The following is a 113472-nucleotide window of genomic DNA, read 5'->3' on the forward strand; positions in this document are numbered from 1 at the left end:
CGACGAGATCGACTTCCCGCTCGGTCGCCTGGCGATCAAGAAGGGCGGCGGTCATGGGGGCCACAATGGGCTGCGTGACATCGTCGCCCAGCTCGGCTCCGCCGACTTCCTGCGTGTCCGTCTCGGCGTCGGCCGACCGGTGCACGGCGAGGTCGCCGACTACGTGCTCTCCGACTTTCGCCCCGACGAAGAGGGCCCGGCCGCCGACCTCGTCGAGCGCGCCGCGAAGGCCCTGACCTGCATGATGACCGACGGGGTCGTCATGGCGATGAACAAGTTCAACACGCTCCCCTGACCGGGCCAACGAGCCCGTCTCCCTCGCCGACTCCCTGGCCCTCCCCCCGCAAGAAAGCTCCCCTCCCGTGGATATCCCAATTCAGACCCTCCTCTACGCCGTACCGGCCTGCGGCGGCCTGGCGCTGCTGTACGCGCTGTTCACCGCCAGCTGGATCGCAAAGCAAGACCCCGGCACCGTGCGCATGCAGAAGATCGCCGAGCAGATCTTCCGCGGCGCCATGGCCTTCCTGGCCGCCGAGTACAAGGTGCTCGCGATCTTCGTCGTGATCATCGGCGGCATCCTGGCGCTGTCGGCCGACGCGAGCTCCTCGCCGCTGGTCGGCCTGTCCTTCGTCGCCGGCGCGATGTGCTCGGCGCTCGCCGGCTTCTTCGGCATGCGCGTGGCCACCCGGGCCAACGTGCGCACCGCGGCGGCGGCCCGCGTCGGCCTGTCGCCGGCGCTCTCGATCGCGTTCCGCGGCGGGGCCGTTATGGGCATGTGCGTGGTCGGCCTCGGCCTGGTCGGCTTCGGCAGCCTGTTCATCGCCTACCTCGGCCAGTTCGACGCCCTCGCGGACGTCGACGGCCAGGCCCTCGAGTTCAACCGCGTGGTCAACATGCTGGCCGGCTTCGCGATGGGCGCCTCGTCGATCGCGCTGTTCGCCCGCGTGGGCGGCGGCATCTACACCAAGGCCGCTGACGTCGGCGCCGACCTGGTCGGCAAGGTCGAGGCGGGCATCCCGGAGGACCACTTCCTGAACCCGGCGACCATCGCCGACAACGTCGGTGACAACGTCGGCGACGTCGCCGGCATGGGCGCCGACCTGTTCGAGTCGTACGTCGGCGCGATCCTCGGCACCATGGTGCTCGGGGCGGTCGCGGTGAGCGGCCGCCTCGAGGCCGCGATCCTTCCGCTGCTGATCGCCGCGGCGGGCATCGTGATGTCGATCCTCGGCACCTTCTTCGTGCGCACGAAGGAGGGCGGCAACCCCCAGATCGCGCTGGACACCGGCTCCTTCGGGGCGGCGTTCATCATGTTGCCGATCTCGTGGGGCATCATCTACTTCTGCGTGATGTCGGCCGCCGGCCATGGCACGCCGATGATCACCACCGACCTGTCGGGGCTCGCGGCCTGCAGCACCAACGGGGCGATGGACATGAGCCTGGTCGCCAGCGAGGCCTGCAGCGTGGCCCAGACCTGGGCCCTGTTCTGGGCGATCGTCGCCGGCCTGGTCTCGGGCGTGGCGATCGGCGCGATCACCGGCTTCTACTGCTCGAAGGGCAAGCGCCCGGTGAACAGCATCGTCGAGCAGTCGAGCACCGGTCCGGCGACCAACATCATCGCCGGCATCGGCGTCGGCTTCGAGTCGACCGCGATCCCGATCCTCCTGATCGCGGGCGCCATCTTCGTCGCCAACTACTTCGCCGGGCTCTACGGCGTGGCCCTGGCGGCGCTCGGCATGCTCTCGACCACCGGCATCCAGTTGGCGGTCGACGCGTACGGCCCGATCTCCGACAACGCCGGCGGCATCGCCGAGATGAGCGGCCTGCCGCACGAGGTCCGTGAGCGCACCGACAACCTCGACGCGGTCGGCAACACCACCGCCGCGATCGGCAAGGGCTTCGCCATCGCCTCGGCCGCGCTCGCGGCCCTGTCGCTGTTCGCGGCCTACCGCAACATCGCCCTCAAGGGCAGCGACCTGCTGCTGACCGACCCGAAGGTCCTGATCGGCCTGCTGATCGGCGGCATGCTGCCCTTCCTGTTCTCGGCGATGGCGATGAAGGCCGTCGGCGCGGCCGCGATGGACATGATCACCGAGGTGCGGCGCCAGTTCCGGGAGATCCCGGTGCTGCGCGCGGCGCTCCTGCTGGTCGCAAAGGCCGAGAAGGAGAACCGTGACCTCACGCCCGACGAGGAGCGCGAGGTCCTCGCCGCCGGTGAGAAGACGGAGGTCGAGCGCTGCGTGGCCATCTCCACCAAGGCCTCGATCCGCCGCATGGTCATGCCGGGCGTGCTGGCCCTCAGCTCGCCGGTGATCATCGGCTTCTGGTCGCGCAGCGCCCTGGGCGGGCTCCTGGCGGGCACCCTGGTCACCGGCGTGATGCTGGCGATCTTCATGTCCAACGCCGGTGGCGCGTGGGACAACGCCAAGAAGCAGGTCGAGGACCAGAAGAAGGACTCCAGCCAGGCCGTGAACACCGGCAAGGGCTCGGAGCGCCACAAGGCGGCCGTCATCGGCGACACCGTCGGCGACCCCTTCAAGGACACGGCGGGCCCGAGCCTCAACATCCTCATCAAGCTGATGACGATCGTGGCGGTCGTGATCGCCCCGATCCTCGTCAAGTACGGCGGCCTGTAACGGCTGTAACGGCTGTAACGGCAAGGCCCAGCCTCGCCGGCCCCTTGCGGTCGGGCGAGGCTTGATCTAAAAGGTGCGGCCCCGTCCATCCCGGACGGGGCCGTTTCCATTTCTCTCCTTGCTCCTCGCCGCGCCGCGGTCGGGGGGCCAAGCAGCAGTCCACGAGGAGAATTCATGTCCGATACTTCCGGCCAGGTGCTCTCGGTCTCCAACAAGCAGGGGACCAAGCGCGAGTACGAGACCATCCTGATCCTGCGACCCCAGACCAGCAAAGTCGGGATCCGCGAGTTTGTCACCAAGATGCAGGGCGTGTTCGAGAAGTGCGGCGCCCGCCTGATCAAGATCGAGAACTGGGGCACGCGCACGCTGGCCTACCCGATCAACCGCTCGCCGACCGGCATCTACCTGTACTGGCGCTACCTCGGCGGCTCCGACATCGTCCACGAGTTCGAGCGCAACCTGCGGATCACCGACTCGGTGCTGCGCTTCTACACCGTCAAGGTCGACGAGGACGTCGACCCCGCGGCGCGCCCCTCGGAGATCACCGACGACTTGCTCGAGAACATCAGCGAGCCGCCGCCCGAGCCGGAGCCCGAGCCGGTGCGCGAGGTCGAGGAGGAGAACTCCATGTACGCCGACGACGGCGTCGAGGGTCTCGAGGAAGGAGTGAACTAAGCCATGTCCGACGACAACAAGCCCCGTTCCAACCGCCGGTCCACGTCGCTGCTCGCCAACGACAGGACTCTGGTCATCGATTACAAGAACCCGCAGCTGCTCAAGTCCTTCCTGACGGACCGCGGCAAGATCGTGCCGGCCCGCATCTCCGGCGTCTCGGCCCGCCAGCAGCGTCAGATCACCAGGGCAGTCAAGCGCGCGCGCATGCTGGCCCTCATCCCGTACACGGTGCAGTGAGAGGACCCCCATGGCAAACCTTGAGATCATCCTCCGCAAGGACGTCGAGCACCTCGGCTCTGCTGGCGAGCTCGTGACGGTCCGCCCCGGCTACGGCCGCAACTACCTGATCCCCCGCGGCCTCGCGCTCGCGGCGACCCGCGGCAACATCGCCCAGCTGGAGCACCAGAAGCGCATCATCGCCGCCGAGCAGGCCCGCATCCGGGCCGAGCACATCAAGATGGCCGAGGCGCTCAAGGGCGTGTCGGTGTCGATCGCCCGCAAGAAGGGCGCCGACGGCAAGCTGTTCGGCTCGGTGTCCACCAAGGACATCGCCGAGGCGCTGGCGATGCAGAACATCAACGTCGATCGCAAGCTGATCCGCCTCGAGGACCCCTTCAAGGCGGTCGGCAGCTACGAGGTCCCGGTGCGCTTCAGCGCCGATGCCTCGGTCGAGATCCGCGTCAACGTCGTCGGCGTCTAAGCGCCGCCGGTGCACGAGAGGGCCGCACGCCGCGAGGCTTGCGGCCTTCTTGCAATTTGGGCGTGTATCACTTGCCGCGCAGCCGCTCCGCGCTGCACTTGCCCATCAGACACTGCGCCGAGTACACGCCCTTCTGCTTGCAGCCGGTGACGTGGTACTTGCCGTAGACCTCGTCGCGGGTCAGCGCGACCTGGTCCTCCGGGCACTTGAAGTCGGCGGCCGCCTGGGCGCGGGCGGCGTTGTCGAGCTTGCCGGCGCAGCCGGTGAGAGAGCCAATGAGAGAGCCAGTGAGCAGGGCGACGAGGGTGGGGCGCATCACCGCCGATTTATACCGCGGCGCGCAGGCCCGTGGTCAATCGGCCGACCGCGCAGGGTGCTCCCATGAGCGTCGGTCGGGGTCAACGCAGCGTGCCGCGCAGGAGGTCCCACAGGGGCGTGGTCACGCCGAAGTTGGCGCGCGTCATGAGGGCGGGGTCGTGGTGGCGCTCGTGGTGGGCGGCGAGGCGGGCGACGAGGCGGTGCACGACGCTGCGCGGCGGGAGGTGATAGGCGGTGTGCAGCCACTCGTAGACGACGAAGTAGGCGTGGGTGCTGACCATGAAGAGGAGGCCGGCGTCGCGGCCGAGCAGCCAGGTCAGGGCGAGGGCGAGGGGCGTCATGAGCACGCTGAGCAGGCCGATCGCCCACCACGGGAACAGCACGGCCCGCAGCTCGCGGGGGTCGTGGATCGCCATGGCGCCGCGCACGTAGAGCGTGTGGTGCGAGACGTGGTGGGCGTCGTAGAGGTACTGCAGCGGCGGCACGCGGTGGTGCAGGAGGTCGCGATGAAAGCGCCACTCGACGCCCTGGCCGATCACCAGGACGGCCGGCACCACCAGCCACGCGGCGAGGCTTGGTTCTCCGAGCTGGACGAGGCAGCTGGCGATCACGAGGCCGCCGTAGATGTTGGGGATCAGGAGGTGGCGCCACGGGTTGTAGCGGGCGGGTAGCTCGGCCAGGAAGCGGGCGCGGGCCGCCGCGGCGCGGGCCACGGCGGGTGCGGGCTGGGCGGGCTGGGCGGGCACGCGGGCATGCTACCGCGCCGCTCGGCCGCGGTGTTATACCTCTCGCCCCCGATGGCCCGCACCCTCCCGCACAACAACGAGGCCGAGGCGGCGATCCTCGGCGGCATCCTGCTGCGCGGGCAGCAGGCGCTCAACGACGTGCTCGATGTCGTCCGCGAGGACGACTTCTACAACACGGCCTACCAGGCGATCTTCAAGGCGATGAAGGCGCTCGACGAGCGCCGTGAGCCGATCGACGTGGTCACGCTGGAGGCCCAGCTGCGCTCGGTCGGCGAGCTCAAGGTGGCGGGCGGGCTCGAGGCGCTGAACACCCTCGGCGACCGCTACGCGACCAGCCAGAACATCACCCACCACGCCGAGCTGGTGCGCCGCGCGGCGATGGTGCGAAACCTGGTGATCACGGCGCGCGAGGTCGCCGAGGAGGGGATGGACGAGCTCGAGAACATCAACGAGTTCATCGACCAGGCCGAGAAGCGGATCATGGCGGTGAACGAGCGCGGGCGGCGGACCGCGTACCAGTCGTCGAGCGAGCTGCTCAAGCAGATCTTCGTCACCATCACCGAGCGGGCCAAGCGACAAAACCCGATCACCGGGGTGCCGACCCACTTCACCGACCTCGACAAGATGACCGGCGGGATGCAGCCGGGGGACCTGGTGATCATCGCGGCGCGCCCGTCGATGGGCAAGACGGCGTTCGTGTTGAACCTGTGCCAGAACGCCTGCGTGCCGCAGGCGCGGCACATGCACGTGCCGGTCGAGGAGCAGCCGATCTTGCACCCGGTGCTGTTCTTCAGCCTCGAGATGGGCGGGACCCAGCTGGTCGAGCGCGTGCTGTGTGCCGAGGCGAAGGTCGACTACAGCAAGCTGCGCTCGGGGGCCTTCATCGACGACGACTTTCGCCGGATGATCGGCGCGGCCGACCGCATCTCACAGGCCAAGTTCTTCATCGACGACCAGGCCGCGCCGTCGATCCTCGAGATGCGGGCCCGGGCCCGGCGCTTCCGCGAGGACCGGACAATCTTCACGGGTCACAAGGAGCAGTTCGGCCTGATCGTGGTCGATTACCTGCAGCTGGCGCGAGGCGGCAAGAGCCGCTACGACTCGCGCGAGCAGGAGATCAGCGAGATCTCCCGCGGGCTCAAGGCGATGGCCAAGGAGCTGCACATGCCCGTCCTGGCCCTGTCCCAGCTCAACCGCGCGGTCGACAGTCGCGCCGATCACCGGCCCCAACTTTCGGACCTGCGTGAGTCGGGGGCGATCGAACAGGATGCAGACGTCATCATGTTTATCTACCGCGAGGAGCGGTATCTCCCGGGTGATGCGTCGCCCTCGGATCGGCAGAAGGTCGAGAACAAGGCCGAGATCATCCTCGGCAAGCAGCGCAACGGCCCGATCGGCACCGTGCACCTGACCTTCCTCAAGCAGCACACGCGCTTCGAGAACATGCTGAACGGACCGGGGATCACCGACGGTTAGGGGCGGCCAAGGGCGGCCGAGGGCGGCCAAGGGCGGCGAGCGCCCGAGGTCACCGTGACGGCCCGAGCGGCGGGCGCGGGTGGTGTCGCGGTCGCGGTCGCGGGTTGGCGTGGCGGGTCGTGGTCGCTGGTTGCGAGCCCGAGAAGTCGCGTGCCTGGCGGCAAACCGTACGCGCGGGAGCGTGGCAAAGCCGACGCGGGCCGTGATAGCTTGCGGAGCAATGTCGGTGCCCACCCAGATCGGGCCGTTCAAGGTCAAGGGCCTCCTCGGTAAAGGGGCCATGGGTGAGGTCTACGAGGGCATCGACGAGAAGCTGGGCCGGCGCGTGGCGATCAAGATCCTCGGGCGCAAGCACCGGGAATCCGAGGAGTTCAAGACCCGCTTCCTCCGCGAGGGCCGCGCGCTTGCGGCCATGAACCACCCGAACATCGTCGCGGTGTACTTCATCGGCGAGCACGAGGACCGGCCCTTCCTGGCCATGGAATTCCTCGACGGCGAGGACATCGGCGGCTCGCTGAAGAAGCGCGGCGCGCTGAACCCGGGCGACGCGGCCGAGGTCATCCGTCAGGCGGCGATCGGCCTGGCCGAGACCCAGCGGGTCGGCGTGGTCCACCGCGACGTCAAGCCCTCGAACCTGGTCGTGACCTCGCAGGGCTTCGTCAAGGTGACCGACTTCGGCCTGGCCAAGGCGCTGCAGGAGGACCTGTCGATCACCGCCACCGGCGTGTTCGTCGGGACCCCGGACTACCTCGCGCCGGAGCAGGCGATGGGCAAGGAGGTCGACGCCCGCGCCGACGTGTACGCGCTCGGCTGCTCGCTCTACCATATGTGCAGCGGCCACCCGCCGTTTCGCAAGGGCGGCCAGGACGACCACTACACCGCGGTGGTGCGCCGTCACCTCAAGTCGGAGCGGCCCGAGCTCAAGCTCGAGATCAAGGGCTTCGACGAGGCGCTGTCGGACCTGTGCCGGCGCATGATGAGCCGCCGCCCCGACGTGCGCCCGACCTTCGAGGAGCTCAAGACCAGCCTGTCCGAGATCTCGCGTCGCCTCGGCGGCGAGGTGCCGCCGCGCCACGCCAGCGTCGAGCTGCGCTCCCCCGAGGAGATCAACGAGGTGGCCAAGAAGCAGGGCTCGAAGGCCACCGAGCTGGTCCCGGGGGACAACGCCAGCCCGGCCCGCAACACCCGCACGACGATGATCGCCGTCGGGATCGGCGTGTCGATCGGCATCGCTCTCGGGGTGGTGCTGGCGATTATGTCGATGTGATGGTTGGGTGAATGTTGGGTGACGACGTGAGGGTTGGGTGCATCGGGTGGACGCGCACTCGGTGGCCTGTCCTGAAGGCCAGGTGAAGCAATGATCACGAAAGATCCATACAGCCACGCCACTGAGCTCCTGCAGGAACGCCTGGGAGGCCGCCGCCTCGACTGGGCGCTGGTCGCCGGCTCGGGCCTCGGGGTCGGCTTCGTCGCCGCGGAGGGGGGCATCGGCCTGCAGATCGAGGGTCAGCTGACGCTGGCGGAGCTCGGCCTGCCGGCGCCCTCGGTCGCGGGTCACGGCAACAGCCTGGTGTGGGGCCGCGTCGGCGCGTCGCTGGTGTGCGTGCAGACCGGGCGCCTGCACCCTTACGAGGGCCACCCGATCGCGGTATGCACGACGGCCCTGGCGGCGATGCTCGGCTGCGGCGCGCGCACGGCGGCGCTGACCTTCGCGGTCGGCGGCCTCGACCCGGCGCTGAAGACCGGCGAGGTGGTGCTGCTGCGCGACCAGATCGCGCTGTTCGGGCCGACGCCGCTGGTCGGCCCGCAATTCGTCGATTGCAGCCAGCTCTACCCGGAGCACCTGCGTCGGCGCGTGCAGGAGATCCATCCGGGGCTCGGTCCGACCCAGCTCGCGGAGGTGGTGTACGCGCACGCCCGCGGGCCTCAGTACGAGACCCCGGCCGAGACCGAGGCGCTGCGCCGCCTCGGCGGGCAGGTGGTCGGGATGTCGACGACCTACGAGGCGATCCTCTGCGCCTCGCGCGGGGTGCCGGTGCTCGGGCTCGGGGTCGTCACCAACGGCGCCGGGCAGACGGGGCTCAGCCACCACGAGGTGCAGGACCGCAGCCGCGAGGCCCACGCGCAGCTGTCGGGGCTGCTCAAGCAGGTGATGGCCTCCGCGTTCGAGTGAGGCGCCTGGCTCTCGGGACAGGTCGCGGGCCGCGGTCGGCGTGACGCGGGTGGTGTCCGAGTGACCCTCATGCTGCGTGTCGGCGTGACGGAGCCTGTCCTTTCGGGCAGGTGGTTGCGAGCCGGGGCTCCGGCGTGCTAGCTGGTGCGCGGTGCAGAAGCTGCTCGCCGCCGTGCACGCCGCCGCGAGCCCGCGCGACTGGTCGCGGGGGGTGGAGCTGGCGCGCGCACAGGCGGTGGTGCTGGTGCGCAGCGGGGCGGACGAGGTGGTGGTTCAGGTCGCGGTGAAGGGGGCGGCGCTCAGCCCGACGGTGACGCTGTGGCCGGACGAGGCGGAGTGGAGCTGCGACTGCGACAGCCGGGCCGATCCTTGCTTTCACGTGGCGGCGGCGGCGATCGCCCTCAAGCGGGCGGCCGAGTCGGGCGAGGCGCTGCCCACGGCGAACGCGCGGGCGGGGCGGGTCGGCTATCGCTTCACGCGCAGCCCGGAGGGGCTGGTGTTCACGCGGGTGCGGGTGGCCGAGGGGGGCGAGGAGCGGCCGCTGGGGCACAGCCTGGCGCAGCTCGGCTCGGGGCGGGTGGAGGGCCCGGCGACGGTGGCGACGCAGGCTGACCTGGCGCTCGACCTGGCGCTCGGGGCCTTCGTGAAGCCGGGGGTGATGCCGCCAGCGCTCGCGCGCAAGGTGCTGCCGCTGCTGGTCGCGGGGGTCGATCTGCGCCTCGACGGCGCGCCGATCGGGGTCGATCCGCGGCCGGTCGGGTACCACGGGCGGGTGGTCGACGAGGGCGAGGGCTTTCGCGTGTCGCTGGGGCGCGACCCGGCGATCAGCGAGAACCTCGGCGACAAGGTGATCGTGCGCTGCGGCGACACGCTGCGGGTGTGGGACAGCAGCGGGCTCGGCAAGGAGTTCGAGGGGCTGAAGAAGGAGGGGATCTTCGTGCCGCGCGAGCGCGCGGTGTGGCTGGTGACGGAGTACCTGCCGGCGCTCGAGCGCAAGATCCCCGTGCATGTGAAGGCCCGCGAGCTGCCGCGGCTCAGCGATGGGCATGCGCCGCGGGCGGTGCTCGAGGTGCAGCAGAGCGGCGAGGCGCTCGCGGTGCTGCCGACGATCGTGTACGGCGACCCGGCGGTGGCGCGCCTCGACGGCGAGCGCATCGTGCCCTTCGGGCGCGTGCTGCCGCGGCGTGACCCGGAGGCGGAGGGCCGTGTGCGGGCGCTGCTGGCCCGCCACGGGCTGGTGCCCGGGGAGCGCGAGGTGGCGGTGGCGGGCGCCGGGGTGGCCCTGGCCGAGCGTCTGCGGGCGGCGGAGAAGGCCGGGCGCGGGGCGGTCGAGCTGCGCGGGGAGGCCCACCGCGGCTTCGTCCGCCTGGCGCCGCTGTGCCCGCGGATCGGCGCGGGCGGGCGGGGCTTCGAGCTGTCCTTTGAGACAGATGATGGATCACGTCGGGTCGACGCGCGGACGGTGCTGGCGGCGTGGCAGGCGGGGGCGTCGGAGGTCTCGCTGCTGGGCGGCGGGGTGGCGCCGCTGCCGGCGGACTGGCTGGCCCGTTACGGGCCGCAGATAGCGATGTTGCTGGCCGCGCGCGGTGCCGACGGGGAGGTGGCCGCGCACGCGCGCCCGGCCCTCGCCGACCTGTACGCGGCGCTCGAGACCCCGGCGCCGCCCGAGCTCGCGGGGCTCGCGGCGCTGGCCCGCGACTTCGTCGGGCTGCCGCGGGCGCGCCTGCCGGACGACCTGCGGGCTGAGCTGCGTGACTATCAGCGCCGCGGGGTCGACTGGTTGTGCCTGCTGCGCGACGCCGGGCTCGGGGCGATGCTGGCGGACGACATGGGCCTCGGCAAGACGCTGCAGTGCCTGTGCGCGCTGAAGGGTCGCTGCCTGATCGTCGCGCCGACCAGCGTGCTGTTCAACTGGGCCGCGGAGGTGCGGCGCTTCCGTCCGGGTCTGAAGGTGTGCACCTACCACGGGCCGCGTCGGCGCCTCGACCCCGAGGCCGACCTGGTGCTCACGAGCTACGCGATCCTCCGCCTCGACGCCGAGGCGCTGGCCGCCGAGAGCTGGGACGCGGTCGTGCTCGACGAGGCGCAGACGATCAAGAACCCGGACAGCCAGGTCGCGCGCGCGGCCTACGGGCTGACGCGCGCCCGCTGGCGCGTGACCCTCACCGGGACGCCGGTCGAGAACCGGCTCGAGGAGCTGTGGAGTCAGTTCCACTTCGTGATGCCGGGCCTGCTCGGCGGGCGTCAGGACTTCAGCGAGCGGCACGCGCGGCCGATCGCCGAGGGCGTCCCGGGCGCTGCGCTGCGGCTGCGCCAGCAGATCCGTCCCTTCTTGCTGCGTCGGCGCAAGCAGGAGGTCGCGCGCGAGCTGCCGCCGCGCACCGAGGTCGTGCTGCGCTGCAGCCTCGACGAGCGCGAGCGGACGATCTACGAGGCGGTCCGTGCGGCCACCGAGAAGGAGGTGGTGGCGGCGCTCGAGCAGGGCGGCGGGGTGCTGCAGGCGCTCGAGGCCCTGCTGCGTCTGCGCCAGGCGGCCTGCCACGCGGGGCTGGTGCCGGGGCAGCACGCGGAGCGATCGTCGAAGCTCGACCTCTTGCAGGAGACGCTCGACGAGGCGATCGCGGAGGGCCACAAGGCGCTGGTGTTCTCGCAGTGGACGGGGCTGCTCGACCGCGTCGAGCCGTACCTGCGGCGGGCGCAGATCGAGTTCGTGCGCCTCGACGGCAGCACCCGCGATCGCGGGGCGGTGGTCGATCGCTTCCAGGCCAGCGACGGGCCGCCGGTGATGCTGGTGTCGCTCAAGGCTGGCGGGACGGGGCTCAACCTGACCGCGGCGGATCACGTGTTCATGCTCGACCCGTGGTGGAACCCGGCGGTCGAGGATCAGGCGGCCGACCGGGCCCATCGCATTGGTCAGACGCGTCCGGTGATCGTGCATCGACTCGTGGCCGAGGACACGGTCGAGGGGCGGATCCTCGAGCTGCAGGGACGCAAGCGCGAGCTCGCGGACGCGGCCCTCACGGGGGCCGACGCCGCGGCCGCGCTCACGCGCGACGACCTGCTCGCGCTCCTGCGTTGACCGGCGGGTTGACCGGGTGAGGCCCTATGGGGTGCACGGCGCTGAGCACCGCGCTCTTGCGGTGACGCTCAGCCCTGGCTGCGGGCGTCCATGTAGCGCTTGGTGAGGGCCGGGTCGCCGGCGATCTCGAACATGAGGGCGTCGAGCTTGTCGCGGTCGAGGCCGTGCTTGCCGAGGATCTCGTCGGCCTTGTCGGGGGCGCCGGAGATCTCCTTGGCGAGGGTGGCGGCGAGCTGGATCTTCTCGTCGGCGGGGTCCGGCGCGGGCGGGGTCGTGTCCGCGGGCTTGGGCTCGGGCGTGGTGACGGTCTTGCTGTCCGGGGCCTTGGCGTCGGCCTTGGCGTCGGCCTTGGCGACGGACTTCTTGGTGTCGATCTTCTTCGCGGTGCCGGCCTCGCAGGCGGGCAGGGCGGTGAACAGGACGGCGGCGGCGAGGATGCGGGTGATGTTGTGCATGGTTGTGCTCCGTTCCTGTCGCTTTAGTCGGCGGGCTTGGGCTTGGGGCCCTTGTGGTGGGCCTTGCCCGGGTCGTGGTCGAGCGCGGGCGGGTGCCCGTCCTTGGGGTGGTCGCCCTTTTTGTCGTCGACCTTGTCGAGACGGTCCTCGCGCTTCTCGAGCCGGTCCTCGCGCTTGTCGGCGCGCTCCTCGGCCTTGTCGAGCTTGTCGCCGACCTTCTCGTTGTGCTTGAGCGCCTTCTCGAGGCGATCTTTCTCGGCCTGGAGGGCGGCCTTGTCGGCCTCGGCGGCGTCGGCGATGCGCTGGTCGAGGGCGCGCATGCGCAGCTCGAGGGCGTCGTGGTTCTCGCTGTTCTTGGCCTTGCCGGCGTCGAGCTTGGCCTTGAACTTCTCGTTGCGGTCCTCGTGCAGGAGCACCCGCTTCTTGCCCTTGGTGAGCAGCTCGCCCTGGCGCTCGCGCAGCTTCTCGCGCCATTGCTTGTTGAGCTCGCGCTGCTTCTCCAGCTTCTCGCGCAGGTCGGCGAGCTGCTTCTCGTCGAACTCGCCGGTGTCTTGCTTGCGCTCCTTGATCTTGGCGGCGAGCTTCTTGCCACGCAGGCCGGCGGCGACCTGCAGGCGGACCCAGCGACCGAAGCCCTTCTTGACGCCGCGGCTGCGGGTCTGCTCGGCCTCCACGGCGACGATCTCACCGGCGTCGCCGGCGGACAGGCCGCTGTCGCGGGTGGTGTCGAGGGCCTCCTTGAGCTCGGCCTCGTCGACGCCGGCCTCGCGCGCGTCGGCGGCGGCGATCGGGAGGTTGATGACCGAGAGGATGTCGTCGCCGAGGGCGTCCTGGTCGGACACGGTGATCGTGGCCGAGGCGGAGGCCGCGATCGACGCGCCGGCGGCCGTCTTGGCGGCGGTGGCCTCGGGCAGCGACGGGGTCTTGTCGTCCCGGGCGTGCGCCAGCGCGGGCACGCCGAGGGCCAGGGACAGGAAGGTGACGCAGAGCTTGTTCATCGAGGACTCTCCGCGCACAGGATAGACCAGGTCGCGGGGTTTCGGCGCGCAGGAACACGGGGGCCTGGGGCCCCGCAGGGGTCCGCAGCTGCCCGCCCAGGCGCTCAGGTGCCCGGGCCCTCGTAGTGGTCGGGCTCGTCGGCGACGCGGGCGTCGAGCCAGCCGGCGCGCGCGTCGGGGAAGGCGTCGGCGTAGGGGACGTAGGGCTTGATGTCGAGGACGGGCGTGTGGTCGAGGATGTCGACGCCGAGCACGTGGAGGACGTGGCCCTCGATCGCGGTGAGGCGCAGGCAGGACAGGCCGATGAGGTTCGGGCGGTGCGGCGAGCGGGTGGCGAACAGGCCGTGCTGGCCGTCCTGGTCGCGCGGCGAGCGGACGGCGAGGCCGTGGCCGCGGTTCAGGTGAAACACGAAGAGGCACCAGATCCGGTCGAACTCGGCGAGGCCGGCGAGGCCGGGCGCGAGCTCGGGGAGCAGCTCGATGCGAGCGGGCAGCGGCGCGTCGCCCTTGACCTGCGCGGTGATCGGCGGCTGGCGCGGGGTGCCGAAGCGCTCGGTGTAGGGCGAGCGCAGCACGCCGATCGGGGTGAAGCAAAACGGCTCGCGGTAGGCGTCGGCGTGCTTGCTGGTGTGGTCCTGCTCCGGCTTGCGGCGCTGCATGCGGCGCAGTCTAGCCACATACGAGTCGGATGCGCGCGTCCGGATCTCGCGGCCAATCGCGGCCAAACGCGGCCCAACGCGGCCCAACGCGCCGCGCTGGTTGACAGTGCACGCGGCGCGCTGTCACGATGGCGGCTCTGGAGGTGGGTATGCGTCGGGGATCGAAATTGGCTTGTGGTTTGGGTTTGGTGGTGTTGTTCAGTGGCTGTGGCGACTCGGGCGGGCGCGACTCGGCCGACGCGAGCACGAGCAATGTGACGACGACGCCGGCGACCGACGCGACGACGACGGGGGCGTCGGCCAGCACGGGGACGACGACGGACACGCCGACCAGCGGCAACTCGAACAGCGGGACGCAGGGCACGGGCGACACCTCGGCGACGGAGATCGACTTCACGACGGGCACGGCGGACCCGATCTGCGGCGACTCGGTGCTCGACCCCGGCGAGACCTGCGACGACGGGGCGGCCAACGCGGACGACGCGGCGTGCACGTCGACCTGCCAGGTCGCGGCGTGCGGCGACATGTTGGTGCAGGCCGGCGTGGAGACCTGCGACGACGGGGCGGCCAACGCGGACGACGCGGCGTGCACGTCGAGCTGTCAGACTGCGGTGTGCGGCGACATGCTGGTGCAGGCGGACGTCGAGGAGTGCGACGACGGCAACGCGGACGACACCGACGCGTGCGTGGCCGGCTGCAAGAACGCGAAGTGCGGCGACGGGCTGGTCGGGCCGGGCGAGCTGTGCGACGACGGCAACCAGGTCGACGACGACGCGTGCACCAACGAGTGCGCCTCGCCGAACTGCGGCGACGGCAAGCTGCAGGCGCAGCAGGGCGAGGAGTGCGACGACGGCAACCAGGTCGACACGGACGCGTGCCTGAGCACCTGCTTGAAGGCGAAGTGCGGCGACCAGGATGTGCAGGCCGGGGTCGAGGAGTGCGACGACGGCAACCTCGACGAGACGGACATGTGCACGGCGGCGTGCAAGCTGCCGACCTGCTCGGACAAGGCGAAGAATGGCAGCGAGACCGACGTGGACTGCGGCGGGAGCTGCCCGAAGTGCGGGCTCGGTGGCGCCTGCGCGATGAATGCCGACTGCGGGCAGGGGCTGTGCATCAACCAGGTGTGCGGACTGGCGAAGAGCTGCAAGCAGATCAAGGAGGCGGATCCGGCCAGCAAGGACGGCAATTACATGGTCGACCCCGACGGCGCGGGGCCGGTCAAGCCGCTGACGGTGCACTGCGAGATGGACACCGACAGCTGCGGCTACACCTGGGTGCGCTTCGACGACCCAGCGCTGCTCAATGACCAGAACCTGTACGCGGCGAAGTGCACGGCGGCGGGGATGGAGGTGCTGGTCACGCGCACGAAGCCGCACGCGCAGGCCTTCTTCGACTGGAACCTGTCGCAGAACGCGAACCTGGTCAACGTGTTCCCCAAGTACAACGGCGCCCAGGGGATCAACAACTGGACCGGCATCTGCCAGGGCGCGGCGTGCAGCTTCTGGATGACCGACAACGGCAACGGCGACGTCGGCTGCACCAACTACGAGCCGAACGGCGACAATAACACCGCGTATCGCATCTACCTGCGCCAGGCCGGCTGCGGGCTGCAGGGCAACTGGAACGACGCCAGCAACACGGTGCAGGTCCAGGGCTGGGTGGTCTGCTCGCCGAACGACTGCTAGTCGGCTGCGATATACTCGGCCATTCCTCAGCACCTGCAGGTCGACCCGGCCGCGTCCGCGGTCATGCCCCTGCCCCCCGAGCCGGCCGCTCGCGGGGTCTGGCGCGGCGTGCTGCGCCACGCGGCGTTTCGCCGGGTGTGGTTCGGGGCGATGGTGTCGTCGATCGGCACGTGGATGGAGGGGCTCGGGGTCCAGTGGCTGATGGCCCAGCAGACCGGCTCGGCGCTGATGCTCGGCGCGCTGGCGGCGGCGCAGCTCGGGCCGATGCTGGTGTTCGGGCTGCTCGGGGGCCTCGCCGCCGACCGCTTCGACCGGCGCACGCTGTTGTTGGTCACGCAGGCGGCGATGATGCTGGTCGCGGCCGGGCTGGCGCTCGCGGCCGGGCTCGGTCAGGCGACGCCGACGGTGCTGCTGGCGCTGGGCCTTGTCAACGGCGTGGCGATGGCGTTCAACATGCCGGCCTGGCAGGTGCTCACGCCGCGCCTGGTCCCGCGCGAGGAGCTGCACCGGGCGATCGCGCTGCAGGGCCTGCAGTTCAACCTGGCGCGCGTGGTCGGCCCGGCGCTCGCGGGCCTGCTGCTGGCGCAGACCAGCGCGACGCTGCTGTTCGCCCTCAACGCGCTCAGCTTCGTGGCGGTGCTCGCGGCGGTCGCGAGCACCCCGGCGGCGCCGCCACCCGCCGGGCCGCAGCCGCTCGCGCGGGCCCAGCTCGCCGAGGCCTTCGCGTTCGTGTTCGGGCGCCCGGGCCCGCGTGCGCTCATGGCGATGCTGGTGCTGCTGAGCGCCCTGGCGGCGCCGCTGCAGCGGATGCTGCCGCTGTTCGTCGCCGACGTGTTCGCCGCGGGGGAGACCAGCTACGGCCTGCTGCTCGGGCTGTTCGGCGCGGGCGCGGTGCTCGGCGGGCTGACGCTCGGGCGCTGGCCGAGCTGGTACCCGCGCCACCACCTGATCCCGCTGGCGCTCACGCTCACGGGGGCGTGCATGGCGATGTTCTGCGCGACCGAGCGACTGGTGCTCGGCGGGCTGTGGATCTTCGTCGCCGGGGTCGCGTGGATCTGGGCGTTTAGCAGCACGATCACGGCGCTGCAGCTGCTCGTCAGCGACAGCATGCGCGGGCGGGTGCTGGCGGTCATCAACGTGGCGATGTTCGGGGCGATGCCGGTCGGCAGCGTGCTGGCGGCGCTGCTCGGCGATCGCCTGGCGCCGCTCGTGCCAGGGGCGGCGCCGGTGCAGCTCGGGGTCGGCGTGATGGCGGTCGCGCTGGCGCTGTTCGGGCTGCTGCTGCTGGTGCTGCGCACGCCGGAGATCGATGAGCACGAGCCGACGCTGCCGCGGGCGCGCAGCTTGTGGCTCGGGCTGACGGCGGCGGCGCATCGGGCCGGGGCGGGTCGGCCTGCGGGTCGCGGATGACTTCGTGGCGCGGAGGATGTCTTAGGTCGTGGGGGCGCGGATGACGTCGCACGGGCCGGTGCGGTCCGGCTGGGCGTCCGCGAAGGCTCGAGAAGCCGGATGTCCGGGAGGGGGGTCGCCCTCAAACACGGCCTGACACACCGTCGCCGGGGTGATGCCCGGGTCTACGCCGGACTCGGTCGACCCCCCTCCCGGCCCTCCGGCAAGTGAAGCCTCCGCTCAAGGACGGTGCGGTCGGCCTCGCCGAGCGCCGGACCGCACCGGCCCTGAGGGCGCGACATGGCCGAACGAACATGTCCCTTATGACAGTAGCTCTGGCGCCGCGCCGAGCCAAGTCGCTACACTCTCGGAGATCATGATCCACGACGTACGCGCCGCATGCTTGCTGATCGTCGCCGCGGTAGCTTGACAGGCTCCGAGCCCGGGGACGAGAGCCTGACCATGAGCACGACGGACCTCACGGTCGCGACCGACCCCGCGAGCACCACGAACGCCACGGGCGAGGTGCCGCCCGATCTACCCGGCGTGTGCGACGAATACCGCGACGACGCCCCCGGCGTGGACATAACGATCCGCCTCCAGAACAGTGGCCGCCGGGACGCTATGCGCCAGTCACCGCCCGCACATAGCCGAGGAGTTCTGCAGCGAGACCGCCGACCCCGACGAGCTGTCCACCTGCAAGGGGACCAGTTGTGGCGATCAGGCGCGGGTGTCAAACTGACTGAGGCAAACCGACGGCGGGGCAGCACGTGGTCGACCAGCAGCGCTGCATCCGCCGGCCCCGATCACCGGGCAACCGCGGCGCGCGAGGGCAACGGTTGCTCCCGACCGCGAACTGCCCGCAGATCACCGGGCCGTTCCGTACTTACCCTCGCCCCCAAATTCCCACTGTGAACCTCATAAGTCCGCGGAACGGCCATTGAAAGTCCCCACCGTCTCGAGAACGGGGCCTCCAGGTATGCCGGTCCCCAACGTGAACTTCGGGTATGCTGGCGCGGCGCCCATGACCACCTATCTGACCTGGCTGCACATCTCCGATTTACACTTCTGTGCGCCGTGGACCGCGTGGCGTTCCGACCGACTCCTGGCGTCGCTAGCCGCAGATCTGGCCGCCCTCGAATCCAAGCACGGGCTACGCCCGGATCTCGTGTTCGTCACCGGCGATGTCGCATTCGGCCAGATTCGTGACGTGTCGGGCCTCTGCATGGCGGATCAGTACGAGAACGCCTGGCTGTTCCTGGTCGGCCTGCTCGACATCTACAAGCCGGCGCTCCCCCTCGAGAATCTCTTCATTGTCCCCGGAAATCATGACGTCGATCGCAGCAAGGCCCGGCAACCAATCAACGACTGGCTGAGCACCGTCAGTGCCAGGCGAGTCACCGAGATGATCCGCGACGCGGACCCGGACTGGCAGTTGATCGCGGAGCGCCAGCACGCCTATCTTAAATTTCTCAACGACCTCGGCGCCACACATCTGCTGGCCGACCCGAAGCGCCTCATCTTCGACGCCGTGCGCGAGATCGCAGGCTTGAAGGTCGGTATCGCCGGCTTCAACAGCGCCTGGTCGTGCAAGGGCGACAAGGAGAAGGGGCAGCTGTGGATGGGCGCCGAATGGCAGCTCCATACGCTCGAGCACCGCCTGGAGAAGGCCGACCTCCGCATCGCCCTCATGCACCATCCGGCCAGCTGGTTCGTCGAGCGCGAGGATCCCTCGCTTGCCCAGTGGCTCACCGCCCGCTTTCACATCTGCGCCCACGGCCACGAGCACGACGGCTGGGTCGCCCGGGATGACAACCACCTGCGCATCGCCGCGGGCGCGGCCTATGGCGACTCGGACCATGAGACCGGCTACAACATCGTGCGCCTCGACCCCAAGACCGGCACAGTGGAGGTCTGGTTGCGCGAGTACACCAAGAAGGGTATCGGCGCATGGAAGCCTATGGTCATTCCGAAGCGAACGGACGACCTCGGATACGCCGTCTACCCCGGACAGCTTCGCCTGCCGACGATTGTCCCCGTCCCGGCGAGCCCGGCTGCGGCGCCGCCCACAGCTCCGCCCACGCCGATCACCGTGCCGGCATCACCTGTCCCGCAGCCTGGGCTCGAGGGACCCGAGTCCCGGGGGATCCACGGCCGGGGTCCCGCGATCAATGCATTGCAGGGACGCCTCAACAAGAAGTCGGTCGTGGTCCTGTACGGCATGACGGGCATCGGCAAGACGATGATCGCCGTCGAGCTCGCTCGTCGGCTCGGATTCATTGATACAGTGCGCTTCATCGTCACTAGCCGCAATTGGACAATGATGGACGTCTTCGCCCAGATGGCGCGACTCTTCGACGATCAATATGAGCGCAAATTGAGCGACGTCCGGGGCCGACGCGACTGGTCGATCCTCGACGGCGCGCGCCCGGGCTTTGTGCTGATCGAGAACGCCCACCTGCTCTTCAACGACCACAGAACGACCGACAGCGAGCTGGCCGATCTGCTCCGCGAGTTTGCCGCTCGCGCGCCCCAGGTCAAGCTGATACTCGAGAGCAGCGAGGAACCGCCGACCGGCCTGTGTGACGTCGCAGGGGTAGGCAAACAGATGGTAGTGGGCTTGCCTCGTGAGGCCCTCGCCGCGCTCCTTCGCCGTCCCGAGCCCAGCGACCCCGGCCTGGGCTGGGACCTGAGCGAACGCGACCTCGACTATGTGTTCAATCGCCTCGGCGATAGCATCAACCGCGGGGCCCATCCCTTCGCGGCGCGACTGCTGGTGGCGGTCGCATCACACCACCGGGAGACACCGCGCCAAGTGCTCGAGCACCGCGTCGGGGAGTTGAATGAACGGATCGAGAAGCGCCTGTTCACCGAGCTCTTCGTCAACATTCTCTCCCCAACCCAGCGTCGAGCCCTCCACTTCTGTGCTCTCTACCGGGCTGGGATCCCTGAGGCACATCACCTGATTGCAATCAATGACGCGGTCAAGGATGAATTCGCCTGCCAGGTCCTGGAGCGGCACTGCCTGCTCGCGCACCAGGACCAGACGCTCTACCTGCACAACATCATTCGGGACCTCACGATGGTGCGCGAAGGCGGGGGAGACAACGCCGAGATGCACGAGGTGCTCGGTGACGCGTGGCTTGAGACCGTGCGTCATCTTCCCAAACGCAATCCGAGCCAGCTCCGCGCCGCCGCGGAAGCCGTGCACCACCTGCTCGCCGCGGGCCGCTACGATCGCCTGCCCAGGCTCGCCACGGTGCTCCGGCATAGCAATGATCTGCTCAATGAGCTGCGAGAAACCTCCCTGCGCTTGAACAAATCCGGGCACCACACCGGTAACCGCTGCGTGCTCGAGATCCTGGTCGCGCTGGAGCCTGATGTGCCGACCCACCGCCGCTTCCTTGGCGAGTGCATCGCCCGGCTCGATGGTAAGAACAGCCCAAATGCACTCGAGCAGTTTTTGGTGGCCCATCGGCTCAGCCCCGAGCGGCCGGAGAATCTGGCCAACGTCGGCCGCACATATCTCGCTCGGGGTGAGGCGGCGCTCTTCGTGCAGCTCGTCGACGATCTACCGCCCGCGATCCAGAAACAGGCGATCAATGACCACGTGGCGTGCATCCTCGCGAATGTGCGCGAGGACCTCGGCCAGCACGACCAGGCCTCGCTGCTCCGGCGTCGCCTCATCGACGATGGCTCCCGCAATCCGGTGCTATTCAATGATGAGGCCAAGGCGCTTCTGCGCCTCGGCCGGCCCCAGGAGGCCCTCGACATCCTCGACAAGGCCGCCCAGGGCGCCTCCAACGCGTACACGGCTAGCATCCGCGGTACGCGCTCGAGGCCCTCGGCCAGCACGACCAGGCCAAGCTGCTCCGGCGTCGCCTCATCGACGAGGGCTCCCGCGATCCCGTGCTATTCAATGATGAGGCCAAGGCGCTCCTACGTCTCGGCCGGCCCCAGGAGGCCCCTCGACATCCTCGACAAGGCCGACGCCCAGGGCGCCTCCGATGCGTACACGGCCAACATCCGCGGCGCCGTGCTCGATGCCCTCGGCCAGCACGACCAGGCCTCGCTGCTCCGGCGTCGCCTCATCGACGAGGGTTCTCGCGATCCCGTGCTATTCAATGATGAGGCCATGGCGCTCCTACGTCTCGGCCGGGCCCAGGAGGCCCTCGACATCCTCGACAAGGCCGACGCCCAGGGCGCCTCCGGTGCGTACACGGCCAACATACGCCGCGCTGTGCTCGAGGCCCTCGGCCGCAATGATTGAAGCCAAGCAAGTCATGCTTGCCCAGCCCGGGCGCCGCTTCAAGCGACCGGTGGGGCGCTCACGCCAGTGCTCATCATCGAGGGCTCAGGCACGCGCGCGCAGCAGGCCCTCGGCCTTGAGCGCGGCGTGCACCGCCGGACGCTCGGCGATGCGAGCGACGAACGCGGCGACGACGGTGGTGATCGGCACGCCGTCGGCGCCGCTCTCGGGCTCATCGAGCGAGCTGAGGTGATCAGCATGGCAGTGCGAGACGAACGCGGCGTCGAGGCGGCGCGGACGACAACCGGCGGGAGCATGGCGCAAGAGACATGTTCATGCGGCCATGTCGCGCCCTCAGGGCCGCTGCGGTCCGGCTCTCGGTGACGCCGACCGCACCGTCCTTTAGCGGAGGCTTCGCTTGCCGGAGGGCCGAGAAGGGCCTCGACCGAGTCCGGCGTAGACCCGGGAATCACCCCGGCGACGGTGTGTCAGGCCGTGTTTGAGGGCGACCCCCTTCTCGGACATCCGGCTTCCAGGGCCTGCGCGGGCGCTCAGCCGGACCGCATCGGCCCGTGCGACGTCGTTGGCGTCGCGGCTTGTTCAGACGCAGCGGTCCGTGCGACGTCGTCCGTGTCGCGGCTCATTCGGACCGCAGCGGCCCGTGCGACGTCGTCCGCGCCACCAGGAGGCGCGGGCCGCTACAGCTGCTGCAGCAGGCGACGCAGCACGCCGGCGCCGATCGTGCCGAGCTCCAACAGCTTGAGGTAGGTGGGCATCTCGATCGTGGGCGCGCTGTACTCGGGGCGGACCCAGTTCTCGACGCCGGCGCGGTCGACCCAGCTCGAGTGCAGCGGGAAGCCGGGACGGATGCCGCGCTCGTAGGGGCCGGGGCCGAGGGTGCAGCAGGGGCCGGCGTCGAGCGGGCGCGCGGCGTCCCAGATCCACACCTCCATCGCCGCGCTGTCGGGGCCCCAGACCTGGGCGATGAGGTAGCCGTCGCAAACGCTGCAGGAGCCGGGCCTGGGCACGAAGGTGGGCGCCGCCATGAACCAGCCGGCGGGGAAGGTGTAGGCGCTCTCCAACTTCATGTCGTGGTCGAGGCGGAAGAAGCGGACGGTGTTGGCCGGGTCCTGCATGCGCTCGATGAACTCGGACAGGCCCATGAGGCGGCGCGGCGGCCAGGCGTCGTCGGGGCGGCCGCGGCGGAAGTTGGCGAACACGCGGGTGCTCATGGTCTGCGGCAGCCAGCCGCCGGCGACCCAGTAGGTGGCGTCGTGGCGGCGAGCGGCGCGGAGCAGGTTGGGCACGTCGGAGCCGCTGTGCTCGGAGAGGTAGGGCGAGAGCTGCAGCGGCGGGAGGAGGTTCAGGCCGAAGGGGAAGTTGGCGTGGTCGTCGACCTCGGGGAAGGCGCGGGTCTCGACCCGGCCGCTGCGCAGGTCGACGACGTGGCGGCGGACCTGGTTGAGGTCGGTGGCGGAGGAGAACATGCCGAGCAGGCTGGCGGGGACGGTGCCGCCGCCGACCAGGCGGTCGCCGTCCTCCATCTGGTCGGCCGGGTCGGCGCCGATGTTGTGCTGGCAGAACAGGGTGATGATGTCGTCGTCGTCGTCGTAGTCGGCGATCGCGTGGGTGAGCTCCCAGGCGAGCTCGATCTTGCGGGCGGGGACGTCACGGGATTCGCCGCGCAGGGCCCTGCGGATCGCGTCCTTGTGGATGAAGTAGACCGGGCAGCGCAGGTCCGGGGTCGCCTCGCGCATGCGGATCTTGAGCCAGCGGTAGAACACTCGCAGGTTGCGCGGCACCTCCTCGGTGCGCTTCTCGATCAGCCAGCGCCACACCAGCGGGGCCAGCGGCTCGAGCAGCGAGGCGGTGTTGAGCACGAGGTTGGCGTTGAAGATGACGAGGTAGTTGCGGGTGAGGCACAGCTGGTGCACCGAGGCGTGGCGCAGGATCACCGGCTTGCCGTCGACGGTGACGCGCAGCGGCGGGGTCGGCTCGCCGGGGCCGCCGTCCCAGGTCATGAGGTAGAGGTCGGCGCGGATCGGCTTGTTGACGCTGAGGAAGTCGGCGACCCGCGGGACGATGTTGGTGAACAGCAGGCGCGGCTTGCCGGGCTCGAAGTCGGGGTCGTAGACCGGGTGGCCCGAGGTCATGATCATCGGGCTGAAGCTGCTGCCGACGGCGGCGTGGTAGTCGCGCGAGCGGCCGACCGGGGTGAGGTGCTCGAGCGTGAGCGGTGAGATCTCGACGGGGCGACCGGCGTCGTAGGAGAGCAGGATACGGCGGCCCTCGTAGCCGCCCTCGCCGAGCACCGAGAAGGCGGGGATCGGGGCGGTGTTGGTGAGGTTCGAGGTGCCAAACCAGCTGAACTCGGCGAAGTCGGTGCGCACGAAGGCCTCGGGGGCCAGCTTGCGCAGGTGCCACGACTGGTTCTCGATGAAGCGGGTGGCGACGCGGATGAAGGTGCCGCCGCGGTCGCTGAGCGGCTCGAGGTCCATCGTCAGCAGGCGCCCGGAGGCGGTGAGCATGTGCGGGTTGACGGCGAGCTCGTGGTGCTCGTGGATCGACTGGTACGGGAAGACGGTGGTGAAGGTGCGGCCCGAGAGGTCGGCCGGGTACTCGCCGGTGCGCACGACGTAGCGGGCGCTGTGGTCGACCTCGTCGCCGTGGTAGGTGTGGACGAGGCCGCGGAGGACGCGTTCGTGGAACTCCTGGACGCTGGCTGACATCGGCCTCGGGCGCCGTCCGCTGGGCCAGGACGCGTCGTGCGCTCAGCGGCTCCAGAACAGGACGGCGAGGCAGAATACACCGACAATGGTGATCGCCAAGATGACGGATGAAATGCCGGGCATGGCCGCGGCGAGCACGGCGCTGATCAGCAGGAGGGCCGCGGTCCAGCCGATCCAGGCCTCGATCGTGATCGCCGCCATCGTGGCGATGGAGCCCAGCATCAGCAGATCGAGGGCCATCGTGGCGGCGACCGGGACGTCGAGGAAGACCGCGACGGTGCGGTGAAACAGCATGGCGAGGCTGGAGACAACCAGCCACGCGGTGACCCGGCGGTTGATCGTGTTCTTCAGCAGCGAGCGGCGGAAGAAGAAGATCACCAGCAGCAGGACGGTGTTGATGATCCCCCCGGCGACCGCGTTCATGACCGCGGTGGGCAGCATGTTCTGTTGCGGGCTGCCGAGGATCACGACCACCGAGAGGCCGAGGATGCTGGTGGCGATGATGCCGGCGAGGACGACGCGCTGGCGCTTGGCGACGCTGAGGTCGAACTCGGGGTCGCGGTCGCGGCCGGAGCCGACCTCGAGGGCGTCGAGCAGGTCGGCCAGGGTCGGCCAGCGCTTCTCGGGCAGGTTGGCGAGGCCGCGGATCAGGGCGGCGTTCACGGCGGCCGGGACCTGGGTGCCGGCCGGTGGGGGATGGATCTTGCCGTCGCTCAGGTTGATGACGAGCTCGAGCAGGCTGCCGCCGGCGAAGGGGTGCTTGCCGTAGAGCGCGGTGTAGAGGGTGATGCAGAAGCTGAACTGGTCGCTGCGCTGGTCGGCCGGGCAGTGACGGTGCTGCTCCGGGGCCATGTAGGCGGGGGTCCCGGCGATGCGGGCGTTGCTGCGGGGCTCCTCGCCGGGGCGTTGGCTGGACTCGTCGCTGACCGGCCGCGTGGGCGGCGGGCTGGAGGTCGGCACGGTCGCGGAGATCTGGGAGCGGGCGGGCTCGCCGGGGCCAACGTGCAGGCCAGCGGCCGCGTTCGGCAAGGATCGGCCGGCCTCGCCGCGGGCGGCCGCGGCCTGCAAGGAGGCGCTGGCCGGCTCGGCGCGGCGGGACAGGCCGAAGTCCACGACGCGCACGCGCTCCTCGGCGTCGATGAGAATGTTGTCGGGCTTGAAGTCGGCGTGGATGACCCCGGCCTCGTGGGCGGCCTGGAGGCCGCGGCCGGCCTGGATCAGGACGCTGAGGGTGTCTTGCCAGCTGCGCGGCTGGGCCTTGAGCCAGGCGCCCAGGGTCTTGCCCTGGACGAACTCCATCGCGACAAACACCTGCTCGTCGATGCGGCCGACCTCGTAGACCTGGACGACGTTCGGGTGCGACAGCTTGGCCATCGCCCGGGCCTCGCGCTGCATGCGGGCCTGGTTGCGCGGGCTGTTGTCGCGGCCGGGTCGCAGCAGCTTGAGGGCGACGCGGCGGTCGAGCTCCTCGTCGTAGGCCGAGTAGACCACGCCCATGCCGCCCTCGCCGAGGGTGCGCAGGACGGCGAAGCGGCCGATGCGGGCGGACTCGCCGAAGTAGCCGGGGCGCGGGTCGTCGTGGTCGCCCTGGCCCTCCTCGGCGTGCGTGTCGTCGTCGTTGCCGAGCGACGGGTCGCCGCCCAGCGACGGGTCACCGGCGCGGCCCGGGAGCTTGTCCTGGGTGATCTCGGCGGCTGCGGCCGCGGCGATGATGCCGTCGCGCAGCTGCGGCTGCGACTCGGTGGCATAGCTGCCGCGCCAGACGTCGGGGTCCGAGTCCATCGTCAGGACTTCGCGCGTGTTGTCCTTGGTCCGCCGCATGCCGGGTCCGTGCCCGCGCACCCGCCCGTCGGCGCGCCGGGACAGAGTAACGCAGGGCAGCCCAGCTGGCGCCCCTGCGAGAACGCACACGGGTGGGCCGTCCGCTGCGGTGGCGGGCCGCTGTTTCATCGCGAAAGCGGAGCTTCCCGACGCGGCATCGCCGCGGGAACGGTGTACTTCCCGGTGGCTCCGCGCTATCACCCTGCGAGGTCGCACCCCGATGCAACGCCTGCTGCGCTATCTGCTGCCGGTCCTGGTCCTGATTGGCGCCGTGGCGGCGGCGCGTTCCCTGATGTTGGCCAAGCCGCAGGTCGCCGCCCGGCCGCAGGCGAAGCGCGAGCTGCCGGTGACGGTGCTGCGGGCCCAGCCCACGGCCCACCCGATCAGCCTGCAGGCGCTCGGTGAGGTGAAGCCGGTGCACCGCCTCGTGGTCCAGCCGGAGGTCAGCGGGAGGATCGTCGAGCGCAGCGCCTCGCTGCTGCCGGGCGGTCTGCTGCACAAGGGCGACCCGCTGATCCGCGTCGACAACCGCGACCACGCGACGGTGGTCGCGGCCCAGGCCGCGGCGCTCGAGCAGGCCACCGCGGCGCTGGTCGAGGAGCGCGGGCGCAAGCAGGTGGCGGAGTACGACTGGCAGGCCAACCTCGACAAGCTCAGCGAGGACGCGCGCGCCTTTGCCCTGCGCGAGAGCCACGGGCGCAGCGCCCAGGCCAGCCTGAGCTCGGCCCGGGCGCAGTTCGACAAGGCGCGGCGGGACCTCGGGCGCACGCAGGTGAAGGTGCCCTTCGACGCGCTGGTGCTCGAGGCGACGGCGGAGCTCGGGCAGCTGGTGACGCCGCAGACGGCCCTGGCGACGCTGGTGGCGATCGACCGCTACTGGGTCGAGGTGGCGGTACCGGTGTCGCAGCTCATCCACTTCGAGATCCCCGGGGTCAACGTCGCGATCGACGCGCGTGGTTCGGCGGCCAAGATCTTGCTCGACGCGGGCGGCGGGGTGGTCATCGAGCGCGACGGGGTGATCGAGCGGCTGCTCGGGCAGGTCGACGCGCGCGGGCGGATGGCGCGGGTGCTGGTGATGGTCGAGGATCCGCTGGGGGTGCAGCCGGCCGCGCTCAAGGCGGCGCCGGAGCAGAGCGGGCCGCGGGCCACGCTGCCGCTGCTGCTCGGGAGCTACGTGCGGGTCCAGATCGCCGGCGCGCCGCTGCCGGACACCACCGAGATCCCGCGGGTGGCGCTGGTCGACGACCACGCGGTGTGGCTGGTGGTCGACGACAAGCTGACGGCCCGCGAGGTCGAGGTCGCGTGGCGCGGGGTCGACACCGTGCTGGTCCGCGGTCTGAGGCCCGGCGAGCCGGTGGTCACGACGCCGCTGGCGAGCCCGACCGAGGGCATGGCGGTCCGCATCGAGGGCGAGTCGCCGGCGCTAATCGCCGCCTCGGCGCCCGCACGTCCCTGAATTTTTCAGTCGCAGCGAACGAAGCTCGAAGGAGGTCGCCATGAGCGAGCCCGCGGAGAAGATCGAAGGTCCGGGGGCGATCGCCTGGATGGCGCGCAACCCGGTGGCGGCCAACCTGGTGATGGTGTTCCTGCTGATCGGCGGCCTGTTGATGGGGGCGCGGGTCAAGCAGGAGGTGTTCCCGGAGACCGAGCTCGACATGATCTCGATCAGCGTGCCGTACCCCGGCGCGAGCCCGGCGGAGGTCGAGCAGGGCATCATCCTCGCGGTCGAGGAGGCGGTCCGCGGCATCGACGGGGTCAAGCGGGTGGTCGCGACCGCGGCCGAGGGCCGGGCCTTCGTGACCGCCGAGCTGCAGGTGAGCGCCGACAAGGAGAAGGCGCTGGCCGACATCAAGAGCGCGGTGGACCGCATCACCTCGCTGCCGAAGGAGACGGAGCGGCCGGTGGTCAGCATGCTGACCAACCGCTCCGAGGTGCTGTCGGTGGTGATCTACGGGCAGCAGAACCTCGAGGTGCTGCGCAACCTGGCCGAGCAGGCGCGCGACCAGTTCCTCACCGACCCGCGGATCACCCAGGTCGACCTCGCTGGTGCGCCGCCGCGGGAGATCTCGATCGAGGTGCCGCGCGAGCAGCTGCGGGTGCACGGGCTGACGCTCGACGCGATCGCCCAGAAGGTCACCCAGACCTCGCTGCAGATGCCGGGCGGCGGGGTGAAGACGGCGACCGGCGAGGTCCTGGTCCGTACCAACGAGCGCCGCGCGGACGAGCGGGGCTTCGCCGACATCCCGGTGGTGACGGGCCCGGCGGGCACCGAGATCCGGCTCGGGGAGATCGCCCGGGTGCGCAAGGTGTTCGCCGAGACCGACGAGTCGGCGAGCTTCGACGGGATGCCGGCGATCATGATCCGGGTGTTTCGCATCGGCGAGCAGAAGCCGCTCGAGGTGGCGGCGGCGGTGCGCGAGCAGAGCGAGAAGGTCGCGGCCTTCCTGCCGGCGGGGGTGAAGATCGCCCAGTGGCGCGACATGTCCGAGATCTACGCCCAGCGCATCGACCTGCTGATGCGCAACGCGTACCTGGGCCTCGCGCTGGTGATGATCTGCCTCGGGCTCTTCCTCGAGCTGCGGGTCGCGTTCTGGGTGACCATGGGCATCCCGATCTCGTTCATGGGCGCGCTGATGCTGATGCCCAGCCTGGACGTGTCGGTCAACATGATCACGCTGTTCGCGTTCATCGTCGTGCTCGGCATGGTGGTCGACGACGCGATCGTGGTCGGCGAGAACATCTTCGAGCGGACCCAGCGCGGCGAGAGCTACATCGAGGCGGCGATCGGCGGGACCAAGGAGGTCGGGGTGCCGGTGGTGTTCTCGGTGCTGACGACGGTGGCCGCGTTCACGCCGATGTTCTTCGTGCCGGGCTTCTCGGGCAAGCTGTTTAGCGTGATCCCGGTGATCGTGATCTCGGTGCTGCTGATCTCGCTGTTCGAGTCGCTGTTCATCCTGCCGGCGCACCTCGGGCACATGAAGAAGCCGAGCGAGAAGGGGGTGTACGCGGCGATCCATCGCCAGCAGCAGAAGGTCACCCGCGGGCTCGAGCGCTTCATCATTCGCTTCTACACGCCGCTGGTGCGGGCCGCGCTGCGCTGGCGCTACCTGACCATCGCGGTCGGGGTGGCGATGCTGATCGTCACCATCGGCTACGTGCGCGCCGGGCTGATCGGGTTTCGCTTCTTCCCGGCGATCGACGGCGACGTGGTGACCTGCGCGATCGAGCTGCCCCTACGGCGCCAGCGTCGAGCAGACGCGGGCGGTGCAGAAGCGGGTCCTGACGGCCGCCCAGGCGCTGCTCGAGGAGCGCGGCGGCGACTCGATCAAGCGCGGGCTCTTCGCCCAGATCGGCTCGCGCGGGCCGGTGATGGGTCCCGGCGGGGCCGGCAACCAGAGCAGCGGGGGGCACCTCGCCAACGTGCAGGTGTACTTCGTGGCCAGCGACAAGCGGGACTTCGAGACCTCGGCCTTCGCCGCCGAGTGGCGCGAGCGGGTCGGGCCAGTGGTCGAGGCGAAGTCGGTGCAGTTCAACTTCAACATGGGCCCGAGCGCGGGGCGCCCGGTCGACGTCGAGATTTCGCACCGCGACGACAAGGTGCTCGAGGCGGCGGCCAACGACGTGGTGGCGGCGCTGCGCGGTTACGGCGGCGTGACGGACGTCGAGAACGGCGTGGCGCTCGGCAAGCCGCAGCTCGACCTGACGCTGCGGCCGGAGGCGGTGAGCCTGGGGCTCAACGCGACGGACATCGCCCGCCAGGTGCGCGGGGCGTTCTACGGCAGCGAGGCGCTGCGCCAGCAGGACGGGCGCAACGAGGTGCGGGTGCTGGTGCGCCTGCCGGCGGCGGAGCGGCGCAACGAGAACGACATCTCGGACCTGCTGATCCGGACCTCGCAGGGCGGGGAGATCGCGCTGCGCGAGGCGGCGGAGATCAAGCGCGGCCGCAGCTGGCCGTCGATCGAGCGCGCGGACGGGCGCCGCATCATCCACGTCACCGCCGACATCCGCGACGGTGAGACGACCCCGGCGTTGGTGCTCGGCAAGCTGCAGGAGGAGGTGCTGGCCGCGCTGCCCGACGAGTATCCGGGGCTGTCGTGGGGCCTCGGCGGTGAGAACCGCGAGCAGCGCGAGTCGCTCGGCAGCCTCGGCACCGGGGCGATGATGGCGCTGCTGGCGATCTACGGCCTGCTGGCGGTGCCGTTTCGCAGCTACATCCAGCCCTTCATCGTCATGGCGGCGATCCCCTTCGGGCTGGTCGGGGCGATCGGCGTTTCATCGCCAGGGGATGTCGCAGTTCGAGGCGGTCGCGGCCGCGGGGGCGCGGCGGTTTCGGCCGATCATGCTGACCTCGATCACGACCTTCTTCGGGCTGGCGCCGATGATCATGGAGCCCTCGGTGCAGGCCCGCTTCCTGATCCCGATGGCGGTGAGCCTCGGCTTCGGGGTGATGTTCGCGACCGCGATCACCCTGCTGATCGTGCCGGCGCTGTACCTCGCGGTCGAGGACGTGAAGAACGCGTGGCGCTGGTTGATGGAGCAGCCGCGGGTCTCGACCGAGCCCGATCCGCCGGCGGTGGGGCCGGCCGTGGCGCGGGGCGTGGACGCGAGCGATCTGGAGGTTTGATGATGTCGTTTTTTCAGGACGCCCCGGGCAACCCCGACCTGTTCCTCGCGGATCCGACGCTGCGCGCCGAGCTGGCCCGCCGTCTGCCGGCGTCGCTGCTGACGCTCGCGCAGGCCCGCTGCGCGGCGATCGGGGTGGCGAGCACGGAGCTGCTGCCGCGCCTGGCGGCGCAGGCCGAGGCCCAGCCGCCGGAGCACGTGCCGTACGACCCGTGGGGGCGCCGCGTCGACGAGATCCGGACCTCGCCGGCCTGGGAGGCGCTGCGGGTGTTCTCGGCGACGCAGGGGCTGGTCGCGACCGGCTACGAGGCGGGGCTCGGCGAGCATCGGCGGGTGATTCAGGCGGCGCTGCTGCACCCGTTCTCGGCCAGCTCGGCGACCTACAGCTGCCCGCTGGCGATGACCGACGCGGCGGCGCGGGTGCTGATCGACCTGGCGCCGGCGAGCCTGCGCGAGCGCCTGGTGCCGGGGCTGACCACCACCGACCCGGCGTGCTTCATCACCTCGGGGCAGTGGATGACCGAAAGGACAGGTGGCTCGGACGTCGGCGGGACCGAGACGGTCGCGCGGCCGGCCGGGGTGGTCGGCGGGGAGCAGCGCTACACGCTGCACGGGGTCAAGTGGTTCACGTCGGCGACGACCTCGGAGATGGCGCTGACGCTGGCCCGCATCGACGACGGGGCGCAGGCGCCGGTGGCGGGCTCGCGCGGGCTGTCGCTGTTCTGCGTCGAGGTGACGCGCGAGGCAGGTCGCGGCTGGCAGGGGATCACGGTCAACCGGTTGAAGGACAAGCTGGGGACGCGGGCGTTGCCGACGGCCGAGCTGACCCTCGATGGTGCGCCGGCGACGTTGATCGGCGAGCCGGGGCGCGGGGTCGCGAACATCTCGGGGATGCTCAACGTGACGCGGCTGTACAACGCGATCGCGTCGGCGTCGGGGATGCGGCGGGCCTGCGCGCTGGCCCGCGACTACGCGGAGCGGCGGGTGGCGTTCGGGCGCAAGCTGGTCGATCTGCCGCTGCACGGCGACCCTGGCCGACATGGACGCCGAGGCGGCGGCCGTGCTGGCGCTGGTGATGGAGTGCGCGGCGCTGCTCGGACGCAGCGAGGCGGGCACCGCCAGCGAGGACGAGCGTCGGCGCCTGCGGGCGTTGATCCCGTTGGCCAAGCTGACGACCGCGAAGCAGGCGGTGGCGACCGCGTCGGAGGCGCTCGAGTGCTTCGGCGGCGCGGGCTACGTCGAGGACACCGGGCTGCCTCGCCTGCTGCGCGACGCCCAGGTGCTGGCGATCTGGGAGGGGACCACCAACGTGCTCTCGCTGGACGTGCTGCGCGCGGAGGGCCGCGAGGGGGCGTTCTCGGCGGTCTTGGCGGACCTGTCCCAAAGGTCAGAGCGGCTGGCGCGTCCGCTCAACCGGGTCGCGGCGACGGCGGTGCGCGACGGGGTGCGCGGGCTGGTCGCGGCGGGGCGGCAGGCGCTCAGTGAGGGCGGGGCGGCGCTCGAGGCGGGGGCGCGCAAGCTGGCGCTGCGGGCCGGGCACCTGGCGGAGGCGCTGTGCCTCGCCGAGACGGCGGCGGTGGATGAGGTGGCGGCGGAGCAGTTTCGCCGCTTCGTGGCGCTGCGCATCGGCTGAGCGGGCACGAGCGACGAGGCGCTGCCTGCCATGGTGGCCGTGGCGGGCCGTGGCGGGCCGTGGCGGGCGACGCCGCGGACGCGTCGTGGTGGGTGGCGCGAGCGATCAGCCGGGCGGGGGGACCGGCTTGGCGTCGCCGGGGATCGGGATCTCGACGTCGCCGAGGGCCGTCTTGTCCTGGTTGGTGATCTCGCCGTCGAGGTCGATGAGGGTGCTGTTCTCGATGCTGCCGCCGCCGTGCGGTGCCCTGGACGCCGTGCACGACGTTGGGGTGTAGAAGTCGAGGCGTCGCCGCTCATCCACACATAGCCGCCCTCGGCGAAGTCGTGGTCGACGCCGCCAGCGTTGCTGCCGACCAGCTCGCCGACCAGATAGGTGGTGCCCTGCGAGACCCAGGTCTTGGTCATCGGGTCGTAGTCGTACTCGTAGGTGGTCGACTGGTGGGCGCTGGTCTGCGAGTCGCCGACCATGGTGCGCTGGGACAGCAGCATCCAGCCGGTGGCGGCGAAGCTGAGGTCGGAGACGGGGTTCGAGAAGTCGGCGTTGTTGTTGGTGCCGAGGACCGAGATCTCGAGCTTCTTGGTGGCGGGGTCGGGGATGCCCTTGTCGTCGCTGTACGCGACCGACCAGATCTCGTTGCTGTTGGCTGACTGTCGGCCGGAGTCCTCCCACCACACGCTGTAGTAGAGGCGGCCGGCGCGCGACTGCACGGCCCACACGCGCTCGCCGAGCGGGGCGAACTGACCGTTGGGCTCGCCGGGGTCGTTGGCCGGGCCCATCGTGACCTCGCCCTTGGCGTGGTGGTGGTGCTGACGATGGTGCCGGACATGTCGAACTGGTAGATGCGACCGTCCTCGTGGTTGCTGGCGCGCAGGGTCTGGCTGACGCAGTCGTAGTTGATGTTGCCGATCGCGGGGCCGCTGTTGGGCACCGTGGCGAAGTCGGTGATCTGGCCGGTGAGGTGGTCGATGCGCTTGATCGTCGCCGGGCTCGGGTTGGGGCCGTAGACCGTGGTGGGGGCGACGTAGATGTTGCCGTCGGAGTCGAGGGTGAGGCCGAACAGGCGCCCGAGGTTGGCCTGCTGCCAGGCGGGGTCGTGGTACTTGGGCGCGTTGTAGTGAGATTCGGCGGCGGGGTCGGGCCCGAGATATCGAGCACGTGCAGGACATAGCCGTCCTCTTGCGCATTCGAGGTCATGATCAGCACGTCCTTGCCGAGGAAGTTGGCGTAGTCGGGGGCGGTGAAGGCCGGGAAGCCGCCGCTCGCGCCATAGATCTCGGAGGGGCGGCACGAGCCGGGGCCGCCCATCATCGCCCCGGTCGTGGTGTCCTCGCCGTTGCCGAGGTCGAACTTGAGGCCGCCGTCGTCGCCGGTGCTGCCGACGCCTTGCGTGGTGCCGCTGACGCTGTCGCTGCCGCTGGCGGTGCTCGTGGGGGTGTCCGTGGTGGCCTGGCTGTCCGAGACGCTCGCGCCCGAGCTGCTCGTGCTGCCCGCCTCGGTGACCGTCGCGGAGATGGTCTGCGAGGTCGTGTCACCGGAGCCGCTATCGCCACACGCGCTCACGAGGCCGGTCGCCACCACCAGGGCCGAGACACAGATACCGACGCGATTCAAGGTATGCATGGGATCTTCCTCAGGATATTGTCTCGCACCATATCACAGCCGCGCAGGCGGCGATGGGGTCTTGTGAAGCGCCTGGCCAAAAAATCACGGCCTGCAGGACCTGTCTCCTTGGCGCATGGAGGTCCGCGAGGAGCGCGTGGAGATCGCTCCAGCGGCGGTGCTAGCGAGGGGTGATACGATGGTGAACCATGCTGTTGATCGCCATGACGCTGGGGCTTGTGATCGCAGGAGGGCCCGCGCCGGTGGTGCCGCAGGGAGCCCCGCCGCCGCCGGTGTACATCGTGCCGCCGCCGCCGGTCGGTGAGCCGCCGCGTGGGACCTGGATGCGGGTCAGCGGCGGCCTGGCGATCGGGGTCGGGTCGCTGCTCGCGGTGTCGGCGTTGGTCTGCTTCGCGACGACGGATGCGCTGGCGCGGGACGATCTGCGGGGACGCGAGACGCTCAAGCTGACGGCCTTCGGCCTCGGGCTCGGGGCGCTGGCTCATCTCGGGGCCGGGGTGCCGCTGCTGGTGATCGGCAAGCAGCGCAAGCGTCGGCACGAGGAGTGGTCGCGGCGGGTCACGCTGCGGCCGCGGATCGCTGGCGGGGTGCAGGGCTTTCGCGTCGGGCTGATCCTGCGCTTCTGAGGGCTGGCGGTGGCGCCCGCGATCGCGGAGCGATCGGCCTCGTCGCGGCCGGGCGGCTCTGTTAAAGTCGTCGGCGGTTGACGCCAGCGGAGATCCAGCGAGCGCTCGAGGGGGACCGGACCGTGCTGGTGGGCCTGGTCCGCGCGCTGTTGCCGGTGATCAAGGTGGAGGTCGGCGTGGCCCTGGTCCGGCGCGCTGCCGCGGCGACGCGACCCGCGGCAGGAGGTCGAGGACTTCTCCACGACGTGCTCCTGTACCTGCTGGCGGACGGCGGGCACCTGCTGCGCATGTGGGACCCGGGCCGGGGGCGCTCGCTGGCCAGCTTCGTCCGCCTCATCGCGCGCCAGCGAGTGGCGAGGATCCTCCACGGGCACCGCGGCAACCCGTGGAGCGAGGACCCGACCGACACCGTGGCGATGACGGAGGCGCAGCCGGGCGACCGCGTGCTCGAGTCACGCGAGGAGCTGCGGCCGCTGCTCGAGCGCCTGCGGGTGCACCTCAATGAGCGCGGGCTCGAGCTGTTCCAGCAGATCTACGTGGAGCAGCGGCCGATCGCCGAGGTCGCTGTGGAGTTCAGATGACGCGCGAGGCGGTCGACGCGTGGAACACCCGGACCCGCAACCTGGCGAGGCGCCTGGCACGGGAGGGCAACCAGCCAGCCGGGCAAGCAGGGCAGGAGCGACGCGCGTGAGCCGGCGTGGGATCGTGGGCGGCCGCTGTTTGGAGGATGATCAGGGGGCGGGCGCATGAGCGAAGAACAGGACCCACTGTTGCGCGCGCTCGGCGAGGTCGAGCGCGACTACCAGATCCGCTACCCGAAGGCGTGGGAGCCGGCGGTCGCGGGCAAGGTGACGGCGGCCGACGTCGCGGCCGAGCGGGCGAGCATCGACCCGCCGGAGGAGCACGCGGCGTTCGTGGCGATGTTCTCGCGGCCGGTCAGTGACGCGGAGGTCGAGGGCCTGGTCGGGCGGGTGGCGGCGGTGGTCTCGACGATGCCGGTGGAGTCGACGCCGCCGCCGGGGGGGCGGCCGAAGCTGGCGCCGGTGGTGCCGCGCTTTCGTCGCAAGACGGCGGTGACGGCGGTGATGATCGCGGTGGTGATGGCGATCGCGGCGGCGGTGCTGCTGCAGTAGCTCGAGTGTGGAGATAGGGGGCCTACGGATCGGGCGATGATGGCGATCACCACGGATCAGGGCGTGGCCGCGTGGGCGTGGGGATGGGCCGGGTAGAACTGGCGGTACCAGCGGCGCATCTCGAGCAATTGGCGCTCCTCGGGCATGAGCATGGGCTTGCCCTGGTAGTGCTTACGGCCCCAGATGCCGATGTCGGCCTGGAGCTGCGACATCCACGAGCCGACGACGTAGCTGACCAGCGGGCGCGGGATCTTCTTGTCGGCGAACCAGCGGAAGCGGACGCGGTGCATCATGGGGTCGCCGGACTCGGTGGGGGTGTGGGTCTGGAACAGGACCATGTCCCCAGGTCCGGGAAGGTGAAGCCGAACTGCGCTGACGCTGCCGGGGCCGAAGAAGCGGACCTCGGCGGTGGCGGTGGTGAACTTCAGGCGACGGCCGAGGAACTCGAGCACGGCGATGTCGCGGAAGCCGGCAGATGCGGCTGCTCCGGGTCGTGGAACCACAAGACGTCGTGGTGGATGGTGATGCCGGGGATCTTGATGCTGGTGAAGGGCACGGTCATGCGACCGTGGAGGTATTGAAAGTGGGCGACGTCGGCGCTGTTCTCGGCGAGCTCGGCGATGTGGAGGCGAGCAGCCCGGCGTCGCGGCGGCCGCGAAACACGACGTTGCCGGCGTCGATGCCGGGAAGCGGCGCAGCTCGTACGGAGGCGGCTCGCCGCGGCGGGCGCGGTCCTGGTCGATATAGACGCAGAAGACGCCGTGGAAGTTGGTGGTGTACCAGCGGCGGGCCTTGAGGGCGGCGCGCAGCGGGGACTTTGTGTAGGGGATCTTGGTGACGTGGCCGTCGGTCGAGAACTGCCAATTATGGAATGGACACTCGAGGCAATTCTTCTTGACCGTGCCCTGGCTGAGGTCGGCGCCGAGGTGCGGACAATGGCGATTGAGCACGCCGATATCATCGGGGTCGCTGGCCGAGCGGAACGCGACCAGCTGCTCGCCGTCGATGTCGAAGCCGAGGACCTGACCGGGCCGCAGCTCCTCCTCGTGGGCGAAGGCGTACCAGCCGCCGAGGAAGGCGGCGGGGTAGCTGTCGAGTTGACGAATTTCGGCGGGGCTGCTCATGCGGACACCTCGAGGTTTGGGGCGCGCGCAGTGTAAACGGAAACGCCGCGGGCACCAGGGCCTGCGGGCGCGGCGGGGCGCGTTCGTGGGCGCGGTGGCGCCGAAATTCGTGCGGCGATCGTCCGGGTCACGCGCCGGGCCTTCGCGGACGGCGTGGCGAGGCATTGCGAGCTAACTTCGCGGGCGGCGGGTGGAGGCGCTGCGAGCTTGGGCACACGCTCAGCAGCTAAAGGCGGGGCCGACCACGCAGTGACCGTCGCTGCAGCGCGGCGCGGCCTCGCCGTCGGCGCAGGGCTGGAAGTCACGCCTGCGCAGCTGCTTCGGCCGGGCGATCGGGTGGCGGCGCGGGCTCGGGGAGACCCAGCAGTCGCGGACCGTCTCGCAGGGCACCGGGTCGAACCACGTTGAAGGTGCAGCCGCTCGCGGGGTTGATGCAATCGCAGCTCGGTCCGGACGTCGACCGGCTTCGTGCTGCGTATGTTCTGGGGGAGGTCGCCGTCGTCGGCGACGCAGATGCCCGCCGAGCGATCGACCACGCAGGCGCGCGGCTCACAGGCGCCGCTGGGCGGCGGCGGGGTGTGGGGTTTCAAGGTGCAGGCACCGGCGAGGCACAGGCAGGTGCCCGGGCTCGGCGAGGATTCCTCGCAGGCGGCAGGCAGCTGGGCCTCGACGCAGCGCCGGGGGGTACAGGGATTGTCCCACCCGCAATCCGCGTCCGCGCTGCAGGCGACGAACGAGCGATGGTCGCGGCCCGGTGGTGGCGATGCGGGTGGTGGCGATGCGGGTGGCGCGGTCGGCTCGGGGGCTGCGGGCGGTGGGGCGGGCTCGACGTCCGGGATGACGGCGTCGGTCGCCGGGCTCGCGCACGCCGCTGCGAGCAGGCCGAGGCCGAGGCCGAGTCGCAGCGTGGCGCGGTGCATGAGGGCGAGACTATCACGCGAGTTCACCGCGGGTCGCCCGGTCGATGTGCTTGTCGCCCTCGCGCTCAGTCGTTGTTGCGTCCGCGGTTGACGAGCCAGCCGAAGGCGGCGGCGGTGAAGAACATGATGAGGCTGTAGATGGCCGGGGGGAGGGCCATGACGCTGTTGTTGAGGAGGGTGGGGGCGGTGGCGATGGCGATGGCGAGGGTGCCGTTGTGGATGCCGATCTCCATGCCGATGGCGATGGACTGGCGCTTGTTGAGGCGCAGGAGGCGGGGGATGAAGTAGCCGACGAGCATGCTGGCGAGGTTGAAGCAGAGGGCGGCGGGGCCGACGGAGGCGAAGGCGTCGCCGATGATGGCGCGCTCCTTGATGATCGTGGCGGCGACGATGAGGATGAGGAAGACGGCGGAGAGGATGCGGACGGGGCGGTCGAGGCCGTCGGCGAGCTTGGGGCGGACGCCGCGGATCGTCATGCCGATGCTGACGGGGACGAGGACGATGGCGAACACCTGGATGACCTTGTCGACCTGGAGCGGGAGGACCTTGCCCTCGCCCATGAATGTGGTGAGGGCGAAGTTGACGATGAAGGGGAGGGTGAGCAGCGAGAGGACGCTGTTGACGGCGGTGAGGGTGATGTTGAGGGCCACGTCGCCCTTGGCGAGGTGGCTGAAGAGGTTGGCCGTGGCGCCGCCGGGGGAGGCGGCGAGCAGCATGAGGCCGACGGCGAGCTCGGGCGGGAGGTTGAAGCCGACGGCGAGGCCGTAGCAGACGACCGGCAGGATGAGCATCTGACACAGGAGGCCGACGATGACGGCGCGCGGGTAGACGACGACGCGCTTGAAGTCGGCGATGGTCAGCGAGAGGCCGAGCCCGAGCATGATGATGCCGAGGGCGACGGGGGAGGAAGATGGCGGTCAGGGCGCTGGATTGCATGGTGGGGAATGTGGGCAGTTATGTGGGGGTCAGGCCAGGAGGGCGGAGATTACGGCGAGCCAGGCGGCGGTGAATGCAGGCGGATGATAGCCGCCGCCGCCGAGGGCGAGGAGGCGGCCGTCGGCGTGGTGGTCGGCGAGGGCCACGAGGTCGCGGGCGACGCGGGCGTGCACCCGGGGGCTGTAGAGCAGGGAGCCGAGGCGGTCGCCGGCGAGGCCGTCGGCGCCGGCGTTGAGGACGATGAAGGCGGGGGTGTGGGCGCCCAGCCAGGCGAGCTGTTCGGGCCAGAGCGCGGCGAAGCCAGGGTCTCCGGCGCCGGCGTTGAGGGCGAAGGAGCGGGCGCGGGGGGTGACGATCGGCGCGGGCTCGGGCTCGTGGCCGTCGCTGTACCAGTGGCTGGCGGCGTGCTGGTGGATGTCGAGGAGGACGACGGGGGTGGTCGACGAAGGCGTCCCAAGACGCCGTCGCCGAGGTGGGCGTCGATGTCGACGCAGGCGATGGTTTGATCGGGGAGGAGGTCGGTGAGGAGCGCGAGGGCGAGGCGCAGTCGGGGTCGCATCGAGCACCGCACCGACCACGCTGGCGGCGGCGGCGGGCATGTGGGGCTGCGCGGGGGTCGGGCCGTGGTCGAGGGCGCCGCGGTCCTCGGCGCAGCGGCGGCGGATGAACTCGAGGTGAGCGGGGCTGTGGAAGCGGAGGAGCTCGGCGTCGGTCGCGGGCGGGGCGTCCTGCTCGCGGACCTGCGGGGCGAGCTCGCTGGCGCGGAGGGCCGCGGCGAAGGCGGTGAAGCGGCCAGGGTCGTAGTAGTGGCGGCCGTCGGGGAGCGAGCCGCGGGTGAAGCCGTACGCAGCCATGCCGGCGCCGGTGTAGACGGCCACGGGCGGTGGCTGGGCATCGTCGTCAGTGTCTCGCAGCGCGCGGCGGCTGTCCAATCTGCCGCGGCCTGCTCTGGTGGGGACGGCTGCGGGCGTGTTCATGTCTCTTGGGGCAGGTGCTGGTGGGCTGTCTCTGGGGACAGGTCATGGGCGGCTGGGTACCTCGACACAGGGGAGAGCAACGATCGGTGGCGCGGAGGACGTCGCACGGGCCGGTGCGGTCCGGCTGGGCGCCCGCGGAGGCTCGAGAAGCCGGATGTCCGGGAGGGGGGTCGCCCTCAAACACGGCCTGACACACTGAGGCCGGGGTTGCTCCCGGGTCTACGCCGGACTCGGTCGACCCCCCTCCCGGCCCTCCGGCAAGCGAAGCCTCCGCTCACGGACGGTGCGGTCGGCGTGACCGAGAGCCGGACCGCACCGGCCCTGAGGGGGCGACATGGCGGTTGGGACATGTCCCTGAGGCCATGTTCGGGCTGGCGTGGGAGGGCAGTGCGGTGGAACGGTGTCGGGTGGAGAGGCCCTGCTCGCGGGTCATGTTACCGTCTCGCCGCGGGTACTGGCCGTTGTTGAGGGTGGCGAAGTTATGGTATGGGGGTGCGCGGCTTCGAACCCGAGGTCCACTCTCCAGCCCTGTTCCGGACGGATCCCCGATGCCTGAAGATCAGCCGAGTCGCTCAGTCGCTGCACCGAAGGCCGCGCCGCGTTCGCTCGAGGCCCTGGTCGCCGAGCTCTGCGGCGATCCGGTGCAGCGTGAGCGCTGGTTCAACAAGGCGGAGCTCATGGAGGTCTTTGCGCGCTCGCTGAATGGCGAAGCGAGCGCGGCCTTTGAGCGCGTGCGTGCTGCGGCGAAGGGATCGGGCATGCTGGGTGGCGCGAGGGTCGAGTCTGCGGGTCAGCGTCGGGGGATGAAGTATCGGTTCGTGGTCCAGGCTGCTGCGGTGATACAGGCGCCCCCGGAATCTTCGGTGAAGGCTTCGTCGGCGGTGCCGCCCGAGTCGCTCGGCTTTCGCGATTTTCCCTCGCCCGCGCGGGCGGCCGGCGCGGGTCGGATCGAGGTCCATCAGGGGGATAATCTCGAGATCACGGGGAAGCTCCCCGCGGGTTCCTTCGACCTCATCTATATCGATCCGCCGTTTAACACGGGGCGGTCGCAGGCGCGGACGCGGATCAAGACGGAGCGTGACGACAATGGCGATCGGACGGGGTTTCAGGGGCGCCGTTATCGCACGACCGTGGTCGGCAAGAGCTCCTACACGGATACCTTTGACGACTATATGGAGTTCTTGGTGCCCAGGCTCGAGGAGGCGTATCGCCTGTTGAAACCAGGTGGGAGCTTCTTCCTGCACCTCGACTATCGCGAGGTGCATTACGCCAAGGTCGCCCTCGATCAGATCTTCGGTCGCGACAGTTTCATCAATGAGATCATCTGGGCCTACGACTACGGCGCCCGGGCGACCAATCGCTGGTCAGCCAAGCACGACAACATCCTCTGGTACGCCAAGGACCCGAAGAACTATTGCTTTAATTACGATGAGATCGATCGCATCCCCTACATGGCTCCGGGGCTGGTGGGCGAGGAAAAGGCCGCCCGCGGCAAGACGCCGACGGACGCGTGGTGGAACACGATCGTGAGCCCGAACGGCCATGAGAAGACCGGATATCCGACGCAGAAGCCGCTCGGCGTGCTCACCCGGATCGTCCGCGTGCACTCGCGCCCGGGGGATAAGCTGCTCGACTTCTTCGCCGGCAGCGGCTCGTTCGGCGAGGCCGGGGCCAGCTTCGGGCGCGACGTGGTGTTGGTCGACGAGAGCCCGGAGGCGATCGCGGTGATGCGGCGGCGGTTCGCCAACTATGAGGCGAAGTTTGTGGGGGATGGGGTGGCCGAGGAAGCGACGGTGGCGGGCGCCCAATCCCCGACGGGGCCGGAGAAGAAGCGGACGCCAGCGAGCTCCACAAGGCAGGTCGGACACGAGGTGGCGGTCGACCAGCGGAGCCTGTTTTGACGGGAGCGGCGTCAGCTCGGGATCAATCGCACAGGTTGTATTCCTGGAGGACGCGCTGGACCTCCTGTTTGGATTCATCGGAGAGTCGTTGCGATTTCGCAAGGACCTCTCGCATCGCGGCTTGAAGCCGCGGGAAAAGCTTGGCCGCCTCGATGGCGGCGCGGACGCGCGTGAGCAGGGCATCCTCGCTCATGACGCGGAGCGAGAGCTCTTGCAGGCGCTTGATGCTCAGCGTCACGCTTTCGAACGGGTTCTCGGTATGTTGCCCACGTTTCTTCCCCGCGGCCAGCCGAACCACGTCGTGGGCGGGTACGACGTACCAGGTGTGGTCACCCTCGTCGTAGACGATGAGGGTGATATATTTGACGGCACGGACCTGGTTCAGGGTATTTGAAGATGCGCCCTTGACCTCGACCGGGATGCCATCAATGAGCGCGTCGCCCTCGGCCTTGCGCGTGGTCGGCATTGGTATTGCCCCGGTGAGCTCGCAAAAGCGTTCCTCTGCCGGCTTGCCCTTGCCGCTGATCGTCATGAGCGCAGGATGCGCTGGGCTTAGGGGAATGTAAAGGTGATTCAGCACATCGCGTGGACACTCGCGCCCGGGGACCAGCTGCTCGACGTCTTCGCGGGCAGCGGGTTGTTCGGCGAGGCGGGGGCCAGCCTTGGGCGCGAGGTGGTGCTGGTCGACGAGAGCCCGGATGCGATCGTCGTGATGCGACGGCGGTTCGCGAATTATGAGGCGAAGTTCGTGGGCGATGGGGTGGCGGAGGAGCGGACGTCAGCGAGTTCCACCAGGTAGGTCTTGCGCATGGAGAGCTGATCGGCGCGGGGCATGGACAGGGGCCGCCTTGCGCGGCGATCGCTGCCCACTACACTGGCCGGCCCTGGCATGCCCAAGCTCTCGCACGAAGCGCTGGTCCACCTCGTTCGCGCCGCACCGGAGGCGATCGTCGGTCTGCTGCAGCGCGAGCTCGGGTTCGAGTCGTCGGCGATGGCCCAGCCGCGTATCACGGCGGCCGAGCTGGTGGACCTCAACCTCGCGGAGTACCGCGCCGACGCTGTCATCATTCTGGGCCCCGACGACACGCCGACCGAGGCGTTCGTAGTCGAGGCTCAAAGCGACGTCGATCTCCGCAAGCGCCGGACCTGGCCCCTCTACGTCGCCGGCCTGCGCGCGCGCCTCGGCTGTCCGGTCACCCTGGTGATCATCGCCCTCGATCCGCGGGTCGCGGCCTGGTGCGCCGAGCCCATCGACCTCGGCCGCCAGCGCGGCACGATCGTACCGCTGGTGCTCGGCCCGGCCCATATCCCCATCATCACTGACTCCGATGAGGCCCGACGTGCACCCGAGCTCGCCGTGCTGTCGGTCGCCGCCCACGGCAGCGAGCCGGGCGCCGAGTACATCGCGCTCGCCGCCCTGACCGCCATCCGCGGCCTCGACAGCGCCCGCGAGCTGCTCTACCCTGACTTTATCCTCGCCATGCTCGGCGAGGTCGCCCGCGCCGCCCTGGAGCTGCTCATGAATCCCGCCACCTACCAGTTCCAGAGCGACTTTGCCCGCAAGTACATCGCCATGGGCAACGCCGAGGGCAAGGCGCAGATGCTCCTCAAGCTGCTGCGGATCAAGGGCTTCACCGTCTCGCCCGAGCTCGCGGCCCGCGTCGAGTCGTGCAAGGATGTGGACCAGCTCGATCTCTGGGCCGAGCGCGTCGTCACCGCGACCAGCCTCGACGACATCTTCCCGGCCGCTCGCTGAGGCACCGTCAGCACCTGCATCCTCCGGTCACGCCGCTGCCATTCCTCTATCTGAGCACCGGCGATATCACCAAGTTCACCTGATCAGCCCATCTCGTGGAGCGCCAGCAGCTCGCGGCCGACCTCGCCGAGGCGCTGGAGCTCGTTGCGGGCCTCGGTTGCGAGCTGCTGGCCGCGGGCGGGGTCCTGCTTCGCGTCGACGAGGGCGCGGCCGAGCCAGGCGCGGAGGTCGGCGCGGAGGGGTTCGCCGCGAGTGACCTGATCGGCGAGGGGGAGGGCGCGCTCGCAGTCGGGGATGGCGTCGGCGGGGCGGTGCAGCAGCACGCGGGCGCGGCACAGGCCGCGCAGGGCGAGGGCGGTGGACTCGTCGTCGTGGTGTTGTTCGGCGAGGGCGAGGGCGGCCTGGTGGTGCTGCTGCGAGGCGGTGAGGTCGCCCTGGAGGGCGAAGAGGTCGCCGAGCTCGAGGTCGGCGCGCATGACGTCGGGGTGGTCGGGGGAGCGGGTGGCGAGGGCGAAGCGGTGTTGTTGTTCGAAGTGTTCGCGAGCGAGGGTGAGGTCGCCGCGGGCGAGGGCGAGGCGGCCGCGGACGAAGTGGAGGACGACGAGCTCGGAGGAGAGCTCGCCCTTGGCGGGGACGTAGATGCGCTCGAGCTCGGCGAGCTCGCGTTCGGCGCGGTCCCAGCGGCGCTGCTCGAGGGCGGTGTAGGCGAGGTTGACGCGGATGAGGCCGACGTTCAGGTGGTCGCGGCCGACGCTGGCCTCGGCGATGGCGAGGCCCTCGTGCCAGCGGGCGACGGCGGCGTCGAGGTCACCGGCGTAGAACTCGACGGCGGCGCGGCTGTTGGCGAGGCGGATGAGGTCGGGGTGGCGCGGGCCGAGCAGCTCCTGGTCGATCTGCCAGGCGCGCTCGAGCAGGGCGCGGGCGTCGGTCGGGTGGCGGGTGAGGATCTGGTTGTTGGCGAGGCCGAGGAGGCCGCCGGCGGCGGCGAGGGAGGTCGGGCCGTCGAGGCTCTCGGCGAGTCGGAGGGCGCGCTCGCAGTGCGGTTTGGCGGCGTCAAGCTGGAGGCGGTCGTTGAGGAAGTTGCACGAGATGCGGGCCAGGCGGACGTGCTCGCGGCCGACGGGGAGGCGGGCGGCGAGGCCCTCGGCGACCTGCAACCAGCTCTCGCCCTCGTCGTAGTGCGAGAGCACGATGCCGGCGACCGCGGCGAGCTCGTTGGCGGCGGCGAGGGCGAGCTCGTCGTCGCCGGCCTGGAGGGCGAGGCGGGTGGCGGCGAGCAGGGCGAGGCGGGCGGGCTGGGGCTGGCCGGCGCCGCCTTGGGCGCGGCCGAGGGTGAGCTGGAGGTCGGCCAGGGTGGCGGTGTGGTCGATCGCTGTGCTTTGTTGTTCGCGGGTGAGGGCGACGGCGGCGTCGTACTTGCCGGCGGCCGTGAGGGCGCGGGCGCGGGCGAGGGCGAGGCGCACGGGCTCGGCGGCGGGTGGTGGCGGGGTGGTGGCGCCGCGGGTGGCCGCGTCGTCGCAGCTCTCGGGCCGCGGGAGGGCGCTGGCCGACTCGACGGCGCGGCGCAGGAGCTCGGCGTCGGCGTCGGCCCACAGGGTGGCGCGGGCGGCGAGCTCGCGGGTCTGGCGATCGAGGCAGGCGAGGCGGAGGTCGAGGGCGGGCTGAGATTGTCGGTGATGGAGATGGGTGTCGGCGCAGGCGCGGGCGCGGGCGGCGAGCCAGCGGGTCTGCCAGGCGTCGGCGAGGCGCAGGACCTGGGCCCAGGTTGCAGATGCATCGTTGCGGGCGAAGGCGGCCGCGCCGGCGTTGCGCAGCGGGTCGTCCCAGGTGCCGGCGAGCAGGCTGGCGTCGCCGGTGCACGCGGTGACTGGATCGATCGCCTCGGTGGGCTCGGTCGGGTGGCGGGCGGCGAAGGCCGTGACGCCGCCGGCGATCGCGAGGCCGGCGAGGGCGAAGGTCCAGCGGCGCGGCGTCGGGCTCGCGGGGGCGAGCGCGGCGAGCAGGGCGGGCATGTCGGGGAAGCGGTCGTCCGGCTCGATGGCGAGGCCGCGGCGCAGCGCGAGGGAGAGCCGTTCGGGCACGCGGGTGTCGCGGGGCGGCGGGCGCAGCTGGCCCTGCAGGACGTTGGCGGCGAGGTTGGCGAAGGCGTCGCCGGCGAAGGGGCGCTGGCCGTGGAGCGCCTCCCACAGGGCGACGCAGAAGCTGAACTGGTCGGTGCGCGGGTCGACCTTGGCGGCGAGGAACTGCTCCGGGGCCATGTACGCGGGGGTGCCGAGCAGCATGCCGGTGGTGGTGAGGTGGAGGCTCGGGTCGCCGCCGCGGGCGGTGTCGGCGAGGACGGCGGTCTCGTCGGGGAGCTCGTCGTCGCTGGCGGCGGCGCGGGCGATGCCGAAGTCGAGGACGCGGGGTCTGGGTGCGCCGTGTTCGAGGGCGACGAGCACGTTCTCGGGCTTGAAGTCGCGGTGGACGAGGCCGGCGCGGTGGGCCGCGGCGAGGCCCTCGCCGGCCTGGCTGTAGACGGCGACGATCGCGGTCCAGTCGCCGGCGTGGTCGCGGGCCCAGGCGGCGAGGGTGGGGCCGGCGATGTACTCCATCGCCAGGAAGACGCGGCCCTGCCAGACGGCGACGTCGTGGACGGTGACGACGTTGGGGTGGGACAGCCTGGCGATCGACCGGGCCTCGCGGAGCAGGCGGGCGCGGGCCTGGTCGGCGCTGCTGCTCCGCAGCGGTCGCAGCAGCTTGACGGCGACGCGGCGGTCGAGCTCGGGGTCGTAGCAGAGGTAGACCTCGCCCATGCCGCCGACGCCGAGCAGCTCGAGCATGACGAAGCGGCCGATCGCGTCGCCGCGGCGCAGCTTGCCCTGGGGTGGATCGTCGCTCGTCGGGGTCTCGTCGTCCGCGTCGTCGCCGAGGGTCTGGCCGAGGTCGCCCTCGAGGGTCGCGTTGCCTTGCTGTTCGGGGCGGGGATCGCCGTCGATCGCCTGCGTGCGCTCGAGGCCGAGGGTCGGGTCCGGACGGCGTCCGTCGTGCATGCTCGCCAAGCGGCGCGATGATACCCAAAAGCGGCCGCGGGTCATGCGCGCGCAGGCGCGGAGGTGCACGGGCCGGTGGCGGGCCCCGGGATGACTAGCTGCGGCGGCGCTCGGCGGCGGCGGGGCGGGCCAGCATGACGGCGAGGCGGTCCTGGTCGAGGGGGTCGTCGCCGTCGAGGATGCGGATGACGTCGGGGAGGCGGTCCTGGCCGAACACCAGCTCGTCGGCGACGGCGAAGGTGGGGACGCCGAACACGCCGCGGGCGGCGGCGGCGTTGGTCGCGTCGATGAGGCTCTGTTTGGTCGCGGGGTCGGCGGTGGCGGCGAGGAGGGCGTGGCCGTCGAGGCCGACGTGGCCCAGGGCCTCGCGGAGGGCGTCGGGGTCGGCCATGTCGATCCCGCGGCCCCAGCCGGCGTCGACGATCGCCCCGAGGGCGCGGCCGCGGTCGGCCTCGGGGGCCGCGATCACGGCGCGCAGGGCGGTCAGCGGGTTGAAGGGGTGGGTGGCAGGGCCGCGCAGCGGGAGGCCGAGGGCGTCGCAGCGGCGGAGGATGTCCTTGAAGGTGAAGACACGCTTGGGTGCGATCTCGGCCGGGCCGAGCTGACCGAAGTAGCCGAGCAGGGCGGCGAGCAGCACCGGTCGCACGCGCAGCGTGAGGCCGGGGCGGACCTGCTGCAGGGCGACGAGGCGGTGCCAGGCGATGTACACATAGGGCGAGATCGGGTCGGCGTAGAAATCGAGGGTGGTGGTCGCCGTGTGCCTGAGCGTGTGCATGAGATTGTTGGGTGCCTGTCTGAAAAGAGATGATAGTGCGCGAAGGTAGTGATTGACAGCGGTCGTGGAGGCGAGTAAGGTCGCCGGCCTCAGGATCGCGTATGTACGTCCTTGCTCAAAGCGCCCTCGTGGCCACAGATCGCCGGTTAGCGGCCGATCTGTCGCGCCCAGGATCGCCGTGCGGACGCCTCGCGGGACCCTCCGAGGCGTGAGCCGGCGGGCCACCTCCGGGTGGGTCCGGGCGGCACGATTCGGCGGATGAGGGGAGTTCGCGGCCTTGCGGGGCTGTGAGGATGATGGACGCGGGACCCGGGCCCCCGCGTGAGGCCCGGGTGGCCGCCGGGTGGCCGGTAAGATGGTGAGCGAGCCCGAGAGGAACAGGGGATTTATCATGTCGACCTTCGCCGTTCTTGTAGTGCGTGTGGTGATCGAGCCGCACGATAACGCTGACGCCCTCGAGATCGCCCGCGTGGGCGACTACCGATCGATCGTCCGCAAGGGTCAGTTCACGACCGGGGAGCTGGTCGCGTACATCCCGGAGCAGTCGGTGCTGCCGGAGGTGCTGCTCGATGAGCTCGGGCTGCGCGGCAAGCTGGCGGGCAAGGAGGGCAACCGCGTGAAGGCGATCAAGCTGCGCGGGGTGCTGTCGCAGGGGCTCGTGTACCCGGCGCGCGCGGGCTGGGTGGTCGGGCAGGACGTGGCCGGCGAGCTCGGGGTGCACAAGTGGGAGCCGCCGGCCCCGCCGGCGCACATGAACGGGGTGGTCTACGGGGCCGGCCTCGATCGCTGCATGCGCTACGACATCGAGAACTTCAAGGCGCACCCGGAGGTGCTCGTGGCTGGCGAGGCGGTGGTGTTCACGGAGAAGATCCATGGCACCTGGTGTCAGATCGGCTACTTGCCGCCGGCGATGATCGACGATCAGGGGCACCTGGTCGTCAGCTCGAAGGGGTTGGCGAGCAAGGGTCTGGCGTTTCGTCCCGATGCGGCGGAGAACGTCGATAACCTGTACTTGCGGGTCGCGCGGGGCCTGCAGGTGGACCGCAAGATCAGCGAGGTGTTCGTCGCCGAGCTGGCGGCGGAGCAGCCGATCTTCGTGCTCGGCGAGGTGTTCGGGGCGGGGGTGCAGGACCTCGCCTACGGCGCCAAGCCGGACGCGAACGGGACGCCCGGGTTTCGCGTGTTCGATATCCACGTCGGCCGGCCGGGCCAGGGGAGCTACCTCGGCGACGAGGCGCTGGAGCGGGCCTGCGCGGCGCTGGGGTTGCCGCGGGTGCCGGTGCTGTACCGCGGGCCCTTCTCGCGCGAGGTGATGCAGGCGCACACGGACGGCAAGGAGACGGTCACGGGCAAGGGCATCCACATCCGCGAGGGCATCGTGGTGCGGCCCTGCGTCGAGCGGCGCGACCCGGAGCTCGGGCGGGTGCAGCTCAAGAGCGTGTCGGAGAAGTACTTGCTGCGCGCGGGCGGCACCGAGTACAACTGAGCGTGAGGCGGTCGGAGCTCCGGCCGCCTCACGGTTTTTTATGCTGCGATCTGTCGTCGTTACCGGGCTGTTGTGGGGGTGGTTGTTGGCGCTGGGTGCCTGTCCGAAGGGACAGGTGTCGGAGAGCACGGGCGAGAGCACGGGCGGGACCGACGCGAGCGCGAGCGCGGGGATGAGTACGACGGCGGCGGTGCCGACGACGGGGACGGGCGCGGGCGGGGAGAGCAGCACCGGGGCCTTGGCGAGCACGGGCAGCAGCGGGGTCGAGGCCAGCAGTTCGGGCGGGGGCGGGTCGTCGAGCACGGGCGCCGGGGCCAGCACGAGCGGGTCGTCGAGCACGGGCGAGGTGGGGAGCAGCGGAGGGGCGGGGAGCACGGGCGAGGCGCAGCAGCTGTTCGACTGCTTCGGCTGCACCTGCGACGCGCAGGTGAGCTATTGCCGGCAGGTGTTCGCGGGCTTCAAGGGGCCGGAGCCCGGGGCCTGCCCGGTGGTGCCGGAGGAGGGGCTGGGGAGCGGCTGCGTGCTGTACCCGGTGGACTGCGAGCCGCCGAAGTGCGACTGCTTGCCGCTGATGAACAACAACTGCTTCTGCAACGAGCAGGGGCCGGGTGAGTTCGAGGTGACCTGTCCGCTGCCGTGATGCGGTGGTGGGGCGGGCTCAGGCGACCTCGACGAGCGGCTCGACGCAGGCGGGGTCGTCGTGGCGCGGGCTGTTGACGCGCGGTGAGACCGGGGTGGTGGAGAGCAGGTCGTCGGGCGCGGGGAGGAGGAGGTCGGGGCCCGGGCGCCCCGGGCCGAGCCAGCGCTCGAGGCCGGGCAGCGGCAAGATCACGGGCATGCGATCGTGGTGGGGGGCGAGGGTCGCGTTGGCCCGCGTGGTGAGGATCGCGAAGTGGCGCGTGACCTCGCCGGTGTCGCGGTCGATCTGCTCGCGCGAGATGCCGGCGAGCACCATCGTCGCGCCGTCGCGGCGGCGAAACCACAGCGGACGGCGCTGCGCCTTCGGGCCGCTCCACTCGAAGAAGCCGTCGGCGAGCACGCCGACGCGACCCTGCGCGTAGGCGTCGCGGAAGCTCGGGAGGGTGGCGACGGTCTCGGCGCGGGCGTTGATGAAGCCGCCGGGGCGGCGCTCGTCGCCCCACGGGCTGGCCAGGCCCCACACGCCAGGCTCGAGGCGACGGTGCTCGCCGACCTGGCGCAGCAGCACGGTGACGGCGGTCGGGGCGATGTTGTAGTGCGGGGCGTGGGTGGCGAGCAGGCGCGGGTCGATCTCGGCGGCGACGAGGCGGGCGAGGGACTCGATGTCCGGGGTCGTGAGGGTGAAGCGGCCGCACATGCGGGGCAGTGTCGCGTGCCGGCGCGCGCTTGGCTATGCTCGCGGCCGTGGCGGCCTGGCAAGACGGTGAGAGCGGGCTGTTCCTGGCGCTGCGGCGCTTCCTGGGCCGCTTCGAGGTGCGGCTGTTCCTCAGCGCGTGCATCGTCGTGAGCCTGCTGCCGCTGGCGGAGGTGCGGCAGCTCGACGTGGTGTTCCTGGCGGTGTTCGGGGTCGAGTTCTTGCTGCGGGCGGCGCTGGTGCTGCGCAGCGAGGACGGCGAGGGCGGCTGGCACTGGCCGCAGCGCGGGACGCTGCTGCTGCTGCTGTTCGACCTGCTGGCGCTGGTGTCGTTCTTGCCGCTGGTGGCGCACGACACCCCGTGGATGCGGCTGCTGCGGGTGATCCGTCTGGTCGCGCTGCTGAGCTACTGGGCGCCGGTGATGCACGACCTGCGCTCGGTGCTGCTGCGACGCGAGCGCTCGCGGCAGGTGCTGGTGATGGGTGCGATGGTCGGGCTGCTGTCGTTCACCGGGGCGCTGGCGCTGGAGCAGCTCGAGGCGGGCGCGGGCGCGGTGGACTACGACGAGGACGGCGCGGTCACGACGTCCGACCGTCGCTTCTTCGTGCATTTGTGGTGGGCGTTTCGCCAGATCCAGGACCCGGGCAACATGCTCGCGGCCCCGAGCTCGGCGGCGGCGGTGGTCGTGAGCATGGTGCTGACCGTGTTCGGCCTGCTGCTGGTGAGCTTCTTGATCGGGCTCGGCACCGACGTGGTGCGTGAGGTGATGACGGTGAGTCACCTGCGCTCGCCGGGCCTGGCGGGGCACACGGTGATCGTGCACGTGAACTCGTCGACGGGGCAGCTGCTCGAGGAGCTGGTGCGCTACTACCAGAAGTTGATCCCCGAGGGCTCGCTGTCGCGGCGGTGGGTGCGTCAGCTGGTGGACAACGCGCGGCGGGTGGTGTTCGGGCCGCGCTATGTGGTGGTCGGGCGCGGCGAGGAGCGGCCGAGCTTCCTGCGCAAGCCGGCGCTGACGCGCATCGTGTACCGCTCGGCCCGGGCATCGCATCCGGACTTCATGGTGCGCGCCGACGTGGCCCGGGCGCAGCGGGTGGTGGTGCTGGCGGACCTCGAGGCGCAGAACCCTGACGCCGAGACGATCCACGCGCTGCTCATGATCCACGACGCGCTGCGGCCGGACGTGCACAAGCAAGCGTCACCGCAGTCGCCGCAGTTGGGGGCGCGCAAGCAGGTGCCACGCACGGGGCGGCGGGCGTCGGACGGGCACCACACGCAGGTGCCGGAGCGGCTGCTCATCGCGGAGATCTTCGACGAGCGCAACCTGCCGGCGGCGTGGGCGGCGATCGATCGCGGCGCGGGCGGGGCGGCGCGCGGGTCGGGGGCGCCGGATCTGCGGACCTTCGTGATCCCGATCGAGCGCCTGGTCGGGCTCTTGCTGGCGTGTGTGGCCCGCATCGATGGGGTGGGGCCGGTGCTCGAGGAGCTGCTGGCGAGCCAGGGGCACGAGATCTACACCTGCTTCTTTCCCGAGGCGGAGCTGACCACGCGGCCGCGGCTGCCGGGCAGCTACGACGACGCGATCGCGGAGCTGCGCGCGCGGGCCTTCGCTCGCCCGCCGCGGCGCTTCCTGGCGCCGATCGGGCTGCTCTACGAGGAGACCGACGCGCAGGGTTTCACGTCGCGGCGGGTCGCGCTCGGGGCGAACGGCAACGCGGGGCTCGGGGTCCGGCCGTGGACCGGGGTGGTCGCGGTGGCGCCGAACTTCGGGGTGCTGCGCGACCTGTGCGAGGATCTGCGGTCGCGGTCGGTGGTGGTGCGTGAGCCGGTGGTGGCCGACGAGCTGGCGGGTTGTCCGGAGTTCGATCAGGCGTCGCAGCTGCCGCTGCGGAGGATCTTGGTGTGTGGATTTCGCCCGGCGACGGTCGGCTTGCTCGAGGCGCTGGTGCTGGCCGAGCCGCAGGCGCAGATCCTCGTGTTGCTCGACGACGAGGCGTCGCTCGCGGCGGCGGCCGAACGCTTCCGTGAGCACCGCAGCCTGGCGGAGTACCGCATGGTCTCGCTGTCGCCGGGCAGCTTCATCGCCCAGGACGACGGCAGCTTCGTGTACCAGCCGCGCTTGCACGAGGCGATGCGCTGCGGTCGGGTCCACCTGGCGGTCGGTGACCGCAGCTCGCTGCTGCAATTCGTCGAGCTGCCGGCGGGCTTCGGCCACGCGGGGGACCTCGACCTGGCGCTGTTGCTGGCGACGCGGCGCGAGGACGGCGACGCCCGGACGACGCAGTCGCTGCTGGCGCTCGAGGTGGCGCGGAGCCGCGGCGGTCGGCGCTCGTCGCTGCGGGTGGTGGCGGAGGTGGTGGAGGCCGAGCTGTGCGCGCGCCTGCGGCGGCGGGCGTGCCTCCGCGGGGACGACCAGGTGCAGGTGTACGCGCTCGAGAATCTGCGCGCGGCGTTCCTGTTTCAGTCGGTGCTGATCCCGGCGTTCAATCTTGTGTACGGCGAGCTGCTGGGGCCGTGGGGTCAGAGCTTCGCGCGCAAGCCGGTGCGGGCGCCGGGCCGCGGGAGCTGCAGCTTTCAGGCGCTGGCGCTGCGGCTGGTGGAGGCGGGCGAGCTGCTCGTCGGCGTCGAGCGTCGACGCAGCGACGGCGAGGTGATCGTCGACCTCGCGGGTGGCGATGGCAACGGTGGGCGGGTCGACCTGGGGACGCTGGTTGCGATCTGGGTGTTGACGCCGGACGCGGCGGAGAGCCACCGCGGGAGCTGCGTGGACGGGCCGGTGGCTTGATACGGCGATACGGCGGGTCGACCTTGTGGCCAGTCACGACACCGAGGCCAGGTCGGTCGCGGCGGCAACGGTGTAAAGTTTCCCTTGTCGGGGTGCGGAGGTTCATAGTGGCGGCATGTTCAAGCCGCACCTGCTGTTCGCCCTGCTGTTGGCCGCCTGCGCGAGCAAGTCCGACAGCGCCCCGCCCACGGATCCCGAGCCTGCGGCCGCGCCTGCGCCCGCGGCCGAGTCGCCGGACGAGGAGCCCGCGGCGGAGCCGGAGGCGAAGCCAGAGCCGAAGGCCGAGGTGAAGCCGGAGCCGGCGGCGAAGGATGTGGTCGGGGTGCTCGAGGGTCGGGGCGACGCCAAGATCTTCGCCGAGCTGCTGGCGGCCTCGCCGGACCTCACCAAGCAGCTGCACAGCATGGACGGGGCCGGCTTCACGCTGCTGGTGCCGACGGACGAGGCCTTCGCCAAGGTGCCGAAGGGGTCGGTCGAGCGCTGGAAGAAGAACCCGACTGAGCTGGAGAAGCTGATCAAGACGCACATCGTCCCGGGCAGCCACGACGCGGGCAAGCTCGGCAACTTTCGCACCGCGCCGACGGCGATGGGCAAGGACATCGAGGTGAAGGTGCAGGAGTCGGACGTGCTGGTCGGCGGGGCCAAGCTGGTCGAGACGGACTTCAAGGCCAGCAACGGCTATGTGCACATGATCAGCAAGGTGCTGACGATCAAGAAGTGATCATCCGAGGAGCGTGCGCAGGCGGGCGCGCAGGGCCTCGATCTCGGCGCGGGCGAGGTCTCGCAGGTGCGGGATGTCCTCCGCGCTCATGCCGGCGGTGGAGATCGGGTCGCCGACGATGACGCGGGCGCGGGCCCGGGCGAAGCGCCAGTCGTGCACGGGCAGGGCGCTGGCGGTGCCGTGGACGGCGATCGGGAGGATGTCGGCGCCGGTGGAGATGGCGAGGTGGAAGGCGCCGTCCTTGAAGGGGCCGAGCTCGTCGGTGAGCGAGCGGGTGCCCTCGGGGAAGATCATCACCGGCATGCCGCGCCCCAGGTATTGGGCGCAGCGGGCCATCGCGCCGCGGGCGGACTGCTTCTCGCCGCGGACCACGGGGATGTCGCCGGACAGGTGCATCGACCAGCCGACGATCGGGATGCGAAACAGGGAGGCCTTGCCGAGCCACTTCATCTCCCAGGGGAGGTGCGAGATGAGGAAGGGGTCGGCCTGCGAGCAGTGGTTGCTGACGACGACGGTGCGACGCGGCCACTCGCGCGGGAGCGGGCCGATCACGCCGAAGTCCCACAGCGGGGTCAGGCGGGTGATCAGCACGGCGGTCCCGCGGTAGAGCTTGCCGGTGACCAGGCGGTTGCGGTCGAAGGGCCAGGTGAGCGGGACGAGCACGAGCTGCAGCAAGAAGCAGGCGAGCGCGCAGACGCCGAACACGAACCAGGTCCACACGGCGAGGGCGAGGGCGAGGCCACCTGGCTTTGCGGACATGCGACGGCACTATAGCGGGAGCGCGGGCCGGCGCGGCGACGCGCGCGGACAGAAAACTCATACCCGGCTGGTGGGGCGCGGCCCACGGGGCGGCGACCGTTCACCGGCGGGTTGCGACCGTTCGCCGGGAACGCGGGCAGGGTGCGGCGGAGCGGGGCGTAGAAGGCCCAGGAGACCGCGAGCATGTGGACCCACTGGCGCCGCTACTTCGAGAACCACGCGCGTCGGCCCTTGCCGGCGCCCCCGAGCGATGTCGATGCGATCCCCGCGGCCTGGCGCGCGCCGCTGTGCGCGTCGCTGGCCCGGTTTCAGCTGGGTGAGGGCGGCGAGGGTCGGATCGCCCGCGAGGTCCTGCGGGCGGAGCTGCCGGGGGTCGACGCCGACTACTGCGCGGCGCTCGGGCTGTTCGTGAAGGAGGAGGGCCGGCACGCGCGCATCCTCGCGGGGATGGTGCGGGCGCTCGGCGGGCAGCTGCTGCGGCGCCACTGGAGCGAGCGGCTGTTCGTGATCGGCCGGCGACTGCTGGGGCTGCGGCTCAAGCTGCTGGTGCTGCTGGCGGCGGAGGTGCTGGGGCTCGGGTTCTACGCGCTGCTGTCGCGTCGGCTCGGGGCCGGGACGATCGCGGAGCAGCTGCGGGAGATCGCGGACGACGAGGGGATGCACCTCGAGTTCCACGCCGATCTGTTTCGGATGCTGGTCGGCCAGCGCAGGGCGGCGCGCTGGCTGTTTCGTGGCGCGTGGTGGTCGATCGCGCTGCTGGCTTGCGCGGTGCTGGTGGTCGATCATCGGCGCACGCTGGCGGCGCTCGGGGTGTCGCGCGCCGGGACCCTGGTGCGGCTGCTGCGGCTGGTGGCGCTGGTCGACCGACGTGTGCTCGGGGCGCCGCTGGTGGTCGGGTTTTCGGCGACGGCGCGGGCGGCGTAGCCCGAGACGGTGAACGCCGATGATTGGCGGCCGGTGCCGAGGCACCGGCCCTGGGCGTGGCGCGTGGCGCCTAGCTCGGCGGGGGCACCGGCATCGCGTCGCCGGGGATCGGCACCTCGACGTCGCCGTAGACGGTCTTGTCCTGCTGCGTGATCTCGTGGTCGAGGTCGATGAGTGTGCTGGTCTCGACGCCGCCGCCGCCGTAGGGCGTGCCCTGCAGGCCGTACACGACGTCGGGCGTGTAGAAGTCGAGCGCGTCGCCGGTCATCCACACGTAGCCGTTGGGATCGAAGTCGTGATCGACGCCGCCGGCGGCGCTGTAGGGCAGGAGCTCGCCGACGACGTAGGTCGTGCCCTGCGACACCCAGGTGCCGTTCTGGTAGTCGTACTCGAAGGTCGTCGACTGGTGAGCGCTGGTCCCGTTGTCATTGGACATGGTGCGCTGCGCGACCAGCATCCAGCCGGTCTGGGCGAAGCTGATGTCCGACACGGGGGTCGAGTTCGTGCCGCCGTTGATGGTCGGCAGCGAGAACTCCATCTTGGCGGTGGCGGGGTCGGGGACGCCGCTCTTGTCGACATAGCCGACCGACCAGACTTCGTTGTCGCAGTTGGGATCGGGGGTCTGGAGGTGTTCGACCCACACGCTGTAGTAGAGCCGACCGGCGTTGGACTGGATGGCCCAGGGCCGCTGGCCCAGCGGCGCGAACTGGCCGTCGGGCTCGCCTGGATCGGCGGGCGGCCCCATCGTGACGTCGCCGGTCTGGTGGTGGTAGGTGCTGACGATCTTGCCGTTCATGTCGATCTGATAGATCCGGCCGTCCTCGAAGTTGCTGACGTAGATGGTCTGGCTGACGCAGTCGTAGTTGAGGTTGCCCATCGCGGGGCCGTTGTTCGGCAGGGTGGCGAAGGCCGTGATCTCGCCGGTCACGCCGTCGATGCGCTTGATGGTGGCCGGGCTCGGGTTGGCCCCGTAGGCGGTCGTCGGCGCGACGTAGAGGTTGCCGTCGGAGTCGAGCGTGAGCCCGAAGATCTTCCCGAGGTTGTCGAGGGTCCAGGTCGGGTGATGGTAGAGCGGCGCGAGGTAGTTCAGGTTGGGCGGCGGCGGATCGCCCGAGATGTCCACGACCGTCAGCGAGAAGTTGTTGGGCGCGGGGTCCCAGTTGTTGTGCGTGACGATCGCCACGGCCTTGTTGAGGAAGGCGGCGTAGTTCGGGTCCGTGAAGGCCGGGAAGCCGCCGGCGGCGCCATAGATCTCGGAGGGGCGACACGAGCCCGGGCCGCCCGTGTTGCCGCCGACGTCGGTGTTGCCGCCGCCGCCGACGTCGAACTTGGGCCCGACCCCGCCCGTCGACGCGGCGCCCGTGTCGGACGCGGAGTCGGACACGCCGCCGGAGCCATCCGTCGTCGGCACCGTGCTACCCGAGCTGCCCCCGCTGCCGCCGTCGATCGAGGTGCTGCCGACGGAGCCGGTCTCGTTCGTGGTGGGGCCGGTGGTCGTGCTGGAGCCGCTGGAGTCGCCACACGCGACGAGCGCCATCGTGAGGGAAGCAAGGACGTGCGAGGCCGAGTCACGGGAGTAACGCATGCCGGGATGCTAACACGAAGGTTCCGAATTTCCGGACTCGTATGGGGGTGTGCGGCGCCGGGTGCTGCGGGCCCCTCAGAGAGGATCTACCTGGACGCTTTGGGCGGAAGTGGTGTACGGCGCGCGGAATCACGGTGGCATGCGCAGGCCCACGACTGTCAGGGTAGCGAGGGTCGCCGAGCGTGGACTCATCGTGCGGACCCGGCGTTGGGGGCGAGCCGTCGCCGCCGACAATTCGGGGCGAGATTTGCCACCCTGAGCCCACGCGAGGAGCACCCCGATGAAGCGCCACTTCTCCATGATCCGCGAGTTTCACCTGGCCGACTGGTTCACCCTGGCCAACGCCTTCTGCGGGGCCGGGGCCATCTTCGCCGCGATGCGCTTCCTGCAGGACGGGCGCCCGAACGACCTGCTGCGCGGCATGGCCCTGATCCCGCTGGCGTTCCTGTTCGACGCGCTCGACGGACGCATCGCCCGCTGGCGGCACAAGTCCTCGACGCTGGGCCGCGAGCTCGACTCGCTCGCCGACGTGATCTCGTTCGGCATGGCGCCGGCCGCGTTGGCGTACGCCTGCGGCATGCAGGGCGGCTGGGACTGGGTCGTGCTGTCGTACTTCGTCTGCTGCGGCGTCAGCCGCCTGGCCCGCTACAACGTCACCGCCGAGGCGCTCTCCGGCGACGACGGCAAGGTCCGCTACTTCGAGGGTACGCCGATACCGACGAGCCTGGCGCTGGTCGTGGTGCTGGCCTTTGCGACCTGGCACGGCCACATCGGCGGATCGCTGTGGTTCGGCGTGATCGACCTCGGCTGGCAGCTGCACCCGCTGGTCCTGATGTTCGCGCTGTCGGGCTCGCTGATGATCAGCAAGACCCTGCATATCCCCAAGCCCTGACGTGGCCCGGAGGGTCGTTGACATGCGCGCCGTACTGCTACGATTCGTCGAGCAGGGAGATCCAGTAATAGCGCTTTGGCGGCCGGTTCGCGGCGAGCGCTCTGGTCTCCCGCAGCGAGCCGCCGTTCTTCTCGATGACGCGAACGGAGGCCGTGTTGGTGTCGTCGCAGGTGAGGAGGACTTCACGCAGTCCGAGCGCGCGCGCCACTGGCAAGGCCTGACGCAACATTTCAGTCGCGACGCCGCGGCCCCGGACCGACGGAACGGTGTCGTAGCCGATGTGGCCGCCCTCGATGCGAAGCGCGTCGTTCAGCGCGTGATGAATGGCGATGCGCCCCACGAACTGGTCCTCGGCGATGGCCCAGCGGTGGGTCTTGGGGACCGCGGTTGTGGTGCTGCGATTCGCGTCCGCAAGCTTCTTCGCCACGAACGCGGCGAAGTCCTGCTCGGCGAGCTCGAGGTCGCCGCCGATCCACCACGGGAGGCCCTCGTGCTGGAATTCACGGAGCGCGCGGAGGAAGCTCGCGCGAAAGGCCTCGGCAGGTGGAACGAGCTGGAGCTTCATTCGCGGCGCTCCGGGCGATAGTAGCCGTACGGTGACCGTACGATCTACCCCGTCGCGACCGACGGCCGTGCATGGGCCGTCGGCTCGGCACGGGCGGTTGATGCGACGCCCATCGCAAGCGGGTATCATGGCGCCGTATGGAGTACGACGGCGATCCAGGGTTTGCCGGTGTCGACGGGCAGTGGATCGTCGACGGCCCGAACTCGGGCGGGGTGAAGTTCTTCGTGCTGTGGCGCGGGTACCTGTTCCTGGTCGAGCAGGAGTTCAGCAGCGGATCGATCGGCCGTGGGATCGCGGCGGCGGAGTTCGCCGCGGCCTATCGTGGCTCGGACGACGCGAGCTACCGGTCGATCGTCGAGGACCTCGACGCGCGCGGCCTGAGCTCGTAGGGCGACACAGGTCCTTGTCATCAGAGGATCGTGCGGCATGGTCCGGGGCTCACGGCAGGGCCGTGAGGTCGAGCGTGGCGACGTGGATGGCGGTGTCGGCCGTGAACGCCAGGACCACGTGGTCGCCGTGCTGTGCGGCGTGGAGCCGCGCGTTGGCGATGGGGAGCGTCGTGCGCGACGCCTCGCTGGCGGTGAGCGCGGGCAGGTCGACGCGCAGCAGCACGAACTCGAGGGAGCTCTGGTCGGTGTCGACGACGTACTCGCAGTTGCATCCGGGGCCGCGGCCGCCGTTGCATGGGTCGCCCTCGAAGTGCCCGTCGATGTCGCGGATCACGTCGATGTAGGCGAGGACGATGTCGCTGCCGTCGCGCAGGGCGATCGGGTCGCGGTCCAGGCCGTGCGCGGAGATCTGGCAGGAGCCGCTGCAGGTCGGATGGTTGAACGCGTCGCACCCGTCCTGCGGCAGCGGCGGGGTGTCGGGCAGGACGGTGACCTTCGGGCCCGGGATGCCGACCTCGATCCCGGTCGGGCCCAGGAACGTGGCTGCGAGGTAGGTCGTGGGGCCGGGCACCAGCGTGGGCACCGCGACCATGTTGCTGCCCGCGAAGCCGGGGTCCTGGTCGCTGTCGCCGACGCGCACGCGGGGCGTGGCGCCCTCCGGGCTGCTCGCGGCGTAGGCGACGAGCCGGGTGCCGTCGTCGGCGACCGCCAGCGAGCCCGCGAGCATGGGCAGCCCGAGGTCCTCGATCGACCAGGTCCCGCCGCCGTCTCGCACGGCGAGGGCGAGGCCGGCGGGTCCGTCTTGCAGCCAGGCGACCAGCGCCGTCAGGGTGTCCTTGTGGGCGACGAAGCCGAAGTTGACCCACACGGCGTTGTCGATGCACGCGATCTGGGTGTCGACCCCGGCCTCGCGGTGCAGCAGGCGGTAGCCGTCGACCTCGTGGGGGAACAGCAGGTGGGCGGCGTCGGCGTCGTCGACCGCCATCGCGTGGCCGAACAGGCCCGGCTGGGCGGTGGTCACGGGCACCGGGCTCAGCTCGATCAGCAGCGGGGCCATGCCGCTGGTGGCGGGGTCGACGACCACGCGGGCTTCGCCCGCGGCGGTGATCCCCGCGACTGGAAACACGCTGCGTTCGCACTGGATCGTCCACTGCTCCGCGGACGGGCAGGAGTCGCACCACACGCCGGGTTCGACCGAGCAGGCGACGGGGTCGATCATGATCGCCGGCGGCGGCGGATCTCCGTCGCACTCGATGAGAGGGATCGGGGCGCCAGCGTCGGTGCTGGTCGGCGCGGTGTCCGTCTCCGGGTTCATGCTGGTGTCCCCGCCGGTGGTCTGGGCGTCGGTGTCGGTGCCTCCGGGGTCCTTTGCGCAGGCCAGCAGGGGGAGGGTCGCGAGCGCGGCGATGAGATAGGACGATCGGAGCGGCATGGAGAGACCTCTAATTGCAAGCGAATCGATGCGGCCAAGGTATCGCGGTGACCCGCGGTTGTCACGGCTTCGCGGCCCGGACCCGCTGCTGGACGCCTCGCGGCTGCTCAGGCAGTCAGGCGCGGTAGCGACGATTGCGGGCGAGATTCAGCCCGCGGCGCCCGGCTCGCAGCGCACGAGGAACACCTTGAATTGCAGCGAGACGAAGATCGGCCGTGGCGCCACCAGCCCGGCCTGCGCGAACAGATCAAACAGCGCAGCATCGGACTCGATGAAGCGCATCAGCGTCAGGCCCTGACGCCGACGCTCCAGCTCATCCTGCGGGATCCCATGGGAACGCCACCGCCGCAGCTCCACGTCCCACAGCGCCGGGTCCATGCCGACGCGGCAGCCCACGACGAGCGGCGCGCCGGGCTTGAGCCGCCGCGTCACCTCGCGGAGCAGCTCGAGGCGCTCCGTCTCCGGCACGTGGTGCAGCACCCCGAGCATCTGAGCGCCGTCGAAGGGAGGGCCGGGAGGCAGGCTGTGCAGCTCGCCGACGTGCAGCTGCGTCCGCGCGAGCAGCCCCTCGGCTGCCAGGCGCTCCCTGGCGACCGCGAGCATGGCGTCGGACGGGTCGACTCCCGTGAAGCGCCAGCCCGGGACGTCGAACTGGTTGTAAGGCACGAGCTCGGCGCCGGTGCCGAGCCCCACGAACAGCAGGGACGCCGCCTGCTGGCCATCGAGCTGGCTGGCGAGCGCGCTGACGCCGAGCTCATACATCGCTTGCACGCCCGCGAGCGAGGCAGCAGCCTGGGTGTCGTAATGCGCAGCTCGGTCGGCGTCGAAGCCTGGCACGATCGGGTGAGCAGAGTGAGCGGAGTGGTCGTGGGGCATGATGGGTTCTCGAGGTGCTTGTGCGGCGGACGATGATGGCTGGAGGATGCGCCGCGGCGCAGGCGGGGGATAGGGCGAAGAGGCATGCCGGATCGGCCGAGAGTTTGATCGCCCCGAGCCGACGATCCCACCGGGGACATCGGATCCGTCTAGTCTGCGTCATCAAATTGCCTTGCGCGTCCGGCGATCCCGGGCGCCAGGGCCTCGCTGTCGACCTCGCCAAGGTGCGCGTGCCAGTGCATCGGCCGTGAAGTCGCGCAGCGCGGACAACCAGCCACGCTCTTCGCCACGCGCGCCCGCGCGTGAACCGTGCCCGACGCAGACCTCGGCGGTTCCCTCGTCCTGCCCGACAGGACCGTCGCCAGGGCCAACGGCCCTGGCTCGCCGCGTGGGCCACTGGCGGTGCTGCGGCATTTAGAGTGGCCCGGATTTCGCCCTATGCGCGACGCCGAGGACAAGACATGGCGCGCCCGGGACACCGGCGACCCCGCAAGGTGATGCAGGCCCGCCGTGAGTCGCGGTGAGCAACAGATCGTGCTCCTAGTGCACGTCCCCTCTTGTCGCAGATCGAGTTGCTGAGTACCATGGGGGCCATGCGGGCCCCAGGACAACAAGCTCAGGAAGTCCTTGACTCCCAATGGGGCGTGTTCGAGTCGCAGTGGCAGACGTGGAAGTGGCTTCGTGACCGACTGCGGAAGTCTGGCCTTGATCCACACAGCATGCGCGAATTGCGTTCGAGAGATGTGCGCAGTTCTTGGATCATCCTCGCCCAACCGGCTGCCCATCTAATCAAACACTTCGAGCTGGCTCCGGAAGTGCTCGTCATCTGTTCTCCGTGGGAGGAGTTTCAGGCCAACGATATCCGGGACGCGGAGGAGACGTTCCGGAAAGAGGTTCGCGTCGACCCTGGATTTGCCCTCGTGGTTACGCACGACAACAGCGCCGAAACGCGACTCCGCCCCGTCGTGCCCGACCATCGCCGCTATCTCTTTGTGCGGGATGAGGAGTTGAGGACGGCGCAAGACCCGCAAATGTTCTTGCATCGGCTCCTGCGCGACGCGCTCAGCGGCCGTCACCTCTTTGACCTGCGCAACCCTGCAACCGGACCGCAGTTCTTCGGCCGCGAGCGAACGTTGGAGGGGCTGGAACGAGACCTTGTCGGTGGCCATTCACTCGGAGTATTCGGACTTCGCAAAGTTGGAAAGACGTCGCTCCTCCGCCGACTTGCAGCGAAATTTCGCGAGGTTGAACGCGACGCGATGCGTGTCCTGCCAGTAGAGGTCGACCTGCTCGAGATTCCGTTCAATCGTCGCGACATCGCGGGTGCGGCGGCGCTGATTGATCGAAATCTGCAACACGAGCTAGAGCGCGCCAAGATCACGCTGCCCGGCACGCCGATGACAGCATACGATCGACTGGTCGCAGTTGTCGAGTTCGTTCATAGCAAGTTCGGCGCGCGCGTGACGCTGATGTTGGACGAGTACGAGGCTCTCCTTGGCGGGAAGCTGCCGCTGCGCGATGGTATCGAGCTCCTTGACTGGCTGCGTGGCATCGCGCAATCCCACCCGAATGCCTTCAATCTCGTTCTGGCCGGCCGGAACTCCAGGCGCCTCGCCCCGGCACGGATCGAGGGGCTCGACAATCCTATGCACCGGTTCTTGCGCAGTGTCCCAGTCTCCGGGTTGGAGCCCGAGGAATGCCGGACGATGATCCGCAAGATCGGGGGTCGGATGGCCCTGCGGTTCACACCGGAAGCCCTCGATGTCATGGTCTGCGAAACCGGCGGTCATCCCGGCCTCGTTCGAACGCTGGGAGACCTCGTCGATCAACAGGTCCCGGTCGCGGACCGCAGTCCCGCGACCGTCGACGCCGCGCTCGTCTCGCGTCTCCTTCCGCGCTTCTCGCGGCAAGTCGACGAAGACATGCGCGAACTGGTCAACGCCTCAAATGATTTTAGTCAGGAGGCCATACACTATCTCACACACACGGCACACAGCTTGCCATGGATCGGTGGCCGTATCGAAGCCAGTATCCACGACGCATTGGTCGGCTACGGGATCCTCGAGCGGGGCCGGACCGCTTTCCGAATCGGTCACTTTGGGACATGGCTGCGCGAGAATTACGAGACGCCTGTGAGGGCGAGCCATGGCTAATAGCCGCGACAACCCGTACCGAACAGACCTCGTCGCGGATGTGACGTTCGTTGGCCGCGAGCGCCTGATGAATGAGATCATCGAGAGTGTCCGTGACGGTAGAAACTCGCTCCATGCCGTGATGGGGGGCCGTGGCATGGGCAAGAGTTCGTTCGCGCAACAACTCAGCAGACTGATCGGTTGCGATGCCCTCAGTCTTGTTGCTTCCGGCACGGTCCAGCAACTCACGGCGAAAATCGACGAGGTGTTCAAGACCAATCTGACCGCGGGCGACCCTGTGCAAGAGCTCGCTAACGTGCCGGCCCGGCATCCCTCAGGCAGTGCTCTGCTGATTATCGATGAGATCGAGAAGACGCTCGGTGACCCCCAAGGACGACACTTCCTCGATAACCTACGCGACGCGTACGAGCGAACCAGAGGCCGCTTGGGTGTGCTCGTGCTCGGTGGAACGCGGGTTCGAGATCTCCTGCTGGCCGAGTGGTCGCCGTTCCTCCGAATTGTCGGCCTGATCCACGTCCTGACGGGGCTCGAACGTGACGAAGCCGCTGCCCTGATCCGTGCCCCGCTAAGTCTGGATATTCCCGATGACGTCGTGGACGCTCTGTGGGCCGAGACCGCGGGTCACCCGTGGTTGATCCAAATGTTCATGGAAGACGCTGTTCGGCGAGCGGCATCGCTCTCGGACGTGTTTAGACACTTGCCCGCCGCCGTGAGGGCATCGGAGGGGAAGTTGAGCGCCATCGCTTTCCCGATGTGGTGGGAAAATATCCAGGAGCGCGGGCAGGCGGTGTATCGACGGCTCGTGGCTGAACCTGCCGCAGTGCTGCGCGAAGACTGGGTCGCTTGCTTCGGCAATGACCCGCGTCCGTGGCTTGATGTCCTGGCTTCTACGGGGCTCGCGGCGATGAACGGCGAGCGTGTGCTTGCGCGAGGCTCCATGTTTCGGCGGTGGATGGAAGGGAACTACCCGACGGCAGATGCACGTCGGCGACCCGGCGACGATCGACTCGATCGATGGCTTGCAGACGTGGGCGTGGACGAGTTCGAGCAGCTCGTCGTCCGAGCGCTCGCGGCTTGGGCACGGGCGACGGTCGAGTTTCCCGCGGCCGCGGTCAGGAATGACATCGGGGCTGCGTCGGATAATAGCAGTCTCCAGCCCGAGGCGTTTTTCCAGATGCATGCTCTCATCGCTCTGTTGCAGCACGAACGCGACCTCACGGCGGAACCCGAGGCATTGTCGGTGCGCGCACAGGGACGTAGCGACATCAAGGTGCGTTCGCGTGGCGATACGACCCGGCGAACATGCGTCGAAGTGAAAATTTTCGGCCGTAAGGACCAGACAGTCGTCCAGCAAGTCATCGGCTACTCTGCTCCAGGCGACACGTTTGCGGCGGTCATATCCGTTGATCGGTGCCGGCGCCCCTTGGGACCGGTCTACAAAGAGCGATGCTTCGCGGGCGCGGTGCCGATGGGGTGGCATGACCCTCCCGGCGAGGTCTTGCAGCCGTGTTTTTTCACGGTGCAGGCGCGCGAAGGAGCGGGGCCGCTGCGCGTTTGGCATTTCCTCGTTCAGCTGGGCGGCGCCTGAGCTTCCACGGAGGATGGGCCCATGCGTAAGGGCGATCGGCCGATTCCACTCCCGAGAGTCGGGCGCCAGCAAGGCTGACTGAACGGCGTTTCGATGAGCACCTGATATTCGGCTTTGGTGATATCGTGTACACGGGGCCCTAGACACACCTATCACCTACGGGCCAGTCTACGTAGCGCTGTCTCGAAAATCGTGAGAATAGCGACAGAATCGGTACGAATTTTCGAGAGGTCGGAGGATCACGTCGTCGCGCGCCACGAGCCGAGGACGGCGAGCTCGGCGGCGCCGGGATCGCTGTGAAAGGGCGCGCCGACCTCCATCGAGACGAGGAGCGCGGTGTCGCGGCCCTCGCGGGTCAGCTCGGCGGCGAGGGACATCAGGGTCGTCGTCTTGCCGACCTGACGGGGCGCGTGGACGACGAAGTAGGCCTTGTGATCAACGAGGTCGCGGACCTGCGGGATGCGCCGCAACGCCGGGAGCATGTAGTGATCCTCGGGCTGGCAGGGGCCGGCTGTGTTGAACCGGCGACGCACGGGCGGCACTGTGACAGGTTGGTCAGGTCGGGACAAGCAGACCGTCGACGATCACGAAGATCGGCAGTGTGTGCATATCTCGATCACCCGGGAGCCGCGCATCGTCACGGCGGCGCGAGCGTGAAGGCCTGGGTGACGACGACCTCGGCGCCGTCCGGTCGCGGGAAGTTCCAGCGGCGGGTGGCGATCGCGGTGCACTGGGCCACCTCGGCGTCGGCGACGGTGCTCGCCTGGACCTGCGAGCGGCTGACCTTGCCGTTGCCGTCGATCGTGAACTCGACGGTGACGCGGCCGCGGAGCTCGGGGTTCTTGTTCAGGCCGCGGAGGTAGCAGTAGCGGACCTCGTTGATGTGGGCGCGGACGATGCGGCGGACGATGTCTCGCGGGAGCGGGCCCTGGACGCGGGGCTGGGCCTGGCGGACGCTGGGCGGGCCGAAGGGGTCGCGGGGCGGGCGTGGCGGGTCGAGGATCGAGGTCGCGTCGGGCTTGCGGGTGGGCACGCGGGCGGGCTCGATGAGCTGGACGCCGCGGCAGCCGCGGGTCAGCGCGGCGGTGACGGTCTGCCAGGATTGAGCGTCGTCGGCGGCGACGCGGAGCTGGGCCTGGCCGGGCAGGGCGGTGTCTGGCGGGAGCTCGTCGCGGGGCTCGGCGGCGCGGTGCAGATGGGACAGCTCGCCGTCCAGGCGCAGGTAGTAGATATCGACGTAGGGCTCGATCGCGGGCTCGGGGCCGGGCCCGGCGGGGATGGCTTCGAGGGCGGGGGTGCGGATGTCGTGCCAGCGCACGCGGGCGTCCGGTCCGCCCGCGGCGTCGCGGAACGCGAGCTGCAGGCGCAGGCCCTCGAGGTCGCGGAGGGCGGCGAACACGGGGCGCAGCTCGCCGAGGCGCAGGCTGGCGTCGATCGCGAGGCCGAGCGTGATGGGGCCGAGGACGCGAGCGCGGCGCGCAGGGTCGCGGGGTCGGGCTCGGGGGTGAGGTCGAGACGCAGGCCAGTCGGGGTGATGGCGAGGGTGTGCAGCGGCGGGTTCGGGATGACGCAGTCGCTGGCAGCGACGGGCAGGGTGCGCGCGGTGAGGGTGGCGATGCAGTCGCGGTCGTCGGGCTCGCAGCTCGCGGTGGTCGCGGTGGTTGTCGGGGGGGTTGGCGCGGTGGTCGGGGTGGTCGCGGTGGTTGTCGCGGTGGTCGTGGTGGTTGGCGCGGTGGTCGGGGTGGTCGCGGTGGTTGTCGCGGTCGTCGTCGTGGTTTGCGTGGCCGGAGGGATCGTTCGGGTGTCGCTCGTGGGCCTCGGGGTGTCGGCGGCGGGGGCTGTGCGCGGGCGCGTCGCGGCCGGCGGCTGGTCGCGCGGGCAGGCGACGAGCAGGGCGAGCAGGGCCGGGGTTGCGCGGAGCACGGCGGTCAGGGTGCCACGATCGCGGGGGGCGAGCAGGGCCGGGTTGTGCGCGGCGGGGGGCGGGCTTCAGGCGCGAACTCGCTTGACGGGCCGATGGCGATCCAGGACCCTCCTGACACCTTACCCAAGGAGAGATCCAGATGGCCAGCAAACCCCTCGCAGGAACCAAGACTCATCAGCACCTGAAGGACGCCTTCGCGGGCGAGTCGCAGGCGAACCGTCGTTACCTGTACTTCGCCAAGGTGGCCGACGTGGAGGGCCGCCCCGATGTCGCCGGTCTGTTCAAGGACACGGCGGACGGCGAGACCGGGCACGCGCACGGGCACCTCGACTACCTGAAGGCCGTGGGCGACCCGGCGACGGGCCTGCCGATCGGCAACACGGAGAAGAACCTGCGGGCGTCGGTGGCCGGCGAGACCCACGAGTACGAGACGATGTACCCGGGGATGGCGAAGGACGCCCGCGCCGAGGGCTTCGACGACATCGCCGACTGGTTCGAGACGCTGGCGAAGGCCGAGAAGTCGCACGCCGGGCGCTTCAGCAAGGCGCTCGACAGCCTCGACTTCTAGTCGTGACTGCGGGTCGGCGTCGCCTGGCGGCGCCGACCTGAATTGTTTGTCTCGCGCGAGGAGCGTGCAGTGAGCGTGATCCCCCGCAATCCATCGACGCCGCCGGCGATGCATCCGCACGACGATCGTTACTACGATCGGGAGGACCTCGCGGCGGAGCTGCGGCGCACCTTTCAGGTGTGTCACGAGTGCCGGATGTGCGTGAACTACTGCGGGTCGTTCCCGGAGCTGTTTCGCCGGGTCGACGGGGCGATCGATTCGGGCGCGGCGGAGGGCGCGGAGAAGATCGTGCAGGCGGACGTCAAGGCGGTCGCCGACGAGTGCTGGCAGTGCAAGCTCTGCTACATCAAGTGCCCCTATACGGCCGACGAGGGGGCCAGCGAGTTGCTCGACTTTCCGCGCCTGATGGCGCGCGAGCGGGCGGTGCGGGCCCGGGATGAGGGGATTGCGCTGGTGGACCGTATCCTCGGTGAGCCGCAGCGGGTCGGGAAGTTCGGCTCGGGGGTGATGGCGCCGCTGGCCAACTTCGTGACGCGTAATCAGCTGCTGCGGAAGATCCAGGAGAAGGTCACGGGGATCTCGGCGGAGTTTCGCCTGCCGCCGATGGCGCGCGAGACCTTTAGCCGCTGGTTGGCGCAGCACAGGCCGCTGGAGGGGGCGGGGGAGCGCGGCGAGCTGGTGCTGTTCGCGACCTGCTACGGCGAATACAACACGCCGGAGGTCGCGCGGGCGGCGGTGCTGGTGCTCGAGCACAATGGATATACTGTGCGGTATCCCGGCAGCGGGGCGGACCGCGGGGACGCGATGCTGACCTGCTGCGGGCTGCCGAACATCGACGGCGGGGACGTGGCGGCGGCGCGGCGGAAGATCGAGCACAACGTCGCGCTGCTGCTGCCGCACGTGCGGGCGGGGCGGACGATCGTGGTGCCGGGGCCGTCGTGCGGGATGATGATGAAGAAGGAGTGGTACGGCTATGTGCCGACGCCCGAGGTGCAGGAGGTCGCGGCGGCGACGCTCGACCTGATGGAGTTCCTCGTGACTCTGGGGAAGGCGAAGACGCTGAAGCGCGAGTTCCCGGGCAAGCTCGGGACGGTCGCGTACCACGCGGCGTGTCACCTGCGGGCGCAGAAGATCGGCTTCCCGGGGATGCGGGTGCTAAACGTGGTGCCGGGGACCGAGGTGCGGATGGTCGAGCAGTGTTCGGCGGTCGACGGGACCTGGGGGATGAAGGCGGCGCACTACGAGACCGGCCGCAAGTACGCGCAGAAGCTGGTCGACGGGATCAGCGAGGCGGAGGCGGACGTGGTCGTCAGCGACTGCACGCTGGCCGGGCTGCGCATCGTCAAGGAGAACGGGGTGCGGGTGCTGCACCCGGTCGAGGCGCTGGCGCGGGCCTACGGGCTGATCCACGACCCTGCGGCGGCGCTGCCGGCGAGCGAGTCCACGAGCGAGTGAGGAGGGCCATGCGACCCATCGAGCGAGGCGAGATATTGCCGATCGGCGACTACGAGGCGATCCGTCCGCACTTTCGTGCGCGGGTGATCGCGGAGAAGCGGCCGCGACGGGTCGAGTTCGGCGAGCACTTCGCGGTGCTGTTCGAGAACCGCGACAGCGTGCTGCTGCAGATCCAGGAGATGCTGCGGACCGAGCGGATCACGGCGGAGCCGGCGATCTTGCACGAGATCTCGACCTACAACGATCTGGTCCCGGGGCCGCGGCAGCTGAGCGTCACGATGTTCGTGCAGATCCCCGACCGCGAGCTGCGTGAGCGCATGCTGGTCGAGCTGGCGGGGCTCGAGGACTCGCTGGGCTTCGAGGTCGACGGCGAGCTGTTCCCGGCACGCGGGCCGCGACCGGCCGGGTGGATCGCGGAGCGCACGACGGCGGTGCATTACCTCAAGGCGACGTTGTCGGAGTCAGCGGTTGCGGCCATCGTGGGCGGCGCTGCGACGGTGGTGCTGCGGCTGGAGCACCCGCGCCTGTCGCTGCGGGCGGAGCTCGGGCGGGCGACGCTGCGGGCGCTGGCCGAGGACCTGGCCGCGTCCTGAAATGGAGGGGTGGTGACGCAGGACGAGATACCGGGCGGGGTCGCGGAGCCGGGCTCGCGGTCGCTGGCGCCGGCGGCGGTGAGCAGCTCGCTGGCGCCGCTGCAAGACCCGGAGCAGCGCGAGCGGCGTCTGCGGGAGCTGGCGGTCGGGCCGGTGAAGGTGATGTTCCCGAACCTGCGGCCGTCGGACCCGGTGCCGGCGGCGTACATGCTGGGCTTCGTGCTGCTGGCGCTGGTGTCATTCGGGCTGATCGTGTTCATCGGCTATGTGCAGGCGAAGCAGCGCGCGAGTCGACTGACGCGGTTCTTTCGCGAGGGTCGGCCGGCGCTGGCGCGGCTGCTGGGCAACGACGGCCGCGGCGGGTGGACCTACGAGTTTGTGGTCGACGGGGTGGCGCGTCGCGGGGCCGACACGCCGCTGGCGTCGATCGCCCGCCGCTGGCACCCGGGTGACACGGTGCAGGTGCTGTATTTGGTGGTCCGTGATTACGACAGCGTGATCGTCGAGACGGCGTGATCAGCCGGGCTCGGGCTCGGCGGGTGCTCGCGGGGCGCGTGCGAGCGCAGGTGGGCCCGGAGGTCGACCAGCAGCTTGCAGGCGACGAGGACCACGACCGGGCCGACCCGGGCGCCGCCGAGGGCGGCCATGACGAAGAAGCCGAAGATTGCGACGAACTGCTGGGTGAAGATGCGACCGTAGGGCCGGAACAGCTCGAGCGTGGCGTTGGCCTGGCGAAACTCGCCGCCGCCGATGTAGTGGGTGAAGAAGCTGATGCCGTGGCTGATGGCGAAGCCGAGGCCGGCGATGGCGAGCTCGCGCTGGACGGCGGGGTTGGAGGCGTCGTCGATGCCGACGGCGAGGACGATGAACACGGTCTGGACGAGGACGAAGAGGCCGTAGTGGACGGTGAAGAAGCCGACGCTGAACAGGCGCAGGGCGATCGGGGTCTGCTGCGCGAGCAAGATCCGCAGCCAGGTGTAGAGGCCGACGATCACGGTCTCGAGCACGTAGGCCATCACCACCGAGAAGGCGCTCCAGCCGAGCACGAGCACGCCGAGCAGGGGCACGAGGTTGGCGAGGACGAGGCTGAGGGCGGTGCCCTGGGTGCGTCGCTTGGCGTGCGAGAGCAGGGCGAAGGGTCCTTGAGCCATCGCGGAGCAGGATCGCCGGGACGCGTTGGCCTGGCAATGGGGCCGCGGACGAGCGCGGACTTGTGGCGATCAGGCGAGGCCGAGGCGGCGACGCAGGCGGCGGGCGGCCTGGCGGGAGATCGGGACGAGGCCGCCGTCGTGCATGCGCGCCGTGTAGCCGCCGGTCTCGAGCGGGTCGAGGCAGGCGAGTTGTTCGAGGTTGATGAGGGCGCGGCGGTGGACGCGTTCGAACAGGCCGGCGGGGAGGCGGTCCTCGAGGTCCTGCAGGGTGAAGTCGCTGAGCAGCGGGCCGCCGCGGGTGTGGAGGGTGACGAGCTCGCCGTCGAAGGTGGCGTGGGAGAGATCGCGGGGGTCGAGCAGGCGGATGCCCTGGCGGGTGCTGACGGGCAGGCGGACTAACTCCTGGTTGGGCGCGGGGCGGGTCTGGGGGCCGAGGCGGTGGCGGGCGCGGGCGAGGGCCTTGCCGAGGCGGACGGCGTCGATCGGCTTGAGCAGGTAGTCGACGGCGCCGAGGTCGAAGGCGGCGAGGGCGTGCTCGCCGTGGGCGGTGGTGAAGATGATGTAGGGGCCGTCCTCGGGCAGCAGGGCGCCGGTCTCGAGGCCCGAGAGGCCGGGCATGTGGATGTCGAGGAGGACGACGTCGACCTCGTGCTCGCCGCGGGCGAGGGTGGCGAGCAGCTCCTGGCCGCTGCTGCACTCGCCGACCAGGGTGACGGCGGGCAGCTCGGCGAGCAGGCGGGCGAGGCGGCGGCGCGCGAGCAGCTCGTCGTCGGCGAGGAGCACCTGGAGGGGGAGCGGAGACATGGTCTTTGGGACAGGTCGAGTCGAGCGCGCGCCGGGGGAGTGGGCTGGTCTTTGGGACAGATTACTTCAGGTGCGGACGGCCGGGCGCGCGGCGGGGAGGCGGAGGGTCGCGCGGGTGCCGTGCGGGGTGGACTCGAGCGTGAGGGTGGCGCGGCCCTCGGGGTAGGCGAGGGCGAGGCGGCGGTGCACGGTGGGGAGGCCCTCGCTGCCGTCGCGGGGGCCGCGGTAGGGGCCGGGGTTGTCGAGGGTGATGCGGGCGCCGTCGTGGTCGCGGGCGACGCGGAGCTCGATCGCGCCGCGGTGGCCGGCGGCGGGGCCGTGCTTGACCGCGTTCTCGGCGAGCGGGAGCAGCAGGAGCGGGGCGATCTGGAGGTCGCCGGGGTCGCCCTCGATGCGCAGCGTGAAGAGGTTGGGGTCGCGGATGAGGTGGAGGGCGAAGAGGTCGCGGCAGAGGTCGAGCTCGCGTTGCAGGGGCCAGGCGGCCAGGGGCACGCCGGCGAGGATCGTGCGCAGCATCGACGACAGCTGGAGGACGGCCCGCTCGGCGACCTCGCCGTCGGTGCGGCACCACTCGGCGATCGCGTTGAGGGTGTTGAACAGGAAGTGGGGGTCGAGCTGGCCGCGCAGCGCGAGCAGCTGGGCCCGCTCGGCCTCGCGGGCGAGGGCCTCGGCGCGGGCCTGCTCGCGGGCCAGGCCGGCCTCGAACTCGATGTCGCGGCCGAGGCCCCAGCCGCCGACCCAGAACAGGGCCAGCGAGACGAACACGCTCTCGCGGCCGGTGAGCAGGGTCAGGCCGATGCCGAGGGCCCGCGGGATCGCCACCGCCAGGATCGCCACCACGAGGGCTCCCGAGGCGGCGTAGGCGAGCAGGCCGAGCGGCGCGATGCGGCCGTGCGGGGCGGCGACGCGGCGCCACAGGTAGGGGCCGAGGAGGGCGAAGGCGAGGCACATGAGCACGCCGAGCGGCATGGCCAGGGGGTCGCGCGAGAGGCTGTGCTGGGCGGCGACCAGCGGGACGCTGACGAGCGCCAGCGGCACCAGGCGGCGCGGGGCGGTCAGGGCGAGCAGGGTGTCGCGGATCAGGCTCACGGGGGGGGGGGGGCGGGGTGGACGGGCGGAGTCAGGTGACGAGGTCGCGGGTGAGGGAGAGGGCGCCGCGGCGCTTGCCGACGAGGTTCATCCAGGCGGTGCGGAGGAGCAGCTTGAGGTCGAGCGCGGCGCTGCGGGTGCGAACGTAGGCGGCGTCGAGCTCGCCCGTCAACGCGGGGCCCTGGGCGAGGCAGACCTGGGCGAGGCCGGTGAGGCCGGGGGCGACGGCGAAGCGGGCGGCGAAGGGCGGGTGTGCGGCGCACAGGCGCGCGGCGTCGGCGGGCGTGAGGGGGCGAGGGCCGACCAGGCTCATGTCGCCGCGCAGGACGTTCCACAGCTGGGGCAGCTCGTCGAGGCCGCGCTGGCGCAGCCAGGCGCCGAGGCGGGTGGGTCTGCGCTGCTGCGGGTCGGGCTCGCAGGTCATGGTGCGCAGCTTCCAGACGGTGAAGGGTCGCTGGTCCTGGCCGACGCGGGGTTGGTGGAAGAACACGGGGCGGCCGTCGGCGAGCAGGACGGCGAGGGCGAGCAGGCCGGTGACGGCGGCGAAGAGGGGGACCAGGGGGAGCAGGAGGGCGAGGTCGAGGAGGCGCTTGCGGGTCATGACAGGGCCTCCGAGCTGCCGAGCAGCAGGGGCGCGAGGCACAGGGCGGCGAAGGTCAGGGGCGCGAGGGCGAGGCAGAGGGCGAGCAGGGCGAGCAGCTTGAGGCCGGGCATGCGGAGAGCCTGCCGCGCGAGCGGGCGGGCGGCGGCGGCGAAGCGGTTGAACGGTCGCGGGACGCGGTTGAACGGTCGGGCGGGCAGCGAGGCCGTCGTCGGTGAGTCTTCGATGTCCCGGGCCGGCGGGGGGGGGGGCGGGGGGGGCGGGGGGGGGGGGCGGGGGGGGGGGGGGGGGGGAGCCAGTCGGGGAGCTAGTCGGGGAACAGGACCGGGTCGCGTTTGGTCTTGCAGATGTAGCCGCGGGCGGGGGCGTTGCAGTCGATGTCGCTCCAGCCGTCGACGCTGGGCTGGGTGGTGGCCTTGAGCTCGGTGCAGTTCTCGAAGACTTTGTTGGGCAGGTCGCACACGGCGTTGTTGGGTTCGCCGGCGAGCCAGGCGGTGAAGTCGACGGGTGTGGCGTCGGGCCAGGTCCAGTCGGCATCGGGGCTGGGGACGGCGCAGGTCTGGTCGGGGCCCATGCGCTTGCGCAGGCCGATCCACACGTGCTTCTCGTCGTTGACGGCGTCGAACTTGACGAGGTGGGCGCGGAGGAAGTCGTACTCGGCCTGGTCGTGGACGCTGGTCAGGCGCACCGGCGTCTTGAAGCTGCGCAGCTTGCAGCGCTCGGCGGCCTCGTCCCAGGTGATCGCCTGCTTCTCGGGGCAGATCCAGTAGACGAAGGAGTCCGTCAGCTCGACGGTGCAGGCGCCGCAGTTGGGGGAGGACTCGTCGACCAGCTGGTTGCAGTTGTCGTCGACGCCGTTGCACTGCTCGATCACCATCGGGTGGATCTCCGGGACCTTGTCGTTGCAGTCGCTGTGGTCGGGCAGCATGCCGTCGGGGGCCTCGCAGGCGAGGGTGGCCTCGGCCTTGCGGTCGCCGTAGCTGTCGGCGTCGGCGTCGGGGTAGTAGGCGACGAGTGGTTGGTTGTTGGGGCAGGGGGCGGGCTCGCCGGTGCTCGAGCCGCCGACGTCGGTGGTGGTTGCGACGGGCTCGCCGGGGCCGTTGAAGGCCGGGTTGTCGGCGCAAGTGGCCAGCGCGAGGGCCAGCACGCACGCGGCGGTCGGTCCGCGGGCGAGGCGGTGAGGGTGCGCGACCCGGGGCATCGCGGGCAGGGTAGCGCAGGCCTGGTGGTCGCGCGCGCGGGCGACGGCGTGAGGCTGCGTTGGGTTGTCGGTGTCTCGCTTCAGGGGGCGCGAAGTCGCAGGACCTCGCGTTCGAGGGCAAACACGTGCTCGTCGTCGGCGTCCTGTTCGCGGAGGGATTCGGCGAGGCGGAGGAGGTACTCGAGGTTCGGTCCGCTGGGTCCGCGGCTGTGAAGGATCTGCGCGGCGATCGTGGGCAGTGGGGCGGGGCCGAGGTAGTTCGGGTTGTCGGCGGTCGCGAGGTACATGCGCGCGGCGACGATCTGCGGGTCTGGACCGGCCGCGGGGTCGCGGGCGAGTCGCAGCGGCAGCTCGACGCGGAGGTAGCCGCCGCGCTCGCGGTGGTCGAGCTCGGCGAACACCTGGGCGGCGACCTCGGGCGCGACGCGGTAGGCGACGCCGTGGCAGCGGGCGCCGGGCTCGGGCACGAGGGTGACGACGCGGCCGGGGGCTTCGGGCACGCCGCGGTGGTCGGTGGAGCCCTGCCAGAAGCGGCGGGTCCAGCCGTCGATGCTGGCGGGGCGGCGCTCGCGGTGCGCGAAGTCGGGGCGCCAGATCAGCGAGCCGTAGCCGAACAGCCAGAGGTCTTGCCCTTGAGACATGTCTGGAGGGACAGGTGGCTGCCGGGCTCGCGGGATCCGGGCTCAGGCGTGCACGGGTGGGATGCGGTCGGCCCAGGGGCGGGCGTGCTCGAGCTGGGCGGCGACGCGGAGGAGGGTGGCCTCAGCGGCGAAGCGGCCGACCAGCTGGACGCCGATCGGGAGGTTGGTCGGGCTCCAGTGGAGCGGGAGGGACATCGCGGGCTGGCCGGTGATGTTGAAGAGGGGGGTGAAGGGGATGAAGTCGTAGACGCGCTCGACGGCGGGGGTGAGGTCGAGGAGGCGCTGGAGCAGGCCGCCGGCGCGGAGGCTGCCGAGGGCGCGCATGACGGCCCGTTCGGCGCCGCGGGGCTGGAGCGAGCCGATCGGGACGGGCGGGCGGCTGAGGCTCGGGGTCAGCAGGAGCTCGTGCTCGGCGAAGAAGGGGGCGACGCCGCGGGAGATCGCGAACAGGGTCTCCTTGGCGGCGATGAAGCCGGGGGCCGAGAGGTGGCGGCCGAGCATGGCGAGGGCCCAGGTCGGGACCTCGTAGTCGCGGGGTCGGGCGCGGCGGCCGAGGCGGCGTTCGCTGGCGGCGACCTCGGCCGCGACCTCGCCGCAGATCATCGTGAAGAAGGCGCGGGCGAAGGCGGGGCCGTCGAGCTCGGGGCTGGCCTCGACGACCTCGTGGCCGAGGCTGCGCAGCAGCTCGGCGGTGTTGTGCACGGCGGTGACGCACTCGCCGTCGACGTCGCCGCCGAGCAGGGCGCGGGTGGTGAAGGCGATGCGGAGGCGTCCGGGTGGCGCGTCGACCTCGGCGAGGAAGGGGCGGCTCGGGGGTGGTGGATAGTTGGGCGCGCCGGGGTCCGGGCCGGCGCCGATGTCGAGGAGGGCGGCGCTGTCGCGGACCGAGCGGGTGAGGGCGTGTTGCACGGCGGCGCCCTGCCACAGCTCGCCGTGGTCGGGGCCGTTGGGGGTGCGTCCGCGGGTGGGTTTGAGGCCGAACACGCCGCAGCAGGAGGCGGGGATGCGGATCGATCCGCCACCGTCGCCGCCGGTGGCGAAGGGGACGACGCGGGCGGCGACGGCGGCCGCCGATCCGCCGCTCGATCCACCTGGCGTTCGGGACAGGTCCCACGGGTTGCAGGTCGGGCCGTGCAGCTCGGGTTCGGTGTACGGGGTGATGCCGAGCTCGGGGGTGGCGGTCTTGGCGACGGCGATGAGCCCGGCGGCGCGGTAGCGGCGGATGAGCTCGCTGTCGTGGTCGGGGACATGGTCGCGGTGGAAGCGGTTGCCGCTGCGCAGCGGGGCTCCGGCGACGGCGGCGAGGAGGTCCTTGAGCAGGAAGGGGACGCCGGCGAGGGGACCCTCGGGCAGGGCCTCGCGGGCCTGGGCCCGGGCCTGCTCGTACATCGGGGCGACGATCGCGTTGATGCGCGGGTTGACGGCCTCGATGCGCTCGATGACCGCCTCCACGAGCTCGCTCGGGTGAAGCTCGCCGGCGCGGACGAGCGCGGCGAGGCCGAGGCCGTCGAGTTCAGAGAGGGCTGCGGAGGCGGTGGTGGGCATGGTGTGCTCAGGGCTTGTTGGCGGCGCCGGGGGTCGGGGACTTGCTGAGGATCCAGTCGGTGGCGGCGTTGTTCTTGTCGTTGCCGTTGGGGAAGCGGCTGAGGCTGCCCGCGGTCATGTTGTTGTCGATGATGTTGGCCTTGAGCGCGGTGCCCTCGACGAGGTTGGTGACGCCTAGGCCGGTGACGGTGGCCATGGTCATCTCGCCGCCGTAGGAGAGCGCGTCGAGCAGGGTTGGGCCGGCGAGGTCGACGAGGGCGACGCCGTCGGGGTTGCCGTTCTGGACGTTGTCGCTGGCCTTGGCGAAGGCGATCTTGAGGGTGCCGGGCGGGAGGACGACGGTGTTGGACGCGACCACCAGGTAGGCACCCTGGGGCAGGATGCCGGCGGGCGCGAGGGGCAGGTTGAGGTAGGTGGTGTTGTTGGCGCCGTTGACGAGGACGAGGTTGATCTTGGCCAGGTTCACGTCGGCGCCGGTGTTGTTGTAGATCTCGACGTACTCGTCGACGTCGGTGCCGACCTGGTCGTAGTCGACCTCGTTGATGATGAGGCCGTTCAGCTTGCAGGGGGCGCAGCTCGGGCCGCCGCAGTCGATGTCGGTCTCGGGGCCGTTCTTGACGCCGTCGCTGCAGGTGGCGGCGACGCAGAGGTTCTTGTCGCAGACGAGGCTCTCGCAGTCGTCGCTGATGAGGCACTGCTTGTCGTTGGCGCAGGGGTCGCAGCTGCCGCCGCAGTCGACGTCGGTCTCGTCGGCGTTCTGGACCTTGTCGTCGCAGGCCGCGGCGGCGCAGACCTTGTCGCTGCAGACGCCGCTCTCGCAGTCCTTGTTGATGAGGCAGAGCTCGCCTTCGACGCACACGGGGCAGTCGGGGCCGCCGCAGTCGACGTCGGTCTCGGCGCCGTCGGGCTTTTCGTCGTCGCAGGTGGCCGGGACGCAGACCTCGCCGTTGCAGGAGCCGCTCGCGCAGTCGGCGTCTTGCAGGCAGGCGAGGTCGTCGGCGCAGGCGGGGCAGCTGCCGCCGCAGTCGATGTCGGTCTCGTCGCCGTTGAGTAGCTTGTCGAGGCAGCCCTCGGGGGGCATGCCGGTCGAGCCCGAGCTCGAGCTGGTATCGGTGGTGCCCGTGGTGCCCGTGGTGCTGGCGGTGCCGGTGGTGTCAGGGGTGCCGCCGGTGCTACCGGTGTCGCTGCTGATCGCGCCGGTGGAGCCGTCGGGGCCGCCGCTGGTGGCCGTGCTGGCGCCGGTGGCGTCGCCGACCGAGTCGTCGGTGGAGGTGGGCGGCTCGCTGGTGAGCGCGGTCGGGTCGGTGTTCGGCGCGCTGTTGGAGTTGCCGCTGGTGTCGCCGCCGCTGCCGCTGGACTGCGAGTCGGAGAGCTGATCGATGCCGGCGGTCGAGCAGGCGAGCAGCAGGCTGACGAGGACGAGCGAGGGGGTGACGGGGGTAGGCCAAGGACGAAGCATGAGCCGAGGGTAGCGGAGAACGCCGACGGCCGCGCGGGGCTGCTGGGGCCAGATCGCGGGCCGGGGGGGTGCGGGGGGGCGGCGTGGACCGCCGGCGCGTGCCGCGGGGGGGCGGGGGGGGGGGGGGGGGGGGGGCTGGCGCGTCAGCTCCGCGGGTCAGCCGCCGTCTTTGCTGGCGACGACCTCGAAGTCGATGATGATGTCGATGCTCTTCTGGGCGACGACGAGGGCCTGGGTATCGAACAGGATGGTGCTGCCCTCGACGCCGACCTCGTTGTAGTTGAGGGTGATGCCGACCTGTTCGCCGAGGCTCTTCTTGAACTCGGCGACGAGGTTCTTGTTCTTGTCGATGAGCTCCTGGTTGTCCTGGGCGAGCTCGCCGACGCCCTCGCCGCCGGTGACGCGGAGGTCGTCGCCGGGGCTGACCTTGATGTTGTTGTTGGCCTGGTCGATGTCGAGTTTGAGCGAGGTCTCGGCGATGGCGTAGCCGCAGAAGCCCTCGTCGGTGCGCCAGACCCGGAAGCCGACGTCCAGGATGTTGCTGCCGTCGATCTTGTTGGGGACCATGCTGTCGAGGGTGACGCCGTAGAGGCCCTTGGGGTCGGGCTTGCCCTTGTCGTTGTAGCTGCGCGAGATCTCGCCCTCGGTGATCATGCGCTGGGCCATGCCGAGCAGCAGGCCGGGGTGCATCTGCACCTCGAGCGGCACGCCCATGGGCAGGGCCCGGCCGACCTCGACGGCGACGCCGCGCGGGAGGTCGAGGTTGGTCTGCATGCCGAGCGAGATGACCTTGGTGTCGGTGAAGATGGCGAATTTTTGGGCCGAGAGCTTGACGTCGTTGCCGCCGATGGTCCACGGCTCGAAGTGGAGCAGGGTGGTGGTCTTGTACTGGGCGCGCAGCGCCTCGGTGGCGAGGATCTCGAGCGCGCCCTCGAGGCCGGGGTAGTCCTTGGTGTCGATGCCGTTCGTGTTGAAGGGCATGTCCTTGACGGTGGCCTTGTCGTAGGCGGCGACGAGGTCGGAGGTACCGTCGTCGTTTTGGATGAGCTTGAGCGGGATGGCGAGCTGGGCCTGGCCGATGCCGGCGCCGCCGGGGTCGCCGTCCTCGGCCTCGATCTGGAAGTCGAAGTCGAGGCTGAACAGCACGCACTGGGCGCAGTTCGGGACCTTGACGATCTCGATCACCGGGGTCGTGGTGGGGAAGAAGTTGAGCGAGTAGGGCCCGATGTTGAGCTTGCTGGCGAACGGGACGTCGTTGCCGACGAGGCCGTTGAGCAGGCGCTGGATGCCGGTCTCGGAGAACACCATGGCCATCGGATACGAGGGCGAGACGGTGAGGTCCGGGAGGAGGATGCCGTCGGTGGCGTAGGACTCCTCGAACTTCTCCTGCTGGGCGCTGCAGTCGAACTCGGGGTCGTCGCCGCGGCAGGAGGAGAGGCCGCCGGCCAGCATGCCAGCGAAGCCGATCGTGGCGGTCCTCAGGGCGGTCTTACGCTTCATGATGCATCCTCAAGTAGTGTTAGGGAGTCGGTTCCGGGAGGTCTTGGAACTTGCGGCAGATCTGCCGTAAACGCGGGGCGCCGCGGGAAAAGGCGGCGCAGCGACGTCGCCCAGTATGGCCCGTGGCGGCGAGAAAACACAAGCTTGAGGCCTGGTCGGCGCTGATGCGCGCATCAGCGCCGCGGGCGTGTTGGTGGCAGTCGGGGGCGGGTGAGCCGGGGCAATTCGGGCGCTGGCGTGGTGATTTGTCTTCATGTGCACGCGAAGCGGCGGGCGCGGCGGGCTCCAGATGGCGCCCTGCGCGGTGATGTCGGAGGCTGGTGGTGGAGGCGAGGTCCTGGCCGCACGGAAATTCCCGTGGGCTGCGCTGTCGCTGGTATCGTGCGGCGGATGGCCCGGGTTCTCCCCTCGTCTGCTTATTGGCTCGCTCTGGCGGCGCTGCTGCCGGCGAGCATGCTTGGCTTCGCATGTACCTCGGACGATCTGCCGCTGGTCACCGGGGTGGAGGTCGGGACGACCGAGGTCGACCCGACCGTGGTGCCGGTGTTCACCACGGGTGAGGGTGACAACGGGACCTCGACGGGCGAGCCGATGATCCCCGAGGACACCTGTCGTCAGGCGATCATGTGCATCACCAACTGCGCGCTGGAGCTCGATCCGGTCAACCCGCCGCCGGAGGCCGATTACAGCTGTTTCGTGCCCTGCGTCGACGGCCTGACCACGGAGGAGTGGCTGGCGCTGATCGACTTCGGTGAGTGCGTCTACAATTTCTGCACCGCGAGCGCCAAGTGTCCCGACATGAACGACGAGCAGACCTGCCTCGCGTGCCTGATCACGGGCCTCGCGCAGACCGATGGTCCGACCGGCTGCGAGATGTCGAGCATGACTTGCGAGTGACGCCCATGGCCCGGTACACGACGACCCACAGGATCTCCACCCACGTGACGACCTCGACCCGCGTTCTGCTTTCCACTGGTGTGTTGCTGGTCGCCGCGACGATGGCCGGCGAGCTGCACGCTGCGCCGCCCGAGACCGCCGCCGAGCCGGCGCCGGCGCCCGCGAGCGCGAGTCCCGAGGCGACGCCTGCGGGGCCCGCGAGTCCCGAGGCGAGCCCCGCTGCGACGCCTGCTGCGACGCCTGCTGCGACGCCCGCTGCGACACCCGCTGCGCCTGGGGCCGACGCGGCGGGGAGCGTGGGCGCGAAGCCGGTGAAGGCGAAGAAGCGGGGTCGGCGTCAGGCGCCGGCCGGGGTGATCTTGACCGAGAAGGGCAAGGTCAAGGACACGCGCAAGTGGATCTACCGCTACTCGCCGGAGCGCAACCTGTTCGAGCTCGGGGTGTTCGGCGGCCTGTTCATCGCCGCCGACGACCACGACCTCTACGACCCGGCGACCCGCCCGGTGAACCCGCACACGCCGGCGGAGGCGCTCTACAAGGTGGTCGGCGACTTCGGGGCGCGCATCGCTTACTTCCCGCTCAGCTTCCTCGGGATCGAGGGCGAGTTCGCGGCGATCCCCACGCGGGTCCGCGACGCACCGGACCCCAAGGCCTTCGTGTACTCGGCGCGGGCGCACGCGATCTTGCAGCTGCCGTACCGGGTCGCGCCCTTCGTGCTCGGCGGCTACGGGGCGCTCGGGATCATCTCCGACCCGAAGACGGCGCTGGGCAACGACATCGACGGGGTCGGCCACTTCGGCGGCGGCCTCAAGATCTACATCAACCGCATGGCGGCGTTCCGCGTCGAGGGTCGGGGCATCATCGCCGCCAAGGCGCAGCAGGTCGCGCCGAAGTTCACGACCCACGCGGAGTTCCTGGCCGGCATCAGCCTGGTGCTCGGGCGCGTGCGACCGCTGCCGCCGGAGAAGGACCTCGACCCGGACCGCGACGGCTTCCTCGACCCGAACGACAAGTGCCCGAAGCTGCCCGGCGTGGCGCCCGATGGCTGCCCGGCGATCGACAGCGACGGCGACACCTTCCTCGACAACGTCGACAAGTGCCCGTACGAGGCCGGGGTGGCGCCGGATGGCTGCCCGCTGCCGGACAAGGACAAGGACGGCTTCCTCGACGCCGACGACAAGTGCCCCGACGAGCCTGGCATCGCGCCGGATGGTTGCCCGCCGCCGCCGGACAGCGACGGCGACGGCATCATCGACAAGGACGACGACTGCCCGCTCGTGAAGGAGGTCTACAACGGCTACAAGGACAAGGACGGCTGTCCCGACGAGCTGCCCAAGGAGATCACTTACGACGGTCGACCGATCGAGGGCATCTTCTTCGAGTTCAACAAGGACAAGATCCAGAAGAAGTCGTTCAAGACCCTCGACGCCGCGATCGTGGTGCTCAAGAGCTTCGACGACATCCGCATCGAGATCTCGGGCCACACCGACGACGTCGGCTCCGAGGAGGCCAACCTCGACCTGTCGCGGCGGCGCGCCGAGTCGGTCAAGCAGTACATGGTCGACAAGGGCGTCGACGCCTCGCGCATCGAGACCGTCGGCTACGGCCGCGGCAAGCCGATCGATCCGGGCAAGTCGGCCAAGGCCCGCGCCAAGAACCGCCGCATCGAGTTCCGCGTCATCATCGTCGACAAGACCGGCACCGCCACGGTGATGCCGAACAAGGCCAACGAGGCGGACGCGGTGGAGAAGGCGTCCGAGGGTGGCGCGACCACCCCGGGTGGCCCGGGCGGCGACCCGAAGGCGCCGGCGTCGAAGTGAGCTCGCGCCCGCCCGGGGGGAACTGGGCGGGCGCGGTTGACCCGGTGGGGCGCGGCGTGGATGCTCGCGGCCGATGTCGTGTGCCACGCTGTCTCGTCGATCGTTCGCCGCGTTGCCGATCGTGGCCGCCTGCGCCCGGGAGGTGGTGAGCGGCACGGTGGTGCCGGAGAGCGGAGATCCGCGGGTCGGGCAGTATGTCTCGAGCGGGTGGACCTTCGCGACCTCGAGCTTCTGGATCCGCGGGCCCGCGGGGGTCGTGCTGGTCGACACCCAGTTCCTGCCGAGCGCGGGGATCGAGGCGCTGACGCTGGCCGAGCGGGCGACGCGGGCGAAGGTGGTGACGGCCTTCGTGCTGCACGCCAACCCGGACAAGTTCAACGGGACGACGGCGCTGCAGCGGCGCGGCGTGGAGGTGCTGACCTCGCAGCCGGTGCTCGACGCGATGCCGGAGATCCACGCGAAGCGGGTGGCGGCGTTCTATGAGCGCTACAAGCCCGACTACCCGCTCGAGCTGCCGCGACCGACGAGCTTCGGCGCGAGCACGACGACGCTCGCGCGGGCGGGGCTGTCACTGACGGCGCATGTGCTGGGGCCGGGCTGCAGTGAAGCGCACGTGGTGCTGCAGTTCGAGGATCAGGTCTTCGTCGGCGACCTGGTGGCCAACGGGGCGCACAGCTGGCTGGAGATCGGTCGCACCGACGAGTGGTTGCGGCGGCTCTCCGAGATCGAGGCGATGCGGCCACGCCTGGTGCACCCGGGGCGCGGGGCCTCGGGCGGGCCGGAGCTGCTGACGCGGCAGCGGGCTTACCTCGAGGAGGTCATCGCTCTGGTGGCGGCGGAGCGGCCGTCGGGGCCGCCGCAGGACGCCGCGCTCGGGCGCGTGCGGGCGGCGCTCGAGCGCCGCTATCCGGCGTATCGCTTCCCGGCGTTCATCGAGATCGGGCTGCCGGCGGAGTGGCAGCGCCAGGCGCGGGGCGCTCAGGGGGCGACGCCGCCGTAGGCGACGCCGCTCAGGTGGGCCATCTCGCGGTGGTAGGTGGTGAGGTCGGCGAGGCGGAGGTCGATGTCGGCGACGACGGCGTGGGCGGGGCTGCGGTCGGCGAGGGCGCTCCAGGTGGCGACCTTGTGTTTGCTGGGGGTGCGGATCGAGACCAGCGTCATGCGCGGGAGCTTCTCACACGAGCTCGACGTCGGCGACGATCTCGAGGAGGGCGGGGCGCGGGTCGGCGAGGGCGTCGCGCAGGCTCTCGTCGAGGTCGGCGGCCCGCTCGATGCGGACCCCGTAGGCCCCGCAGTTGCGGGCGAAGCGGGCGAAGCTCGGGTTATGCAGGCTGGTCTGCCAGACGTGCCAGTGACCAGCGCGCTGCTCCTTGCTGATCTTGCCGAGCTCGCTGTTGTTGAGGACGACGTGGGTGATCTTCATGCCGTACTTCACGGCGGTGGTGAGTTCGGCCATGTACTGGGCGAAGCCGCCGTCGCCGGAGACGGAGACGACGGGGCGGCCGCGGAAGGCGGGGTCCTGCTCCTGGGTGGCCGCCCACGCGCCCATGGCGGCGGGGAAGGAGAAGCCGATCGAGCCGAGGTAGCCGGACATGAGGACAGCCTGGCGCTGGCACTCGAAGTAGCGGCCGAAGGAGTAGGCGTTGTTGCCGACGTCGATCGCCAGGATCGCGTCGTCCGGGACCTGGCGGGTGAGGGCGGCGAAGATGGCGGCCGAGCTGACGCCGTGGCCGCGGTCGTCGCGGGCGCGGCTGTCCTTCTCGGCGCGCCAGATGGCCCAGCGCTCGGCGATCTCGTCCTGCTGGTCGACCGCTGCGGCGGCGCCGAGTTGATCGAGGAGGGCGGTCGCGGTGACGCCGATCTCGCCCCACACGGGCACGGTGACGGGGTGGAATTTGCCGAGGGCCATGGCGTCGAAGTCGACCTGAACGATCGGCTTCTTGTGGCTGATGCCGGTGTGGTTGCTGAAGCTGGCGCCGAACACGAGGAGGAGATCGGACTCGTTCATGAACCAGCTGGCGACGGGCGTGCCGCTGCGGCCGAGCACGCCGCAGCCGAGCGGGTGGAGATCGGAGATCTGGCCCTTGGCCTTGAAGGTGGTGAGCACCGGGCAGCGCAGGCGCTCGGCGAGGGCGACGATCTCGGGCATGTTGAAGCGGGCGCCGTGGCCGATGATGATCACGGGGCGCCTCGCAAGGCGCAGGTGGGCGAGGGCCTGGGCGAGGGCGTCGCTGGGCGGGTGGATCGTGCGCGCGGGCAGGCGTCCCTGGGGGCCGCCAGCGTGGGCTCCGGCGGGTGCGGGCGCCTTGGCGACCTCGTCGGGGAAGATGAGGTGCGCGACGCCGCGGCCGAGGATCGCGTGCTTGCAGGCGAGGTTCATCAGCTCGGCGTGGCGGCTGCCAGGCAGCACGGTCTGACTCCACTGCGCGACGCCGCCGAAGGCCGCCTTGAGGTCGATCTCCTGGAAGGCGCCGGGGCCGAGGACCTGGGTGTCGACCTGGCCGGTGAGCGCGAGCGCGGGGGCGCGGTCGACGTGCGCGTCCCACAGCCCGGTGAGCAGGTTGGTCGCGCCGGGGCCGGCGATCGCGAGGGCGGCCGCGGGACGTCCGGTGAGCTTGCCGTAGGCCGAGATGGCGAAGGAGGCGGCGCCCTCGTGGCGGACGCCGATGAAGCGCAGGGCGCCGGCGTCCTCCTGGACGCGCAGGGCATCGGCGACCCCGAGGTTGCTGTGGCCGACCATGCCGAACACCCAGCGCACGCCCCACGCGACCATGGTCTCGACCATGAGGTCGGAGATGGTGGCGACGTGCGGGGCGTCCTCCTCGATGCCGACGTAGACGCCGTCGCTGCGGCGCTCGACGGGGTGGGTGGGCACGCGCTCGTCGAAGCCGCCGGGCGACTCGCCGGTGAGCGGGTGGTAGTCCCAACCGTGCCAGGGGCAGCGCAGCCAGCCCTTCTCGATCGATCCCTCGCCGAGCGGGCCGCCCTGGTGCGGGCAGTGGTTGGCGAGGGCGCCGTACTGGCCGTCGTGGTGGGTGAGGCAGACCGAGTGGGCGCCGCAGTTCACCGACTTGGCGCGACCCTCGGGTAGCTCGTCGAGGTCGGCCGCGCGGTACCAGCGGAGACGGCGGCGCTCGAGCGGGGGCGGCGGGTCCTGGGACATGGTGACCAGTGTATCGACTCCGGCTGCTTCGCGGCGCTCAGGGGTAGGCGGCGAGGATGTGGATGCCCTGGTTGTCGCGCAGGTAGCTGAAGCCCTTGGCGTCGACGCGGATCGTCAGGCCCTCCTCGAGGTTGAACTTGGTGCTGTCCTCGGCGATGAGCTCGCCGGCGCTGGTGTACTCGAAGTGGTGGGTGATGCGATTTTGCTGGGGGGTGATCCAGTTGTAGACCTCGCCGAGGACGAAGTTGTCGCCGCGCAGGGGAATCTCCTGGTGGCGGAGGCGGAACGAGTCGTAGCAGTGGCCGCCGTTCCAGCCCTCGAAGTCGATGGTGACGCGCTGGACGTTCTTCTTGAGGGAGGCGTCGGCGGCGAAGAAGCGCATGTCGAGGGTGGTGCCGCCGGAGCGCCAGAGGAAGGCGAACTCGTCCTTGTCGTTCATGCCGACGGTGAAGCCGTCGTACCAGTAGTGGTAGTTGACCGGGACCTGGACGGCGGCGTTGTCCTGCCAGGTGCCGTCGGGCTTGAAGCGGCGGTAGTAGATGCCGTTGCCGCTGTGGATCTGGGCGGCGAGGATGCCGGCGCCGGTGGCCTGGTTCATGGCGACGTGGGTGCCGTAGCTGGCGTTGATGTCGAAGGCGTTCTGCTGGACCTTGGCGACGCCGCTGGCGTCGATCCAGTTGACGCGGGTGGCCCCGTTCGGCGACACGGCGACGACGGCGTTGCCGACGGCGTCGATGGCCCCGTCGTGGAACTCGAAGTAGCCGCTGGCGATCTGGATCGCGGTCTTGTTCTCGACGATCGGCTGGCACTTGTCGTCGAGCAGGGTGTAGGCGAGGCGGTGGTTGGCGTCGCCGCCGTTGCGGTCGTACCAGGTGGTCAGCACCTTCTGTGACTGCCTCGCCATGTACACGGTCGGGTGCGGCGGGACGTCGTTGGGCTGCATGTCGTACTTGCCGGCGATGAACTCGGGGCGGCGGACGCTGCGGTCGGCGTTGAAGCAGGTGACGTAGATGTTGCCGTTCGCGCCGCGGGTGACCACGAGGGCGCCGTCGGCCGCGACGTCGTAGTCCTCGCTTCCGTTGGGGATGACGAGCAGGACCTCGTCGTCGCAGGCGTCGGGGATGCCGTCGTTGTCGCCGTCGATGTTGTCGTCGCCGAGCTTGCACTTGTCGACGCCCTCGCAGACGCCGTCGCCGTCGCTGTCGTCGGGGTTGTCCTGCGGGCAGGGGTCGCAGGCGTCGGCGACGGCGTCGCCGTCGCTGTCCTTGAGGTCATCGCCGGCGGGGCAGAGGTCGCACTCGTCGGGGACGGTGTCGGCGTCGGCGTCGGGGCCAGGCGAGCCGGGGCCGCAGGGCGGGTCGCCGGTGGTGGAGGCGTCGCCGGTGGTGGAGGTGTCGCCGGTGGTCGAGGCACTCGAGGTGGTGCCGCTGCTCTCGGCGATTTCGCCGGTCGACGCGAGCTCGGTTGTCGAGCTGGTCGTGGTGAGCTCGGGGCCGTCCGAGGACGAGGCGGAGCCGGTGGCGCCGGAGGTCGAGGGGTCGCCGGAGGTCGGCGTGTCGCTGGTGGCCGGGGTGTCGCCCGAGCTGGTGATGGCGGTGGTGGAGGTCGCTTCGCCGGTGCTGTTGGTGGTGGAGCCGGCGACGTCGTCGCCGCAGCCGGCGAGGGTCGCGGCGAGGGTCGCAGCGAGGCTCGAGGCGCCGAGGAGCGAGGTGAGTGGGATCCGACCGGAGGTCATGCCAGCACGATATCGCGAAGTGCGGCCGGGCCCCGGGCTTGTGACGGCGCTCCTGGGCGCTCGCGGGCGAATTGGGGTCTGTCGCCCCTTGAGGGATGTGCGCGCTCGGGTCTATGGTGGAGGTGATGTTCGCTCGACCTCGCCTCGTGTTTGCGACCTCGCTGCTGCTCGCGGGTTGTTATGTCGGGGCGGACCTCGAGGGCGTCGAGACTGGCGGCGGCGATCCGCCGGGCACGTCGTCCAGTGGGTCGATGACGACGCCTGGCAGCAGCGATCCGACGACTGGTGGCGGCGGTGGCGAGACCGGCGGTGGTGAGGCGAGCAGCGGCGCCGTCGATCCGACCAGCGGCGGCGAGAGCACGGGCCCCGGACTGACGACCGGCCCGGACGTTCCGCCGGACAGCACGACGAGCACCGCCGGTGACGACACGACGGGCGCCGCGGAGACGACAGGGATGGGCGGTCCGTCGGATGTGCCCGACAACGCCCACTGCGCCGATGTGGCCGATTGGTCGCCGGCGTGGGCGCAGCTCGAGCAGGACGTGCTGGTGATCGTCAACCAGGTGCGCAGCCAGGGGGCGAACTGCGGCAGCAAGGGCGCGTTCGGCCCGGCGGGCCCGTTGACGATGCACCCGGCGCTGCGCTGCGCGGCTCGGAAGCACTCGGTCGACATGGCGGTGCGAAACTTCTTCGATCACATCAACCCCGACGGCGAGACCCCGTGGGACCGCATGGGCAAGGCCGGCTACGGCAGCTACAGCGCGGCGGGCGAGAACATCGCGGCGGGCTCACCCGACGCGGCGGGCACGATGGACCAGTGGATGAACAGCGACGGCCACTGCGCCAACATCATGAACCCCGCCTTCGAGCACATCGGCGTGGGGTATTCGACGGGCGGTCAGTACGGACACCTGTGGACGCAGGTGTTCGGGGCGAAGTAGCACCGGCGTTGCTTTCGCGGGGGCAGTCGATAGGATGGGGCACCCGCGCCACGCCTGCGGGGTGCCATGCGTGACGCGACGAACACTGCCGGGGCAGAGGGCATGACGCTGAGCCTGCGCCGCCTGATCGACCTGTCGAGCGAGTGCATGGCGGTGCTCGACCTCGAGGGTCAGCTGGTGGTGACGAACGTGGCGTGGCGGCAGGCGCTGGGCAGCGAGCCGGAGCTGGGCTCGGCGGCGGAGGGGCAGCTGCGGCCGGAGGACCGCGAGGCGTGGCGCGAGGCGTGGTCGCGCCTGGGCCCGGACGCGCAGCTGAGCGTCGTTGCGCGGCTGCGGGGCGGCGACGTGCCGCTGCTGTGGAGCTTGCGGCGCAGCGACGCGGAGCGGGTGGTGTACGTGGCGGGTCGAGTGGCGCCGGTCGAGGCGGAGGTGCAGCGCGGCGCGGTGCACCTCGAGGTGCTGCGCAGCGTGGTGGCCAACGTGCCGCTGGTGCTGTTCGCGGTCGACACGCGCGGCCAGATCATCCTGCTCGAGGGTCGCGGGCTGGCGGCGGTCGGGCTCGAGCCGCACATGTGGGATCCGCGGAGCGGCGAGCAGCGGGGGCCGAGCAAGTCGGCCTTCGACGTGTTCGCGGGGATCCCTCCGCTGCTCGACGGCGTGCGGCGTGCGCTGGCGGGGGCCGCCCTGCGCGGGGCCTTCGAGTTCCTCGACCGCAGCTTCGAGACCTGGACGGCGCCGTTCACCGACAGCCGCGGGCGTACGCAGGGCGTCATCGGCGTGGCCAGCGACGTGACCGAGAACGTGCGCTCGGAGCGACGTCTCCGCGACTTGAACGAGAAGCTCGAGACGGCGCGCGACGAGGCGATCGAGGCCAGCCGGGCCAAGAGCGCCTTCCTGGCCAACATGAGCCACGAGCTGCGCACGCCGTTGAACGCGATCCTCGGCTACAGCGAGATCGCCCAGGACGAGCTGACGACGCAGGGCGTCGGGGCGGTGGGGCAGCTGTCGACCGACGTGCAGAAGATCCACGTCGCGGGCACGCACCTGCTGGGGATCATCAGCGACATCCTCGATCTGTCGAAGATCGAGGCCGGGCGCATGGAGCTGCACCTCGAGAGCTTTCCGGTGGCGACGATGATCGCGGACGTGGTCGCCACGGCGCAGCGCCTGGTGGCCCAGAACGGCAACCACTTCGAGGTGCTCTGCGACCCCGGGCTGGGCGAGATGACGGCCGACCTGACCAAGGTGCGGCAGATCTTGTTCAACTTGCTGTCGAACGCGGCCAAGTTCACCGAGCAGGGCACGGTGATCCTCGAGGTGACGCGGCCAGCGGTTGGTGTGGCGGTTGGTGTGGCGGTGGGTGTCGGCGGGGGCGAGGCGCCGAGCTTTGAGTTCAGCGTGCGCGACAGCGGGATCGGCATGTCACCTGAGCAGAAGGACCGCCTGTTCCAGACCTTTTATCAGGGCGACTCGTCGACCACGCGCAAGTACGGGGGCACCGGCCTCGGTCTGGCGATCTCGCGGCGCTTCGTGCAGATGATGGGCGGTGAGATCGCGGTGACGAGCAGCCTCGGGAGCGGCTCGACCTTCCGTGTGCGCCTGCCGGCGCACAGCCTCGGCCACGTGATCGACCCGGCCGCGGTGACGCGCAGCGGGGCGGCGGTGCCCGTGGCAGTGGCGACGCCGCAGGCGATGCTCGTCATCGACGACGACCCGAACGTGTACGACATGATGGAGCGCATCCTCAGCCGCGAGGGCCTCGACGTGTACGGGGCGGCGACCGGCAAGGAGGGCCTGGCGCTGGCGCGCAAGCTCAAGCCGCTGGTGATCGCGCTCGACATCATGATGCCGGGGATGGACGGCTGGTCGGTGCTTCAGGCGATCCGTGCCGACCCGGAGCTGGCCGGTACGCGGGTGGTCATCGTCAGCATGCTCGACGAGAAGCCGCTCGGGATGGCGCTCGGGGCCGACGACTACCTGACCAAGCCGCTGCGGCGCGAGCAGCTGCTGGCGAGCATTCAGCGGCTGGTGCCGGTGCGCGACGGCTACATCCTGATCGTCGAGGACGACGAGGCGCTGCGCGAGCTGCTGCAGCGCACGCTGATCGAGGAGGGCTGGTCGGTGCGCATCGCCGAGACGGGGCGCGCGGCGCTCGACATGATCGAGCAGAGTCGGCCGGGGCTGATCTTGCTCGACCTGCGCATCCCGGAGATCGACGGCTTCGCCGTCATCGCCAGCATCCGCAGTCGGCCGGAGTTCGTGAGCGTGCCGATCACGGTGATGACGGCGCTGGACCTCGGTCGCGAGGATTGGGAGCGCCTCACGGGACGCGTCGAGCAGGTGATCCAGAAGGGGCTCTACTCGCGCAACCGGCTGATGCGCGAGGTCCGGCGCCTCGCAGCGCATTTCGTCACGCGCTGAGGGTCACGCGCTAAGGGCCCTCGAAGCCGGCGTCCTTGTCGTCGTCGGTGGTGCCGAGCGACTTGACGGCCTTGCGGTCCTTGAACAGGTGGACGCGGAAGCCATCGATCTGGAAGAAGCGCTTGATGCCGTCGAAGGTGACGGCGGCGCCGCGCTCGGCGATGATCGAGAGGTTCTTCATCAGCGGGGCGAGCTTGGTCAGGGCCGGCTTGAGGTCCTTGGCGATGTCCTTGAAGTCGCCGCTGATCTTGTTGAGGTTGGCGACGGCGGCGTCGCCGTTGCTGAGGATGCGCTCGAACCTGGCGATGTTCTCGGCGCTGAGGGCCTCGCTGGCCTTGTCGAGGCGGGCGAGCAGGCGGTCCGCGCGGTCGAGCATGCCGGGCACGTCCCGGTTGAGGGTGGCGAGGAGCTTGTCGGCGTTGCCGAGGATGCGGGAGATGCGGGGGTCGTGGAGGAGGCTGTTGGTGCCCTCGGCCATGCCGCGCAGGTCCTGACGGTTCTCCTCGAGCATGGCCCGCGTGGTGGCGGTGATCGTCTCGACCTCCTTGAGCAGGTTGTCGAGGCGTTCGCGCGGGAGGCCGGGTCCCTCGTCGAGGCTCTCGGTGAGGGTGTCGATTCGCTTGGCGATGCGGCCGATGTGGGGCAGCAGCGACTCCTTGCCGTAGACCATGTCCTTGGTGGCGTTGAGGGCGTTGTCGAAGTCGACGGTGGGGGTGACGCAGGCGAAGGTGCTGTTGGGCGGCATCGGGGCGCCGTCCATGGCCTGGGTGATGCCGAGGTACTTCTCGCCGAGCATGCCCTTGATGTGGACGGCGGCGCAGGCCTCGGCCCACACGTTGGTGCCGGTGCGGACGCGGATGTCGATGACGGCGATGTTGCCCTTGACGCGGATCTGCTCGACCTTGCCGACCTCGACGCCGGCGATGCGCACCGAGTTGCCCTCGACCAGACCGGCGGCGTCGGCGGTCTCGACGGTGTAGTGGGTGCCGCCGCGGTCGCTGAGGCCGAGCTGCATGGCCAGCCAGGTGAAGGCGCCCAGGGTGACGACGACGAATGTACCGAGTGTGATGTAGCGGGTGTTCATTACAGCACCTTGATTGGACCCTGGGTGTTACGTTCGAAGAACTGGCGGACGTGGGCGTGGCTCGACTGCAGCACGGTGTGGGCTTCACCGAAGACCTGCAGCTTGCCTTGATAGAGGAGACCGATGTGGGTGGCGATGGCGCGGGCCTCGGCGGTGTCGTGGCTGATGACGATGAAGGTCATGCCGAGGGTGCGATGGAGCTCGAGGATGAGGTCGTCCAGGGTGGCGGACATCACCGGGTCGAGGCCGGAGGAGGGCTCGTCGCAGAGGACGATGTCGGGGCGCAGGGCGATGGCGCGGGCGAAGGCGGCGCGCTTGCGCATGCCGCCGGACAGCTCGGAGACCATCTTGCGTTCGGTGCCGGGGAGGCCGACGCGCTCGAGGTTCTCGGCGACGCGGGCGCGGATCTCGGGCTCGCTCATCTTGGTGTGCTGGCGCATCGGGAAGGCGACGTTGTCGCCGACGCTCATGTCGTCGAACAGGGCGCCGTCCTGGAACAGCATGCCGAAGCGGCGGCGCAGGGCGAACAGCTTGTGGCGGTCGGCGGAGCGCTGGTCGTCGAGGCGGGTGAGATCTTCGTTGAAGACGAGGATGCGGCCGCTGTCGGGCTTGATGAGGCCGACCAGGCAGCGCAGGAGCACGGACTTGCCGGTGCCGGAGGGGCCGAGCATCACCATGATGGCGCCCTTGGGGATCAGCAGGGACACCTCATTGAGCACGACGTGCGAGCCGAAGGACTTCGAGACCTTTTCGAATACGACAGCGGCGTTGATGTCGGCGGCGGCCATGCGATAGAGCGATCCCTCAGGCATACATCAGGGCCGACAGGAACATGTTGAGGACGATGCAGAGCACGGCTGCGTGGACGATGGCCCGGTTGGTGGCGATGCCGACGCCCTCGGCGCCGTCGCGCTTGGCGGCACGGTAGCCGTGATAGCAGGCGACGATGGCGACGAGCCAGCCGAAGATGACGCCCTTGACGACGCCGGCGAACAGGTCCGGCAGGTGGACGATCTCCTTGACCTGGCTGATGAACACGCCCTCGTTGATGCCCATCTGGTGGACGGCGGCGAAGTAGCTGGCGCAGATGCCCACGACGTTGGCGTAGGCGCAGAGCAGCGGGAGCATCAGGGTGACGGCCCACAGGCGCGGGGCGATGAGGCGGCGCATGGGGTCGATGCCCATGACCTCGAGGGCCTCGACCTGCTCCGAGATCTGCATGTTGGCGAGGCTGGCGGCCAGGGTGGCGCCGATGCGGGCGCCGCAGACGACGGCGGCCATCACCGGGTAGAGCTCGCGGATGCCGCCGACGCCGCAGAACAGGCCGAGCATCTCCTGGCCGCCGAAGCGGGCGAAGGTGCCGTAGGCCTGCACGGACAGGTTCATGCCGGCGAAGATGGTGAGCAGGGTGAGGAGGGCGATGCTGCCGACGCCGGCGTCGAGCGCGTGGCGCACGAACTCGTCCGCCGGGGGGAGACCCCGGAACTGGGCGCGGACGGCGTGGCGGACGAAGGTGTCGAAGCGCATGAGCTCTTACAGCCCGAGGGAGAGCAGCAGCATGCTGGCGAGGTAATCGCAGACGAGGATCAGGACGATCGTGTAGGTGACGGTGTTGTTGGCGGCCTTGCCGACCCCGGCGGCGCCGCCGGTGGTCTGCAGGCCGAGGTAGCCGGCGATGAGGCCGACCGCGGTGCCGAACACCAGGCACTTGCTGAGGCCGACGTAGAGGTCGACCAGCGAGACCTGGCTGTAGAGGTTGGCCATGAAGGAGCCGTGGTCGCAGCCGACGAGCACGACGGCGAAGACCCAGCCGCTGAACAGGCCGAGCAGGGTGGTGAGCACGTTGAGCAGTGGCGTGACGACGGCGCAGGCGATCAGGCCGGGGAGGACGACGTAGCGGATCGGGTCGACCGACATGACGGCGAGGGCGTCGATCTGGCCGCGCACGCGCATGGTGCCGATGCGGGCGGCGATCGAGGAGCCGGCCTGGGCGGCGACCATCACCGAGGCGAGGGCGGGGCTGTACTCGCGAAACACGGCGGTGGCGAGCAGCGAGGAGAGCAGCTCCTCGGCGCCGAAGCTGCGGAAGATGTGCACGCCCTGCAGGGCGATCACGGCGCCGACCGGGGCGACCGCGAGCCCGACCGGGATGAGACAGCGGCGGATCAGGATCTCGCTGACGCGGAGCGTCTCGCCGACGTAGCGGGGGCCGGTGAACAGCGAACGAACGATGGCAAACAGGTAGACGGCGATGGCGCCCAGGGTCTCGAGTGCGCGGAGGAGCGGCCTCACCCGAGCCTGCCTCCTCCGCCGTTCGCATTGGCTGCGGGGGCGAAGTAGCGGCCGGGGCCGTTGGTACAGTGTGGCCAGGCGCGGTCGATGCGGCGGCCGGGCGGGACGATCCCTACGGCGACGGCTCCGAGTTTGTTCCCGCTGGGCACTGCGATTTCAATGTAACAGCTTCGCCACAGCGCACCTACGTTTTTTGCCGAATGGAGCGCATGCAGGGGCACGCAGGGGCCGAGTGCTTATGCGCGCGGATTTGCTCCTGGCAGTCTTTTCGGCCTCCGCTGGCGGCGGTGGATGCGAGGTCACTGGCACAAGCTGAGGGCGTGCGGGCCGATGCACGGGCAAGGACCTGGGTGGGGGCAGCAGCTTCGGCGATGGATCGCAAGAATTTGACTTGCGCCGGCTGGACCGGCCAAGGTTCCAGGCAATGGCCTCGCCTCGCAGAAGTTGCCCCCCGGGCCGGGCCCGGACCTGGTGGTGGCCGGCCTCGGTCAGCATGTTGCTCGTGCTCGGCTGCGGTCCGCTGGGAGGTTGTCACGCGCCGCAGGGCGGGCCCACGGCGCGCGATCCAGAGGCGCCGACAGGCGTGCAAGGCGAGGAGGTTGTGGGCCCGGGACGCACCGTGGTGGCCCTGCCGCCGCCAGGTCCCACGCCGATCCTCAACGACGAGGCGCGGGCGGCCCGGGTCTACGCGCAGCGGGCGGCGCTGGGCGAGCGGGCGACGCTCTTGGAGGACGCCGAGGGCCAGCCCTTCCCGAGTCTGGCGCCGTTGCCAGGGCCCGAGGCGCTGGTGCAGCCGGCCGGGTTCGGGGCGCCGGTGGTGGCGGGCAGCAACCTCGATGCATTGCCGGGCTCGCGCGGCACGGGGCTCGACGGCACGGCCATGGCGCCGGCCATCAACGGCAATCTCCTCGGCAACTTCATCCTCCTGGGCGGCGCGGGGGCCGAGGCGCTGGGCAATTTTCACGACGCGCTGCGCCGGCTGAAGCAGGGCCGCGACCCGGACAACAAGGTGCGGGTGCTGGTGTACGGGGCCTCGCACACGGCGGCGGACGTGTACCCGGCGTACCTGCGGGCCTATCTGCAGCACCGCTTCGGGGCGGGCGGTCAGGGGTACATCCCGCTGGTGCGGCCGAGCAAGTTCTACCGGCCGAGCACGCTGACGCTGGAGAGCTCGCGCGGCTGGAAGGTGGAGCACGCGCAGACGCGAGAGGGCCGCGACGACGGCTACTTCGGGCTGCTCGGGGCGAGCGTGTCGGCGAAGAAGAAGAAGGACTTCGGTCGCGTGATCCCGGCGGATACGAAGGCCAAGGGGACGACGCACTACGACCTGTATTTCCTGCGCCAGCCGGGCGGTGGTCGCTTCAAGCTGAGCATCGACGGCAAGGTGGTGGCGACGATCAACACCAAGGCCAAGGAGGCCGCGCCGGGCTATCACGTGGTGGCGCGCGACGGCGGGCCGCACACGATCGAGGTCGCGCCGCTGGGCGACGGTGAGGTGCGTCTGTTCGGCGTGGTGCTGGAGAACGACCAGCCGGGGGTCGTGGTCGACACGCTGGGGATCGGTGGGACGCGGGCGGCCAACCATCTCAAGTGGAACGAGCACGTGTGGTCGGACAACCTGCGCCGCCGCGACCCCGACCTGATCGTGCTGGCCTACGGGACCAACGAGTCGGTCGACGAGGACCAGCCGATCGAGGTCTACCGCAAGAACCTGCGCGAGGTGCTGGCGCGGCTGCGGCGGGCCTCGCCGGTGGCGAGCTGCCTGCTGATCGGTCCGGGCGACTTCCCGGTCAAGGGCGCCGACGGCAGCTTCGGGCCGCGCCCGCGGGTGGCCCAGATCGCTCTGGCTCAGCGCGAGGTCGCGGGCGAGGCGGGCTGTGCGTTCTGGGACGCGATGCAGTTCATGGGCGGTGAGCTGTCGATGGTGACCTGGGCCGCGGCCGAGCCGGCGATGGCGCAGTCGGACCACCTCCACCTGACCCGCCGCGGCTACGCGCGCATGGGCATGGCGCTGACCGACGCGCTGATGTTCGACTACGACGCGGCCACGGTGGCGCCGCCGGTGGTCGACAGGGGGACGCAGCTGGCGAGCGGGCCTGCGCCGGTGGCGGGGGCGGTGCCTGGGTTGGTCGAGCCGGAGCCTGTCCCAACGGACAGCCTGGCGGGATCGGGGAGTGAGGACCGCGTGGCGTCGGGCACGGCGCAGCCGGCGTCGTTGCCGTGAGTGTCAGGCGACGACGTCGGCGGCCAGGGCGGAGCGCAGGGGTGCGGGTTGGAGGGCGGCGGGGCGGGCCCAGTTGAACAGGACACCGTGGATGAAGCGGCGCACGATCGGCCGCAGGTACCACCACACGAGGCGCTGCAGGGAGGGGTGCCGGAGGCGGTAGATGACGGAGGAGGCGTGGCAGCGGAGGCGCAGCGCTCGGCCCATCGCGCTGCGGTGGACGTCGCGGGTGTAGTTGGCGAACTCGAGGTCGCCGCGCTGGAAGCCGTCGAGGGCCGCGCGGGCAGCGAGCTCGCCGTAGCCGAGCGCGAGGCTGATGCCCTCGCCGAGCAGCGGATCGGCCCCGGCGGAGTCACCTGCGAGGAGCAGGTGCGGGGCCGACAGCACGCTGCGCGCGGAGAACTGATGGATCGGGTGGCCCAGGACCTTGCAGTCTGCCAGGCGCACGCCGTGGCGCGCGAGCTCGTCGGCGAGGAATCCCGTGAGTGCGCCGGCCAGCGGGGCGGTCCCGACGTTGCGGCTGTCGTACACGCCGAGGTTGCGCATGGGCTGACCTTCGACGAGCATCGGGAAGCTCCAGAAGTAGCCCTGCACCCCGGCGGTGACGTTGCGAAACTCGAACAGCGCCTCGTCGTCGGGCGGCAGCGGTTCGGGCGCGGGTGAACGCGGCGGGGGGATGATGACCTCGACGACCCTGGCGATCGCACCGTAGTCCGCGGGGATCGCCCGCCGTGTCGCGCCCTTGGTGCCGTCGGCGCCGACGACCACGCGCGCGCGGTAGGTGTCGCGGCTGGTCTCGACGAGGTAGCCGCCGTCGACGCGGCGCAGGCTGGTGACCGGCGTGTTGGTCTGGAGCAGGACGCCGCAGTCGCGGACCCTGGCGGCCAGCCAGGCGTCGAACTCGCAGCGGCGTACCACGTGGAAGGCGATGTCTCGCAGCTGGAGACGCAGACCGCGGCCGTGGAAGTAGAGGCGGGCCCACGCCGCGTCGACCTGGGCGACCTCTCGGATATCGAGGCCGAGGTTGGTGAGGATGGTATCGACGTCGGGGACCAGGCCGCCACCGCACAGCTTGTGGCGCGGGTGCTCGGCCTTCTCCAGGACGACGGTGCGACGGGCCAAGGAGGGATCGAGGCGGGCCAGGTGCAGCGCAGTGGAGCAGCCTGCCGGGCCCGAGCCGATGATGAGCAGATCGACGTCCTTCACGTATCCACCTCGTCGCTCGACTCTACCTCATGCGTTGGCGCGAAAGCACAGGGCGACGTGGATCATCCGTCGGTCGGCGATCCGCGGGTCGCGATCACCTGCGCCTCGAGGGCCTGGCCGATCGGACCGAGGATGTCGCTGAGCTCGGCGATCACCAGGCCGACGCCGCTGGGCTGCGGATGGGGGGCGGCGGCGAGGCGGACCCAGTCGGTCTCGGGCAGGCGATGCAGGTACACGCTGAGGTCGGCGTTGACGAAGCTGTAGCGGCGCAGGTCGAGGCAGGCGCCGACGCCGTTGATCGCGTCGGCGGCGAGCAGCACCCGCTGCAGCGGCGAGGTCGGCTCGCCGCCGACGAGCGGGTGACGTGACCGGAGCCAGGCGACGGCCGGGCCGGCGCCGATGCTGCCGGACTCGAGGCGGGCCTCCATCGCGGTGTGGTAGCCGACCTGCCAGGGGAAGAAGTCGAAGTGGATCGCCGGCAGCAGCGTGGGGTCTCGCGGGCGCTCGGCGGGCGTGAGGGCGGGCGGGAGCTCGAGCGGGCGGCGCAGGATGAAGAGCGCGTGGGCGCGGGCGACCGGGCGACCGCCGCTGTGCAGCTCGGCGTCGAGGCCGAGCACCTGCTTGCCGCTGCGAGTGAGTGTGGCGGTGGTGTGGAGCGCGGTAGCGACGGGGATCGGGCGCAGGAAGTCGACGGTGAGGCGGGCCGGGTGCCACAGCGCGGCGGGGGCGAGGGCCTCGCAGGCGCGGGCGAGCAGGGCCGAGGGCGGGCCGCCGTGCTGGAGCTGCTCGCTCCACGGTCCGCGGGTCAGGAAGGTTGGGACCAGGCGCTCGCCGTCGTGCTCGTAGAAGGGCTGCACGCGGCGGCTATAGCATGCCGCTGCTGGAGAGGGACGCGGCGGCGGAGTGGGCCATCGACTGTCCGGGGGCGGCGACCTGGATCGGGAGGGTGACGGTGAAGCAGGTGCCGGCGCCAGGACGGCTGTTCACGTCGATCGAGGCGCCCATCATGGCACACAGCTCGCGGGTGATGGCGAGGCCGAGGCCGGTGCCCTCGTAGCGGCGGGTCGGTGAGGCGTCGATCTGGGTGAACTTCTCGAAGATGACCGTGAGCTTGTCGGTGTCGATGCCGATGCCGGTGTCGCGGACCTCGAAGGTGAGCGAGGACTGCTCGAAGTCGCGGCGCGCGTGGAGGCTGATCTCGCCGTCGTTGGTGAACTTGGTGGCGTTGCCGAGGAGGTTGAGCAGGACCTGCTTGAGCTTGCCGCGGTCGGCGATGACGGAGCCGACGTCGTCCTGGCAGTGGACCGTCATGGCGTTGTTCCGCTTGCGCACCTGCGGGGCGATGGTCTGCTCGATCTCGCGGACGAAGGCGTGGACGCTGAACTGCTCTTGCATGAGCTCCATGCGGCCGGCCTCGATCTTGGAGAGGTCGAGGATGCCGCCGATGAGGCCGAGCAGGTGCTTGGCGGAGAGCACGACGTTCTTCAGGTCGGGCATGACCTGGCGGACGCGCGTGGTCTCGTCGTCGCGCGCCTCGTCCATGATGATCTCGGTGTAGCCGATGATCGAGTTGAGCGGCGTCCGCAGCTCGTGGCTCATGTTGGCGAGGAACATGCTCTTGGCCCGGCTGGCCGCCTCGGCGCCGTCGCGGGCCCGCTCGGCGTCGACGCGGGCGGTCTCCAGGCTGCGGTTGGCCAGCTCGAGCAGCTGGTTCGACACGCCGAGCGCGCTGCGCGAGCGCTCGCTGTCCTGCAGGGTCTCGAGGATGCGGCGGTTGAGCGCGCGGACCATGAGCCACTCGATCCAGAACGCGGCGGGCGGGGGCAGCAGGATCACGGCGATGTCGCCGGTGCTGAGGTTGGAGGAGTCGTGCAGCACGAGCCGTAGCAGCACGCTGCCGACGAAGATGACGCACACGACCAGCACGTGGAGCGCGCTGCCCCTGACGGAGCGGGTGCGGACGGCGACACCCGGGAAGAGGACGACGAGGCTGTAGGCGGCCTCGCCGACGATCAGGCCGGAGGTGGGGCCGCCGGTGATCATGATGCTGGCGGTGCCGAAGTAGGCGGTGATCAGCGCGACGACCTCGGAGGCGCGCAGCATGCTGGTGCGCGTGAGGGCGACGGTGCAGAAGCACCCGGCGGCGGTCAGGATGAAGGCGAGGCCGTTGAGGCGGTCCCACGAATTGGGGTCGTCGACAGCGGCGACCAGCTGCAGCGTCCCGAGCAGGGCGCCGACCAGGCCGGTGATCAACATGACGTACTGGCGTACCTGGCGGATCGTCTCGTCGCTGAGCGAGGCGAACGCTGGCGCACGCGCACGCCCAGGGCTGGCCTGGGACCCGTCCGTACCGGCACTGGACACTGCCCCGACTGTAGCGAAACTTGCGAGACCGCGGATCACGAGCTGCAGGCCCGGGGCGCATAAATGCGCGGCGCAGCGGGCCATCGGCTCCGTCAGTCCGGGTCCGGTCTGCGCCCGCGGCCGGACCGTGTTGACGGGCAGGCGCGAGGCCTCGAGCACCCGGGCAGTTTCCGGCGCGCGAGATTGTGTTATGCCTGCCCCGGGGGGTGCCATGGCACGAATTGCCGTTGTCGGAGCTGGGCCGAGCGGTTGCTCAGCGGGTTTCCACCTGGCCCGCAGCGGGCACCAGGTCGTGCTCATGGATCGCGCCGTCTTTCCGCGCGACAAGACCTGTGGCGACGCGGTGTCCTTCGGGGCCCTGCAGGCGCTCACGGCGATGGGGGTGTACCCGGCGCAGCTGGAGGCGCTCTGCGTCGAGCGGGCCGCGTTCGCGGGGCTGAAGCTCGGCGCGCCCAACGGCGCTGTCAATGCTGCACGCCACACCTTACGCGGCTACTGTGTGCCGCGGCTTGTGTTCGACAACCTGCTTCACGAGCGGGCGGTGTCGGCGGGCTGCGAACCGTTGCAGGCGCACGTGAAGGAGCTCGCGGCGCTCGAGTCGGCGTACGACTGGGTCATTGACGCGCGTGGCACCCACGGGGGGACACCGACCGCGATAGCGATGCGCAGCTACTGGGACGTGCCCACGGCGGCGCTCGACCCCGGAGAGGGGAGCGACTTGCAGATCTACTTTGAGCGCTACCTGGGGGCTGGTTATGGCTGGATCTTCCCGGTCAACGAGGTCGACGGGATCACCCGCTTCAACGTCGGCGTGGGCATCTGGCTGCGCGACTACGACGCCGCGGCGGCCAACGTCAGCACGTTGATGCAGAGGTTCTCCGAGGTCAATCGCCGCGCTCGCGCCCTGTCTGGGCACGCGGTGGCCAAGGAGCGGCCGCGTGGTTTCCACCTCGCCGGGGCGCAGCGAGGCACGCGCGTCGCCGCGGGCAAGCAGCTGCGAGTCGGCGACGCGGCCAACCTGGTCGATCCGATCTCTGGTGAGGGCATCCAGAACGCGTTGATCAGCGGCATGCTGGTCGCCGACGTGATCAACTCGAGCGTCTCCGCGGCGGATGTCCCGGGGAATTGGCAGCGTCTGTACGAGGACCACTACGCGGACCACCTGCGCGCGGGCATTCGCTACAACGGTCTGCTGCGCTTCAACGTGGTGAAGAACCTGTTGATCTGGGCCATGAACCGCAGCGAGCGGGTCTCGGAGCGGGTGAACGCGGGTATCTTCGATCTCGTGCGGTACAACGATCTCGGGTCGTCGCTGGTGCGTTCGCTCCGCGCCTCGCGGCGGGCTTGAGCGGGCCGGTGGTTTGTGGGGATCAGCGGTCGAGGCCGCAGATCTCGGCGAGGGGGCGACCGGTCCGCTGGGACTTTCGCAGCTGGGCGGCGCGCCAGTAGGTGTAGACGACGGGGATGAGCTCGAGGGTGAGGAAGGCGCTCGAGAGCAGGCCGCCGATCATGGGCGCCGCGATCCGCTTCATGACGTCGGCGCCGCTGCCGGTGGCCCACAGGAGGGGGGTGAGGCCGATGAGCATCGTTGCGACGGTCATGAGCTTGGGGCGGACACGCAGGACGGTGCCCTCCATGTGGGCCCAGACGATGTCGCTGCGGTCGCGGATCTTGCCGGCTCGGAGGCGGCGTTCGAAGGCGTGGTCGATGTAGACGATCATCACGACGCCGGTCTGGGCGGCGAGGCCGACGAGGGCGATGAGGCCGACGAAGACGGCGGTCGAGAGCCGGTAGTCGAGGATGTGGAGCATCCAGACGCTGCCGACCAGGGCGAAGGGGACGGACAGCAGGACGATCAGGACCTCGGTGAGGTTGCGAAACTGCAGGTACAACAGGAGGGCGACCAGGAGCAGGGTCAGGGGTAAGAGCAGGCGCATGCGGGCCTGCATGGCGGCGAGCTCCTCGTACTGACCGGTCCAGCGCAGGTACATGCCGGGGCCGAGCGGGAGCTCGCCGCGCGCGATCGCGGCGTCGACCTTCGCGCGAGCGTCGTCGACGTACCCGCCGAGGTCCTTCCACGGCTCGAGGTCGACGTAGACGTAGCCGACGAGCAGGCCGGCCTCGCTGCGCAGCATCGGCGGGCCGTCGGCGAGGACGACCTCGGCGAGCTCGCCGAGCGGGACGGTGCGGGACAGGGCGCCGGGGTTTGTTGTGCCGGGGCTTGATGGGCCGGGGAGCGGGACGGGGAGCTCGCGCAGGCGCTCGGGGGAGGAGCGGGCGTCCTCGACGAGGCGCAGCTGGACGGAGAAGCGGCGGCGGCCTTCGACGGTGGTGGTGATCGTCTCGCCGCCGACGGCGAGCTCGACTAAGTCGGTGAGGTCCTGGGGGCGCAGGCCGTGGCGGGCGAGGGCGTCGCGGCGGGGGACGATGTCGACGTAGACGCCGCCGAGGCTGCGCTCGTAGAGGATGCTGCGGGTGCCTGGGAGGTCGCGGAGGAGGCGCTCGAGGGCGAGGCCGCTGCGTTCGATGGCGGCGAGGTCGGGGCCGAAGACCTTGACGCCGACGGGGGTGCGGACGCCGGTGCTGAGCATGTCGATGCGGGCGCGGATCGGCATGGTGTAGGCGCCGGTCCAGCCGGGTTGCTGGAGGCTGGCGCCGAGCTTGGCGACTAACTCGTCCCAGCGTTCGCGGCGGGTCTCGGGCCAGAGGTGATGGAGGCCGAGCCAGCGCGGGGCCCAGCTGCTGTGCCAGCGGGGCTCGTGGACGGTGGGCCACTGGTCCGGTGGTTTCAGCTGGACGACGGTCTCGACCATGCTGAGGGGCGCGGGGTCGGTGGGGGTGTCGGCGCGGCCGACTTTGCCGAACACGCTGGCGACCTCGGGGAAGCTGGCGAGGACGGCGTCCTGGCGGGCGAGCTGGCGCTTGGCCTCCTCGATCGAGAGGCCGGGCAGGGTGGTGGGCATGTAGAGGATGTCGCCCTCATTGAGGGCCGGCATGAACTCGTTGCCGAGGCGCATGGCGACGGGGATCGCCGACAGCACGGCGAGGCCGCCGATCGCCAGGGTGGTGATCGGGCGGCGCAGGGCGATGTAGACGAAGGGCTCGTAGGCGGCGCGGATGAAGCGCGAGACGGGGTGGTCGGCCTCGCGGCGGATCTTGCCGCGGATCAGGAGGTCACGCAGGGCCGGGGCGAAGGTGACGCTGAGCAGCGCCGCGGCGAGCATGACGAAGGTCTTGGTGTAGGCGAGCGGCTTGAACAGGCGGCCGGCCTGGCCCTCGAGGCCGAACACGGGGATGAAGGCGACGGCGACGATGAGCAGCGAGAAGAAGATCGCGGGGGTGACCTCGCGGGCGGCCTCGCCGAGCAGCTTGCGGCGCTCGCGGGCGGACAGGTCAGGCGGGGCGTGCTCGAGGCGCTTGTGGCAGGCCTCGATCATGACGATCTCGGCGTCGACGGTGGCGCCGACGGCGATGGCGATGCCGCCGAGGCTCATGATCGTTGCGGGGATGCCGAGCCAGGCCATCGGGATGAAGGCGAGCAGGACGGCGAGCGGGAGGCTCAGGATCGGGAGCAGGGCGCTGCGCAGGTGGAGCAGGAACAGGATGATGACGAGGGCGACGACGATGCCCTCCTCGATCAGCGCGGTCTGCAGGGTGTCGACGGCGCGGTGGATCAGGGCGGAGCGGTCGTAGGTGGGGACGACCTCGACGCCCTCGGGCAGGCCGGCGCTGATCGTGGCGAGCCGGGTCTTGACGCGCTCGATCACGTCGAGGGCGTGGGTGTTGTGGCGGGCGATGACGATGGCGCCGACGGCCTCGCCCTCGCCATTGAGCTCGGCGAGGCCGCGGCGCAGCTCGGGGCCGAGGCGGACGGTGCCGACGTCGCTGACGCGCACGGGGGTGCCGCTGGCGTTGGTCTTGACGACGAGGTCGGCGAGGTCGGCCTCGCCGCGGAGGTAGCCGCGGCCGCGGACGAAGGCCTCGCGTCCGCCGATCTCGAGGACGCGGCCGCCGACCTCGGCGTTGCCGCGGCGGACGGCGTCGGCGACCTCGCGGGTGGAGACGTTGAAGGCGCGCAGGCGGTCGGGGTCGAGCTGGACCTGGTACTGCTTCTCGAAGCCGCCGACGGAGGCGACCTGGGCGACGCCGGGGACGGACTCGAGGGCGAAGCGGAGGGAGAAGTCCTGGAGGGCGCGGAGCTCGGCGAGGTCGTGTTTGCCGCTGCGGTCGACGAGGGCGTACTCGTAGACCCAGCCGATGCCGGTGGCGTCGGGGCCGAGGGTGGCGGTGGCGCCCTCGGGGAGGCGGGCCTGGATGGTGCCGAGGTACTCCTGGACGCGGCTGCGGGCCCAGTAGACGTCGACGTCCTCGGCGAAGAGGACGTGGACGAAGGACATGCCGAACATCGAGTAGCCGCGGACGGCCTGGACCTGCGGGGCGGCGAGCAGGGCGCTGGAGATCGGGTAGGTGATCTGGTCCTCGACGAGGGTGGGCGAGCGGCCGCGCCACTCGGTGAACACGATCACCTGCGGGTCGGACAGGTCGGGGATCGCGTCGAGGGGGACCTGACGGGCGCTGCGCACTGCCATGAGGGCGAGCATGGCGTAGATGAGGAGGACCACGCCGCGGTGGCGGGCGCAGGCCTCGAGGATGCTGCCGAGGAGTCGTTGCATGGCCGAAGGGACAGGTTCTAAGGGACAGGCGCTAGGGGACAGGTGCGAAGGGACAGGTACGAGCGCGGCGCCAGGGGTGCTAGGGGACAGGCACGAGGGCGGCGCGCAGGCGACTCTCGGCGTCGACGAGGAAGGTGGCGCCGGCGACCACGCGCTCGCCGGCGTGGACGTCGGTGACGGCGCAGAGCTCGTCCCAGCAGGCGCCGAGGGTGACGGCGCGGGGCTCGAGCTGGCCGTCGCCGTGGTCGACGAAGACGTGGTCGGAGGCCCCGGTGGAGACGAGGGCGTCGCGGGGGACGGCGATCACGTCGACGGGCGCCAGCTCGAAGTCGACGAGGGCGTACTCGCCGGCGCGGAGGCTGGGGTCGTGGAGGGTGAGGCGGGCACGGAAGCTGCGGGCGTCGCGGTCGAGCTCGGGGTAGACGAGGTCGACGCGGAGCTCGCGGGTGTAGCCGGGGCGGGTGGGGATCGTCAGGTGGGCGGTGGTGCCGGCGGTGATCGCCTCGCCGCGACCGGCGGGCAGCTCGGCGACGACGAGGAAGGTGTCGGGGTCGCGGAGCTCGTAGAGGGCGGTCTCGGGGGTGACGTAGGCGCCGAGCACGGCGCTGCGGGCGATGATGACGCCGCTGGCGGGGGCCTCGACGGCGACGGTGCGGCTCGGCTTGCCGGTGGCGAGCAGGCGCTCGATGGCGGCGCTGCTCATGCCGAGCAGCTCGAGGCGGGCGCGGGCGGCCGCGAGGGCGTTGTTGCCGTCGGCCCAGCGGCGGGCGGCCAGGAGCTCGGTCTGGGCCTGGTAGATCTCCGGGCTGTAGAGGTCGGCGAGGCGCTGGCCCCTGTGCACGCGGACGCCGGTCTCGGCGACGGCGATCTTCTCGAGGAAGCCGGCCGCACGGACATGGACCTGGGCGGCGCCGGACTCGGCGAGCTCGAGGGTGGCCGGGGCGCGCAGGGTGGGGGTGCGGGTGAGGGCGCGGGCCTCGGCCGTGCGCACGCCGATCGACTGCTGGCGATCGAGGCTGAGGCGCAGCGGGGCGGTGCCGGGCGGGGGGCTGCGGAGCGCCTCGAGGTCCATCTTGCAGATCGGACATGTCCCTGGGGACAGGCTCTGCTGGGCCGGGTGCATGGGGCAGCGGTAGACCGTGGGGGCCTTGGATGCGGGGAGCGGGTCGAGGTCCATCTTGCAGATGGGACATGTCCCTGGGGACAGGCTCTGCTGGGCCGGGTGCATCGGGCACGCGAAGACGGTGGGGGCGGCGGGGCTCGGGGCGGCGTCGGCGTCGGCGTGGTCGTGGGCGCGGGCGGGGTCGATCGGCTCGAGGTCCATGTGGCAGATCGGGCACTCGCCGGGGTCGCTGGCGGTGATCTGCGGGTGCATGGGGCACTGGTAGCGGGGGGCGTGGGCGAGGGCCGGGTCGGCGTGGGCGAAGCTCCACCAGGCGGTGGCGGCGAGGGCGGCGACGCCGGCGAGGATCAGCCAGCGCAGCAGGGCCATGACGAGGAGGCCGCGCGGCGGGGCCTCCTCGCCCTCGTGCAGGGGCTCGTGATCGGGGGTGCTGGCGTCGGCTGTGGTCATCGGGGTGGGTGTCTCATGGGACAGGTTGGCGGGCGTGTCGAGGGTGGGTGTCTCATGGGACAGGTTGGTGGGTATGTCTCATGGGACAGGTTGGGCGCCGGTGTCGTGGTGGGGGTCGGCGGGGTGGAGCGGGGCGCGGGGGAGCGAGGAGCCGCTGGCGCGCTCGAGGTCGGCGAGGGCGTGGTCGAGGGCGGCCTTGGCGTCGATGATCTCGAGCGCGACCTCGACGTAGGTGCCCTCGGTGGCGAGCATGGCGAGCAGGTCGGCGCGGCCGACTTCGTAGCCGGACAGGGCGACCTCGCGGGCGCGCTGGCTGGCCGGGAGGGCGGCGCCGCGGAGGGTCTGCCAGCGTCTTGCCGCGCTCTCGGCGGCGGCGAGGGCCTCGGCGACCTCGCGGCCGACCTGCAGGCGGGCCTCGGCGAGGTCGTGGCCGGCGGCGGCGGTGAAGGCGGCCTGGGCGTCCCTGCGCTTGCGGCCCTGTCCCGAGAGCCAGGGCAGGGCGACGTTGACGAGCAGGCCGTAGCCGTTGATCGGCTGGACCTTGGTGGCGGGGAAGAAGGCCAGGCCGAGCTCGGCGGCGGGGACCTGGGCCTCGCGGCGGGCGGCCTCGAGGTCCATCGCGGCGGCGTCGCGACGGGCGGCGGCGGCGCGGGGCTCGGGGCGCAGCTGGGGGGCGCGGGTGATGAGCGTGGCGGCGTCGGTGGCGGCGCGCTCGTCGGGGAGCGGGACGGGCGGGCCGAGCGGGGCGTTCGGCGGGCGGGCGAGCAGGCTGTTGAGGCGGACGCGGGCGGCGTCGATGGTGGTGGCGTCGGTGGCGACCTCGGCGTGGGCGCGGGCGGCCTCGGTCTCGGCGCGGGCGATGTCGAGGAGGGAGCCGGAGATGACCTGCCTGGCGCGGGCGAGCTGGAGGACGCGCTCGCTGACCTCCTGGTGCTCGAGGTGGAGGGCGTGGCGGGCGGTGACGGCGGCGTACTCGATGAAGGCGTGGCGGACGGCGAGGGCGAGCAGCTGGGCCTGGGCCTCGCGCTCGGCCGAGCCGGCGCTGGCCTCGTGGCGGCGGGCGGCGGCGCGGCGGCGCAGGAGGCCGGCGGGGGGGATCGGCTGGCGCAGGGCCAGCATGATCATCGGCGACTCGTGGATCGCCCACGGGCGGGCGAGCGGGACCTGCCAGACGTCGAGGCTGAGCGAGGGGCCTGCCGGCTTGGCCTCGGCGTCGGCGAGCAGCGACTGGCCGCGCACGCGCTCGGCGGCGGCCATGAGGCCGGGGCTGCGGGCGAGGGCGATGGCGACGGCGTCGTCGATCGTCAGCGGGGTGGTGAGGGAGAGGCTGTCCTCGAGGACAGCTGCGGAGCGGGTGGTCGCGGGGACAGGTGAGGTGGTCGATGGGACAGGTGAGGTGGTCGCCGGGACAGGTGAGGTGGTCGCGGGGACAGGTGCGGGGCGGGCGGCGCTGGCGAGGCCGGGGAGGAGGGCGAGGAGGGCGAGGAGGGGCCAGGGAGCGGGGCGGGCGAGGGCGGCGGGGACCGGCACGTCGGGCGTTAGAGCAGGAATCGGGCCATGAAAAACGCTTGCGATGTTGAGGTCGCGGGAGGGGCGATCGGTGGGGTTCGCGAATCTTCGCGAGCCGGTCTGCGAAAGCTGTGAAGTCGCGGGAGGGGCGGGAGAACCGGGTGGCTGGGATTTCGCGGGGCGAGCTGGCAAGGTGGCCCGCATGAGCGAGCAAGCGCTGAAGATCGAGGATCTCCGGGTGGGCACGGGTGCCGAGGCGAAGGCCGGGCAGACGGTCGGCGTGCACTACGTGGGCACGCTGGTCGACGGCAAGAAGTTCGACTCGTCGCGCGACCGCGGCGAGCCGTTCGGGTTTCGCCTCGGGGCGGGCGAGGTGATCGCGGGCTGGGACCAGGGCGTCGCGGGGATGCGGATCGGCGGGCTGCGCAAGCTGACGATCCCGTCGCATCTCGGCTACGGGGCGGCGGGTTATCCGGGGCTCATCCCGGCGAACGCGACGCTGGTGTTCGAGGTGGAGCTGCTGTCGCTGCGCTGAGCGGCGCGGTCGGACTGGCCCACGCCGCGGCCACCGGCGATTGGCGGCCGGGGACCACGGCCTGGCGCGCCCGGTCAAGAAGAACGGGGCGCGTGGGCGCAGGGTGGGCCCATGACCGGCGCATCCACCGACGTGTGTCCTCCTCCTGCCTGGGCGTGGCCTGGGTTGCTCGACCGACGGCCCTGGCTGTGGCTCGCTCTGGGGGCCCTCCTGCTCGCGGCGTCGCAGATGCGGTTCGGCCTTGGGGTGCTCGCCTGGGTCGCGCCGCTGCCGTTCCTGCGCTACCGCCGAGGGAGCTCGGGGTGGCGCGCCGGGGTCGCGCTCGGAGCGGCGTCGTTCGTCGGCTGGACCCTGGCGGTGGCGAAGATCGTCACGGCGCCGCTGCCGATCGCGATGAGCGTGTTGTTCTCCGCACCGATCGCGCTCGTGCTGTCGACGCCGTTCTTCCTGGTGGGACCGCTGCGCCGCGGCTTCGGGGAGCGGGGAGCAGCGCTCGGGTTTGCGGCGCTGATGGTGGCCGGTGAGTGGGTGCTGCACGCGGCGCTGCCGTTCGGCGTGTGGGGGGCGGCGGGCAATACCCAGCTCGGGCACATCGATCTGCTGCAGCTCGCGTCGGTGACCGGCCTGCACGGGGTCAGCTTCCTGGTCTACCTCGTGGCTGCGAGCCTCGAGTCGGTGCTCGCGGTGCCGTCGCGGCCGCAGCGGGTGTTCGCGCTCGGGGCGGTGGCAGTGGTCGTCGCGGTGATGGGTGTGGGCCAGGCGCGGCTCGCCCTGTCGTCGGCGAGCGGCACGGAGCAGCGCCGGGTCGCCGCGATCGGCACGGACTCGACGGTCGGGATCGGTCCGCTGCCTGACGCTGAGGCCCTCGCCCGGGTCGAGGCCGGGCTGCTCAGGCGGACGCGGGAGGCGGCGCGGGCGGGTGCGTCGCTGATCGTCTGGACCGAGGCGGCCACCATGGTCTGGCCCGCCGACGAGGCCGCCTTTCAGGCCCGCGTCGGCGAGGTGGCGCGCGAGCTCGGGGTCGTGATCGTGGCCGCGTATGTCATGCCCGTCGCCGAGGCGCCGCTCCGGTATCACAACCGTTATGCGATGTTCACGTCCGAAGGCGCGGTCGCTCATGTGTACGACAAACACCACCCCGTGCCCGGCGAGCCCGCGATCGCCGGGACCACGCCGATGCCGCTCTACGTGGACCCTGGGCTCGGCAGGCTCTCGGGGGCCATCTGCTACGATTATGATTTCCCGCGGCTCGGCCTGGCTCACGCGGCGCTGGGCGTCGACCTCGTCGCGCTCCCGGCCTCGGATTGGCGGGGCATCGATCCGATCCACACCGAGATGGCCGCGGTGCGGGCGATCGAGGGCGGTCAGTCGATCGTACGCTCGACGCGATTCGGGCTCTCGGCGGGCATCGACCCGTACGGGCGGCTTCGCGGCTCGCTGAGTCACTTCGACGGGGTCCAGCGGGTGCTGGTCATGGACCTCCCGCACCACGGGATCTGCACGGTCTACGGGGCGATCGGCGACGTCTTCGGCCCCGGCTGCGGGCTGTTTGGCCTCGGGGCGCTGGCGCTGGCGTGGCTCCGGCGGTCGCGCTGGTATGCTGCGCGCTCATGGCAGACACCGTCCTCGCCATCGCCACGCGCGCTGTCGTCGAGGCGTGCCAGCTCCTCGGGCTCGATGGCGACGCGCTGCTGAGCGAGGCGGGGCTGCGGCGCGACGAGGTCTTCGATCCGGAGCGGCGGATCTCCGCGGCGCAGGCGGACCGGCTGTGGCAGGCCGCCTATGTTCGCAGCGGCGACCCGCATCTCGCGTTGCACGCCGCCGAGGCGCTCCCCTTCGGCGCGTACCGGGTGGTCGACTTCCTCGCGGCGCACAGCCCGACGATCGGTGAGGGGTATCGCCGGATCGCCGCGTATTTTCCGATCGTCGACGCGCGCGCGGTGCTCCGGGTGCGGGCACAGGCCGACGAGGTCGCGCTCGAGATGTGTGCCCGCGATCCGGGGGTCGAGCTGCGGGCGCCGGCGCAGGAGTACTCGCTCGCGGCCATGGTCACGCGCGGGCGCGTCTGTGCCGGGGAGCGCTGGGCACCGGACGCCGTCGAGCTGACCTTCGGCGCCCCGCGAGACCCCGGCGAGCTGCGCCGGGTGTTTCGCTGCGAGCTCCGCTTTGGTTGCGCGACGCCGCGGCTGGTGTGTTCGCGGGCGGTCTGGGATGCGCCGGTCACGGGGGCGGACCCCGCGTTGCTCGCCGTGCTCGAGGACTACGCGAGGCGGCTGCTCGTCGAGCTCCCGGCGGGCGACGACCTCGTGAGCCGCGTGAGGCAGGCGGTCTCGGAGGAGCTGCGTGGCGGCGAGCCGACGACCGGGCGCATCGCCCGGGTGCTACGCACCAGCGAGCGGACGCTGCAGCGCCGCCTGAGCGCGACGGGGCACAGCTTCGCGGCGATCCTGGACGAGGCGCGGGCCGCCACCGCGAAGGCCCACCTGCGGGATCCCGCGATGGCGATCGTCGACATCGCCTTCCTGCTCGGGTTCGCCGACCAGAGCGCGTTCACTCGCGCGTTTCGCCGGTGGACCGACGATACGCCGCACGCCTACCGCAAGGCGAATATGCGCTGACGTATCGCTGGTGACCGAGGCGGCCGATGCTCGATACATCGTAGATCGCGGACTGGCACCTCGCTACGAGCTGTCGCAAGGGACATGTTCGTACGGCCATCTTGCGCATTGGTTTGTGCGAGGTCGTCGGCGTCGCGCGGCGACCTTGGCCGGGGCCTCTTAGGGCTTGCTGCGGCAGTTGCCTTCTTTGATGCGGCAGTCGTCGCGGCAGACATCGGCGCTGCTCTCACAGGTGAGCTTGCAGGTCGCGCGGTCGGTGCTGGACATCTTGCCCTGATCGCAGCCGGCGGTGCAGGGCGAGAGCTGGGTGTTGCAGCTGGTGTTGCAGGTCTGGGCTGTGGCGGCGCAGGCGGCGAATTTTTGTTGCTGCTGCGCGGTGGGTGTGGCGGTGGGCGGGCGTGGTGCCGTGGTGCCGGCGGTGCCGCTGGAGGAGCGGATGATCGCGGCGCGCTGCTCGGCGTCCGACGGCGGGGCGCCGCCGAGGACGTAGTAGCTGGAGGGCGGGGGCAGGACGCTGCCGTTGGCGTTGCACTGGAGGCGGCAGGTGGCGCGGTCGGTCTCCGGGGTCGACGGGTCGTTGCAGGTGGAGAGGCAGCTGGCGAGCGCCTGGGGGTCGACGGGGGTCGGCTGCGGGGTGCCGTAGCTTGGCGGCGGGGTGCCTGGCGGGGTGACGTAGGTGGGGGTGCCGCCCGAGCTGCCGACAGCACGATAGGGCTGGTTGGTGATCTGGGCGCACTGGACGCGGCAGGTCGCGCGGTCGCTGTTGTTGGCTTCGTTGTCGCACTGCGACTCGCAGACGAGGCGCTGTTGTTGCAGCTCGCCGTAGGTCGGGCCGACGGCCACGGGGGCCGGGGTCGGGGTCACGGGGCGCGGGGGCTGGGCGACGGGCTGCGGGCGTAGGGGCTGGGGCGTGGCGACGACGGGGGGCGTCGGCTGGGTCGGGGTCGGGGCGGGTGCGGGGGTCGCGGCGGGGGGGGTCGGGGTCGGGGCGGTGGCGACTGCGGGCGCAGGGGTGGCGACGCGGGAGCACTCGAGCTCGCAGGTGGAGCGGTCGAGCGGGGACTGGATGTTGGTGCAGCGGTCGAGGCAGGGGCTGGACTTCGCCGTCTGTGAGCCGCTGGCACAGGCGAGGCCGAGCGCGGCGGCGAGGGCGAAGGAGCCGATGAGGGCGGAGCTGAGGGGAGAGGTGCGTCGCATGGCCAAAGAGCCTCCAGACCGGCGAGCACCATAGCAAATCGCGGCAAAGGGGCAACGCCGCAGAACTCCGGTCGGCGCGGCCGCGGTGACCTCGTGCCGGGCTGGCGCAAGGCTTCGGAGTGGGGATGTCCCTCAGGACAGGTTCGGGTCGCTCACGGGCACTGGGCGCCGCAGTCGGTCTTGGCCTCGCCGACGCAGATGCTGTCCCACGAGCTGCTGCAGCAGAAGGGGTCGAGGCCGCAGACGCAGTTCTTGATGCCGACGACGGAGCAGGCCCCGGCGGCGCCGGTGTTGCAGCAGTTGCCGGAGTTGCAGCCGCTGGTGGAGATCGAGTCGCAGCTGCCGGAGCAGGTGAGGGTGCCGCCGGCGAACTTGCTGGAGTCCTGGGAGACGCAGGTCTTGCCGTTGAAGTTGTTGCCGTCGCACTGCTCGTTGCCGTCGACCTGGTTGTTGCCGCAGTTGGTGCAGCCGCCGGTGTTGAAGGCGCATTGCGGGGTGCAGGACAGGGAGCCGCCGACGAAGCCCTGGGTGCTGCAGGTCTGGCCGCCGAGGTCGGCGCCGTCGCAGGGTTCGGGGCCGTTCTTGATCGCGTCGCCGCAGTAGGTGCAGGCGTTCTTGTTGAAGCTGCAGGAGTTGGGGCTGTTGCAGGCGAGGGTGCCGGCGGTGTAGTTGCCGCCGTTGGGGCTGGGGAGGCTGGTGCACTGGGCGTTGCCGAGCTGGGCCGCGGTGCACATGACGCCCTGGTTGCCGCAGTCGCACTCTTCACCGGGGTCGACGTTCATGTCGCCGCACGAGGGCGAGGTGCACATGGCCTTGTCGAAGATGCACTGCGAGGTGCAGACGAGGGTGCCGCCGGTGAAGCCGAGGGACTTGCAGTCCTTGCCGTTGAGGTTCATGCCGTCGCACTCCTCGGGCGCGTCGATCATGGCGTTGCCGCAGAGGATGACCGGGCCGGTGCTTTCGTCGCCGCCGCTGGTGCTGTCCGGGCCGGTGGTGCTGGTCGTGGAGACGTCGGTGGCGGTGACCGGGCCGGTGGTGGTCTCGTCGGGAGACTCGGTGGTGGTCATGCGCATCGTGTCCTCCGCGGTGGTCATGCGCATGGTGTCGCCCGAGGTCGTCGGGGTCGCCTCGGTGGTGGTGCCCATCGAGGTGGGTGTCGTGTCGCTGGCGGGGCCCTGGGTGACGAAGCCGGAGAGGCTGGTCATCGAGGTCTCGCTGCCGCCGGCGCAGGCGAGCACGAGGGTGGAGGCGATCAGGGTCTGCAGGGCCTGGCGGGCGCGATGAGACATTGGCGCATCATAGGGGTCCAGGCGCGCCAGGAGCAATTCTCGGTCGCAAGAGAATGCGGGGGCGCGGGTCCCCACGCGTGGCACGGCGATCGCGTTGTGGTGGGGACCCGGGACTTCGCTGATGTCGAGGGTCGGGCGACTCGAGGTCTCCTGGTTCAGGAGAGGTCGCTGGTTTCGATCGCGTCGGCGGTGTCGGCGGCCTCGGCGGCGCCGAGGATGAGCTCCAGGGTGGGGACGACGATGTCGTGCCAGGCGTCGCTGCGGGCGGTGGCCAGAGCGGCGGGGCCGAGGCGGCCGTGGGCGGCCAGCACTTCGCGGGTCAGCTCCGCGGGCAGCTCGGGCTCGGGGCTGGCGTCGTGGAGGCGATCGCCGATGCTGCTTGCGAGCTCGCGGAGGGCCGCGGCGACCTCGGGTCCGCCGTGGTGGACGGTGAAGGCCAGGGTGGCCCAGGCGAGCTCGGCGTGGCGGGTCTCGTCGTCGGCGATCGTGGCGAGGACCTCGCGGACGGGGGCGAGCTGACAGCTGCGGCCGGCGCGGAGGGCCGCGAGGGCCGCGACGGTCTCGCCGAGGCAGCCCTCGAGGAAGGTGTTGCGGGCGAGGGCGACGAGGCCGCCGTCGCGGGGGGCGAGGGCCGGGAGCGGGCCGGGTTCGGCGGGCTCGTCGGCGTAGAGGGCGGCGAGGCTGAAGCAGCTGCGGGCGTGGTGGATCTCGTCGAGGCTGGCCTGTTGGGAGGCGAAGATCAGCTCGGGCGGGGCGCCGACGGCCATCAGCTCGAGGGTGGCGCGGGCGAAGGCGGCGACGGCCGCGTGCTCGTCGCCGGCGTCGCGCAGCCACAGGCCGGCGAGGTGGCGGCGGGCGGCGAGCGGGAGGGCGGCGACGCTGTCCTCGGAGACATGTCCTGAGAGCCAGGCAGAACCGGGGCGCAGGGGGGCGCGCAGGGCCTGGTCGTCGGCGAGGAGGGGGCGACCCGAGCAGTAGTCGAACCAGTGGTAGCAGCAGATGGTCTCGTCCTTGGTGGCGGCGCGCTGCTCGGCGGTGGCGATCTTGCGGAGGCGGCCCTG

Annotated in this window: 94 protein-coding genes and 5 pseudogenes (1 of these 99 only partly in view); 50 read left to right on the top strand and 49 right to left on the bottom strand. The window is 70.8% G+C overall.

Annotated features, from left to right (window positions below; all coding sequences use genetic code 11):
* The 5 genes from IPJ59_RS29295 to rplI form a co-directional block, all read left to right on the top strand.
* Positions 1–295, top strand: a 295-nt coding sequence (locus tag IPJ59_RS29295) for an aminoacyl-tRNA hydrolase (RefSeq protein WP_293274224.1), incomplete at its 5' end; no start/stop codon positions are given.
* Positions 296–368: 73 nt separating this feature from the next.
* Complete coding sequence (locus IPJ59_RS29300; protein ID WP_366524715.1) at positions 369–2636, top strand: sodium-translocating pyrophosphatase; 2268 nt, start codon at positions 369–371, stop codon at positions 2634–2636.
* A 174-nt stretch (positions 2637–2810) separates the two neighbouring features.
* Positions 2811–3311: a 30S ribosomal protein S6 gene (rpsF, locus tag IPJ59_RS29305; RefSeq protein ID WP_293274226.1), complete on the top strand. Its 501-nt coding sequence runs from the start codon at positions 2811–2813 to the stop codon at positions 3309–3311.
* 3 nt (positions 3312–3314) lie between these two features.
* Positions 3315–3548 carry a 30S ribosomal protein S18 gene (gene rpsR / locus IPJ59_RS29310; RefSeq protein ID WP_293248020.1) on the top strand — a complete coding sequence of 78 codons (234 nt, stop codon included), beginning with the start codon at positions 3315–3317 and terminating at the stop codon, positions 3546–3548.
* Between the two features lie 10 nt (positions 3549–3558).
* A complete protein-coding gene (rplI, locus tag IPJ59_RS29315; protein WP_293248022.1) occupies positions 3559–4011 on the top strand; it encodes a 50S ribosomal protein L9 in 453 nt (150 codons plus the stop codon).
* Between the two features lie 67 nt (positions 4012–4078).
* On the opposite strand, the gene IPJ59_RS29320 is transcribed toward rplI, so the two are convergent.
* Entirely contained in the window at positions 4079–4327 is a 249-nt protein-coding gene (locus IPJ59_RS29320; protein WP_293274227.1) for a hypothetical protein, read from the bottom strand.
* Positions 4328–4409: 82 nt separating this feature from the next.
* Positions 4410–5075, bottom strand: coding sequence for a sterol desaturase family protein (locus IPJ59_RS29325; protein ID WP_293274228.1), 666 nt, complete (start codon positions 5073–5075; stop codon positions 4410–4412).
* Between the two features lie 51 nt (positions 5076–5126).
* Here IPJ59_RS29325 and dnaB point away from each other — a divergent pair, with 51 nt between their 5' ends.
* The 4 genes from dnaB to IPJ59_RS29345 all read left to right on the top strand — a co-directional run bounded on the left by dnaB (position 5127) and on the right by IPJ59_RS29345 (position 11803).
* A complete protein-coding gene (dnaB, locus tag IPJ59_RS29330; protein WP_293274229.1) occupies positions 5127–6551 on the top strand; it encodes a replicative DNA helicase in 1425 nt (474 codons plus the stop codon).
* 220 nt (positions 6552–6771) lie between these two features.
* Positions 6772–7818, top strand: coding sequence for a serine/threonine-protein kinase (locus tag IPJ59_RS29335; protein WP_293274230.1), 1047 nt, complete (start codon positions 6772–6774; stop codon positions 7816–7818).
* 90 nt (positions 7819–7908) lie between these two features.
* A complete protein-coding gene (locus IPJ59_RS29340) occupies positions 7909–8724 on the top strand; it encodes a purine-nucleoside phosphorylase (protein ID WP_293248031.1) in 816 nt (271 codons plus the stop codon).
* Positions 8725–8875: 151 nt separating this feature from the next.
* Positions 8876–11803, top strand: a complete 2928-nt coding sequence (locus IPJ59_RS29345; RefSeq protein WP_293274231.1) for a DEAD/DEAH box helicase — start codon at positions 8876–8878, stop codon at positions 11801–11803.
* A 68-nt stretch (positions 11804–11871) separates the two neighbouring features.
* Here IPJ59_RS29345 and IPJ59_RS29350 read toward each other — a convergent pair whose 3' ends face one another.
* The 3 genes from IPJ59_RS29350 to tsaA form a co-directional block, all read right to left on the bottom strand.
* On the bottom strand, positions 11872–12258 hold the full coding sequence (locus IPJ59_RS29350) for a hypothetical protein (RefSeq protein ID WP_293248035.1): 387 nt from the start codon (positions 12256–12258) through the stop codon (positions 11872–11874).
* 23 nt (positions 12259–12281) lie between these two features.
* A complete protein-coding gene (locus IPJ59_RS29355) occupies positions 12282–13256 on the bottom strand; it encodes an AAA family ATPase (protein ID WP_293274232.1) in 975 nt (324 codons plus the stop codon).
* A gap of 104 nt (positions 13257–13360) precedes the next feature.
* On the bottom strand, positions 13361–13915 hold the full coding sequence (tsaA, locus tag IPJ59_RS29360; protein WP_293274233.1) for a tRNA (N6-threonylcarbamoyladenosine(37)-N6)-methyltransferase TrmO: 555 nt from the start codon (positions 13913–13915) through the stop codon (positions 13361–13363).
* A 188-nt stretch (positions 13916–14103) separates the two neighbouring features.
* Between tsaA and IPJ59_RS29365 the strand changes: the two genes are divergently transcribed.
* The 3 genes from IPJ59_RS29365 to IPJ59_RS29375 all read left to right on the top strand — a co-directional run bounded on the left by IPJ59_RS29365 (position 14104) and on the right by IPJ59_RS29375 (position 21262).
* Positions 14104–15603, top strand: a complete 1500-nt coding sequence (locus IPJ59_RS29365; protein WP_293274234.1) for a DUF4215 domain-containing protein — start codon at positions 14104–14106, stop codon at positions 15601–15603.
* A 63-nt stretch (positions 15604–15666) separates the two neighbouring features.
* The gene (locus IPJ59_RS29370) at positions 15667–17013 is read left to right on the top strand and encodes an MFS transporter (RefSeq protein WP_293274235.1); all 1347 of its coding nucleotides are present in this window, start codon (positions 15667–15669) and stop codon (positions 17011–17013) included.
* A 1003-nt stretch (positions 17014–18016) separates the two neighbouring features.
* Positions 18017–21262: a metallophosphoesterase gene (locus tag IPJ59_RS29375; RefSeq protein WP_293274236.1), complete on the top strand. Its 3246-nt coding sequence runs from the start codon at positions 18017–18019 to the stop codon at positions 21260–21262.
* Positions 21263–21346: 84 nt separating this feature from the next.
* Here the strand turns inward: IPJ59_RS29375 and IPJ59_RS29380 are convergent, their stop codons facing one another.
* The 3 genes from IPJ59_RS29380 to IPJ59_RS29390 all read right to left on the bottom strand — a co-directional run bounded on the left by IPJ59_RS29380 (position 21347) and on the right by IPJ59_RS29390 (position 25791).
* Positions 21347–21565 (bottom strand): hypothetical protein, encoded by a 219-nt coding sequence (locus tag IPJ59_RS29380; RefSeq protein WP_293274237.1) that lies wholly within the window; start codon positions 21563–21565, stop codon positions 21347–21349.
* A gap of 374 nt (positions 21566–21939) precedes the next feature.
* A complete protein-coding gene (locus tag IPJ59_RS29385; RefSeq protein WP_293274238.1) occupies positions 21940–23970 on the bottom strand; it encodes a carotenoid oxygenase family protein in 2031 nt (676 codons plus the stop codon).
* Positions 23971–24012: 42 nt separating this feature from the next.
* Positions 24013–25791 (bottom strand): serine/threonine-protein kinase, encoded by a 1779-nt coding sequence (locus IPJ59_RS29390; protein ID WP_293274239.1) that lies wholly within the window; start codon positions 25789–25791, stop codon positions 24013–24015.
* A 220-nt stretch (positions 25792–26011) separates the two neighbouring features.
* Here IPJ59_RS29390 and IPJ59_RS29395 point away from each other — a divergent pair, with 220 nt between their 5' ends.
* The 7 genes and pseudogenes from IPJ59_RS29395 (at position 26012) to IPJ59_RS29410 (ending at position 32047) form a co-directional block, all read left to right on the top strand.
* A complete protein-coding gene (locus tag IPJ59_RS29395) occupies positions 26012–27247 on the top strand; it encodes an efflux RND transporter periplasmic adaptor subunit (protein ID WP_293274240.1) in 1236 nt (411 codons plus the stop codon).
* A gap of 88 nt (positions 27248–27335) precedes the next feature.
* A pseudogene (locus IPJ59_RS29400) lies at positions 27336–29012 on the top strand (efflux RND transporter permease subunit); the annotation flags it as partial.
* Positions 29013–29331: 319 nt separating this feature from the next.
* Positions 29332–29997, top strand: a pseudogene (locus IPJ59_RS38240) (efflux RND transporter permease subunit); the annotation flags it as partial.
* 79 nt (positions 29998–30076) lie between these two features.
* Positions 30077–30415: an efflux RND transporter permease subunit gene (locus IPJ59_RS38245; RefSeq protein ID WP_366524713.1), complete on the top strand. Its 339-nt coding sequence runs from the start codon at positions 30077–30079 to the stop codon at positions 30413–30415.
* A gap of 2 nt (positions 30416–30417) precedes the next feature.
* A pseudogene (locus IPJ59_RS38250) lies at positions 30418–31422 on the top strand (acyl-CoA dehydrogenase family protein); the annotation flags it as partial.
* 67 nt (positions 31423–31489) lie between these two features.
* Positions 31490–31690: pseudogene (locus IPJ59_RS38255) on the top strand (acyl-CoA dehydrogenase family protein); the annotation flags it as partial.
* Between the two features lie 156 nt (positions 31691–31846).
* Positions 31847–32047 (top strand): hypothetical protein, encoded by a 201-nt coding sequence (locus IPJ59_RS29410; protein WP_293274242.1) that lies wholly within the window; start codon positions 31847–31849, stop codon positions 32045–32047.
* Positions 32048–32152: 105 nt separating this feature from the next.
* Here IPJ59_RS29410 and IPJ59_RS29415 read toward each other — a convergent pair whose 3' ends face one another.
* Positions 32153–32350: a hypothetical protein gene (locus IPJ59_RS29415; protein ID WP_293274243.1), complete on the bottom strand. Its 198-nt coding sequence runs from the start codon at positions 32348–32350 to the stop codon at positions 32153–32155.
* 126 nt (positions 32351–32476) lie between these two features.
* Here IPJ59_RS29415 and IPJ59_RS29420 point away from each other — a divergent pair, with 126 nt between their 5' ends.
* From IPJ59_RS29420 to IPJ59_RS29440, 5 genes are all read left to right on the top strand, one after another.
* A complete protein-coding gene (locus tag IPJ59_RS29420) occupies positions 32477–32731 on the top strand; it encodes a hypothetical protein (protein ID WP_293274244.1) in 255 nt (84 codons plus the stop codon).
* Between the two features lie 637 nt (positions 32732–33368).
* On the top strand, positions 33369–33737 hold the full coding sequence (locus tag IPJ59_RS29425; protein ID WP_293274245.1) for a hypothetical protein: 369 nt from the start codon (positions 33369–33371) through the stop codon (positions 33735–33737).
* Positions 33738–33858: 121 nt separating this feature from the next.
* Complete coding sequence (locus tag IPJ59_RS29430) at positions 33859–34296, top strand: hypothetical protein (protein WP_293274246.1); 438 nt, start codon at positions 33859–33861, stop codon at positions 34294–34296.
* Positions 34297–34373: 77 nt separating this feature from the next.
* On the top strand, positions 34374–34877 hold the full coding sequence (locus IPJ59_RS29435) for a hypothetical protein (RefSeq protein WP_293274247.1): 504 nt from the start codon (positions 34374–34376) through the stop codon (positions 34875–34877).
* Positions 34878–35042: 165 nt separating this feature from the next.
* On the top strand, positions 35043–35429 hold the full coding sequence (locus tag IPJ59_RS29440; RefSeq protein WP_293248073.1) for a hypothetical protein: 387 nt from the start codon (positions 35043–35045) through the stop codon (positions 35427–35429).
* Positions 35430–35485: 56 nt separating this feature from the next.
* Here IPJ59_RS29440 and IPJ59_RS29445 read toward each other — a convergent pair whose 3' ends face one another.
* From IPJ59_RS29445 to IPJ59_RS29460, 4 genes and pseudogenes are all read right to left on the bottom strand, one after another.
* Positions 35486–36553: a Rieske 2Fe-2S domain-containing protein gene (locus IPJ59_RS29445; protein WP_293274248.1), complete on the bottom strand. Its 1068-nt coding sequence runs from the start codon at positions 36551–36553 to the stop codon at positions 35486–35488.
* A gap of 219 nt (positions 36554–36772) precedes the next feature.
* Entirely contained in the window at positions 36773–36943 is a 171-nt protein-coding gene (locus IPJ59_RS29450; protein WP_293274249.1) for a hypothetical protein, read from the bottom strand.
* A gap of 595 nt (positions 36944–37538) precedes the next feature.
* Positions 37539–38409, bottom strand: a pseudogene (locus IPJ59_RS29455) (bile acid:sodium symporter family protein).
* 29 nt (positions 38410–38438) lie between these two features.
* Positions 38439–39287, bottom strand: a complete 849-nt coding sequence (locus tag IPJ59_RS29460; RefSeq protein WP_293274250.1) for an arginase family protein — start codon at positions 39285–39287, stop codon at positions 38439–38441.
* A 902-nt stretch (positions 39288–40189) separates the two neighbouring features.
* Between IPJ59_RS29460 and IPJ59_RS29465 the strand changes: the two genes are divergently transcribed.
* Positions 40190–41287 (top strand): DNA-methyltransferase, encoded by a 1098-nt coding sequence (locus tag IPJ59_RS29465; RefSeq protein WP_463673379.1) that lies wholly within the window; start codon positions 40190–40192, stop codon positions 41285–41287.
* Between the two features lie 22 nt (positions 41288–41309).
* On the opposite strand, the gene IPJ59_RS29470 is transcribed toward IPJ59_RS29465, so the two are convergent.
* Positions 41310–41819, bottom strand: a complete 510-nt coding sequence (locus IPJ59_RS29470; RefSeq protein ID WP_293274252.1) for a hypothetical protein — start codon at positions 41817–41819, stop codon at positions 41310–41312.
* Between the two features lie 36 nt (positions 41820–41855).
* Here IPJ59_RS29470 and IPJ59_RS29475 point away from each other — a divergent pair, with 36 nt between their 5' ends.
* A complete protein-coding gene (locus tag IPJ59_RS29475) occupies positions 41856–42086 on the top strand; it encodes a hypothetical protein (protein ID WP_293274253.1) in 231 nt (76 codons plus the stop codon).
* Positions 42087–42176: 90 nt separating this feature from the next.
* Complete coding sequence (locus IPJ59_RS29480; RefSeq protein ID WP_293274254.1) at positions 42177–43043, top strand: RpnC/YadD family protein; 867 nt, start codon at positions 42177–42179, stop codon at positions 43041–43043.
* Between the two features lie 83 nt (positions 43044–43126).
* Here IPJ59_RS29480 and IPJ59_RS29485 read toward each other — a convergent pair whose 3' ends face one another.
* Entirely contained in the window at positions 43127–46075 is a 2949-nt protein-coding gene (locus tag IPJ59_RS29485; RefSeq protein ID WP_293274347.1) for a protein kinase domain-containing protein, read from the bottom strand.
* Between the two features lie 94 nt (positions 46076–46169).
* Positions 46170–46850 (bottom strand): 2-hydroxychromene-2-carboxylate isomerase, encoded by a 681-nt coding sequence (locus tag IPJ59_RS29490; protein ID WP_293274255.1) that lies wholly within the window; start codon positions 46848–46850, stop codon positions 46170–46172.
* Between the two features lie 391 nt (positions 46851–47241).
* Between IPJ59_RS29490 and IPJ59_RS29495 the strand changes: the two genes are divergently transcribed.
* Both IPJ59_RS29495 and IPJ59_RS29500 read left to right on the top strand, forming a co-directional pair.
* Positions 47242–48336, top strand: coding sequence for an RNA ligase (ATP) (locus IPJ59_RS29495; RefSeq protein WP_293274256.1), 1095 nt, complete (start codon positions 47242–47244; stop codon positions 48334–48336).
* A 40-nt stretch (positions 48337–48376) separates the two neighbouring features.
* On the top strand, positions 48377–48976 hold the full coding sequence (locus tag IPJ59_RS29500) for a hypothetical protein (protein ID WP_293274257.1): 600 nt from the start codon (positions 48377–48379) through the stop codon (positions 48974–48976).
* Between the two features lie 18 nt (positions 48977–48994).
* Here IPJ59_RS29500 and IPJ59_RS29505 read toward each other — a convergent pair whose 3' ends face one another.
* Entirely contained in the window at positions 48995–49672 is a 678-nt protein-coding gene (locus tag IPJ59_RS29505; RefSeq protein WP_293248103.1) for an SOS response-associated peptidase, read from the bottom strand.
* Positions 49673–49719: 47 nt separating this feature from the next.
* On the opposite strand from IPJ59_RS29505, the gene IPJ59_RS29510 reads away from it, so the two are divergent.
* Together IPJ59_RS29510 and IPJ59_RS29515 are read left to right on the top strand one after the other, a co-directional pair.
* Positions 49720–52455 carry a hypothetical protein gene (locus tag IPJ59_RS29510; RefSeq protein WP_293274258.1) on the top strand — a complete coding sequence of 912 codons (2736 nt, stop codon included), beginning with the start codon at positions 49720–49722 and terminating at the stop codon, positions 52453–52455.
* A gap of 115 nt (positions 52456–52570) precedes the next feature.
* Positions 52571–53176 (top strand): fasciclin domain-containing protein, encoded by a 606-nt coding sequence (locus IPJ59_RS29515; RefSeq protein WP_293248109.1) that lies wholly within the window; start codon positions 52571–52573, stop codon positions 53174–53176.
* On the opposite strand, the gene IPJ59_RS29520 is transcribed toward IPJ59_RS29515, so the two are convergent.
* The gene (locus tag IPJ59_RS29520; RefSeq protein ID WP_293248112.1) at positions 53177–53935 is read right to left on the bottom strand and encodes a lysophospholipid acyltransferase family protein; all 759 of its coding nucleotides are present in this window, start codon (positions 53933–53935) and stop codon (positions 53177–53179) included. It abuts the gene before it with no gap.
* A gap of 183 nt (positions 53936–54118) precedes the next feature.
* Between IPJ59_RS29520 and IPJ59_RS29525 the strand changes: the two genes are divergently transcribed.
* Positions 54119–54859: a hypothetical protein gene (locus IPJ59_RS29525; protein ID WP_293274259.1), complete on the top strand. Its 741-nt coding sequence runs from the start codon at positions 54119–54121 to the stop codon at positions 54857–54859.
* 70 nt (positions 54860–54929) lie between these two features.
* On the opposite strand, the gene IPJ59_RS29530 is transcribed toward IPJ59_RS29525, so the two are convergent.
* Positions 54930–56444, bottom strand: coding sequence for an NHL repeat-containing protein (locus IPJ59_RS29530; RefSeq protein ID WP_293274260.1), 1515 nt, complete (start codon positions 56442–56444; stop codon positions 54930–54932).
* A 280-nt stretch (positions 56445–56724) separates the two neighbouring features.
* On the opposite strand from IPJ59_RS29530, the gene IPJ59_RS29535 reads away from it, so the two are divergent.
* Positions 56725–57336, top strand: a complete 612-nt coding sequence (locus IPJ59_RS29535) for a CDP-alcohol phosphatidyltransferase family protein (protein WP_293274261.1) — start codon at positions 56725–56727, stop codon at positions 57334–57336.
* Between the two features lie 37 nt (positions 57337–57373).
* On the opposite strand, the gene IPJ59_RS29540 is transcribed toward IPJ59_RS29535, so the two are convergent.
* Positions 57374–57901 (bottom strand): GNAT family N-acetyltransferase, encoded by a 528-nt coding sequence (locus IPJ59_RS29540; RefSeq protein WP_293248124.1) that lies wholly within the window; start codon positions 57899–57901, stop codon positions 57374–57376.
* A gap of 137 nt (positions 57902–58038) precedes the next feature.
* Here IPJ59_RS29540 and IPJ59_RS29545 point away from each other — a divergent pair, with 137 nt between their 5' ends.
* Positions 58039–58290, top strand: coding sequence for a hypothetical protein (locus IPJ59_RS29545; protein WP_293248127.1), 252 nt, complete (start codon positions 58039–58041; stop codon positions 58288–58290).
* 49 nt (positions 58291–58339) lie between these two features.
* On the opposite strand, the gene IPJ59_RS29550 is transcribed toward IPJ59_RS29545, so the two are convergent.
* Positions 58340–59722, bottom strand: a complete 1383-nt coding sequence (locus IPJ59_RS29550) for a hypothetical protein (protein WP_293274262.1) — start codon at positions 59720–59722, stop codon at positions 58340–58342.
* A 147-nt stretch (positions 59723–59869) separates the two neighbouring features.
* A complete protein-coding gene (locus tag IPJ59_RS29555) occupies positions 59870–60559 on the bottom strand; it encodes a class I SAM-dependent methyltransferase (protein WP_293274263.1) in 690 nt (229 codons plus the stop codon).
* Between the two features lie 596 nt (positions 60560–61155).
* On the opposite strand from IPJ59_RS29555, the gene IPJ59_RS29560 reads away from it, so the two are divergent.
* Together IPJ59_RS29560 and IPJ59_RS29565 are read left to right on the top strand one after the other, a co-directional pair.
* Positions 61156–62751: an nSTAND1 domain-containing NTPase gene (locus IPJ59_RS29560; RefSeq protein ID WP_293274264.1), complete on the top strand. Its 1596-nt coding sequence runs from the start codon at positions 61156–61158 to the stop codon at positions 62749–62751.
* On the top strand, positions 62744–64339 hold the full coding sequence (locus IPJ59_RS29565) for an ATP-binding protein (protein ID WP_293274265.1): 1596 nt from the start codon (positions 62744–62746) through the stop codon (positions 64337–64339). Before IPJ59_RS29560 ends, IPJ59_RS29565 begins: the two co-directional genes overlap by 8 nt.
* 239 nt (positions 64340–64578) lie before the next feature.
* Here IPJ59_RS29565 and IPJ59_RS29570 read toward each other — a convergent pair whose 3' ends face one another.
* Together IPJ59_RS29570 and IPJ59_RS29575 are read right to left on the bottom strand one after the other, a co-directional pair.
* Positions 64579–64872, bottom strand: a complete 294-nt coding sequence (locus IPJ59_RS29570) for a hypothetical protein (RefSeq protein WP_293274266.1) — start codon at positions 64870–64872, stop codon at positions 64579–64581.
* A gap of 104 nt (positions 64873–64976) precedes the next feature.
* Positions 64977–65738: an AgmX/PglI C-terminal domain-containing protein gene (locus IPJ59_RS29575; protein ID WP_293274267.1), complete on the bottom strand. Its 762-nt coding sequence runs from the start codon at positions 65736–65738 to the stop codon at positions 64977–64979.
* A 664-nt stretch (positions 65739–66402) separates the two neighbouring features.
* On the opposite strand from IPJ59_RS29575, the gene IPJ59_RS29580 reads away from it, so the two are divergent.
* The 4 genes from IPJ59_RS29580 (at position 66403) to IPJ59_RS29595 (ending at position 69395) form a co-directional block, all read left to right on the top strand.
* Positions 66403–66831, top strand: a complete 429-nt coding sequence (locus IPJ59_RS29580) for a rubrerythrin family protein (RefSeq protein WP_293248136.1) — start codon at positions 66403–66405, stop codon at positions 66829–66831.
* Between the two features lie 75 nt (positions 66832–66906).
* Entirely contained in the window at positions 66907–68286 is a 1380-nt protein-coding gene (locus IPJ59_RS29585; RefSeq protein ID WP_293274268.1) for a heterodisulfide reductase-related iron-sulfur binding cluster, read from the top strand.
* Between the two features lie 8 nt (positions 68287–68294).
* Positions 68295–68879, top strand: a complete 585-nt coding sequence (locus IPJ59_RS29590; RefSeq protein WP_293274269.1) for a DUF3501 family protein — start codon at positions 68295–68297, stop codon at positions 68877–68879.
* A gap of 12 nt (positions 68880–68891) precedes the next feature.
* Entirely contained in the window at positions 68892–69395 is a 504-nt protein-coding gene (locus tag IPJ59_RS29595; protein ID WP_293274270.1) for a hypothetical protein, read from the top strand.
* Here the strand turns inward: IPJ59_RS29595 and IPJ59_RS29600 are convergent.
* The 9 genes from IPJ59_RS29600 to IPJ59_RS29640 form a co-directional block, all read right to left on the bottom strand.
* The gene (locus IPJ59_RS29600; RefSeq protein WP_293274271.1) at positions 69365–70030 is read right to left on the bottom strand and encodes a DUF6498-containing protein; all 666 of its coding nucleotides are present in this window, start codon (positions 70028–70030) and stop codon (positions 69365–69367) included. The two genes, IPJ59_RS29595 and IPJ59_RS29600, sit on opposite strands and share 31 nt — an antisense overlap.
* Positions 70031–70099: 69 nt before the next feature.
* Positions 70100–70834, bottom strand: coding sequence for a LytR/AlgR family response regulator transcription factor (locus IPJ59_RS29605; protein ID WP_293248151.1), 735 nt, complete (start codon positions 70832–70834; stop codon positions 70100–70102).
* A gap of 66 nt (positions 70835–70900) precedes the next feature.
* Positions 70901–71923, bottom strand: coding sequence for a sensor histidine kinase (locus IPJ59_RS29610; protein ID WP_293248154.1), 1023 nt, complete (start codon positions 71921–71923; stop codon positions 70901–70903).
* 31 nt (positions 71924–71954) lie between these two features.
* Complete coding sequence (locus tag IPJ59_RS29615) at positions 71955–72524, bottom strand: sugar transferase (RefSeq protein WP_293248157.1); 570 nt, start codon at positions 72522–72524, stop codon at positions 71955–71957.
* A 307-nt stretch (positions 72525–72831) separates the two neighbouring features.
* The gene (locus IPJ59_RS29620) at positions 72832–73725 is read right to left on the bottom strand and encodes a lectin-like protein (RefSeq protein ID WP_293248160.1); all 894 of its coding nucleotides are present in this window, start codon (positions 73723–73725) and stop codon (positions 72832–72834) included.
* Positions 73726–73805: 80 nt separating this feature from the next.
* Entirely contained in the window at positions 73806–74366 is a 561-nt protein-coding gene (locus IPJ59_RS29625) for a gamma-glutamylcyclotransferase (protein ID WP_293248163.1), read from the bottom strand.
* A 42-nt stretch (positions 74367–74408) separates the two neighbouring features.
* A complete protein-coding gene (locus IPJ59_RS29630) occupies positions 74409–75911 on the bottom strand; it encodes an amidase (protein ID WP_293274272.1) in 1503 nt (500 codons plus the stop codon).
* Positions 75912–75918: 7 nt separating this feature from the next.
* Positions 75919–77370 (bottom strand): lamin tail domain-containing protein, encoded by a 1452-nt coding sequence (locus tag IPJ59_RS29635; RefSeq protein ID WP_293274273.1) that lies wholly within the window; start codon positions 77368–77370, stop codon positions 75919–75921.
* Between the two features lie 156 nt (positions 77371–77526).
* Positions 77527–78870 (bottom strand): hypothetical protein, encoded by a 1344-nt coding sequence (locus IPJ59_RS29640; RefSeq protein WP_293248174.1) that lies wholly within the window; start codon positions 78868–78870, stop codon positions 77527–77529.
* Between the two features lie 453 nt (positions 78871–79323).
* Between IPJ59_RS29640 and IPJ59_RS29645 the strand changes: the two genes are divergently transcribed.
* The 3 genes from IPJ59_RS29645 to IPJ59_RS29655 all read left to right on the top strand — a co-directional run bounded on the left by IPJ59_RS29645 (position 79324) and on the right by IPJ59_RS29655 (position 82587).
* Entirely contained in the window at positions 79324–79767 is a 444-nt protein-coding gene (locus tag IPJ59_RS29645) for a hypothetical protein (protein WP_293274274.1), read from the top strand.
* Positions 79768–79772: 5 nt separating this feature from the next.
* On the top strand, positions 79773–81587 hold the full coding sequence (locus IPJ59_RS29650) for an OmpA family protein (RefSeq protein ID WP_293274275.1): 1815 nt from the start codon (positions 79773–79775) through the stop codon (positions 81585–81587).
* 73 nt (positions 81588–81660) lie between these two features.
* The gene (locus tag IPJ59_RS29655) at positions 81661–82587 is read left to right on the top strand and encodes an MBL fold metallo-hydrolase (RefSeq protein ID WP_293274276.1); all 927 of its coding nucleotides are present in this window, start codon (positions 81661–81663) and stop codon (positions 82585–82587) included.
* Here the strand turns inward: IPJ59_RS29655 and IPJ59_RS29660 are convergent.
* From IPJ59_RS29660 to IPJ59_RS29670, 3 genes are read right to left on the bottom strand one after another with little or no spacing between them, the layout of a single operon-like run.
* A complete protein-coding gene (locus IPJ59_RS29660) occupies positions 82566–82748 on the bottom strand; it encodes a hypothetical protein (RefSeq protein ID WP_293248186.1) in 183 nt (60 codons plus the stop codon). The genes IPJ59_RS29655 and IPJ59_RS29660 overlap by 22 nt on opposite strands.
* A gap of 13 nt (positions 82749–82761) precedes the next feature.
* Positions 82762–84750 carry a thiamine pyrophosphate-dependent enzyme gene (locus tag IPJ59_RS29665; protein WP_293274277.1) on the bottom strand — a complete coding sequence of 663 codons (1989 nt, stop codon included), beginning with the start codon at positions 84748–84750 and terminating at the stop codon, positions 82762–82764.
* Positions 84751–84787: 37 nt separating this feature from the next.
* A complete protein-coding gene (locus IPJ59_RS29670; protein WP_293274278.1) occupies positions 84788–86485 on the bottom strand; it encodes a hypothetical protein in 1698 nt (565 codons plus the stop codon).
* 125 nt (positions 86486–86610) lie between these two features.
* On the opposite strand from IPJ59_RS29670, the gene IPJ59_RS29675 reads away from it, so the two are divergent.
* Both IPJ59_RS29675 and IPJ59_RS29680 read left to right on the top strand, forming a co-directional pair.
* Positions 86611–87426, top strand: coding sequence for a CAP domain-containing protein (locus tag IPJ59_RS29675; RefSeq protein WP_293248195.1), 816 nt, complete (start codon positions 86611–86613; stop codon positions 87424–87426).
* Between the two features lie 66 nt (positions 87427–87492).
* The gene (locus IPJ59_RS29680) at positions 87493–89847 is read left to right on the top strand and encodes a response regulator (RefSeq protein WP_293274279.1); all 2355 of its coding nucleotides are present in this window, start codon (positions 87493–87495) and stop codon (positions 89845–89847) included.
* A gap of 10 nt (positions 89848–89857) precedes the next feature.
* On the opposite strand, the gene IPJ59_RS29685 is transcribed toward IPJ59_RS29680, so the two are convergent.
* From IPJ59_RS29685 to IPJ59_RS29700, 4 genes are read right to left on the bottom strand one after another with little or no spacing between them, the layout of a single operon-like run.
* Positions 89858–90931: an MlaD family protein gene (locus IPJ59_RS29685; protein WP_293248202.1), complete on the bottom strand. Its 1074-nt coding sequence runs from the start codon at positions 90929–90931 to the stop codon at positions 89858–89860.
* Entirely contained in the window at positions 90931–91719 is a 789-nt protein-coding gene (locus tag IPJ59_RS29690; RefSeq protein ID WP_293248205.1) for an ABC transporter ATP-binding protein, read from the bottom strand. The genes IPJ59_RS29685 and IPJ59_RS29690 overlap by 1 nt, the downstream gene beginning before the upstream one ends.
* A gap of 16 nt (positions 91720–91735) precedes the next feature.
* A complete protein-coding gene (locus tag IPJ59_RS29695) occupies positions 91736–92458 on the bottom strand; it encodes an MlaE family ABC transporter permease (RefSeq protein WP_293248208.1) in 723 nt (240 codons plus the stop codon).
* A gap of 6 nt (positions 92459–92464) precedes the next feature.
* Positions 92465–93223: an MlaE family ABC transporter permease gene (locus IPJ59_RS29700; protein WP_293274280.1), complete on the bottom strand. Its 759-nt coding sequence runs from the start codon at positions 93221–93223 to the stop codon at positions 92465–92467.
* 493 nt (positions 93224–93716) lie between these two features.
* On the opposite strand from IPJ59_RS29700, the gene IPJ59_RS29705 reads away from it, so the two are divergent.
* A complete protein-coding gene (locus IPJ59_RS29705) occupies positions 93717–95447 on the top strand; it encodes a GDSL-type esterase/lipase family protein (protein ID WP_293274281.1) in 1731 nt (576 codons plus the stop codon).
* 3 nt (positions 95448–95450) lie between these two features.
* On the opposite strand, the gene IPJ59_RS29710 is transcribed toward IPJ59_RS29705, so the two are convergent.
* From IPJ59_RS29710 to IPJ59_RS29720, 3 genes are all read right to left on the bottom strand, one after another.
* The gene (locus IPJ59_RS29710) at positions 95451–96653 is read right to left on the bottom strand and encodes an NAD(P)/FAD-dependent oxidoreductase (protein ID WP_293248217.1); all 1203 of its coding nucleotides are present in this window, start codon (positions 96651–96653) and stop codon (positions 95451–95453) included.
* A gap of 62 nt (positions 96654–96715) precedes the next feature.
* A complete protein-coding gene (locus IPJ59_RS29715) occupies positions 96716–97510 on the bottom strand; it encodes a thioesterase family protein (protein ID WP_293248220.1) in 795 nt (264 codons plus the stop codon).
* Positions 97511–97517: 7 nt separating this feature from the next.
* Complete coding sequence (locus IPJ59_RS29720) at positions 97518–99017, bottom strand: sensor histidine kinase (RefSeq protein WP_293274282.1); 1500 nt, start codon at positions 99015–99017, stop codon at positions 97518–97520.
* Positions 99018–99228: 211 nt separating this feature from the next.
* Here IPJ59_RS29720 and IPJ59_RS29725 point away from each other — a divergent pair, with 211 nt between their 5' ends.
* Complete coding sequence (locus IPJ59_RS29725) at positions 99229–100365, top strand: NAD(P)/FAD-dependent oxidoreductase (RefSeq protein ID WP_463673378.1); 1137 nt, start codon at positions 99229–99231, stop codon at positions 100363–100365.
* A 22-nt stretch (positions 100366–100387) separates the two neighbouring features.
* Here the strand turns inward: IPJ59_RS29725 and IPJ59_RS29730 are convergent, their stop codons facing one another.
* The 3 genes from IPJ59_RS29730 to IPJ59_RS29740 all read right to left on the bottom strand — a co-directional run bounded on the left by IPJ59_RS29730 (position 100388) and on the right by IPJ59_RS29740 (position 106793).
* Positions 100388–103690, bottom strand: coding sequence for an efflux RND transporter permease subunit (locus IPJ59_RS29730; RefSeq protein WP_293274284.1), 3303 nt, complete (start codon positions 103688–103690; stop codon positions 100388–100390).
* Positions 103691–103769: 79 nt separating this feature from the next.
* Positions 103770–105263, bottom strand: coding sequence for an efflux RND transporter periplasmic adaptor subunit (locus tag IPJ59_RS29735; protein ID WP_293274285.1), 1494 nt, complete (start codon positions 105261–105263; stop codon positions 103770–103772).
* A 78-nt stretch (positions 105264–105341) separates the two neighbouring features.
* The gene (locus IPJ59_RS29740) at positions 105342–106793 is read right to left on the bottom strand and encodes a TolC family protein (protein ID WP_293274286.1); all 1452 of its coding nucleotides are present in this window, start codon (positions 106791–106793) and stop codon (positions 105342–105344) included.
* A gap of 181 nt (positions 106794–106974) precedes the next feature.
* Between IPJ59_RS29740 and IPJ59_RS29745 the strand changes: the two genes are divergently transcribed.
* The 3 genes from IPJ59_RS29745 to IPJ59_RS29755 all read left to right on the top strand — a co-directional run bounded on the left by IPJ59_RS29745 (position 106975) and on the right by IPJ59_RS29755 (position 109925).
* Positions 106975–107307, top strand: a complete 333-nt coding sequence (locus IPJ59_RS29745) for an FKBP-type peptidyl-prolyl cis-trans isomerase (protein WP_293274287.1) — start codon at positions 106975–106977, stop codon at positions 107305–107307.
* 111 nt (positions 107308–107418) lie between these two features.
* Positions 107419–109002 (top strand): nitrilase-related carbon-nitrogen hydrolase, encoded by a 1584-nt coding sequence (locus IPJ59_RS29750; RefSeq protein WP_293274288.1) that lies wholly within the window; start codon positions 107419–107421, stop codon positions 109000–109002.
* Positions 108918–109925, top strand: coding sequence for an AraC family transcriptional regulator (locus IPJ59_RS29755; protein WP_293248243.1), 1008 nt, complete (start codon positions 108918–108920; stop codon positions 109923–109925). The genes IPJ59_RS29750 and IPJ59_RS29755 overlap by 85 nt, the downstream gene beginning before the upstream one ends.
* 159 nt (positions 109926–110084) lie before the next feature.
* Here the strand turns inward: IPJ59_RS29755 and IPJ59_RS29760 are convergent, their stop codons facing one another.
* From IPJ59_RS29760 to IPJ59_RS29770, 3 genes are all read right to left on the bottom strand, one after another.
* Positions 110085–111122 carry a hypothetical protein gene (locus tag IPJ59_RS29760; RefSeq protein ID WP_293274289.1) on the bottom strand — a complete coding sequence of 346 codons (1038 nt, stop codon included), beginning with the start codon at positions 111120–111122 and terminating at the stop codon, positions 110085–110087.
* A gap of 152 nt (positions 111123–111274) precedes the next feature.
* Positions 111275–112411, bottom strand: a complete 1137-nt coding sequence (locus IPJ59_RS29765) for a hypothetical protein (RefSeq protein WP_293274290.1) — start codon at positions 112409–112411, stop codon at positions 111275–111277.
* Positions 112412–112566: 155 nt separating this feature from the next.
* Positions 112567–113472, bottom strand: the 3' portion of a protein-coding gene (locus IPJ59_RS29770) for a hypothetical protein (RefSeq protein WP_293274291.1). 417 nt of this gene lie beyond the right edge of the window; only the last 906 of its 1323 coding nucleotides appear in the window; the start codon falls outside the window, past its right edge — the gene reads right to left on this strand; it ends in the stop codon at positions 112567–112569.

Origin of the sequence: Nannocystis sp. (genome assembly GCF_016714285.1) — a bacterium.
In the GTDB taxonomy this organism is placed as follows: domain Bacteria; phylum Myxococcota_A; class Polyangia; order Nannocystales; family Nannocystaceae; genus Nannocystis.

What these genes read in the sequence shown, in the direction of transcription:
- dnaB (WP_293274229.1), top strand. Translation starts at nt 5,127, where the DNA reads ATGGCCCGCACCCTCCCGCACAACAACGAGGCCGAGGCGGCGATCCTC.
- IPJ59_RS29535 (WP_293274261.1), top strand. Translation starts at nt 56,725, where the DNA reads ATGAAGCGCCACTTCTCCATGATCCGCGAGTTTCACCTGGCCGACTGG.
- IPJ59_RS29750 (WP_293274288.1), top strand. Translation starts at nt 107,419, where the DNA reads ATGACCGGCGCATCCACCGACGTGTGTCCTCCTCCTGCCTGGGCGTGG.
- IPJ59_RS29390 (WP_293274239.1), bottom strand. Translation starts at nt 25,791, where the DNA reads ATGCGGCGGACCAAGGACAACACGCGCGAAGTCCTGACGATGGACTCG.
- IPJ59_RS29725 (WP_463673378.1), top strand. Translation starts at nt 99,229, where the DNA reads ATGGCACGAATTGCCGTTGTCGGAGCTGGGCCGAGCGGTTGCTCAGCG.
- IPJ59_RS29335 (WP_293274230.1), top strand. Translation starts at nt 6,772, where the DNA reads ATGTCGGTGCCCACCCAGATCGGGCCGTTCAAGGTCAAGGGCCTCCTC.
- IPJ59_RS29630 (WP_293274272.1), bottom strand. Translation starts at nt 75,911, where the DNA reads ATGCCCACCACCGCCTCCGCAGCCCTCTCTGAACTCGACGGCCTCGGC.
- IPJ59_RS29590 (WP_293274269.1), top strand. Translation starts at nt 68,295, where the DNA reads ATGCGACCCATCGAGCGAGGCGAGATATTGCCGATCGGCGACTACGAG.
- IPJ59_RS29320 (WP_293274227.1), bottom strand. Translation starts at nt 4,327, where the DNA reads ATGCGCCCCACCCTCGTCGCCCTGCTCACTGGCTCTCTCATTGGCTCT.
- IPJ59_RS38245 (WP_366524713.1), top strand. Translation starts at nt 30,077, where the DNA reads ATGTCGCAGTTCGAGGCGGTCGCGGCCGCGGGGGCGCGGCGGTTTCGG.
- rplI (WP_293248022.1), top strand. Translation starts at nt 3,559, where the DNA reads ATGGCAAACCTTGAGATCATCCTCCGCAAGGACGTCGAGCACCTCGGC.
- IPJ59_RS29550 (WP_293274262.1), bottom strand. Translation starts at nt 59,722, where the DNA reads ATGCCGCTCCGATCGTCCTATCTCATCGCCGCGCTCGCGACCCTCCCC.
- IPJ59_RS29730 (WP_293274284.1), bottom strand. Translation starts at nt 103,690, where the DNA reads ATGCAACGACTCCTCGGCAGCATCCTCGAGGCCTGCGCCCGCCACCGC.
- IPJ59_RS29515 (WP_293248109.1), top strand. Translation starts at nt 52,571, where the DNA reads ATGTTCAAGCCGCACCTGCTGTTCGCCCTGCTGTTGGCCGCCTGCGCG.
- IPJ59_RS29490 (WP_293274255.1), bottom strand. Translation starts at nt 46,850, where the DNA reads ATGCACACGCTCAGGCACACGGCGACCACCACCCTCGATTTCTACGCC.
- IPJ59_RS29485 (WP_293274347.1), bottom strand. Translation starts at nt 46,075, where the DNA reads ATGCACGACGGACGCCGTCCGGACCCGACCCTCGGCCTCGAGCGCACG.
- IPJ59_RS29760 (WP_293274289.1), bottom strand. Translation starts at nt 111,122, where the DNA reads ATGCGACGCACCTCTCCCCTCAGCTCCGCCCTCATCGGCTCCTTCGCC.
- IPJ59_RS29670 (WP_293274278.1), bottom strand. Translation starts at nt 86,485, where the DNA reads ATGACCTCCGGTCGGATCCCACTCACCTCGCTCCTCGGCGCCTCGAGC.
- IPJ59_RS29695 (WP_293248208.1), bottom strand. Translation starts at nt 92,458, where the DNA reads ATGCGCTTCGACACCTTCGTCCGCCACGCCGTCCGCGCCCAGTTCCGG.
- IPJ59_RS29565 (WP_293274265.1), top strand. Translation starts at nt 62,744, where the DNA reads ATGGCTAATAGCCGCGACAACCCGTACCGAACAGACCTCGTCGCGGAT.
- IPJ59_RS29605 (WP_293248151.1), bottom strand. Translation starts at nt 70,834, where the DNA reads ATGTCTCCGCTCCCCCTCCAGGTGCTCCTCGCCGACGACGAGCTGCTC.
- IPJ59_RS29375 (WP_293274236.1), top strand. Translation starts at nt 18,017, where the DNA reads ATGACCACCTATCTGACCTGGCTGCACATCTCCGATTTACACTTCTGT.
- IPJ59_RS29505 (WP_293248103.1), bottom strand. Translation starts at nt 49,672, where the DNA reads ATGTGCGGCCGCTTCACCCTCACGACCCCGGACATCGAGTCCCTCGCC.
- IPJ59_RS29675 (WP_293248195.1), top strand. Translation starts at nt 86,611, where the DNA reads ATGTTCGCTCGACCTCGCCTCGTGTTTGCGACCTCGCTGCTGCTCGCG.
- IPJ59_RS29705 (WP_293274281.1), top strand. Translation starts at nt 93,717, where the DNA reads ATGTTGCTCGTGCTCGGCTGCGGTCCGCTGGGAGGTTGTCACGCGCCG.
- tsaA (WP_293274233.1), bottom strand. Translation starts at nt 13,915, where the DNA reads ATGCAGCGCCGCAAGCCGGAGCAGGACCACACCAGCAAGCACGCCGAC.
- IPJ59_RS29645 (WP_293274274.1), top strand. Translation starts at nt 79,324, where the DNA reads ATGCTTGGCTTCGCATGTACCTCGGACGATCTGCCGCTGGTCACCGGG.
- IPJ59_RS29685 (WP_293248202.1), bottom strand. Translation starts at nt 90,931, where the DNA reads ATGAACACCCGCTACATCACACTCGGTACATTCGTCGTCGTCACCCTG.
- IPJ59_RS29765 (WP_293274290.1), bottom strand. Translation starts at nt 112,411, where the DNA reads ATGTCTCATCGCGCCCGCCAGGCCCTGCAGACCCTGATCGCCTCCACC.
- IPJ59_RS29620 (WP_293248160.1), bottom strand. Translation starts at nt 73,725, where the DNA reads ATGCCCCGGGTCGCGCACCCTCACCGCCTCGCCCGCGGACCGACCGCC.
- IPJ59_RS29385 (WP_293274238.1), bottom strand. Translation starts at nt 23,970, where the DNA reads ATGTCAGCCAGCGTCCAGGAGTTCCACGAACGCGTCCTCCGCGGCCTC.
- IPJ59_RS29665 (WP_293274277.1), bottom strand. Translation starts at nt 84,750, where the DNA reads ATGTCCCAGGACCCGCCGCCCCCGCTCGAGCGCCGCCGTCTCCGCTGG.
- IPJ59_RS29545 (WP_293248127.1), top strand. Translation starts at nt 58,039, where the DNA reads ATGGAGTACGACGGCGATCCAGGGTTTGCCGGTGTCGACGGGCAGTGG.
- IPJ59_RS29635 (WP_293274273.1), bottom strand. Translation starts at nt 77,370, where the DNA reads ATGCTTCGTCCTTGGCCTACCCCCGTCACCCCCTCGCTCGTCCTCGTC.
- rpsR (WP_293248020.1), top strand. Translation starts at nt 3,315, where the DNA reads ATGTCCGACGACAACAAGCCCCGTTCCAACCGCCGGTCCACGTCGCTG.
- IPJ59_RS29640 (WP_293248174.1), bottom strand. Translation starts at nt 78,870, where the DNA reads ATGAAGCGTAAGACCGCCCTGAGGACCGCCACGATCGGCTTCGCTGGC.
- rpsF (WP_293274226.1), top strand. Translation starts at nt 2,811, where the DNA reads ATGTCCGATACTTCCGGCCAGGTGCTCTCGGTCTCCAACAAGCAGGGG.
- IPJ59_RS29600 (WP_293274271.1), bottom strand. Translation starts at nt 70,030, where the DNA reads ATGGCTCAAGGACCCTTCGCCCTGCTCTCGCACGCCAAGCGACGCACC.
- IPJ59_RS29690 (WP_293248205.1), bottom strand. Translation starts at nt 91,719, where the DNA reads ATGGCCGCCGCCGACATCAACGCCGCTGTCGTATTCGAAAAGGTCTCG.
- IPJ59_RS29395 (WP_293274240.1), top strand. Translation starts at nt 26,012, where the DNA reads ATGCAACGCCTGCTGCGCTATCTGCTGCCGGTCCTGGTCCTGATTGGC.
- IPJ59_RS29370 (WP_293274235.1), top strand. Translation starts at nt 15,667, where the DNA reads ATGCCCCTGCCCCCCGAGCCGGCCGCTCGCGGGGTCTGGCGCGGCGTG.
- IPJ59_RS29540 (WP_293248124.1), bottom strand. Translation starts at nt 57,901, where the DNA reads ATGAAGCTCCAGCTCGTTCCACCTGCCGAGGCCTTTCGCGCGAGCTTC.
- IPJ59_RS29655 (WP_293274276.1), top strand. Translation starts at nt 81,661, where the DNA reads ATGTCGTGTGCCACGCTGTCTCGTCGATCGTTCGCCGCGTTGCCGATC.
- IPJ59_RS29525 (WP_293274259.1), top strand. Translation starts at nt 54,119, where the DNA reads ATGTGGACCCACTGGCGCCGCTACTTCGAGAACCACGCGCGTCGGCCC.
- IPJ59_RS29660 (WP_293248186.1), bottom strand. Translation starts at nt 82,748, where the DNA reads ATGACGCTGGTCTCGATCCGCACCCCCAGCAAACACAAGGTCGCCACC.
- IPJ59_RS29680 (WP_293274279.1), top strand. Translation starts at nt 87,493, where the DNA reads ATGCGTGACGCGACGAACACTGCCGGGGCAGAGGGCATGACGCTGAGC.
- IPJ59_RS29520 (WP_293248112.1), bottom strand. Translation starts at nt 53,935, where the DNA reads ATGTCCGCAAAGCCAGGTGGCCTCGCCCTCGCCCTCGCCGTGTGGACC.
- IPJ59_RS29495 (WP_293274256.1), top strand. Translation starts at nt 47,242, where the DNA reads ATGTCGACCTTCGCCGTTCTTGTAGTGCGTGTGGTGATCGAGCCGCAC.
- IPJ59_RS29470 (WP_293274252.1), bottom strand. Translation starts at nt 41,819, where the DNA reads ATGACGATCAGCGGCAAGGGCAAGCCGGCAGAGGAACGCTTTTGCGAG.
- IPJ59_RS29465 (WP_463673379.1), top strand. Translation starts at nt 40,190, where the DNA reads ATGAAGTATCGGTTCGTGGTCCAGGCTGCTGCGGTGATACAGGCGCCC.
- IPJ59_RS29755 (WP_293248243.1), top strand. Translation starts at nt 108,918, where the DNA reads ATGGCAGACACCGTCCTCGCCATCGCCACGCGCGCTGTCGTCGAGGCG.
- IPJ59_RS29440 (WP_293248073.1), top strand. Translation starts at nt 35,043, where the DNA reads ATGAGCGAAGAACAGGACCCACTGTTGCGCGCGCTCGGCGAGGTCGAG.
- IPJ59_RS29615 (WP_293248157.1), bottom strand. Translation starts at nt 72,524, where the DNA reads ATGACCCGCAAGCGCCTCCTCGACCTCGCCCTCCTGCTCCCCCTGGTC.
- IPJ59_RS29340 (WP_293248031.1), top strand. Translation starts at nt 7,909, where the DNA reads ATGATCACGAAAGATCCATACAGCCACGCCACTGAGCTCCTGCAGGAA.
- IPJ59_RS29430 (WP_293274246.1), top strand. Translation starts at nt 33,859, where the DNA reads ATGCTGTTGATCGCCATGACGCTGGGGCTTGTGATCGCAGGAGGGCCC.
- IPJ59_RS29580 (WP_293248136.1), top strand. Translation starts at nt 66,403, where the DNA reads ATGGCCAGCAAACCCCTCGCAGGAACCAAGACTCATCAGCACCTGAAG.
- IPJ59_RS29735 (WP_293274285.1), bottom strand. Translation starts at nt 105,263, where the DNA reads ATGACCACAGCCGACGCCAGCACCCCCGATCACGAGCCCCTGCACGAG.
- IPJ59_RS29480 (WP_293274254.1), top strand. Translation starts at nt 42,177, where the DNA reads ATGCCCAAGCTCTCGCACGAAGCGCTGGTCCACCTCGTTCGCGCCGCA.
- IPJ59_RS29745 (WP_293274287.1), top strand. Translation starts at nt 106,975, where the DNA reads ATGAGCGAGCAAGCGCTGAAGATCGAGGATCTCCGGGTGGGCACGGGT.
- IPJ59_RS29445 (WP_293274248.1), bottom strand. Translation starts at nt 36,553, where the DNA reads ATGAGCAGCCCCGCCGAAATTCGTCAACTCGACAGCTACCCCGCCGCC.
- IPJ59_RS29500 (WP_293274257.1), top strand. Translation starts at nt 48,377, where the DNA reads ATGCTGCGATCTGTCGTCGTTACCGGGCTGTTGTGGGGGTGGTTGTTG.
- IPJ59_RS29650 (WP_293274275.1), top strand. Translation starts at nt 79,773, where the DNA reads ATGGCCCGGTACACGACGACCCACAGGATCTCCACCCACGTGACGACC.
- IPJ59_RS29625 (WP_293248163.1), bottom strand. Translation starts at nt 74,366, where the DNA reads ATGTCTCAAGGGCAAGACCTCTGGCTGTTCGGCTACGGCTCGCTGATC.
- IPJ59_RS29530 (WP_293274260.1), bottom strand. Translation starts at nt 56,444, where the DNA reads ATGCGTTACTCCCGTGACTCGGCCTCGCACGTCCTTGCTTCCCTCACG.
- IPJ59_RS29355 (WP_293274232.1), bottom strand. Translation starts at nt 13,256, where the DNA reads ATGAACAAGCTCTGCGTCACCTTCCTGTCCCTGGCCCTCGGCGTGCCC.
- IPJ59_RS29350 (WP_293248035.1), bottom strand. Translation starts at nt 12,258, where the DNA reads ATGCACAACATCACCCGCATCCTCGCCGCCGCCGTCCTGTTCACCGCC.